We start from the raw sequence: 106,314 nt of genomic DNA, 5'->3' as shown, positions 1-106,314 counted from the left end.
CCGACTGTGGCGGGGCCGGCGAAACAGCTGGGTTTCGTGTCTGGTCCACACCCCACAAAAACCGGGGTGGTGCGGCCTGGTCCACCCCCCCCCCACCACCATGAACGGCTGTGTATAGCCGTGTACGGCAGGGCTCGCCCGCTTCCTCACCTCTCACGGAGACCCGTTCATGCTGAACATCGCGGACACGCTGTACGACTGGTGCCGCGCGGGCCGCCCCTTCGCCCTGGCCACCGTGATCCAGGTCAGCGGCAGCGCGCCCATGCCCCCAGGCACCGCGTTGACCGTGGACGCCGCGGGCACGGTGGTCGGCAGCATCTCCGGAGGGTGCGTCGAGGGTGCCGTCTATGACCTGTGCACGCAGGTACTCGCCGAGGGCGCCGGCCCCGTACGGTCCCGGTTCGGCTACTCCGACGACGACGCCTTCGCGGTCGGCCTGACCTGCGGCGGCGAGATCGACGTCCTCGTGCAACGCGTGGATCCCGGCAGACGCCCGCACCTCACCGCCGCCCTCGAAGCCGTGGCACAACGACGGCCGGTCGCCGTGGCGCAGATTGTGGACGGCCCGGAGGCATTACTCGGCCGCACCCTGCACGTCGACAGCCGGACGTACGACGGCACCCTGGGCGGCGAGGACGCCGACCGTGCCGTGACCGCGCAGGCCCGCGCACTGCTACGGGCGGGCCGCACGGCTCGTATCGAGGTCGGGGGCGAGGGCTCCACCTGCCCGGAGCGGCTGTCCGTCCTCGTCCACACCCATGCGTCCCGCCCCCGCATGCTGATCTTCGGTGCCGTCGACTTCGCCGCCGCGCTCAGCCGGGCCGGGAGCTTCCTCGGCTACCGCGTCACCGTCTGCGACGCCCGCCCCGTCTTCGCCACCCGCACCCGCTTCCCGTACGCCGACGAGGTGATCGTCAACTGGCCCGACCGGTATCTGGCAGGCATCGAGGTCGACGCCCGAACCGCTGTCTGCGTCCTCACGCACGACGCCAAGTTCGACATCCCTCTGCTGCGACTCGCCCTCGACCTCCCAGTCGGCTACATCGGCGCAATGGGCTCGCGCCGCACCCACGAGCACCGCCTGGGCGCACTACGCGACGCTGGCGTACCGGAGGACCGGCTCGCCCGCCTGCGCTCCCCGATCGGCCTCGATCTCGGAGCCCACACCACAGAGGAGACGGCCATCTCCATCGCCGCGGAAATCATCGCCCACACCAACCACGGCACCGGCCTGCCCCTCTCCCACGGCACCGGCCCCATCCATCAACCGACTCTCATCGACGACGAGCCAGGCCAACTGGTAAGCGTGCGCGAGGGTATCTCCCGCCGGCACCGGACCGACCGCCCGGACAACGACTGAAGGAGTGGGGCGGATGCCCCACTCCTTCTCGCGTTCGTCAGACGGTCACAGGTGCTTCGCGAAGAACGCGGTGAGCTTCTCGGCGACCTGCGCGACGTACTCGGGGTTCCAGTACAGGTCGATGTGGCTGGCGCCGTCCAGGACGAAGAGCTCCTTCGGCTCCTGCGCCCTCCCGATCGCGTCCTCGCTCATGTACAGCGTGTCGGCCTCGGAGCCGGCGATCAGCAGCAGCGGGCGCGGGGAGATCAGCTCGATGCCCTCGAACGGGAAGAACGCCATCTGCTGACTCAGGCTGGACAGGGCGAACGTCCCCATGAACCGGGGGTTGGGGTCGATCTCGGAGTAGTACTTGTACCCCTCCTGGTACATCATCGGGATCGTCGACAGGTCGTTCATGTCGAACCGGGGGTTGTCGGCGATCAGGGAGAACATCTCGACCTCCCCGCCGGCCTCCTCGCGCGTGCGGGCCTGGCCCGACCGCTTGAGCAGGTCGGTGCGGTACTCCGCCGACTGCTTGCCGAGCGGGCCGACGCCGTCGCGGCGCGCGGAGCCGATGTTGAAGGTGCTCACGCCGGCGACGGCCTTGATGCGCAGTTCCGTCTGCGACACGTTGACCGTGTAGCCGCCGCCCGCGCAGATGCCCAGCGCACCGATGCGCTCCGGGTCCACTTCGGAGCGGTTGCTGAGGAAGTCCACCGCGCGGCGGATGTCCTCGGTACGCGCCGAGGGGAACTCCGAGAAGTGCGGCTCCCCGCCGCTCTCGCCCTGGTAGGAGGCGTCGAAGACCAAGGTGACAAAGCCCTGTTCGGCCAGCTGCTTCGCGTAGGTCGTGGAGACCTGCTCCTTGACGGCGCCGAACGGGTGGGTCACCACGATCGCGGGGTACTTCGTGCCCTGCTCGAAGCCGGCGGGCCTGAACAGGTTGCCGACCACCGTGTTGCCCTTGTTCTGGAAAGTTACTCGTTCCATGTGCAGGTCCTCTTCGTTCCAGGTTCTCTGTCGTGCGTGGCTCGGCCGGCGGAGTGCGGGGTTCCCGGACGTGCGCGCGCCCACGGTCCGGTCCCCGTCACTCGTCCGTCTCTGCCGGGCCTGCCGGCGGACGGATACCTACCGGCATCGCCGGTAGGCCATCAGCCTCGTCGTCCCGGTCTCCGAGTGGCAGGCCCTGCCGTGGCGTGGAGTCCCGAGCCGTGGTGTGACAGGGCACCCCAAGCGTCTGCGGCGCAGGTCAGATGGCTGATCCGGCTTCGTCCGAGGAGGATGCCGACGGCCCGCCGCCAGGGGCCGTGCCCTTCGGGACGCGCTCTTGCCCGAGCAGATCCAGGAGGACGACCGCGTCGTGGTCGGGGGTGCCCGGCTCGGCGAAGAACATGAGGACGCGGTGGCCGGGCGTGCCCTCCAGCTGCATGGACTGGTGACCGAGGGTGAGGTCGCCGACCTCCGGGTGATGGAAGGTCTTGAGTCCGCGGGAGTGCCCCTTCACGTCGTAGCGCTCCCACAGGCGGGCGAACTCCGGGCTCTTCAGGAGGAGTTCACCGACGATCCGGGCCAGGTCGGGCGCGTCGGGGTCGGTACCGGCCAGCGCGCGCAGCTGGGATATGCAGCCGCGGATCTGGTTGTCCCAGTCGTCGAAGAGGTCGCGAGCGGCAGGGTGGAGGAAGAGGTAGCGGGTGTAGTTGCGCTGCGTCGCCGGCCAGTCCTCCATCCCGACGAGCAGCTGCGGTGCGGCCGGGTTCCAGGCCAGCACGTCATTGGTGCGGCCGACCACCGCCCCGGGGTTGGGCCGCATGCTCTCCAGCAGCATGAGCGCCCCAGGCGGCACCGCCCGGCTGACGGGGACCGGCGGCCCCTCCGAGGCGGCTCCGGACGCGGTTCGGGCGGCGTGTACGACCAGGCTGCGCAGGTGCTCGCGCTCGTCCTCCTCCAGCAGGAGAACGCGGGCCAGGGCATCGACGACGGCAGGACTGGGGCGCATCTCCTTGCCGCGCTCCAGGCGGGCGTAGTAGTCGATGCTCACCCCGGCCAGCGTGGCCAGCTCCTCCCGACGCAGCCCAGGCGTGCGGCGCAGGCCGGCACCGGGTGGCAGGCCCGCCTGCGCGGGGGTCACCTGGGCGCGGCGTGCCCGCAGGAAGCGCCCCAGCTCGGTACCCCCGCCGCCGCTCTGCTGCTCGTTCGTCATACCGTTCAGTCTCACCCCCGCCGTGACCTGCATGGCGGGTCCGTGGGGCGCCGTGTCACAGCACGGAACACCGCTGCCCGGTACAGCGCGGCCTGCCACACGGCGGACGTGGCACCCAGGCTGGCAGGTGCAACGAAGGGGGCGCGGATTCCCCTCCCACCGCACGCCCAGCACCCACGACGGAGGTGAAAACCCATGATCCACCCCGGCCGCGGTACGAGCCCGACCGCGCTCGGCCGCGACAGCCGACCGACGTTCGCCTTCGACGCCATCGGAACGCGCTGGAGCATCGAAACGGACACCCCCCTCGGCACCGACCTGCGGCGCAGCCTGCGCCAGCGCATCGAGGACTTCGACGCCGTGTACTCCCGGTTCCGGCCCGACTCGCTCGTCTCACGCATCGCCGCCGCCTCCACCGGTGGCCGTTTCACCTTCCCCGAGGACAGCCGCTCCCTGTTCGACCTCTACGACCGTCTCTCCGACCTCACCGACGGCGCCGTCGACCCCCTCGTCGGCCGCGACCTCGAACTCCTCGGTTACGACAGCACCTACACCCTCACCCCCGCGCCGGCCCCCGTCCGTGCCCGCCACGCCCGCACCCGCCCGTCGTGGCATGCCGACGTCGTCCGGGACGGCACCACGCTCACCACCGACCGCCCCCTGGTGATCGACGTCGGTGCCGCCGGCAAGGGCCACCTCGTCGATATCGTGGCCGGGCTGCTGCGGGACGCCGGCGTCGGCCGGTTCGTCATCGATGCCGGCGGCGACCTGCGCCACAGCGGCTCGGACCTGCTCCGTGTAGGGCTGGAACACCCCCTCGCCCCCGACCGTGTGATCGGCGTCGCCCAGCTGCACCGGCAGTCCCTGTGCGCCTCCGCCACCAACCGGCGCGCCTGGGGACCCGGCCTGCACCACGTCCTCGACGGCCGCACCGGCCTGCCGACCAGTGACGTCCTCGCCACCTGGGCCATCGCCAACGACGCGGCCGTGGCCGACGCCCTGGCGACCGCCCTCTTCTTCACCGAGCCCCACCGCCTCGCCGCCGCCCACCGCTTCACCTACGTCCGGGTGAGATCGGACGGCCGCGTCGACGCTTCCCCCGACTTCGTCGGCGAACTCTTCACCTGACCGGCAGACCATTCCCAGCAACGCACCATCAGCACGTCCGAACAGGAACCCCCATGTATCAAAACGGCGAATACAGTGCCACCGGCTGGTACGGCAGCCTCCCCTCCCACATCACCGTCTTCCTCACCCTGACCGAGGGCGTCGTCTCCGACGTCAGCGTCACACCCCACGCCAAGGGCTTCGTCTCACGCTGGTACCAAAAGCGCTTCGCGAAAGCCGTCCCCAGCGTCGTCGCCGGCAAGCACATCGACGACATCCACCTCGACCGCCTCGCCGGATCGAGCGTCACCACCGACGGTTTCAACGACGCCCTGGAGCGCATCAAGGCGGACGCCACGCGGTGATGCGCTCACAGGTGTCACCCTCCGTCGGCCTGCCCACGAACGGGCTCCGTCATCTCCGCCGCGTACAACTCGTCGATAAAGGCCGCGTACTTGGCGCTCACGTTCCGGCGGCGGATCTTGACGGTGGGGGTCAGTTCGTCACCGCCGGCCTCCCAGAAGTACGGCAGCACGATGTGCCGTTTGACCTGCTCGACGCGTGAGAGCCGCTTGTTGCCGGCGGCGACGGCGTCGGCGACACGGGCCAGGATCCGCGGATCAGCGGCCAGAACATCCGGGGCGGCATCGGCGAGTCCGAGCCCGGGAGCGATGCTGCGGGCCGTGTCGGGGTCGAGGGTGATCAGGGCGGTGGTGTACGGGCGGCCGTCGGCCAGGGCCACCATCGGGCCGATCAGCGGATCGGCGGAGCGGACGGCGAGCTCGATGGCGACCGGGGACATGTTCTTGCCGGCCGCGTTGATCAGCAGTTCCTTCTTCCGGTCGACGATCCGTACGTAGCCGTCGTCGTCGATCTCGGCGATGTCACCGGTGCTCAGCCAGCCGTCCGGCGAGAGCGCCTCGCGGGTCTGACCGGGCAGTCCCCGGTAGCCGCGCATCACCATCGGTCCGCGCACCTGCAGTTCCCCGTCAGGAGCGAGCCGCGCCTCCAGGCCCGGCACCGCCCGGCCCACCGCCCCCAGGCGCTGCTCGCCCGGCGGAGTGAGGAAGCCCATGCCGGCCACCTCGGACATCCCCCAGCCCTCGCAGATCTCCAAGCCGAGGGCCAGGAAGAACTCCAGGACCTGCGGGGCGACCGGCGCCGCGCCGCACCCCGCCCAGCGGACCCGGTCCAGTCCGAGCAGCCTCCGGATCGGGGCGAGCACGGCCGCGTCGGCCTCGGCATACGCCGCAAGATCGGAGGCAGCGACTCTCTCGCCGCGCTGCCGCATGGCGACGATCCGATACCCCAGCCGGAGGGCCTGCCCAGCCTGCTCGCGGCGCGCCTGGTCGGCCTCGGCCGCGAACATCGCCTCCACCGCGGCCTTGAGTTTCTCGTAGACCCGGGGGACGGCCCCGAACACCGTCGGCCGCGTCTCCCGCAACGCGCCGGCCACGGCCCGCATGTCGGCCAGGAACGTGACCTCGACGCCGCGCGAGAGCGGGATGTACAGGCTGAACAGGCGGTCGGCGATGTGGGCGGTGGGCAGGAAGGAGATGATGCTGTCCGTGGCGTCCATGGGCCACATCGTGGGCACCGCGTCCACCTGCGCGAGGAGCTGGCGGTGGGTCAGCTCCACGCCCTTGGAGGGGCCGGTGGTACCGGAGGTGTAGATCAGGGTGGCCAGGTCGTCGGGGCCGACCGCGCGCCAGACCGCCTCGAAGTCGAAACCGGTGTTCGCGTCCCCCGCCGCCAGCAGGGCGGACCACGTACGGGCGCCGGGCGCACCGGAGTCCAGGACCACGAGGTCGGCGAGGTCGGCACCCGCCGTCGTGAGCGCGGCCACGAAGCCGGGCTCGCACACCACGAGCCGGGGCCGTGCGCCGTCCAGGATGTGGGTGATCTGATCGGGCGCCAGCGTCGCGTAGACGGAGAACGCCGCGGCTCCCAGGTGCAGGGCGGCCACGTCGCACAGGGTCGCCTCGGTCCGGTTGCCCGTCATCAGAGCCACGGTGTCGCCCCGCCGTACGCCGTACGCGGCGAGGCCCGCGGCCAGTCGCCGTACGGTGTCGCCGTACTCGCCCCAGGAGAAGGTCGCGCCTCCGCCGCTGGTGCACAGTGCCGGAGCGGTCTGGTCGACCTGGGTGAGGGTGTGCTGGAACGCGGCGCACAACGTGGCCGGCTGCGGCGTCGGACGGTCTGTGGGCATGGCTGCTCCCTGGCGGAGGGGGAAAGGGTCCCGCGGTTCCGGCAGACGCAGGGCTCCCGGACGGGAATGGCTCGGAGCGGGTGGCACGGCGGTCCCGCGCCACGCACTCACAGACTGCCGCCGCCCGGCCACGTCCGGCCATCGGTGGATCCCCGAATCTAGGCCGTGGGATTCCGTGATTTAGACGAGCCGGTGTCGCCGTCCTCCGGCTGACGGTGGTCATCCTCAGCGTCTGCGCCGACCAGTTCCACCGCGGTACGTGAAGCCACCAGACCCGCGACGGTGCGCACCTCCACGCCGGTCAGCTCCTGCCACCGTTCCAGCCGGTAGGACAGCGTATTGGGATGGACGCTCAGCGCCCGGGCGGCGGAACTCACCGTGAACCCGTGATCGGCGAACGCCCGGACCGCCTCGGCCAGGTGGGGATGACGGCGAGCCACCGCGACAACCGGCCCGATCAGCGGCTCCAGCCGCTCACCCGACTCGTCGGCCAGCGCCAGCGGCCACAACTCCGCGAACGTCCACCGCCCGGCCCGCCCCCGCGCCACGGCGGCCGCCGCCCGAGCGTCCTGCAGGCTCTCCCGTGCCGCGTAGCGACCGGTCCGGGCCAGCCCCGCGGCCGCACAGGCCAGCCCCTGCTCACCGAGCACGCCTGCAGCCGGATCAAGTTTCCCGCCCTGGACGAGGACCAGCACGGCCCCGGGCTCCTGCCCGACCGCGTACGTTCCGGGCAGGAGATCGAGGCGCGCCTGCACCCGTGCCACCTTGCCTTCCTGCAACTTCGGTGGTTCCCCCGGCCCTTGCACCGTCGGAGCCACCCAGGCCCGGAACTCGCCGCCAGGATCGAACCCGGCCTGCTCCGCCGCGCTCCGCAGCTCCCGTGCGTCCCCGCCTCCCGTTCCCTCACCCGTCCCGCTCGCCAGGTTCAGCAGCCGCAGCCGCCCTCCGGCCAGCAGGGCGTCTCGTCCCACCCGTGCGTCGTGATGGCCGGTGGACAGCGCGGTGGTGATCTCCAGCATCCACGCCATCGAGGTCTCCGCCCCCACCAGCAGCGCCTCGGCTGCCGCGGGCCCCTGCGCCAGAGCGACCAGCTCACGCCACAGTGCGCGGTAGCCGACGTAGAAGCCGGTGATCACGTCTTCGACGGCCGTCCCCTGGCGGGCACGCCGTGCCCCGTGTTCCCGAGCCGCCGCCAGCTCGGCCGCCACCGCACCCCGCCCGACGGCGATCGCCTCCAGCTCGGCACCCGCGAACTCCCTCACCGTCACCTGCAGATCGGTGTGCGTCGGCAGCCCCGCCGCATAGTGGGGAGTCTCGGCCACGATGGCGTCCGCGATCTCCGCAGCCAGTGGTACCAGCCGCTCCTGCACCGCGGCACACATCTCCGCCAGGAGGCCGCCTGCCTGCCCGGGCCTGTCGACCTGCATGAACCGACCTCCGGTACCCGAGGCGATCGGCGCCTCCGCCTGTCCGAAACACACACGGTAACCGCCTCCGTCAGACCCGGAGCGGTTCACGAGCGTGGGTGTCTCCCCGGCGGCCCCCGCCGCGTTGGAGCCCCTTGAGCCCGGACGTTTTCGTCCTCCGCTTCAGCTCGGCAGACCCAGCCCGAAGGACTCCCGGGTGGTGACGGCGGTCGGGTAGCCGGCGTCGGCCTGGCGGATGACGCCGAGTCCGGTGTCGGCGTCCATCACGCGCTTCAGGCGGCGCGCCGCCTCAGTGCCGTCCGAGAGGTGCGAGGTATACCGGAATGTCCTGGAGACGCGTTCGCCCTGTCATCGAGCTCTGAGGCGGCGCCGAGCACGCAGCCACCTCAGCCGACACTGTCCACGGGACTGATCAGATGCCGCTGGCCTCCTTGAACGCGGCGTTCCGGGCCCGTTGTGCGGGGGTGTTGCTGAAGCCATTCATAGCTCTACGAAGTTTCTGTGCCGTTTTGGGCAACGGGCGCAAGGCGTGGCCGATGGCCGAGGCGAGTTGGGTGTCTGCCTCGCGTAGCACGGGAGTGAGGCTGGCCACGATGTCATCAGGTACTGAATCAGGGTGATGCTCGATGAGCGTGGCGATGAATGCGGCTGCGCGGGTGGCGCTGCTCTGATCCTCGGTCATGAAGGGCAGCGTGTGCTTCCAGAGGGCAGCCGGGTCGTTGCATGCCGTGATTGCTGTGGCGGCGAAAGCAGGTGTCCAATCTGCCTGTTCCATACGGTTGTTGAGATACAGCATGATCGCGTTGTCGAATTCCGGAGTCTCGTGGATCAAGATGAGCACATCGCTGATTCGATCGCCGGCCTTGACGAGCGCGGCGCAGAGGAGTTCTGCGTCTGCGTCGGCGGCGCAGTGGGCGAGTGCCGGGCACCGTGAGTCGGCGCAGGCCAGCAGGCTGCTTTGCTGATCCGTGGTGATCTGCTGCCACAGAGTGCTTGCGTACTGCCAGGGTTCGGTCTCTGCTGAAGTGACCCCTCGGGTCCCGACACTTCCGTTTTATGCCGCGAGGTCCAGCCGTTGGTGACAGCGGGTCCTCGCCTGGTACGGCGTGATGTAGCCGATGGTCGAGTGGATCCGCTCCCGGTTGTAATGAGCTTCTTCGGGCTGGGCACCGATCAGGTGACGGTCCATGACTCGCAACGAGCGAGGCCCCCAGGCGGTTGATCGAGATGTCTGACGTCTCAATCACGCTGCTCGGGGCCTCGTTGGTCATCTATCCTGCCGCACTCGACCTGCCTCACGCGCTCGTGGAGTGGGTGACGATGCTGATCGTCACCCGTGAGGGCGACCGGCGGTGCAAGCTCCGCCCGTCCCAGCGTGCGATGGCGGCACTGGTGTACCTGCGCGAACACACCACCCTGGCGAAGACCGCCGCCGGGTTCGGGATCAGCAAGTCCACCGCCCACGCCTACACCCATGCGGTCATCCACCTGCTCGCCGAACGAGCGCCGGGTCTGCTGAAGGTCCTGCGCGAGACCGATGCGGACTTCGTCCTGCTGGACGGCACCCTCGCCGAGTGCGACCGGGTCGGCGACGGCCGGGCCGACTACTCGGCCAAGCACCGCCGGCACGGGGTGAACGTACAGGTGGTCACCGATCCCGGTGGCCGGCTGCTATGGCTCTCAACCGCTTTGCCGGGGCGCACCCACGACCTGACCGCCGCCCGCACCCACCGGATCATCCGCATCTGCGAGCGCCAGGGCGTTCCGATCCTGGCAGACCACTCCTACCAGGGCGGCCGCCCCTGGCTGACCACAGGCATCAAACGCAAGCCCCTGCGGGAACTCACCCTCACCGAGAAGACCCTGAACCGTGCCCTGGCCGCGGCACGGGCACCGGTCGAACGCGGCGTCGCGCGGCTGAAGTCCTGGCGCATCTTCCGCAGATCCCGATGCAGCCCAAACCTCATGACGTCAATCGCGAAAGCCATCCTCACCCTGGAGCGGCAACGCTGAAGAAGCTCAATGGCGCTCGTTCTTCCACACCGTCACAACCGACGGCCACGGCACGTTACCCGCCCGTCCGGCCATGCGGAGCCGGGGTTCTCGGCGGTGGCCCCGCTCGTCTCGCCCGGGTGCTGCGGCGCGACCAGGACCCGATCGCGCGTGATGATGGGGCCAGAGCGCTCGGCACCCTCCGGCATGGTCAGGAACTGTTGGACGTGTCCGCGCTGGGACCACGGACGCACGCCCCTGACGGGACCGAGCCCGGTCACGAAGCCGCGGCGCGGGGTGGCGGATGCTCAATCGTCCAGCGGCGCTCGATGTTCCGGTCCGGCGGGAACACCGGGTATTGAAGCGCGTACTGCGGGGCGGAGTGCTCTTCCCCGGCCCAAGGCCTCGGCTGGCGAGGGCTGTTCGGCTTCCAGTGCAGCCACGGGTCGTGGCGGGGATGGTGGATGACGAACTGGTCCGCCACGTCATAGGCGACCTCAACCAAGGCCATGCCCACGGCACCCTCGACATGCAGGAGGTGGTCCGTGCGCTTGCGCGGGTCGGTCAACTGCTCGGCCGGGCTGGGAAGGAACAGGAGCCGGTGCGGGTCCAGGGGCAGCATAATGTCGCTCTGGGCCACGGCGAGAACCTGATCGTCCGCATCGGGCCGGTTCCATACGACCACGGGGACGTCGCTGGTGAGCAGACACATGTCGCTGAAGCCCAGCCCCCAGGGGCGGTTGTACAACACGAGCGCCAGGACAGCGATGTTCTCGACGATGTAGCGAAGGTGGGGGTTGTTCGCCGTGATCCAGGCGATGTCGACAGGGACATCCGCCGCCTCCGCGGACGGCAGCTGAGTATGGGCGAGGCGCTTGCGCTGGCGCGTCGTGCGAAGGATCTGCGCGGCCATCCACCAGGAAAGAGCACCGCGTTGCTCGGGCGTGAGCGGCCAGTTCGGTGTCAGGGCCCAGTCCTTGTCGTCGAGGATCACCTTGAGGACGGCCTCGGCATTGCCCTCCAGAGCGGTGAACAACTCCTCGCACTCGTGATGGGGCACGCCGTCGATGGTCGTACCCCAGTAGAAGCCACGTTCGGCGCCGATCGCGGTCGTCATCGCCGGGAATGCCTTGTCGGGGTCGTCGAGGCGCCGTACGCGCAGTTCGTACTGCCGACGTGCTCGGTGTGCGGCGAAGTGCCGCAAGTACATCTGGGGAACGGTGTGGTCCCGCGTTCCGCCCGTCTTGGCTGCCTTCTTCCCTGCGGACGCTTTGCCCACCGCTGTCCCTCCCCGCGATTCGATCCTCTGCGGCCAGTGAACAGCACACCGCTCGGTATCCGTCAGCGATTTTGTCCCCTAGTGTCCGTGACCTGGGCACCGAGCAGCTCTTAGAGGACGTTTGATCTAGGTGGATTGCCCATTATCTCCTAGTAAGTTCCTCGCCAGGTAGGGGTGGTCTCGTCTGCTATGCACCGGGCGAGGTTGTCGACCGAGGCGATGTGGATCATGGCTTCCGAGCTGGCGGTGAGGGTCTCGTAGTCGCGGGCGAGGCGGCGGTGCATCATGATCCATCCGATGCTGCGCTCTACCACCCAGCGCCTTTTCACGACATGAAAGCCGCGTTTCTCGGGGTTGCGGTTGACGACCTCGACGTCGATTCCGAGGGTGGCGCCGTGCTCGACGACGGCGTTCTTGAAGCCGGTGTCGACCCAGCTTTTCGCGATGGTCGGGTAGGTTTCTTTCGCTTGGTCGAGGAGGCGTATCCCCATGGCATTCTCGGAGAGGCTGGCGCCGGCGACGGTCACGGCGAGGATGAGGCCGATCGTGTCGGTGAGGATGCCCCGTTTCCGGCCGACGATCTTCTTCGCGGCATCGGTTCCCTGGCTGGCCAGGGGCACGTTGGTGGAGGTCTTGACACTCTGGGTGTCGATGACGGAGCCAGTCGGCTCGGGCTTGCGCCCCTCCTTCACGCGGGCCATGGCGGTGAGGTCGTAATTGAGCTGGGCGAAGATTCCCTCGTCGCGCCAGGCGGCGTAGTAGAAGTAGACGGTGCCGTGGCCGGGGAAGTCGTGACCTGGGTCTTCCACCGTTCCTGTACGAGTTCACCTTCGACACCACCCGCGCACTGATCAACATGCTCTACAGGCGTGTACGCCCGCCATCCGCGCATCCGCTGGCTGGGCGCGCGCGCTGGGGGCACCCTGCCGTACATCTCCTACTGGGCCAGCCTGCTGACCGTGACCCCGGCGGTCGCAGCAGTTGGGCATCGCGGGCCTCGACGACAGCAGCCCGGCCCTGCGCGGACTCTTCTACGACACTGCGCTCTCGCAGGCACCGCAGGCGATGAAGTCGGTACGCGAACTGGCCGGCACGGAACACGTCCTGTTCGCCACCGACTGGCCTTTCAGCAGCCAGTTGTTCCTAGCGGCCTGCGACCCCGCGCCGCAGCTGGACGAGACGTTCACTTCAAGCGAGCGGCTGCAGGTCGAACGGTCCAACGCACCGGAGCAGTTTCCCGCACTGGCCAAGAGGGTCGGGGCCTGAGCAGCCGGGCGCCGTGATGATCCTCTGCTCCTGCGCAGGCCGAGGACGCGCAGGTCGACGTCCGCGTACCGCAACTCGCTGACGCAGTTCCCGGCCACCTTCGAGTGAGGTGCCCAGCAGCCGCGCTCGAGCATCTGCGTGGCGATCTGACTGCCCGCGCCAGGCAGGTCGAACTTCCGGCACCGCTACTGGTCTTGACGACAATGCACATGCGGGTGCACGAGAACCGTGGCTCCTCGCTGACGCCGACGTCGGTCTCGGCCAGGAACCGCCAGTCCCGGGCCGTGGCGCATCAACCGTCCCACCTGAAGTTGTTTCTGCAGGACATGATCGCGAAAGGCGTGCACCAGGAGCAGCGAAGAAACTGCTGGTGAGTTTGCCTGCCCCTGGCAGCCGACCACAGCAACTCAGCGCCTGTTCAGCGGCTCGCCGGTCTGACTGCTAGCCGCGCCGCCCTCATCCGCGAGGCGATCCAGTGCGTAGCTTCATACATCCTGACCAGCGGTGACACGCTCAACAGCCTAAAAGGGTGCGGATTCGACCCGGATTCGACCCGAGAGGCCCAGAATCCGGAACGAACAGTAGTTGACCTGCAGTGATGCTGATTCTTGCCGCTGTACCGAGCATCCGCCGACAGAGGAGACTCACAATTGAAATTAAGTGGACATTTTTGGGCGATTAGCGCCACGTAGCGAGTAGTCGTACCCGTCGGCGCCACCTTCGGCTCCCCCGAGCGCGAACCGAACAGCAGCACCACCCGGCGCTCCGCTTTGGCGACTAGGGGCTAAATGAACAGGGCTCTGACCAGCCCCTTTACAGAAGTTCTTCCGCCTGACAGAAGCCGTCTTGCCGAGCCGACGCAAGCCTCACGACCCTGATTCCAACCACGGCACGCGGGGCGAGGGCGCCCCGCCCACAGGGACGGGAACTGCCATGCCGCACATCACCGCTTTTGCCAGGAACCAGTGGTACGTCGCCGCCTACTCGCACGAGGTCGGGCGGGAGTTGCTCGGGCGGACGATTCTCGGGGAACCGCTCGTCTTCTACCGGACGGAGGACGACGGGACGGCCGTCGCGCTGGCGGACCGGTGTGTGCACCGCCGCTTCCCGCTCTCGGAGAGCCGGCTCGACGGCGACCGGATCGTGTGCGGCTACCACGGGTTCACGTACGACACGACCGGCAGCTGTGTGTACGTGCCGGGGCAGAAACGCATACCGCGCACGGCCCGGGTCGCCTCGTACCCCGTCGTCGAGCAGGACTCGTTCGTCTGGGTCTGGATCGGCGACCCGGCGCTCGCCGACCCGGACAACGTCCCCCGCGCCCGGCACATGGACTCGCCGGACTGGACCACCGTCAGCGGTATGGAGCCGATCGACGCCGACTACGGGCTCCTGGTCGACAATCTGCTCGACCTCTCGCACGAGACGTATCTGCACGGCGGTTACATCGGCACCCCCGAGGTCGCCGAGACGCCGATCACCACCGAGGTCGACGAGGGCGCGGGCATCGTGCGGGTCAGCCGGCACATGGACGACGCCGAGTGTCCGCCGTTCTACGCCCGTTCGACCGGCATCGAGGGCCGGATCACCCGCTGGCAGGACATCGAGTACCACGCGCCGTGCCTGTATCTGCTGCACAGCCGGATCGCCCCGGTCGGGGTGCTGCCCGAGGTGGACGGCACCGACCCGAACGGCTTCCACACCGAGATCACCTACGCGATCACTCCGTCGAGCGACGGCCATGTCTACGACTTCTGGGCGGTCTCCCGGGACTTCGCGAGGGACGACGAGGAAGTCACCACGTTTCTGCGCGACTTCAACCACACCGTGGTGATGCAGGACGTCGACGCGCTCAACCTGCTGCAGAAGACCCTCGGCACCGAGCGGACGGGCTACCAGGAGCTCAGCATCAACATCGACACCGGCGGTCTCGCGGCCCGCCGCATCCTCGCCCGCCTGGTCGAGGAGGGCGACAAGCCGAGGGAGAAGGTCCTGTGACCACCCCTCCCCGCTTCGCGCCCCGCGAGATCTACCGCATCGACTGGATCCCGGGCACCGATGTGCTGCACGGCACCTGTCACTGCGGTGCCGAGCACAGTGCCCAGGACCCGATCGAGATGTGGGAGTGGATGCTCGGCCACCCCGAGGGACATGGGCCGCAGGAGTCACGGGGGCTGGGATCATGAGCTCCTACGAAACCGAACTCGTCGTGACGGAGAGGGAGTTCGTCGCCGATGGCGTGCTCTCCCTCACCCTGCGCCACCCGCTCGGCGAGGAACTCCCCGTCTGGGAGCCCGGCGCCCACGTCGACGTCGTGCTCGGGGGCGGCCTCGAGCGGCAGTACTCGCTGTGCGGGGATCCCGCGGACCGTCGGGCGTGGCGGATCGCGGTGCTGCGGGAGCCGCACGGGCGCGGCGGATCCTCGTACGTGCACGAGCAGTTGGGCGCGGGCGACAAGGTCCGGGCCCGCGGCCCGCGCAACCACTTCGCGCTCGCGCCCGCCGCCCGCTACCGCTTCGTCGCGGGCGGCATCGGCATCACCCCGATCCTGCCGATGCTCGCCGCGGCGCAGGCGGCGGGCGCCGAGTGGACGCTGCTGTACGGCGGACGGACACGCGACTCCATGGCGTTCACCGGGGAGTTGGAACGGTACGGGGACCGGGTGACGATCGCTCCGCAGGACGAGTGCGGACTGCTGGACCTCGACTCCGTCCTGACCGCGGTCCCCGCGGGCACGCTCGTCTACTGCTGCGGTCCCGGCCCGCTGCTGGACGCGGTGGAGGCGCGTTGCCCCGCCGGGCTGCTGCGCGTCGAGCGATTCCGGCCGAAGGTTCAGGAGACGGGCGGGGACGGCGAGTTCGAGGTGGAGCTCGCACGCAGCGGGCGCACGCTGACCGTCCCCGCGGACGTCTCCGTGCTCGACACCGTGCGCGGCGCGGGCGTCGAGGTGCTCTTCTCCTGCACCGAGGGCACCTGCGGGACCTGCGAGACGGATGTCCTCGAAGGGACCCCGGACCACCGGGACTCGGTACTCACGGACGAGGAGCGGGAGGCGGGCGAGACCATGCTGATCTGCGTCTCCCGGTGCCTCGGGAAGCGGCTCGTGCTGGACTTGTGAGCCGCGGGGCTCTGCAGGCCGCCTCGGCGCGGGCCCGTCTCGGCGCGGGCCCGCCCCACCAACTGTCAACAATATTGTTGGCCAAAGCCATTGACCCCGCCGTACGAGGGCTCTACCTTCCCGCTGAGCACCCATTGCGGTGCGCGCACAGCCTGTCGGAACAATGTCGTCTGCACAGGAGGAGCCATGCGTCGTCTGCTCGCCGGTCTCGCGGTCGGATCCTTTCTGGTCGCCGCGTCGGCCTGCGGTTCGTCCGGCGGCGGTGGCGCCTCGGACAAGAACGCCTCGTCCGGCGGTACCACCACGGTCAAGGTCGGGGTCATCCCCATCGTCGATGTCGCGCCTCTCTACCTGGGCCAGCAGAAGGGCTTCTACAGCAAGCGCGGTCTGAAGCTGTCCATGACGACCGCGCAGGGCGGCGCGGCGATCGTGCCGGGAGTGGTCAGCGGCCAGTTCCAGTTCGGGTTCAGCAACATGACCTCGCTGATGATCGCCCAGAGCCAGAACGTGCCCGTGAAGGCCGTCGTCAACGGGGTCGCCTCGACGGGCGTGGCGGGCAAGGACTTCGGCGCCATCACCGTGAAGAAGGGGAGCCCGATCAAGTCCGCGAAGGAACTGGAGGGGAAGAAGGTCGCGGTCAACACGCTGAAGAACATCAACGAGACGGCGGTGCGCGAGTCGGTGCGCAAGGCGGGCGGTGACCCGTCCAAGGTGAAGTTCGTCGAGCTGGCCTTCGACCAGATGCCCGCCGCCCTCGACAGCGGCCGGATCGACGCCGCGATGGTGGTCGAGCCGGCGCTCGCCACCGTCAAGAGCCAGGGCGCCACGGAGATCGCCTCGTCCCTGGTCGATGTCGCCAAGGACCTCACCGTGGCGATGTACTTCACCTCGACGCAGTACGAGCAGAAGAACCCCGACGTGGTGAAGAAGTTCCAGGAGGCGACCGCGGAGTCCCTCGCCTATGCCGACGCCCACCCGGACGAGGTACGCCAGGCCGTCACCACGTACACGAAGATCCCGGCGGCGACACTGGCCCAGGTCACCCTTCCGAAGTGGCCGGCCGAGCCCAACCGTGCGTCGATCGAGGCGCTGGAGAAGCTGGGCGAGCAGGACGGGCTGTTCAAGTCGACGCCCGACCTCGACAAGCTGCTGCCGTGAGGGGTGCGAACGCCGCTCTGGGCGCTGCCGGGCTCGCGGCCTTCCTCGCGCTGGGCGAGGCGGTGCCGCGGCTCGGTCTCGTCAAGGAGGCGTACTTCCCGCCGACCAGCCGCATCGCCGACGCGCTCGGCCAGGAGGTCACCGACCACGCCTTCTGGACGGCACTCGGCGACACCCTGACCGGCTGGGCGCTGGGCCTGGCGATCGCGATCGGCGCGGGTGTCGTCGTGGGGCTGCTCGTCTCGGTCGTGCCGTATCTGCGCGAGGTCACCGCCTCGACGATCGAGTTCCTGCGCCCGATCCCCTCCGTCGCCCTGATCCCCCTCGCCGTCCTGCTCTACGGCACCGAACTGCGCTCCGTCCTGCTCCTCGTCGTGTACGCCTCGTTCTGGCAGGTCCTCGTCCAGGTCCTGTACGGCGTCCAGGACGTCGACCCGGTCGCCGAGGAGACGGCCCGCTCGTACGGCCTCGGCCCGTGGGCACGCGTCCGGCACGTCCTGTGGCCCACGGCCCTCCCGTACGTCATGACGGGCGTCCGGCTCGCCGCCGCGGTGGCCCTCATCCTCGCCGTGACCGCCGAACTCGTCATCGGCGCACCGGGGTTGGGCGCGCGTATCGCGGTCGCCGAGTCCTCTCAGGCGGTCCCCGACATGTACGCGCTGGTGGTGGTCACCGGTCTGCTCGGGCTGCTCATCAACGTGGGCGCCCGTACGGTGGAGCGCAGGGCGCTGGCCTGGCACCAGTCGGTGCGCGGGGAGGTGGCGGTGTGAGGCCCTTCCTGCTGAGGCTGTTCTTCGTCGTCGCGTTGCCCGCGCTGCTCGTCGCGCTCTGGTGGCTGGCGTCCGACGGCAGCACGAACGTGTACTGGCCGCCTCTGCGCACGATCCTCAGGACCTTCCCGGACGTCTGGACGAGCGAGCGGCTGCGCTCCGACCTCGTGCCCAGCGTGCTGCGACTGCTCGCCGGGTACGCGGCGGCATCCGTCGTGGGCGTGGCGCTGGGCACGGTCATCGGCTCGTACCGGCGGGTGCGGGCCGTGTGCGAGCCGGTCCTGGAGTTTCTGCGCGCGCTGCCGCCTCCCGTCCTGGTCCCCGTCATCATGCTGTTCGCCGGCATCGGCGACACGATGAAGATCGCCGTGATCACGAGCGGCTGTGTCTGGCCGATCCTGCTCAACACGGTCGAGGGCGTGCGGGCGGTCGATTCGGTGATGGCGGAGACGGCGCGTTCGTACGGCATCACGGGCGTGGCCCGGTTGCGCAGCGTGGTTCTGCGCGCGGCGAGCCCGCAGATCTTCGCGGGCCTGCGCCAGGCCCTGTCCATCGGGATCATCCTGATGGTCATCAGCGAGATGTTCGCGGCCAGCAACGGCCTCGGCTTCACCATCGTCCAGTTCCAGCGGAGCTTCGCGATCCCCGACATGTGGACCGGAATCCTCGTTCTGGGCCTGCTCGGTTTCCTTCTCTCGGTCGTCTTCCGACTGGTCGAGCGCCGGGTGCTCGGCTGGTACCACGGTCTGCGCGCGGTGTCCCGGCGGTCTCCGTGAAGTTCGCGAAAGGGCGGTCCATGCACGCGTCTCTTGTCGTATCCGGCCTGAACAAGGTCTACGAGGGTTCCGGCCGCCGGGTGGAGGCGGTACGGGACCTCACCTTCACCGTCGAGGCGGGCGAACTCGTCTGTCTGGTCGGCCCGTCGGGATGCGGCAAGACCACGCTCCTGAAGTGCATGGGCGGGCTGTTGACGCCGACGGCGGGCGAGGTACGGCTGAACGACCGCCCGGTGAGCGGGCCGCCGCCGGGGATGGCGTTCGTGTTCCAGGAGTACGGACGCAGTCTGTTCCCCTGGATGCGGGTGTGGGAGAACGTCGAACTGCCCCTGAAGCAGAAGCCGTTGAGTAAGGCCCGGCGTCTGGAGCTGGTCACGGACGCGTTGGAGTCGGTCGGGCTCACGGATGCCGCCGGGGCCTACCCGTGGCAGCTGTCCGGCGGGATGCAGCAGCGCGTCGCGATCGCCCGCGCGCTCGCGTACGAGCCCGACGTCCTGCTGATGGATGAGCCGTTCGCGGCGGTCGACGCGCAGACCCGGGCCGATCTGGAGGACCTGGTGCGGGGCCTGTGGCGGGAACGCGGCATCACGATCCTGTTCGTCACCCACGACATCGACGAGGCCGTGTACCTCGGCGAACGGGTCCTGATCCTGTCCGCCTCACCCACCGTCGTACAGGAGCAGCTGAAGGTCGATCTCCCGGACGAGCGGGACCAGTTGCACACCCGCGTCACCCCGCGCTTCGCCGAGCTGCGGACCCATGTGTACGAGCAGATCCAAGCGGCGAAGCGCGGGGGGACCGGTACCGGTCCCCCCGAAAAGAAGCTCACCTGAGTTACGCCTCCAGCTCAGCCGCGCAGCCAGACCGCCGTGTCCTTCGGCAGTCGCCCCTGTGGGTCCAGTGGGCCGCTGCCGAGGAGGAGTCGGGAGTGGGCGGGGAGGTCGGCGGGGGCGTCGGCGAGGTTCACGACGCACAGCAGCCGCCCCTCCTGCCCGGGCCGGGCGAAGGCGAGTACTCCCTCGGGCGCGGGCAGCCAGGTGAGCGAGCCGTCGCCGAACTCCGGCCTGATCGTCAGGGCCGCGCGGTAGAGGGAGAGCATCGAGCCGGGGTCGGCGGCCTGGAGGTCGGCGGCGTACGCGGACCAGCCGCTCGGCTGCGGCAGCCAGGGCTCGCCGCCGAAGCCCGCGTACGGCACGTCGGCCGTCCATGGGAGCGGGACCCGGCAGCCGTCCCGGCCCGGGTCGGTGCCGCCGGAGCGGAAGTGCATCGGGTCCTGGATGCGGTCGCGGGGTATCTCGGCTTCGGGCAGGCCGAGTTCCTCGCCCTGGTAGAGGTAGACGGCGCCGGGCAGCGCGAGCGAGAGCAGGGCGGCGGCGCGGGCGCGGCGGGTGCCGAGGGCGAGGTCGGTCGGGGTGCCGAAGGCCTTGGTGGCGAAGTCGAAGCCGGTGTCGGCGCGGCCGTAGCGGGTGACCGTGCGGGTCACGTCGTGGTTGCACAGCACCCAGGTGGCGGGCGCGCCGATGGGGGCGTGTTCGGCGAGGGTCTCGTCGATGGACGTCCGCAGGCGTCCCGCGTCCCAGGGGCAGGACAGGAAGGAGAAGTTGAAGGCGGTGTGCAGCTCGTCGGGGCGCAGATAGCGGGCGAAGCGCTCGGTGTCGGGGAGCCAGACCTCGCCGACGAAGATGCCGTCGTAGGCGTCGGCGACCGTGCGCCAGGAGCGGTAGATGTCATGGAGCTCGTCGCGGTCGACGTACGGATGCGGGTCGCGGCCCTCGACGAAGTCGGGGAGGTCCGGGTCCTTGGCGAGCAGGGCGGCCGAGTCGATGCGGACGCCCGCCACGCCGCGCTCGAACCAGAACCGCAGGATCTCCTCGTGTTCCTGGCGGACGGCGGGGTGTGCCCAGTTGAGGTCGGGCTGCTCGGGGGTGAACAGGTGGAGGTACCAGGTGCCGTCGGGCAGCCGGGTCCAGACGGGCTCGGCGGAGCCTGCGAACTGGGACGGCCAGTCGTTGGGCGGGAGTTCGCCGTGTTCGCCGCGTCCGGGACGGAAGTGGAAGAGCTCGCGTTCGGGTCCTGCGGCCAAGGCGGCCCGGAACCAGGGGTGTTGGTCGGAGACGTGGTTGGGCACGATGTCGACGAGCGTGCGGATGCCCAGTTCCTTCGCCTCGGCGATGAGTTTCTCCGCCTCGGCGAGCGTCCCGAAGGCCGGGTCGATGACACGGTAGTCGGCGACGTCGTAGCCGCCGTCCTTCATCGGGGACAGGTACCAGGGGTTGAACCACAGGGCGTCCACGCCGAGTTCGGCGAGATACGGGAGTCTGGCGCGGACGCCCGCGAGGTCGCCGGTGCCGTCGCCGTCGCCGTCGGCGAAGCTGCGGACGTACACCTGGTAGATGACGGCGGAGCGCCACCAGTTCTGGGCATGGGTGGGCTGTCCCACGGTGCCTGCCTTTCGGTTGCGGGGTCGGTGTCAGCCCTTCGTGCTGCCCGCGCTGATCCCGGCGATGATGTGCCGCTGGAACACCAGGAACATCAGGACCATGGGGATGCTGGCGATCACCATCGCGGCGATGAGCACGGTCAGCTGGATGTTCTGCGACAGCTGGACGAGGGCCACGCTGATCGGCTGCTTGTCGGTGTCGGAGAAGACCATCAACGGCCAGAGGAAGTCCTGCCAGACGGCGACCAGGGCGAAGATCGACACGACGCCCAGGACGGGGCGGGACATGGGCAGCACGATGGACCAGAGGGTGCGCAGCCGTCCGGCGCCGTCGATCTCGGCGGCCTCCAGGACATCGCGCGGGATCTGGTCGAAGAAGCGCTTGAGGAGATAGAGGTTGAAGGCGTTGGCCACGGCGGGCAGCCAGATGCCGAGCGGGTCGTTGAGCAGGCTGGTGTGGATCAGCGGGAGGTCGGCGACGGTCAGGTACTTCGGTACGACCAGCGCCTGCGCCGGGACCATCAGGGTGGCGAGGATGCCGCCGAGGATCACCTTGCCGAACGCCGGCTTCAGCTTGGAGAGGGCGTACGCGGCGGCCGTGCAGAACACGAGCTGGAGCAGCCAGGCGCCGGCGGCCTGTACCACCGTGTTCCACAGGTGGGTGGGCAGGTCCATCAGGTCCCAGGCGTCGGTGTAGCCGCTGAGATGCCATGCCTTGGGCACGAGGGTCGGCGGGGTCCGCGTCACCTCGTCCGGGGACTTCATCGCGCCGGTGACCATCCAGTAGACCGGGCAGAGGAAGGCGAGCGCGAAGAGCAGGACGACGGCCGTGAAGACGGTCCAGTAGAGGGCCTTGCCGCGGGGGCGGGCGAGAGTGAGCGGGGAGACCAGGGTGCGGGTGCCGCTGCTCATGCGTACTCCTCCCCCGACGAGCGGGTCAGCCGCAGGTAGACCGCGGAGAAGAGACCGAGCAGCACGAGGAGCATGACGCTCAGCGCACACGCGCCGCCGAAGTCGTTGTAGAGGAACGCGTACTTGTAGATGAGGTAGAGGACGGTGACCGTGGCGTTCTCGGGGCCGCCGCCGGTGATGACGAACGGCTCGGTGAAGACCTGCATCGTGGCGATGATCTGAAGCAGCATCAGCATGAGGACGATGAACCGGGTCTGCGGGATCGTCACGTGCCGGATGCGCTGGAGGATGTTCGCGCCGTCCAGTTCCGCCGCCTCGTACAGCTCCCCCGGGATGCCCTGGAGCGCGGCCAGGTAGATCAGGACCGTGCCGCCCATGTTGGCCCAGGTCGCCACGATGACCAGGGAGATGAGCGCGGTGTCGGCGCCGTTGGACCAGTTCGAGGTGGGCAGGTGCAGAAAGCGCAGCGCCTCGTTGGCGAGGCCCGCTCCGGGATCGTAGAACCACTTCCACAGCAGGGCGCTGACCACCGGCGGGATCATCACCGGCAGGTACACCACGACCCTGAAGAAGGCCTTCGCGTGCCGGAGTTCGTTGAGGACCAGGGCCATCACGAACGGGACGGCGAAGCCGATGAGCAGGGCGAGGAGCGTGAAGGTGAACGTGTTGCGCCAGGCCGCGGTGAACTCCGGGTCGTGGAAGACACGGGTGAAGTTGGCGGTGCCGACCCACTCGGGCGATGAGCCCGGCGTGTACTTCTGGAAGGCGATCACGACCGCGCGGATCGCGGGGTACCAGGAGAACAGCGCGAAGCAGAGCAGGCCGCCGACGAGGAAGGCGTACGCGCGGGACTGGTCGGCCAGGCGCCGGCGCCACGGGCCCCTCGCCCGGCGCCCGGCCGACCGCGGTACCTCCGGCGCGTCGACGGCGGCCGGAGGAAGCACCACGGGCTTCGATGCGGTCTTCATACGCCTGGTCAGCCCCGGGCCAGGATGGAGTCGATCTTCCCGGAGGCGTCCTTCAGGAGCTGGTCGATGTTCGCGTCCTTCTTGGTGAGGACCGCGGAGACGGCTCCGTCGAGGACCGAGTAGATCTGCTGGGCCTGGGGCGGCTCGATCTTCATCTGCAAGCTCTGGTTGCCGTCCAGGAAGGCCTGGTAGTTCTCCACCGGCACATTGGCGTTGGCCTTCTTGACCTGCTGGTCCTTCGCGTCGGCGGCGCCGGTGAAGAGCCGGGGCTCGGGGAGGCCGACGGGGGCGTTGTTCTGCTTGGCGCGGGAGTAGTCGCCGAGGAAGCCCGCTCCGGGGGTGAGGAACATGTGGTCGAGCCACTTCAGGCCGGCCTTGATCTGCTCGGGACTGTCCTTCTTGTTGAACATGTAGCCGTCGCCGCCGATGAGCGTGCCCTTGCCACCGGGCATGGGCGCGAGGGCGAGGTCGTCGTAGTTGCCGCCCTTCTCCTTGACCAGGATCGGGATGTTGTCGGGCGCGGAGAGGTACATGCCGAGCTTGCCGGAGCCCATCAGCTGCTGGACGTCGTTGATGACGAGGAGCTGCTTGCTGCCCATGGAGTTGTCGGTCCAGCGCATGTCGTGCAGGTTCTGCAGGACGGCCTTGCCCTCCGGGGTGTCGACGCTGGCCTTCTTGCCGTCCGGCGTGACGACGTCTCCGCCCTGCGAGTACATCTCGGCGGTGAAGTGCCAGCCGCCCTGGTTCTGGGCGCTGTAGTCGGCGTAGCCGACGGTGCCGCCGCCGAGCGCGGCTATCTTCTTGGCGTCCGCGCGCACTTCTTCCCAGGTCGCCGGGGGCTTGTCGGGGTCGAGACCGGCCTTCTGGAAGAGTTTGCGGTTGTAGATGAGTCCCATCGAGTAGCCGGTGCGCGGCACTCCGTAGATCTTGCCGTCGACGGTGTAGATGTCGCGCAGTTGCTGCTGGATGGTGCCGTAGCTCTTCAGGTCCTTGACGTACGACGTGATGTCGGCGGCCTGGTTGATGTCGACGACGTGCTTGGAGTCGGTGAAGTACGTGTAGAAGACGTCCTCCATCTGGCCGCCGGCGAGCTTGGCGTCGAACGTCTTGGGGTCCTGGCAGGGGAACGCGTCGTGCGCGACGACGTCGATGTCCGGGTTCTGCTTCTCGAACGCCTTGATGTCGGCCTCGAAGAACGAGCGGTCGACCTTGGCGCTCTTCGGAGGCATGCAGTTGACCGTGATGCGGGTCTTGCCACCCGCGGAGCCGTCGTCGCTGCCGCCGCAGGCGGTGGCGGTGAGCGCGAGGGCGGACGCCGTGAGTACGACGAAGGTACGGCGGAACCCGGTACTTCTCATCGGTGGACCCCTTTGGGCAGGAGCGAGGAAGGCCCACGGGGGCGCGCCACCTTGATCTGGCGCACCGCCGTGTGCTGGCGCCGCACACTCAAGCACCGCCGACAAGGGTCCGCAAGATGTCGCGCAGAAGCTGGAATTATTTGACAGCAGAATGGATCTCAGGCGCGTGGCGCTTGCGCGGTGGACCCCCGGACCACCAACTCCGGTTCGAACAAGAGCTCTTCGGCGGTGACGCTGCTCCCGCCGATCTGGGCGTTGAGCAGCTCGACGGCCGCCCGGCCCATCGACTCGATGGGCTGGCGGACGGTGGTCAGGGGCGGCTCGGTGCAGTTCATCAGCGCGGAGTCGTCGTAGCCGACGACGGACACCTGTGAGGGCACGCCGAGTCCCTTGCGACGGGCGGCGCGTACGACACCGAGGGCGAGCGGGTCGCTGGCGCAGATGAAACCGGTGACCCCGCGGTCGATGAGCCGGGCGGCCGCCGCGTGGCCGCCCTCGATCGAGAACATGGCCCGCGCGATGTGCGCGTCGGGCAGCTCGGGGGCGAGCGCACGGGCCGCCGCCAGCTTCCGCGCCGAGGGCATGTGGTCGGCGGGCCCGAGCACCAGACCGATGCGCTCGTGACCGAGCGAGACGAGGTGGCGCCAGGCCTGCTCGACCGCCACGGCGTCGTCGCAGGAGACGCACGGGAAGCCGAGGTGCTCGATGGCCGCGTTGACCAGCACCACCGGGATGTTGCGGTCCGCGAGCTGCCGGTAGTGCTCGTGCGGGGCGTCGGCCTGCGCGTACAGTCCGCCCGCGAACACCACGCCGGAGACCTGCTGTTGGAGCAGCAGCTCCACATAGTCCGCCTCGGAGACGCCGCCCTTGGTCTGGGTGCAGAGCACCGGCGTCAGCCCGAGCTGCGCGAGCGCCCCGCCGATCACTTCGGCGAACGCCGGGAAGATCGGGTTCTGCAGCTCGGGCAGGACGAGCCCCACGAGCCGCGCGCGTTCACCGCGCAGCTGGGTGGGCCGCTCGTAGCCGAGCACGTCCAGCGCCGAGAGCACCGCCTGCCGGGTGGAGTCGGAGACGCCGGGCTTCCCGTTGAGCACCCGGCTGACCGTGGCCTCGCTGACCCCGACCTTCTTCGCCACCTGAGCAAGTCGTCGCGTCATGCACGCAAGAATAGCGCAAGAAATGCAAGCTGCTTGCGTAATACCCACTTGGCCCGGTGGGACCTAGTGGGCCGCCCACAGGCCACGGACGTGGCCCAGGTGCCGGGTCATGACCCTCCGTACGGCCTCGGGGTCGCGGTCCACGAGGGCGTCGAGGAGTTCGAGGTGCTCCTCGGCGGAGTCCTGGAGGCGGCCCGCCTCGACCAGGGCGTTGAGGCCGTACAGGCGCGAGCGCTTGCGGAGGTCGCCGACGACCTCGACCAGGTGGGCGTTGCCCGCGAGGGCGAGCAGACCGAGGTGGAAGCGGATGTCCGCCTCGACGTAGGCGATGAGGTCACCGGCCGCCGCCGCGGTCACGATCTCCCGGGCGGCCGGGCGAAGCGCCTCCAGGGAGACCCGGTCCGCGGTGGTGGCCAGCTGCACGGTGGTGGGGATCTCGATCAGCGAGCGGATGTGGGTGTACTCGTCGAGCTGCTTCTCGGAGACCGCGGTGACCCGGAAGCCCTTGTTGGGCACCGTGTCGACGAGGCCCTCCTTGGCGAGGTCGAGCATGGCCTCGCGCACCGGTGTCGCCGAGACGCCGAAGCGGGCGGCGAGCGTGGGCGCGGAGTACACCTCGCCGGCCCGCAGTTCGCCCGCGATCAGCGCGGCCCGCAGGGCGTCGGCGACGCGCTCGCGGTAGCTGCTCTTCTTTCCGCCGAGGACGGGCAGGGCGGTGGGAGCGGCGGAGGGTGCGCTGCTGCGCGTGGCGGGCATGGGTCGACTCCTCGTACGGCAGGGGCACCGGTGCAATGTCATGCGGTACCAGTATCGCTAAAGCACGAAACCCGCCGGGAAGGGGTCGGTCGGGTCCAGCAGGTACTGGGCGGTGCCGGTGATCCAGGCGCGGCCGGTGAAGCTGGGCAGCACCGCCGGGATTCCGGCGACCTCGGTCGTGCCGAGCAGTCGTCCCGTGAACTGCGTCCCGATGAAGGACTCGTTCACGAACTCCGTGTGCAGGGGGAGTTCACCGCGGGCGTGCAGTTGCGCCATGCGCGCGCTGGTGCCCGTACCGCAGGGCGAGCGGTCGAACCAGCCGGGGTGGATCGCCATGGCGTGGCGCGAGTGACGGGCGGTGGCGCCGGGCGCGTACAGGTGGACGTGGTGGCAGCCGCGGATGGACGGGTCCTCGGGGTGGACCGGCTCGTCCTCGGCGTTGACGGCCGCCATCAGCGACAGTCCGGCGGCGAGGATCTCCTCCTTTCGCGACCGGTCGAAGGGCAGGCCGAACCGCTCCAGCGGCAGAATGGCGTAGAAGTTGCCGCCGTACGCGAGGTCGTACGTCACCGTCCGGCCGTCGGGCAGGGTGGCCTTGCGGTCGAGGCCCGCCGAGAAGGACGGCACGTTCTTGAGCGTGACCGCGCGGGCGGCGCCGTCCTCGACCGCGACCTCGGCGACGACGAGGCCCGCCGGGGTGTCGAGCCGGATCGTGGTGACCGGCTCGACGACCTCGACCATGCCCGTCTCCACCAGGACGGTCGCCACGCCGATGGTGCCGTGCCCGCACATCGGGAGGTAGCCCGACACCTCGATGTAGAGGACGCCGTAGTCACAGTCCGGGCGGGTGGGCGGCTGGAGGATGGCGCCGCTCATCGCGGAGTGGCCGCGCGGCTCGTTCATCAGAAGCTGCTTGATGTCGTCGCGGTGCTCGCGGAAGTACAGCCGCCGCTCGTTCATGGTCGCGCCGGGGATGGTCCCGATGCCGCCGGTGATCACCCGGGTGGGCATGCCCTCGGTGTGCGAGTCGACGGCGTGCAGGACGAGTTTGCTGCGCATGGGATCTCCGTAACTCCCGCTGTTCGCGGGGAACTTGGCCCGATCAAGGAGCGGCGCTCAGACGAGACCGGCGGCGAGGGCCTTCTCGGTGGCGGCGCGGACCGTGGCCTCCTGCTCGGGCAGCAGCGGGACGCGCGGTGGACGCACCCGCCCGCCGTGCCGGCCCACGATGTCCATGGACAGCTTGATGGCCTGGACGAACTCGACCTGGGAGTCCCAGCGCAGCAGCGGGTGCAGCCGACGGTAGAGCAGCCGTGCCGTGTCGAGGTCGCCCCCGACGGCCGCGTGGTACAGCTCGACGCTCGCGGCGGGCAGCGCGTTCGGGTAGCCGGCCACCCAGCCCTTGGCGCCCGCGACGGCGAGCTCCAGCAGAACGTCGTCGGCGCCGATCAACAGGTCGAGTTCGGGGGCGAGTTCGGCGATCCGGTAGGCGCGGCGGACATCACCGGAGAACTCCTTGACGCCGTGGATGTACCCCTCCGCGTGCAGCTTCGCGAGCAGTTCGGGCACCAGGTCGACCTTGGTGTCGATGGGGTTGTTGTACGCGACGACCGGGACGCCCACCTCGGCGACCGCCTCGTAGTGGGCGAGGACGGAACGCTCGTCGGCGCGGTAGGCGTTCGGCGGCAGCAACATCACGGACCGGCAGCCGGCGTCGCGGGCCTGCTCGGCCCAGCGGCGGGCCTCGGCGGAGCCGTAGGCGGCGACGCCGGGCATCACGCGGGAGCCGCCGATCGCCGACACCGCCGTCTCCACGACCTTCGCGCGCTCCTCGGGCGTGAGCACCTGGTACTCGCCGAGCGAGCCGTTCGGTACGACCCCGTCGCAGCCGTTCTCGACGAGCCAGGCGCAGTGCTGCGCGTAGCGGTCGTAGTCGACGGAGAGGTCCTCGTTCAGCGGGAGCGCGGTGGCGACGAGGACGCCGCGCCAGGGACGGTTATCGGTTGAGGTCATGAGCGGTTCCCTCTCCGTGGTGTGTGACATTTTACTGAGGTCGGTGACGGTGGGGCGGTACGAAGGTGGTCAGTCGTTCTCGGGATCCCCGGCCCGCGCCAGCACCCCGAGCGGTACCGGGCGGGCCAACAACCGTCGCACGGGCGTCTGTTCGCATCCGGCGAGTCCGGCGACGGCGGGCTCGCACATCCGGCCCTGGCACCAGCCCATCCCCGCGCGGGTGAGCAGCTTCACGGTCCTGACGTCGCCCGCGCCGAGCTCGTCGACGGCGTTCCTGACCGCACCGGCGGTGACCTCCTCGCAGCGGCACACGACGGTGTCGTCGGTGACCTGATCCGTCCAGTGCGCGGGCGGCGCGTAGACGGTGTCGAGCGCGGCGAAGAACTCCCGTGCTCTCCTGCGGGACCTGGCGGCGCGCGCCCAGGTGTGCGGGTCGGGCCGCGTCCCCGTCAGCCGGGCCGCGGCCGAGCGTCCCGCGATGTGCCCCTCGGCGAGCGACAGTGCCGCGCCACCGATGCCGGTGGTCTCGCCCGCGGCCCATACGCCGGGCACGTCGGTGCGCTGTTCCTCGTCCACGGCGACGTTCAGGCCGTCGATACGGCAGCCGAGCGACTCGGCGAGGTCGATGTGCGCCAGCATGCCGTGACCGACGGCGAGCGTGTCGCACGCGATGCGCCGTTCGGTGCCGGGCCCGACCCGTCCGTGGGTGTCGAGCGCGGCGACGGTCACGGCGTCGAGCCGCTGCTCGCCGTGTGCCGCGACGACGGTGTGCCGTGCGAGCAACTTGACGTGGTGTCGCAGGAGTTGGGCGCCGTAGCGTATTCCCTCGGCGACCTTCCCGGGCTGTGCGGCCAGTGCCAGGGGCCGCCGCAGGAACGCCTTCGGGTCGGCGGACTCGACGAGGGCGGCGACCTCGACCCCCGCCGCGGCGAGCCCGGTCGCCACGGGCAGCAGCAGGGGCCCGGTCCCCGCCACGACCGCCCGCTGCCCGGGGACGACGAGCCCGCCCTTCAGCATGGCCTGCGCGCCACCGGCGGTGACGACCCCGGGGAGGGTCCAGCCCGGGAACGGCAGCACCTTCTCGTACCCACCGGTGGCGAGGAGCACGGCGTCGGCGCGGACGGTGACGGGCTCCTCCTGGAGGGGGCCGAGCAGCGCGTGCACGACAAGTCCCACGGATTCCGCACGTTCCACGGGTTCGACGCACCACACGTGGTGGTCCGCCAGATGCCTGATCGTGCCCGCCTCGACCCGCGCGGCCAGTGCGTCCCCGAGACGCCGCCAGGTCCGCCACCGGTGGTGCAGCGCCTCCGGGTGCCGGGCCCCGAGTCCCGCCGGGGGCCTGCGGTAGAACTGGCCGCCCGCTCCGGCCGCCGAGTCGATCAGCGTGACCCGGACACCGTGGGCCGCGGCGGCCAGGGACGCGGCCAGCCCGGCCGGTCCCGCGCCGATCACCGCGAGGTGCGGTCGCTCAGTCGCCATGGCCCGTCCCCTCCTGCGTACGGATCGTGTCGCCCGCTCGGACCGGCACCAGGCAGGCCCGCTGGTTGGGGCGGTCGTTGACGGTCACCAGGCAGTCGAAGCAGACGCCGATGCCGCAGAAGACGCCGCGCGGGCGGCCCGTGCCGCGGGTGGCGCGCCAGGAGGTGACGCCCGCGGCCCACAGTGCGGCGGCGACGGTCTGCCCGGGCAGGGCCGTGATCTCGCGGCCGTCCAGGGTGATGGTGAACGCGGGGCCCGGCTCGGCCCCGACCAGCTCCAGGGGATTCACCCGGCCTCCTTCGGGAAGCGGTCGGGCCGGAACGGCGTGAGGTCCAGGTCGGGCGTCCCGCCCGCGACGACCTGCGCGATCAGCCGTCCGGTGCCGGTGGCGAGGCCGATGCCCGCGCCCTCGTGCCCGCAGGCGTGGAAGAGCCCCGGCACCCGTGGATCGGGGCCGATCGCGGGCAGGTGGTCGGGCATGTACGGCCGGAAACCCAGGTACGTCCGCAGGGCCCGTACGTCGGCGAGGAACGGGAACAGGCGGGTCGCCCCGGCCGCCAGCGCCCGTACGGCCGGCAGCGAGAACGACCGGTCGAAGCCGACCCGTTCACGACTCGCGCCGATCAGGATCGGCCCCGCCGCGGTGCCCTCCACGACGGGTGAGGTCCCCAGCGCGGCCGAGTCGCTGGCCACGTCGGCGACGTAGTCCGCGGCGTACACCTTGTGCCGCACCCGGCGCGGCAGTGGCTCGGTCACCAGCACGAAGCCGCGTCGGGGCAGAACGGGCAGGAAGACGCCCGCGAGGGCGGCCACTTCGGCGCCCCAGGTGCCGGCCGCGTTGACGACCACCGGGGCGTGCAGGTCACCACGGTCGGTCCGCACGCCGCGTACCGCCCCGTCCGCCGTGCGCAGCACCTCGGTCACGGTCCGCCCCGTCAGCAGCCGTGCCCCCGAGGCGCGTACCAGGTGCGCCGCGGCGAGCGCCGGCATCACCTGGGTGTCCTGGGGGTAGTGCACGGCGCCCGGCAGGCCGGGTGCCAAGTGGGGTTCCAGTGTGTGGAGTTGGTCGGCGGCGACCGGTACCGCCTCGACCCCGGCGGCTCGTTGTCCCGCCGCGAAGGTCTCCAGCGCGGTGAGCCCCTCGGGCGTGGCGGCCACGACGACGCCCCCTTTGGCCTCGTACTCGAAGGCCTCGCCCAACTCCTCCGCCAGGTCGGCCCACAGACGCCCCGACAGCAGGGCGAGGTCGAGTTCGGGCCCGGGTTCCTTGTCGGAGACGAGCAGATTGCCCTCACCCGCGCCGGTGGTCCCGCCGGCCACCGGGCCGCGGTCCACCAGAGCGACGTCGAGGCCCGCCCGGGCCGCGTACAGCGCGCAGGCCGCGCCGACCATTCCGGCTCCGACGACCACGAGATCACAGGTCAGCCGCTCGCTCACGCCAGTACTATGTCACATGTCTCTCTCGTCGATAACAGGCGCCGCACGGTCGTTTCTCACTCCGGCTCCCGGAAGACCTACACGAACGGGTGACCGCCTGGCGACGATCCGGCTTCTCCTGCCCCGCTCCGCGGGTGGCCGCGGCCGCCAATCCCGCGCATCTGGCCGGATCGCTCACCAAGGGCCCGGACTTCGGGGCCGTACCGGCAGGGGCGAGGACCGCGCGCCACGACGGGATGCGGCTGATCCCGTGCGACGGAGTACCCCTCGTGCTCGTGGTGCTGGACCCCTGAGCGGGCCCGTGCCCTGGACCGCCGGGCGCGCTCACACCACGCGCAGCTCCGCCGCGCCGTTGCGTGTCCTGCGCGGTCCGGCCGTCATGGGCCGCGCCTCGCGCAGGATCAGGGTCATCCGCGTATATCCCATGTCCTGCAGGGTCTTGGGGGTCTCGCCGACGATCCGGCAGTCCGTGCGGCCCCAGCGGGGATCGGGGTGCACCAGCGGCCGTACGGCGCCGTCGTGCTCGACGGCGTCCGGGCCGACGGCGCGGATCCAGTGCGGCAGGCCCTGCCGGTAGGCGGCCTCCATGATCGGGTCCTGGGCGATGTCCCGGCGGATCGACTGGAGTCCGCGGTCCTGACCGTGGCGCTCCACCGCCGCGGCGAAGTGGGCCAGCATCGGCAGGCACCAGCTCGACTCGTGCTCGCCGAGGACCGTGGCCGCGTCCGGGTGAAACAGGACGAACCGGAGGAAGTTGTCACCCGGCATGGCGGTCGGATGGGGGCCCACGCCGCCGAAAAGTGTCTCGAACGCGGCGTTGGACAACACGACGTCCCAGCGGTGGTCGAAGACGACGGACGGGAACGCGACGGCCTCCAGAAGAGCGGCGTAGTCCTGGAGATACGCCTGAGCCTCGAGACTCTCGGGAACAGGTCGCGGCTGGGACCGCTGCCATCCTGCCTGGTACGCCATCGGGAGGTCACCCCTCTTGCCTCTGCGGCCTTCACGCGGCGCCCCGATCCTGCTGCCCGGAGCTCAGCCATGTCAACTATCGTGGCATTTGGCGCTTGTTGACGGCTGATTCACGCCACAGTTGTGGCGACAGCTGGATGTGAGTTCGAGCGAACGGCTAGTCTCCCGTTGGTCCCTGACCCATGTGAGAGAGACCTGAGAGAACTGCAGCGAGACTGAGAGAGACGTAGGAGATCAGTCGGTGACGGATGGCTTCGAAGTTCCGGGCGCCATGGCGACGGTTCTGCTGCCGGCCGTCGTGGCCCGGGTCACCGCACTCGCCGACCGGCTCGATGTGCAGCACTCCGAGGTTTTCGACGTGCAGCGCCTGTCGGCCGAGTCCGGCGTGCCCCAACCCGTGGTGCGGGCCCTGCTGGGCGGTCGCCCCACCGGGGAACCCGATCTCCAGGCCCGCTTCCTCCAGCGCCTGGACCTGTTGCGCCGCACCCGGCTCAAGCCCAACGGGCGCAAGTACACCCAACAGGAGATCGCCGACGGCGCCGGAATGTCGCGTCAACAGGCGGGCGCCCTCATCAACGGCGACCGGCGCCCCACCATGGAGCACTGCGACGCCATCCAGCGCTTCTTCCGGGTGCACGCGGGGTTCCTGACGGCCGAGGACTCCGAGGCGCTCGTGGGCGCCCTGCAGCGCTCGGAGCAGGAGCTGCTGCAACAGCTCGCCGACCGCGAGCGCGAGGCGGCCGCGGCCGCCGACGACCCGCTGGAGCGGCTGCTCCAGGACCACGGCGTCCGCGGAATCGCCTGGCGGGCCGCGCAGTTGCCCACCGACCAGCACCGCGACAAGGTCGCCGAATGGCTGGACATGCTCTTGGAGAGCGTCAAGCGGCCCGAGTCGTGATCCGGGGGAGAACTGTGGGCATCGGAAGGGACATGCGCCGCCTGTGCGGCGAGTTGGTCGCGGAGCTCTCGCTCCCGGCACCGGCGGAACCCGGCGACCTGTACGCCGCCCTGTGCGACGCCATGAGCAGACGCCGCGGCCGTCCCGTCCAGTTCCGTACGGCCGCGTTCCCGCCCGGCACCGCCAGCGGGCTGTGGCTCGACATGGCCGACCAGGACCTCGTCGTCATCGAGGAACGCACCGCCCCCGACCACCAGTTGGTGATCCTCGGCCACGAACTGTGGCACATGAAGGCCGGGCACTGCAGTCATCACGTCGAGGGCGCCGCCGTCGCGGCCCGCTTACTCAGCGACACCGCCGATCTGCAGGCGACCGTCCTGAGGGTCGCCGCGCGCACCCGCTTCGACCTCGCGGACGAGAAGGAGGCCGAGAGCTTCGGTCTGCTGCTCGCCAGCAAGTGCCGTACCTGGCTGGCTGGTTCGCCGCTGCGCGGGCCGGTGAGCCGGGACGGTCTGGCCGGTCGCATCGAGGCGTCCCTGGGATACCGCGGACCGCAGGGCTGAGGCGCCTTCCCGGACATGGACGGATCCAGCTACTACGTGCCGGCCGTCGCCATGGGCGCCGCCCTCGCCGTCAAGGCGCCCACCCTGATCCGCGGCTGGCGCGACCCGCTGCTGCGGTCGGTGGGCGTCCTGCTGGCGCTGGCCTGTCTGGTGTTCCTCTTCGCGGCCCCGCCGACCATCGCCGAGGTCAACGACCTCACAGGCATCCCCAACGTCTCGGCGCCCCTGGTCTACTGCCTGCTGAGCGTCTTCAGCGCGTCCTGTCTGGTGCTGATCATCCACTGGCGCGGCGGCCCGCCCGAGGTCACCCGCCGGCTCTCCCGCCGCTGGATCACCGGGTACGGCGTCGTCAGTGTGGCGCTGGTCGTGCTCTACCTGCTCGGGGACTGCCCCGAGGAGCGCCTGCGGGACCTCGACACCTACTACGCCAACACCCCGTTCATCCGCGAGATGATCGTCCTCTACCTCGTGGCACTGACCGTCGCGGGCGTCGCGATGAACGTCATGTGCTGGCGCTGGGCCCTTCAGGTGGACGGCTGGCTGCGGGCCGGGCTGCTGACGATCGCGGTCGGCTTCCTCTTCAACGTCCCCTACTCGGCGACCAAGTTCATCGCCGTCGTGGCCCGCTGGAACGGCGCGAACCTGGACGGTCTGAGCACGGACGTGGCCCCTGTGCTGGCCTCCGTCGGAGCCCAGGTCAGCGCGGTCGGCTTCCTGCTCCCGCTGGCCTGTCAGCGCATCGGGGACAGCTGGACCACCTGGTCGACGTACCGCCGGCTCGGGCCGCTGTGGCGCGAGCTGAGGACGGTCTCGGCGCACGCGGACCACGCGGTGCGGATCTCCTGGTGGTCCTCCGCCGAACTCCAGGTCACCCAGCGGGAGTCCGACATCCACGACGGCATGCTCAGCCTGTACCCCTACTTCGACTCCGCGGTACGCTCCCTCGCCTACGACGCGGCCGTGACGGCGGGCTCCGAGCCCGCCCAGGCTCAGGCCGAGGCCGACGCGGCGATGGTGACGGCGGCGGTGCGGGCCAGGGCGACCGACCCGGAGGGCAGGGTCATCAACGCGGCGGAGGCCGCCACCACCCCCGCCGCTTCCGCCGAGGGTCCACGCGACCTCGTACGGATGTCGATGGCCCTGCGTCAGTCACCCGTCGTCGCGGCCGTCCGAGGACGGGCCGCGACCAGGTCAGAGAGCGACTTCCATGAGCAATCCCGCTAACGCGGCAGCAGGCGACAGAGGTACGGTCCCCCGTCGGGCCGTCGTCATCGGCGCGGGGACGGCCGGTCTGCTGGCCGCCGCCGCCCTGGCCCCGTACGCCGAGGTCACCGTCGTCGAGCGCGACGTCCTGCCGGACGGGCCCGCGCCGCGCAAGGGCCTCCCGCAGGCCCGACACGCCCATCTGCTGTTGTCCGGCGGCGCCCGCGCGATGGAGGAGCTGCTGCCGGGGGTGACCGCCGCCTGGCTCGCCGCGGGCGCCCGCCGGATCCCGATGCCCACCGGATTCGTCTCGCTGACGGCGCAGGGCTGGCTGCGGCGCTGGCCCGAGATGGAGTTCATGATCTCGTGCAGCCGTGATCTGCTCGACTCGGTACTGCGCGACCAGGTCGCCACGAAGGACCGGGTGACCGTCGTGGACGGCACGGAGCTGCTCGGTCTGGAGGGCGACGCCTCCCGGGTGACGGGCGTGCGCGTACAGATGCGCGACGGCGGGCAACGGGTGCTACCGGCCGACCTGGTGGTGGACGCCTCGGGGCGCGGCTCGCGCTCCACCCTCTGGCTCGACGCGCTGGGTGTCGCACCGGCGCCGCTGGACGAGGTCGACTCCGGACTCACCTATGCCAGCCGGATCTTCCGGGCACCGGCCGGCACCGAGGACTACCCCGTGGTCGGTGTACAGCCCGACCCGGCGCAGCCCGTGCCGGGCCGCTCCGCGACGATCGTGCCCGTCGAGGGCGGGCGCTGGCTGGTGACGCTGTCGGGCACCCGCGAGGGACAGCCGACGGATTCCGTCGAGGAGTTCGAGCCGTTCGCGCGCGGCCTGCGCCATCCCGTGGTGGGCGAGCTGATCGCGCACGCGCAGCCGCTGACGGATGTCGCCGTCAGCCGCAGCACGATCAACCGGCGGCGCTTCTTCGAGAAGGTCAAGGGCTGGCCGGAGGGGTTCGTCGCGCTCGGCGACGCCGTCGCCACGTACAACCCGGTCTACGGGCACGGCATGACGGTGGCCGCGCAGGGCGCGCTGGCGCTGCGCGGCCAGCTCGCCGAGCACGGGATCGCGGCGCCGGGGCTCGCGCGGCGGGTGCAGCGGGCGGTGGCCCTTCCGGTGACGATCGCCTGGGAGCTGGCCACGGGCACGGACATCCGCTACCCGGGCGCGATCGGCGAGCAGCCCGGGCTCGCGCGGAAGTTGCTGGGGCGCTACGTCGACCGGCTCCTGCGCACGGCGGCGGGACGCCCCCTGGCGGCCCGGGCGTTCCTGGCCGCGATCACCCTCTCCGCTCCCCTGTCCACGCTGGTCGCGCCGAAGGTCGCCGTCGCCGTACTGCGCGGCCCGCGGCGCGCTCCCCTGACCGCCCCGCCCTTCACTGCCGAGGAGCGGGAAGCGGTGCTGAGCGTCCCGGAGCCGTCGGGAACGCCGGCAGTGCGCTGAGCGGCGGGCGGACGTCCCGCCGCGCCGGGCACCGTCGGCGGTGGGTGTCAGGTCGCGCTGCGTTCGCTCGCCTCGCGCAGGTCGCGCTCCACCGCCCGGTTGTGGGCGGTGTCGGGCCGGCCGGCCGTGGTGCCGGGGCGGCCCGCGCGCAGCAGTTCGCGCCAGTGCTCGCGGCTCCAGTCGGCCGGGCTGGTGGTGCTGGTGAACTCCTCGACAAGGTCGAGGAAACGGGCCGGGTCGCTGTGGAAGGGGAAGTGGCCCGCGCCCTCGAAGATCTCCAGCCGGCTGCCCGGCATGGCCTGGTGCGCGCCGTACGCGTGTCGCACCGGCACCACGCTGTCCCGGTCGCCCCAGAGCAGCATCGTGGGCATGCCCTCGGTCAGATAGCAGCGGTCGAGCATGGTCACCGCCTGCCCGCGCCAGTCGACGACCGCCCGCAGAGTCCGGATGAACGCGCTGCGGGAGGTCGCGTCGGGCAGCGCGTCGACGAGGTTGAGCAACTCCGGCGCGTCCTGGCCCAGATCTGTGTCCAGGAGCCTCATCAGCCGAAGGAACAGGCCGACTTGGAGCCGCATGCCGGGCAGCCGCAGCGCGGAGAGCATGAGGTGGGCGCCCGGCAGCGAGACGGCCCGCAGTACGGGGTTGACCTCGCCGCCGACGCCGCCCGCGCTGACCAGGATCAGCCGTTCGGTGCGCTCCGGGAACTGGTAGGCGAACTGCATGGCGACACCGCCGCCGAGCGAGTGCCCGACCAGGGTGGCGGACTCGACGTCGAGCGTGGTGAGCAGATCGCGGACCCCGTTGGCGTACGCGGCCACCGAGTAGTCGGCGCGCGGCTTGTCGGAGGAGCCGTGGCCGAGCAGGTCGGGCGCGATCACCGTGTGGGAGCGTGCGAGGTCGGGGATCAGGTCCGCCCAGGTCGCCGAGGAGTCGCCGATGCCGTGAATCAGGACGAGCGCGGGGCCCTCACCGGCCACGCGGTAGGCACGACGGTAGCCGTGCACGACGCGGTGCTGCAGACGCAGCTCCGCGCCGCCCACGGAGCGCAGCCGCGGGTTGCGCCGCGGACGCCGAGGCGGTACGTCGACCACGGGCTCACCTCCTGTTCCAGGCCGCCGTGAAGGCGGCTTCCCTGCCGCCGAGAAGGCGTTTCCCGGCTCTTCTCACCACCCTAGGGCCCCTGTCCCACAAGGGATTTCCGTGATGTTTCACCTCCGCTAAGCGGGCGAACCCGCACGCATCGAAACCGCGTTGTCAGTGGCGGTTGGCAAGCTGGAGGCACGTACCGCCATGTACCGCTTCGACCAGCCGACCCGGGGAGAGCCGTCCGATGCCGACCGCCGTACTGACCGACCACGAACGCGCCGCCGTGCAGGCCTATCTGCGTCTCCTCCAGACCGTACGAGCGGCGTTCGACGGTCCGCCGGACGGGCGTCGACCACCCGTGGTGCCGCCCGCCGCGCTCGCCGAGGCGGAGCAGGCGCTGGCGGCGGCCGGGCTCGCGGGCAACGAGGAGGAGTTCTTCCGGCTGCTGCACAGCTGGTGTCCGGAGCCCGGAGGCCGCCTTGCCTAGGCCGCGTCGGCCCCGGTGCGCGGAACGGTGACGGCCGTGGCCAGCAGGCCCCGGCGCACGGTCCAGCGTCCTTCGAAGGACTGTATGTGTCGCCCGTTCACCAGCGGTCCGGGCACGAGGAGTTCGGCGCGCAGGCCGCCGGAGCGTGCGGGGCCCTCGTCCGCGAAGAGTTCGATGTCCGCCTCGAAGAAGTCCAGCCACTTTCCGGTGAGGGGGTACCACGCCTTGTAGACGGACTCCTTGGCGCTGAACAGCAGCCGGTCCCAGTGCACGGAGGCGTCCTGCCGCGCCAGTTCGCGCAGCCGGTCGTTCTCCGTGGGCAGGGCCACGGAGACGATGACGTCGTCGGGGAGTTCCTCGTGGGGCTCGGCGTCGATGCCCAGCGAGGCCAGGTCGGTGGCGCGGACGAGGGAGGCGGCACAGTATCCCTCGCAGTGCGTCATGCTGCCGATCAGCCCGGCGGGCCAGACGGGCGCCCCGTGCTCGCCGCGCAGGACGGCCTGCGCGGGCACACCGAGCTTCTCCATGGCCCGGCGGGCACAGGAACGCACGGCGGCGAACTCACGGCGCCGCTTCTCCACGGACCGCGCCACGAGCTCCTGCTCCCCGGGGTACAGCGGCGCGCCCCAGTCCTGGTCGTCACCGCGTGTCTCCACGGTCACGACCGACTCCGGGAGCAGCTCCTCGATCACCGGTTCCGACCTCCATCGGCAGTACGTGGCGCAGGGTGTCCGGCGGGCCGGGGCGGGGCCGCCACTCCCGGGGGTATCCCACCGAGACCTCTTCGAAGCGGACGCCCTCGTGGTGGGTGGTCCGCGGGATGTGCAGATGACCGTAGACCATGACCTGGGCGCGGAAGCGGCGGTGCCAGTCGGCGGTCAGCCGGGTGCCGCACCACATGGCGAACTCGGGGTAGCGCAGGACGTCGGTCGGGTGACGGTCCAGCGGGTAGTGGTTGACCAGGACGGTGGGCAGGTCCTCGGGCAGCTCGGCGAGCCTGCGCTCGGTCTCGGCGACCCGGGCCCGGCACCAGGCCTCGCGGCTCGGGTAGGGGTCGGGGTGCAGGACGTGCTCGTCGGTGCAGATCACCCCGGTCCCCTCGGCGTACGCCATGCCCTCGTCCTTGGTCGCGCAGCCCGGCGGCAGGAACGAGTAGTCGTAGAGCAGGAAGAGCGGTGCGACGACCGCGGGGCCGCCCGGCCCGTCCCAGACGGGGTAGGGGTCTTCGGGGGTCGTGACACCCAACTCCCGGCACATGGCGACGAGATGCTCGTAGCGGGCGACGCCGCGCAGCTGCACGGCGTCCTTGGGGTGGGTCCACAGCTCGTGGTTGCCGGGCGCCCAGACGACCTTGCGGAACCGTCCGCTGAGGGTTTCGAGGGCCCAGTGGATGTCGGCCACGGTCTCCGAGACGTCACCGGCCACGAGGAGCCAGTCGTCGTCGGTGTGCGGGCGCATCTTCTCGACCAGGGCGCGGTTCTCCGCGTACCCGATGTGCAGGTCGCTGATGGCCAGCAGGTTTCCGTGTCCGCCGGCCGTCGACCGCACCCTTGCCACCTCCGAGAAAAGGACTGGAAACACAAGAACACATTCGTCCCCGCGGGACAAGGACGGCCCGCGCGCCGGGCCTCGCGCCCCGGCGCGTCGAGCCTGATTCCGGGGTCTCGGTCAATCCGTAACACGCCCGTAGCGTCACACCGGGCTCGCGCCCCTTATGATCGCCCCAACACAACCGCCACGAACCCTTCTCGGCGTATGACGGTTTGCTGTTCCTCCCTCTCCCTTGGCCGGGCACGGCCTGCTCCGCCGTGCCCGGAACCCTGAAAGGCGGCCTGCATGGGTTCTCGCGTACGCGTCTGGCTCAACCGCACGTACGCGGAGAACGTGTTCTTCATGGACCAGCTGCGAAGTAATCCGCAGCTCCGCCCGGTCGAGATCCATGCCACCCACGGTGATCCCGACTCCCCCGTGCTTGCCGCCGCCGACACCGCCGCCATGGAGCCGGAGGGTCTCTCCCCCGCCGCCTACGTCGAGTACGCCCTCGACCAGTGCGCGCGCCACTCCATCGACGTGTTCGTGCCGGTGCTGCACCAGGCGGCGATCGTGGCGCACCGCGCCGAGTTCGCGGCGCTCGGTACGGCCCTGCTGGCGCCGCCTTCCGAGGCCGTGGCCGTCTTCCTGGACAAGGCCACCGCGTATCAGGCGGTGCAGGCGGTGGGCGTGCCGGTGCCGCCGTGGTGGCGGGTGCGCACCGAGGAGGAGCTCGTCGCCGCGGTCGAGACCCTGGAGGCCGCGGGTCACAAGGCCTGCTTCAAGCCGGCGGCGGGAGCGGGCGGAGTGGGCTTCCGCGTCATCACGCGCGCCCCCTTCTCGCTCGCGCACCTCAATGGATTTCCGAGCCCGTACGTGCCGCTCGACCTGGTCGTGGAGGCGGTGCGGTCGGCGGACGAGCCCGTCGACTGGCTGGTCATGCCGCTCCTGGGGCAGCCGGAGGTGTCCGTCGACTGCCTCACGGCGCCGGACGGCCGGGTCCGTATGGCGGTGGGCCGCACGAAGAACGGACGGCGTCGCGGTTTCACGCTGCACCCTTCGTTCATCGAGCCCGCGCGGCTGCTCGCGGAGGCGTTCGGACTTCACTATCTGACGAACATTCAGTTCCGGATGCTCGGTGACGACCCGGTTCTCATGGACGTCAACACCCGCCCGGCGGGCGGTCTGCACCAGCTCTCGCAGTGCGGCATCAACGCCCCTTGGGCGGCGGTGCGGTTGGCGCTCGGCGAGGAGCCGGGCGAGATGGTGCCGCCGCTGCTCGGGCAGGACTACACCGTGCTCGCGGGTCCCCGTCCGGTGCGTCCGGTCTCGCTGCCGCAACAGCGCACCGACGCGCCCGCGTCCACCCTGCCCGCCGTGCCCGCCCCGGCCCCCGCCACGGAGGCCGCTCCGGCGTCGGAGCCCGCACCCGCCCATGCGTCCAAGGCTTCCAGCGCGACCACGGCCGCCATCGCCCCCGCCTGAGCCTTACGCCGCCTGCTGGGGACTCCTCGCCCCTCTCCCTCAACCCCCTCGCGTCTCACCCTCACCACCCGCTCACCGGTCTGGACCAATTCCGCGCAACGCCTTGACAGCGGGATTGGTCCATACCAACTTGGTTGCGCACCTCTCAGCACTCCCGAAGCACTCCCGAACACCCCCATGCCTCAAGGGAGATCGCGTGCGCATCAACCTCAGAACAGACCTCAGGCGTTCCAGACATCGCGTCCTCGCACTGCTCGGCACCGCCGCCCTGGCGCTGGCCGGGGCGGTCGCGCTGCCCACCACGGCCCAGGCGGCCAACATCCTGTCCAACCCCGGCTTCGAGTCGGGCGGCCTCTCCCCCTGGTCGTGCACCGGGAACCTCGGCTCGGTCGTCTCCAGCCCCGTGCACGGCGGCTCCAAGGCCCTGGCCGGGGCGGTGAGTTCGAGTGACAACGCCCAGTGCAGCCAGACCGTCTCGGTCCAGCCGAACACCACGTACAGCCTCTCGGGCTGGGTGCGCGGCAGTTACGTGTACCTGGGCGTGGACGGCGGCGCCTCGACGTGGACGACGTCCCCGTCGGCGTACAGCCGGCTCAGCGTCTCCTTCACGACCGGCGCCTCGCAGACCAGCGCCAAGATCTACGTCCACGGCTGGTACGCGCAGGGCACCTACTACGCCGACGACATCAGCCTGGACGGTCCGGGCGGCGGAGGCGGCTCCGACACCCAGGCGCCGACCGCGCCGACGAACCTGACCTCCACCGGCAAGACCTCCTCCAGCGTGTCCCTGTCGTGGGGCGCGTCGAGCGACAACGTGGGCGTCACCGCGTACGACGTCTACAGCGGCTCGAACCAGGTGCTGAGCGTCTCGGGGACGAGCGCGACGGTCAGCGGTCTTTCGTCGAGCACCGCCTACACGTTCACGGTGAAGGCGCGGGACGCGGCCGGGAACACCTCCGGGGCCTCCAACTCCGTGTCCGTGACCACGGATGCGGGCGGTGGCGGCGGCACCGGCTTCAAGCAGGCGGCACCGTACCTCTACCTCGGCTGGGGCGACCCGCCGAGCGCGACCTCGGTGATGAGCTCGACCGGCGTCAAGTGGTTCACGATGGCGTTCATGCTGGACTCGGGCGGCTGCAACCCCGCCTGGGACGGCAGCAGGGCGCTCACCGGTGGCAACGACCAGACCGTCATCAACCAGATCCGCTCCGCCGGTGGTGACATCGTCCCGTCGTTCGGCGGCTGGCAGGGCAGCAAGCTCGGGGCCAACTGCTCCTCGGCGAGCGCGCTCGCCGGTGCGCTCCAGAAGGTCATCGACGCCTACGGGCTCAAGGCGATCGACATGGACATCGAGAACACGGACGAGTTCGAGAACGAGGCCGTCCAGGCCAAGATCCTGACCGCGCTGAAGACCGTCAAGGCCAACAACCCGGGCCTGAGGACGATCGTCACCTTCGGCACCTCGACGACCGGACCGACCTACTACGGCAACCGGCTCATCGAGCAGGCGCAGTCGCTGAACGCGGGTATCGACGTCTTCACGATCATGCCGTTCGACTTCGGCGGCGGCTCCGACATGTACGGCAACACCGTCAACGCCGCCGAGGGGCTGAAGGCCAAGCTGAAGTCCACCTTCGGCTGGGACGACGCCACGGCCTACTCCCACATCGGCATCTCCGGCATGAACGGTCTGTCCGACCAGCAGGAGAACACCACCCCGGCGATCTGGACTTCGATCCGCGACTGGGCGAACTCCCACCACATCGCCCGTCTCGCCTACTGGGCGGTCAACCGTGACCGGCCCTGCCCCGGCGGCGGCGTGGTGAGCAACTGCTCCGGCATCAGCCAGAACAACTGGCAGTTCACCTCCATCACGGCCGGGTTCACCGGCTGACGCTCCCGGCGTGGGGGTATCCGGCCGTCAGGCGGTCGGGTACCCCCACGCCCGCGCCAACTCGGCGAGCCTGGGCGGGAGTTGGACGGTCGTCTCGGCGGCCTTGGCGGGCTGGATACGGCCCGACCTGATGGTGTCGCTCCAGTCGCCGAGCTGGGGGCGGAAGGCACCGTGGTCCTGGCTGCCGTAGTCGAGCATGCCGCGCTCCCAGGGGACACCGAGGTAGTCGCACAGGCCCCGGGTGGTCCGCTCGGGGTCGGCGGTGAGTTCCTCGTACGTGATCACGTGCGCGTCGAGGTTCTGCCGGGCCTCCTCCAGCTTCTCGCTGTAGCCGAGCACCTCCTCGTGGATGGCCTCGTGGTCGGGGTCCGAGCGGCGGTTCGTCAGCGAGGTGATGACCGCGCCGGGATGGCGCAACAGCACGATGTAACGGGCGCTGGGCCAACATCGGTGCAGCCGGGGCCAGACGAGGGTGTTCGGCGGGGTCTTGTCGACGATGATCCGCTTGCCGCTGCGGGTGAGTTCGAGGTGCAGCAGCCGGTCCCACAGGGCGTGCTCCAGCTCGTCCTTGTCGAGTTCGAGGGCCCGCATGGCCTCCGCGGTGAAGTCCCGGGACAAGTGGACGTGGACGGTGCGCAGATGCATCTCGTGCGGGGCGCGGATCTGGCTGTGGCTGTTGAGCAGGACCCGCAGCAGGGTCGAGCCGGAGCGCACGGACGAGAGCACGAAGACGGGCGAGTCCACCAGCCGCGGGGCGGGCGGGGCGACGTACGGCAGGCCGTCGGCGCCCTCGGGGCTACGGGGCGACGGCACCCCGTCGAGGGTTCGCCGCGGCGGGCGCACCGCCTCCGCCATCAGCCTCCCCCGGCGCTTCAGCCCCTTGCCGATCGCGGACATACGCGGGTCCCGCACCGTGACACCTCTTTCTCGCTGGTCCCCGCATCACAAGGGGGAAGGGCGAACTCCAGGTGTCACGCAGAAGAAGCGCCGTGGTCACGGCGGGCGCGAAGCCTGCCGTGACCAGGCCATTTACCGTTTCCTTAATACTTCATGGGAACTGGCGTCATGCCTTCGCCACGGCCAGCCGCAGCGTCCGCACCTCGAAGGGGCGCAGCGCGACCGCAATCGTGTTCCCGTCCGTGTCGGCCGTGGTCAGCGGGCGCTCCAGGAGGTCGGTCACCTGGGCCCCCGCGAGCGGGAAGCCGGTGCGCAGGGTGCCGGTGCCGCGACCGCCGCGGGACTCGTAGAGGCGTACGACGACATCGCCCGAGGCGTCGTCGGCGAGCTTGACCGCCTCGATGGTCACGCCCTCCCCGTCGACGGAGACGACGGGCTCGGCCGGACCGGCCGAATCCGCCACCCGCAGCGGCAGGTTGAGCGCGTAGCCCTCCGCGATCGCGTCCTCGATGCTCGCGCCCGGCAGCAGCGCGTAGGTGAAGCGGTGCTTGCCCTGGTCGGCCTCGGGGTCCGGCACCCGCGGCGCGCGCACGAGGGACAGGCGTACGGTCGTGGTCGTACCGCCGTCCTCGCGCACCGTGCGGGAGACGTCGTGGCCGTACGTCGAGTCGTTGATGACCGCGACGCCGTAGCCGGGCTCGGCGATGTGCACCCAGCGGTGGCCGTAGACCTCGAAGCGGGCCGACTCCCAGCTGGTGTTGGTGTGCGTGGGCCGCTGGACATGGCCGAACTGGATCTCCGCGGAGGAGTGCGGGGCCCGGATGTCCACCGGGAAGGCCGCCTTGAGGATCTTCTCCGCCTCGTGCCAGTCGATCTCGGTCTCGACGTCGATCCGGCGGCTGCCGGCCCGCACGGTGATCGTCTGGACGATCCGGGAGCCCTTGCCGAAGGCGCGCTCCACCTTCAGCGCGCCGAGCAGCGGGCCGTCCTCGACGACCGTGACGGACTCGGCGTCGAGCAGGTCCGTGTAGCGGTTCTTGTAGTGCTTGTCGATGTCCCAGGCGTCCCAGTAGTTCGGGAGGTCGCTGTGCAGACGGAGCAGGTTGCCCTTGTCGGCGAGGACCTCACGGTCGGCCGTCAGATCGCGTACGGAGGCCAGCGTGCCGTCCTCGGCCAGCTCGACGCGGACCAGGCCGTTGTCGAGGACGCGGCCATCGACGGTCACCGGCCGCGGGGGCTCAGCCGCGTCGAGCAACGCGCTGCCGCCCGCGGGGACTTCGGCGTACATCGGGATGCCGACGGAGGTGCGGACCACCTCGGCGCGGTCGACCGGGCTGGTGTTGAACACCCGGGTCTCGCCCGAGCCCAGCGCGGCCACGGCCTCGGCCGTGATCGCCTCGACCTCCTTGGCCACCCGCGCGTACTCCGCCTCGGCCTCCCGGTGCACCCAGGCGATGGACGAGCCGGGCAGGATGTCGTGGAACTGGTGGAGCAGGACCGTCTTCCAGAGCCGGTCGAGCTTCTCGTACGGGTAGGAGTAGCCCGGTGCGTTCACGGCGGCGGTGGTCGCCCACAACTCGGCCTCGCGCATGCGGTGTTCGCTGCGCCGGTTGCCCTGCTTGGTGCGGGCCTGCGAGGTGTAGGTGGCGCGGTGCAGCTCCAAGTACAGCTCACCGGACCAGACCTGGTCCGCCGGGATCTCCTCGCGGGCGGTGGCGAAGAAGGCGTCCGGGTGCTCGACGCGGACCTTCGCCGAGCCCTCCAGGCTCGCCAGCCGGCGGGCGCGCTCCATCATCTCGCGGGTGGGGCCACCACCGCCGTCACCGTGGCCGAAGGGCGCCAGCGAGGTCGTACCGCGGCCCTTGTCCTGGTAGTTGCGGACGGCGTGCGCCATCTCCTTGCCGGAGAACTCGACGTTGTAGGTGTCGACGGGCGGGAAGTGCGTGAAGATGCGGGTGCCGTCGAGGCCCTCCCACCAGAAGCTGTGGTGGGGCAGCTTGTTGGTCTGGTTCCAGGAGAGCTTCTGGGTCAGGAACCAGTCGTTGCCGGCGAGCTTGGCGAGCTGCGGGTAGGCCGCGTTGTAGCCGAAGGAGTCCGGCAGCCAGACGCCCTTGGTCTCGATGCCGAAGTGCTCGATGAAGAACCGCTTGCCGTGGATGAGCTGGCGGGCCAGCGCCTCGCCGCCGGGCAGGTTGCCGTCGGCCTCCACCCACATGCCGCCGACCGGCGCCCAGTTCCCGTCGGCGACGGCCTTCTTGATGCGCTCCCACACGTGCGGGTAGTTGTCGCGCACCCACTCGTACTGCTGGGCCTGCGAGCAGGCGAAGACCAACTCCTCGTACTCCTCGGCGAGCGCGGTGACGTTCGAGAAGGTGCGGGAGGTCTTGCGCTTGGTCTCGCGGATCGGCCACAGCCAGGCGGAGTCGATGTGCGCGTGCCCGGCCGCGGAGAGGGTGTGGGCGCTGGCGTGCGCGGGCTTGGCCAGGGTGGGGGCCAGCACCGCGCGGGCGGCGGCGGCCGTCCCGGAGATGTCGTCCAGGTCGAGGGCGTCCATCGCCTGGTCCAGCGCGATCATGATCTCGTGGCGGCGCGGGTCGAGCTCGCCCAGCTCCAGCATCAGCTCGCGCAGCACCTGGACGTCGAGGTCGAGGTGCCAGACGTTCTCGTCGAGGACGGCGATGTCGGCGCGCTTGAAGGTGTAGAGCGGCTTGTCACCGGCGGTGAGGCGGTCGCCGAGCGGGGTCGGGCCCGCGAAGTCGTTCGCCAGGATGTCCGGGTTGGAGGCCGCCTCGACCAGGTAGTGGATCCGCTCGCCGCCGGTGGCCGGGTGGGCGATCGGCACGTACTGGTTCTGCGGGTTGACCGCCTTCAGTGGGACCCCGTCCGGGAGGTGGACGAGCGCCTCGGCCTGGTTGCCGGGCCAGTCGCCCACGAAGCCGAGGTCGAAGACGGCCTCGACGCGCTTGCCCGTCCAGTCCGCGGGAACCGAGCCGCGCATCCGGAACCAGGTGGTGCCCCACGGCGGACCCCAGGGGGTGTCCATCACGAAGGGCTTGTACGGCGCCGCGGCGGCCTCCTCGAAGGGGACCGGCTCGCCGGGCGCCTGCCAGGCCTCGACCTCGAAGGGCACCGAGGCGGCGTAGATCGCGGGCTTGATGCGCTGGTCGTGGACGCGTGCGACGCGCTCCTCGATCCGGCGGCGTTCGTCGTGCATGTGAGGTCTCCAGGAGCCAAGAAGCCAAGAAAGGGGGAAAGCGCTTACTTAAGGTACGCCAGGCCGGGGTGGACCGACGTGTACCCCTCGACCAGACGGCGGGCCACGTTCACGGAGTCGACGAGCGGGTGCAGGGCGAAGGCCTTGACGGCGGTCGTGCGCGAGCCGGACTCGGCGGCGGACAGGACCTCGCGCTCCACCGCCTTGACCGCGCAGACCAGTCCGCTGGCGTGGTCGGGCAGCGGGTCGACGGCGACCGGGTGGGCGCCGTTGGCGTCGACGAGGCAGGGCACCTCGATGACGGCCTCCGTGTCGAGCACGCCCAGCGTGCCGCGGTTGCGGACGTTGAGGATGAGCGTGGTGCGCTCGTCTCGGGCGATGGCCCGCATCAGGGCGAGCGCCACCTTCTCGTAGCCGCCGGAGAGGTCGTCGGCGTCGCGTTCGCCCGCGCCCGCCGCGTCCCGGTTCTCCGCCATGTAGGTGGCCTCGCGCTCGGCCCGCGTACGGTCCCAGGCACTCAGCGCGGCGGTGTCCGGGCGCTTCATCTCGGCGTAGAACTGTTCCTGCTGGTCGCGCAGGAAGGCGCCGCGGGTCTTCTCCGCCTGCTGGTAGGCCCGGACGGCCTCCCGGTTGAAGTAGTAGTAGTGCAGGTACTCGTTCGGGACGGCGCCCAGGGACTGCAGCCACTCCACGCCGAAGAGCTTGCCCTCCTCGAAGGAGCCGAGCAGCTCGGGGTCGGCGAGCAGCCGCGGCAGCTCGTCGCGGCCCGCGACGCGCAGCCCGCGCACCCAGCCGAGGTGGTTGAGGCCGACGTAGTCGATCCAGGCCTCGCGGGGGTTGGCGCCCAGGACGGTGGCGATGCGGCGGCCGAGGCCGACCGGCGAGTCGCAGATGCCGATGACGCGGTCGCCGAGGTGCCGGGACATGGCCTCGGTGACCAGTCCGGCCGGGTTGGTGAAGTTGATGACCCAGGCGTCGGGGGCGAGCCGGGCCACCCGCTGGGCGATGTCCACGGCCACGGGGACCGTGCGCAGGCCGTACGCGATGCCGCCGGCGCCGACCGTCTCCTGGCCGAGGACGCCCTCCGCGAGGGCCACCCGCTCGTCGTCGGCACGCCCCTCGAGGCCGCCGACGCGGATCGCGGAGAAGATGAAGTCGGCGCCGCGCAGGGCGTCGTCGAGGTCGGTGGTGAAGGACACCTCGGGGGCGTCCGGCAGGTCCTTCGCCTGCTCGGCCAGCACCCGGGCGACGGCCGTGAGCCGTCCGGCGTCCACGTCGTGCAGCACGACATGGGTGACGCGGCCCTCGGCGCGGTCCCCGAGGAGTGCCCCGTACACGAGCGGCACCCGGAATCCGCCGCCACCCAGAATCGTCAGCTTCACGCCGTTTCCGCCTTTCCTGTCACGACCACTTGCACGCCCGCCTCTTCCAACGACGACCGCGTCGCCAAGTCCAGCGGGCCGTTCGTCACCACCACGTCCAACTCCTCGGGGCCGCAGACCCGCGCCATCCCCGTACCCGGGAACTTCGCGCGGTCGGCGAGCAGGACGACCTTGTCCCCCGCCGCGATCATGGCCCGCTTGACCGGCACCTCGACGACGGTGGTGTCCATCACCTGCCCGCCGGGCCGTACCCCGCTGGTACCGAGGAACAGCCAGTCGGCGTGCAGTTGGCGCAGGTTGTCCTCGGTGAGGAAGCCGACCAGGGAGCGGTACTCACGGCGGACCATTCCGCCGAGCAGCACCAGCTCTATGTCCTCGTCGTCCACCAGCTCCTCGTAGACCACCAGGTTGCTGGTGATCACGGTGATCCGGCGGCCGTGCAGCTGCCGGGCCAGCCGGTAGGCGGTGGTGCCGATGTCCAGCAGGACGGACTGGCCGTCCTGGACCATCGAGGCGGCGCGCTCCGCGATGGCGTCCTTCTCGGCCACACGGACCTCGGCGACCTCGGCGAAGGGCTGGTCGCCCTCCTCCACGACCGCCCCGCCGTGCACCCGCGTGAGCAGGCCTTCCTCCTCCAGTTTGAGCAGGTCACGGCGGACCGTGGCGGGGCTCACGCCCAGCTGTTCGGAGAGATCGGTCACGGCCGCGGGCCCGCCGGAGCGCAGGGCCCGCAGGATGAGTTGATGTCGTCGCTCTGCCAGCACCCTGTGAACAGTACTCGTCATTCCCAATCATTTCTATGCTCAGTTCTGCTCGACTCTTGCCAAATTGGCCAGAGGCGCGCACGATCCTGTGCACCGCTTGCAGACTTTTGACGAGAGGATGTGCTCGTGGGTGACGAACGGCCCGATGTGATGCTGACCGGGCTGCTCTTCTACGACCTCGTCCTCACCGGACTGGGGAAGCCGCCGACGGCCGGCGAGGAGATCTGGACCGAGGGAATGGGCGTGAGCCCCGGCGGCATCGCCAACCTGGCGGTCGCGGCCTCCCGGTTCGGCCTGCGCACCTCCCTGGCCACGGTCTTCGGCGACGACTACTACGGCGCGTACTGCCGTGAGGTCCTCGCCGACCAGGAGGGCATCGACCTCTCCCTGTCCCGCACCGCGGACGGCTGGCACACTCCCGTCACCGTCTCGCTGGCCCACGGCAACGACCGGGCCCTGGTCACCCACGGCCAGGAACCGCCGTACTCGCAGGACGAGCTGATGGGCGACCCGCCCGAGGCGCGCACCGCCCTCGTGCACATCGAGGCCGAACCGCGCGCCTGGCTCGCCAAGGCCGCCGCGGCCGGCACGCAGATCTACGCGGACGTCGGCTGGGACCCCACACAACAGTGGTCCCGGGACCTCCTCGACCAGCTCTCCCTGTGCCACGCCTTCCTCCCGAACGAGACGGAGGCGATGGCGTACACGCGCACCGAGAGCGCGGTCGCGGCCCTGGGCACGCTGACCGAGCTGGTGCCGGTCGCCGTGGTCACCCGGGGCGGCGACGGCGCGGTCGCGGTGGACCAGACGACGGGCGAGTACGCGGAGGTGCCCGCCCTCCCCGTCGACGTCCTGGACGCGACGGGTGCCGGAGACGTCTTCGGCGCGAGCTTCGTCGCCGCCTCGCTCGGCGGCTGGCCGCTGGAGGAGCGGCTGCGCTTCGCGGTGCTGGCCGCGGGCCTGTCCGTACAGCGGCACGGCGGTGCGCTCGCCGCGCCCGGCTGGTACGGCGTCCACCGCTGGTGGCAGTCGCTCGAAGACCGTGAACTGCGGCGTGCGTACGGCTTCCTGGCCGACCGCGTCCCGGCGGACCCGGGCCCGCCCGTCCGTCCCGCCCCCGTGACCCCGCCCGACGCCACGCGTCGGCCGGGCGCACCCCGATGACCCCACGCGCAACACCCCGTAAGACCCCCCGCATGACACGCACGGCCCGTATGACGCGCATGACCCCACGCATCGCAACGCGAAACACCCCACGCATGACCCCCTGCAAGACCCCACGTAAGACCCCACGTACGCGAAGACCGAAAAGATCCGAAAGGCGGTGGGAGCTGTGCGGCTCTCACGAAGGGGCCTGCTGCGCGCCGGCCTGGCCGGTACGGCCGCCACGGCGCTGAGCGGCCTGGCGACCGGCTGCGGCGTTCCGACCGGCTCGACCGGACGCACCATGGTCCTGTGGTACTGGAGCGGCGGGCTGAGCCCGAAGGTCGTCCAGGACGCCAAGGCCCGCTACGACAGCGCGGTGAATCTGCAGGCCATCCAGATCGGCGGCTACTACCGCTCGAAGCTGATGACCACGATGACCGGACGCGCCCACATCCCGGACATCGCCGGGCTCAAGGGCGAGGACATGGCCTCGTATCTGCCCAACTCCGACCAGTTCGTGGACCTGCGCACGCTCGGTGCCGAGAAGCTCAAGGACCAGTACCTGCCCTGGAAGTGGGATCAGGGCATAGCCCCGGACGGTTCGATGGTGGGCTTCCCGATCGACTGCGGTCCGGTCGCGCACTACTACCAGCCCGCCGTCTTCCAGAAGGCCGGACTGGCGTACGAGCCCGCGGACGTCTCCAAGGAGCTGGCCACCTGGGACCAGTTCTTCGCGGCCGGCGAGCAGCTGAAGAAGCGCCTCCCCGGCACGTTCATCCTGACCGACGCGCTCAGCGTCTTCGGCATCTCGGTCAACCAGACGACGAAGCGGTTCGTCGACAAGGACCGGCACTTCATCGGCGACCAGGAGCATGTACGCACCGCCTGGGACCGTTCCGTCGAAGCCACCCGTCGCGGACTGGTCTCGAAGATCATCAACGGTACGGCCGACAACACCTCGGCCACCGAGCGGGGTCTGCTGCCCAGCCAGCTGAACGCCTCCTGGGCCGCCGGCGACATCAAGCTCAACGTGCCGAAGACCAAGGGCAAGTGGCGGGTGGCCGCGTGTCCGGGCGGTCCCTCGAACATCGGCGGCTCCTTCCTCGCGATCACCAAGGCGTGCCGGGAGCCCGAGAAGGCCTTCGAGATGATCACCTGGATGCTCGACGCGGGCAACCAGGCGCAGGGCTTCGTCGACTCGGTGCTCTTCCCCTCGACCCCGGCGTCCTACGCGATGAAGAAGCTGCGTGAACCCGACGCCTTCTTCGGCGACCAGGTCACCATGGACGTCTTCGGTCCGGCGGCGCAGAACATCCCGGTCGCCTTCAACAGCCCGTACGACATCGCGCTGAGCACCCCGATCAACGACGAGCTGCGGAACTTCTCCGTCCTCGGCAAGGACCCGGACAAGGCCTGGAGGGACGCCATGAGCAAGTGCCGGCGCATCGCGGACCACCTGGGGGTGAGTTACTGATGGCTACCGCACCCGTGGTCGACACGCCCCCCGCGGCCCTCGCCGAGACCACCGTCACCCACCCCAAGAAGGGCATTCTCAGCTACTGGCGGCTGTACGCCGCGATCTCCCCCTTCTATCTGCTGTTCCTCGCCTTCGGTCTGATCCCGGTCGGCTTCTCGCTCTATCTGTCGTTCCACCGCTGGGACGGCCTCGGCTCGATGGAGTTCGCGGGGCTCTCGCAGTACCGCTATCTGCTGTCGGACACCCAGTTCTGGACCTCGATCGGGAACACGATCATCATCTGGGCGCTGGCCACCTTCCCGATGATCTTCCTTGCGATGGTCACGGCCGTGATGCTCAACTCGGCCGTCCGCTTCAAGAACCTCTACCGGTTCGCCTACTTCCTGCCGAACGTCACCTCGATCGTCGCGGTCGCGATCATCTTCGGCTCGGTCTTCTCCACCAACTTCGGTCTGGCGAACGCCTTGCTCCAGGCGGTCGGCCTCGACCAGGTGGCCTGGCTGAACACACCGTGGGGCATCAAGGTCGCCATCGCCACGCTGATGACCTGGCAGTGGACCGGCTACAACGCGATCATCTTCCTCGCGGGGCTCCAGACGATCCCGGGCGAGCTGTACGAGGCGGCGCGGGTGGACGGCGCCGGGCCCATCCAGACCTTCTTCCGGATCACGCTGCCGCTGATGCGTCCGGTGCTGCTGTTCGTGCTCATCATCTCGACGGTCACGGGCCTGCAGACCTTCTCCGAACCGCAGGTGCTGCTGCAGACCACGGACAACAACTCGTCGTTCGCGGGCGGCCCCGGGCACTCGGGCCAGACGATGGTCCTCTACTTCTTCCAGCAGACCTTCGACAACAACGACTTCGGTTACGGCGCCGCCGTGGCCTGGGGCATCTTCCTCGTCGTCATCATCTTCTCGATCATCAACTGGCGCCTGGTGCAGCGCCGGGGCGAAGACTAGGGAGGCCCCACCATGGCAATCCTCAAGGGTTCATCGGCCTCCATGAAGGGGGCGGGGCGCACATCGACCATCAAGGGGTCACGGCGCCGGGGCATCGCCCTCCACCTCTCCCTGATCATCGGTCTGCTGCTCTCGGTCTTCCCGTTCTACTGGGCCGTGATCATGTCGACGCACTCGTCGACGGAGATCTTCTCCTACCCGCCGAAGCTGCTGCCCGGCTCGCACTTCCTCGAGAACGTCCGCCACCTCTTCGACAACGTCGACTTCTTCGGGTCGATGTTCAACTCGCTGCTGGTCGCGTGCTCGGTGACCGTCCTGGTCCTGTTCTTCGACTCGCTGGCCGCGTTCGTGTTCGCCAAGTTCCAGTTCCCGGGCCGCCGGGTGCTGTTCGCGCTGATGATGGTCATCTTCATGGTCCCTGCGCAGCTCCAGGCGATCCCCCAGTTCGTGATCATGGCGAAGCTGGGCTGGATCGGCTCCATGACCGCGCTGATCGTCCCGGCGGCGGCCAACGCGTTCGGCATCTTCTGGATGCGCCAGTACATGAAGAGCGCGATCCACGACGAGCTGATCGACGCCTCCAAGCTGGACGGGGCAGGCTTCCTGCGCCAGTACTGGCACGTGGCGCTCCCGGTGGTCCGGCCGGGCCTCGCCTTCCTCGGCATCTTCACCTTCATGGGCCAGTGGAACGACTACGCCTGGCCGCTGATCGCCCTCACCAACCCGGACAACGTGACCCTCCAGGTCGCGCTCTCCCAGCTGAACGGTGTCCACGGCACCACCGACTACGGAATGGTCATGACCGGCGCACTTCTCGCCCTCATCCCGCTGCTGATCGTCTTCGCGATCGGCGCCAAGCAGATCATCGCGGACCTCGGCAAGGGAGCCATCCGCTGATGCGGGACCCGCTGCTCGCGCTCCGCCCCTGGGAAGCACCTGAGGTGACCTCCTGGGGGCGGTTGCCCATGAACGCCGTCGACCGCCGGGCCGGTGCCCTGTCACTGGACGGCTCCTGGCGCTTCCAACTGCTGCCCACCCCCACCTCGGCCCCCGGTCTCGCCTGGTCCTCGCTCCAGGTGCCCGGTTCCTGGACCACCCAGGACACCGACGACCTTCCGCGGTACACCAACTTCCGGATGCCCTGGGGCGAGTTCCCGCCCGCCTCGCCGGACGCGAATCCGACGGGCGTGTACGAGCGTGCGGTGGACGTCCCCGCCGAGTGGGCCGGCCGCCGGATCGTGCTCCAGGTCGGCGCCGCCGAGAGCGTGCTGCTGGTCCATGTGGACGGGCGGCCCGTCGGCATGTCCAAGGACTCGCACCTCGCGGCCGAGTTCGACCTCTCCGACGTCGTACGCCCCGGACAGCGCGCCTCGCTGCGGCTCACCGTCGTCAAGTGGTCGGACGCCTCGCACCTCGAGGACCAGGACCAGTGGTGGCACGCGGGGATCACCCGCTCGGTGCTGCTGTACGCGACCGATCCGCTGCGGTTGGCCGACGTGACCGTACGGACGCGGTGCGACGGCGGCCTGCGGGTCGACTGCCAGGTGCGGGACGCCGGGGGCGCGCTGCCGGAGGGCTGGTACGTCACCGGGGAGCTGGACGGCCAGCTGCTCACCCAGGACGCCGAGTACGAGCGGTTCAAGGAGGAGGACGGCCGGGTCTCCGACTTCCTCGGCGAGGCCCGTCTCACCACGGTCGTCGCGGGCGTCCGCGCCTGGACCGCCGAGACGCCCGAGCTGTACGACCTGTCCGTACGGCTGCACCGCGCCGACGGCTCGGTCGCCGACACCTCGCACCACCGCGTGGGCTTCCGCGAGGTCGAGATCCGCGGCCGGGACCTGCTCCTCAACGGCGAGCGGGTCTACATCCGGGGCGTCAACCGGCACGACTTCCACCCGCTGACGGGGCGGACGGTGTCGCATGACGACATGCGCGCCGATCTGGTGACGCTCAAGCGCTTCGGCTTCAACGCGATCCGCACCGCCCACTACCCGAACGACCCGACCCTGCTCGACCTCGCGGACGAGCTGGGCTTCTACGTCGTGGACGAGGCGAACATCGAGGCGCACGACCACGCGCACGAGATCGCCGACGACCCCCGCTACCTCGGCGCCTTCGTGGACCGCGTCTCCCGTATGGTCCTGCGCGACAAGAACCACCCCTCGGTGATCATCTGGTCGCTGGGCAACGAGTCCGACTACGGCGCCAATCACGACGCCGCCGCCGGCTGGCTGCGCCGCCACGACCCGTCCCGGCCCCTCCAGTACGAGGGCGCGGCGAAGCTCGGCTGGGCCGACCCGAAGGTCGCCTCCGACATCGCCTGCCCCATGTACGCGCCGCTCGAGGACTGTGTCGCGCACGCCCTCTCCGGGGAGCAGACCAAGCCGCTCATCCAGTGCGAGTACTCGCACGCCATGGGTAACAGCAACGGCACGCTGGCCGACCACTGGGCCGCCATCGAGTCAACCCCAGGGCTTCAGGGCGGTTTCATCTGGGAGTTCTGGGACCACGGCATTCTTCAACGCGTGAACGACGGAAGACCGGCCGGGCGCGGTGGCGCCGGGCTGTATGACAACGGTGTCGCCGCGCCGGGCCACCGCTGGGCCTACGGCGGCGACTTCGGCGAGACGGTCCACGACGGTGCCTTCGTCGCCGACGGGGTCGTCTTCCCCGACCGCACGCCCAAGCCGGTGATGTACGAGCACCGGGAGATCGCGGCGCCGGTGCGCCTCGCGTACGTCGGGGGCGAGCTGCGGCTCACCAACCACCAGCACTTCCGGGACCTCGAGTGGCTGACCGCCGAGTGGGAGCTGTCCCTCGCGGAGGGCGGCACGTTGACGGCCGCGGCCGAGCTGCCCGACGTACGGGCGGGCGAATCGGTGGCCGTACCGATGCCGTTCACGCTGCCGGAGGACGGCGGCGAGGCCTGGCTGACGCTGCGGGTGACCACGGCGGACGAGGAGGCCTGGGCACCGCGCGGCACGGAGGTGTGTGTGCCGCAGGTGCGGCTCAGGGCGGCCACTCCCGTGGGCTCTGTCGCGACTGAGGACTCCTCTGTCGAGGTCGACGAGGACGGGCTGCTCGTCCATCCGCTGCTCACCGCGGCCCCCGTGCTGTCGCTGTGGCGGACACCGACCGACAACGACGAGCTCGGCGGCATGGCGGTGCGCTGGCGGGCCGGGGGGCTCGACGCGCTGGAGCGCAAGCTCGTGGACGTACGCCGCGAGGACGGGAGCGTCACCGTGGTCGCCGAGTACGCGACCCCGGCGGGCGCCGTACGTCACGAGCAGGTGTTCACCCGCGTCGAGGGCGGCGTGCGGATCGAGGAGACCGCGCAGTTGCCGGCCGCGCTCGACGACGTACCGCGGGTGGGCTCGGTCTTCGAGACGGTCGCCGGGCTCGATGTCCTGGAGTGGTACGGGCAGGGCCCCTGGGAGTCCTACCCGGACCGGAGCACCGGCGCGCCGGTGGGCCACCACTCCCTCCCCGTGGACGAGTTGTTCACCCCCTATCTGCGTCCGCAGGAGAGCGGCGGGCGGCACGGTGTACGCCGCTTCACGCTCTCGGCGCCGGACGCCACGGGCCTCGCGGTCGCGCTCGACGAACCGCGTCAGGTGACTGTGACCCGCTACCGGGCCGCGGATCTGGCGGCCGCCACCCATCACGACGAGCTGGTGCCGCGGCCCGGCTGCGTGGTGCACCTCGACGCCGCGCACCGGGGGGTCGGCACGGCCTCGTGCGGGCCCGACACCTCGGCCGACCATCTCGTCCCGGCCGGCACCCACCGCTGGTCCTGGACGCTGCGCGTGCTCTGACCCCGCACGCGGCGCGCCGCCCGTCCCACCGGCTCGACCCGCTCGACGTGACTCGACGTGACTCGACGCTCGACCTGACTCGAACTCCTCACCGACCCTTTCGCACCTTCATGGAGCAGACGTGTGTACTTCGCATGACCAGGCGACGGAGGCCGAGCAGGCCGGCGCCGGCAGACGCAACTTCCTGCGGGCCACGGCCCTGATCGGCGCGGCGGCCACCACCTCGGTCGCCCTGCCCGCGGTGACGGCACAGGCGGCGACGCGTGCGGCGAACTGGCGGCCCGACGCCGACAGCCGCCGCTTCACGCTCGCCGTCATGCCCGACACGCAGTACCTCTTCGACGGGCCGAGCATCAACCCCGCGCCGATCGAGGCCTCGCTGCGCTATCTCCTGGAGCACGGCAAGGACGAGAACATCGTCTTCCTCTCACACCTGGGCGACATCACGGAGAACGGCGGCCAGGCCGAATTCGCGGCCGCGGGCAAGGCGTTCGAGCTGCTCGACCGGCGCGGCGTCGGCTACAGCGTGCTCGCGGGCAACCACGACATCAGGTCGTCCACGAACGACCAGCGGGGCGCGACCCCCTACCTGGACGTCTTCGGCCCGCAGCGCTTCCGGAGCAAGCGCACCTTCGGCGGCGCCTCGCCGGACGGCTACAACACCTTCCACCTGTTCAGGGCGGCGGGCATGGAGTGGCTCGTCCTCGCGCTGGACTGGCGGCTGTCGGCGCAGGGCTACGCGTGGGCGAAGGACGTCATCGCCCAGCACCCCAAGACGCCGGTCATCCTCACCACGCACGAGCTGGTCGTGGGCGACGACACCCTGTCCTCGTACGGGCAGCAGCTCTGGGACCAGCTGATCCACGACCACGACCAGATCTTCCTGACCCTCAACGGGCACTACTGGCCCGCCGCCCGCGCCACCCGCACCAACGCGGCCGGGCACGACGTCCACCTTCACCTGACGAACTATCAGAACCGCTACTACGGCGGCGCGGCGATGATCCGCCTCTACCGCTTCGACCTCGACCGCAACACCATCGACGTCGAGACCATCTCGCCGTGGATCCTGGGCCGGGCGGCCAAGGGTCTCAACGAGCTGGAGCGGCAGGAGATCGAACTCAGCGGTGACGCCGACCGGTTCTCGGTCGCCGTCGACTTCGAGGACCGCTTCGCGGGCTTCGCGCCGGTGCCCGCCCGCTCGGCGCGCCCGGTGTCCGAGATGCTGGTCCGGGGCACACTCGCGTACTGGCGCTTCGACGGGCACGCGGACGGTACGGCGGCCGAGGGCACGGTGCGCGACCGGTCCGGGCACGGCAACGACCTGACCGTGGTCGAGGTCGGCGACAGCGCCCTCACCTGGTCCTCGGCCCACCACCCCGACCAGCCGGGTCACGGCAGCCTCTTCTTCCAGGGCGGCAAGCCCCCGCTGAAGGGCGCGTATCTGCGCACGGTCGACGGGGCGCCCCTCAACTCGGCGACCTTCAAGCGCGGTTACACCATCGAGGCCTTCTACCAGCTCCCCGCCGACTGGGACGCCTCGCACAACGCCTGGGCCTCGCTGATCAGCCGTACCGGCACGGGCGGTGGCGCGGGCAAGACCGCCGACGACCCGGACGAGCCGCTCGCCACGCTCTCCCTCTCCGACGGGCCCGGCCCGCAGTGGGCCGTCCGGCCGCTCAACCAGCAGGGCATCGTCACCAACTGGGGCGACGAGACGGCCCGCGAGCAGTGGTGGCACGTCGCCGTCGTCAACGACGGCTCGCACACCACGATGTACGTCCAGGGCTGCCCGGTTGCCCGCAACCCGCACACCGTCGCGGTCGGTCTCACCTCGCTCGGGCTGCCCTGGCTGCTCGGCGGCTACGAGTACGCGGGCAGGATCGACCAGATCCTGCACGGACGGCTCGGCGACGTACGGATCGTCGAACGGGCGCTGTCCGTCTCGCAGTTCATGAACCACTGAGCCGTCTCGGCCACCGGTGACCCGAAGACCTTCCGACTCCCCGAGGGAGAAGTTCCGCATGTCCGAGCAGCAACTGCCCGCCTGGGCCGATCCATCCGTGTCCCCCACCGCGCTGGACCCGCAGGGCGTGTCACGGCGCGGGCTGCTGCGCAGCGCCGGCCTGTTCGGGGCGGCCTTCGCGGTGGGCTCGCTCGCCACCCCCGCGGCGGCCGGCTCCCGGCGCCTCGGCGGCGACGACCCGCGCCTCGCCTATCTCGTCGGTGACCACCACGTCCACTCCGTGTACAGCCACGACGCGAAGTACACGTTCTCCCAGCTCGCCCAGGCGAGCGCCAAGTACGGCCTCGACTGGATGGTCTTCAACGAGCACTCCAACTTCGGGCACGCCAACTACGGCGCCCAGTTGGAGCACCAGGAGATCCTGAAGGCGCGCGCCGCGAACCCGCGTCAGCTGATCTTCCAGGGTCTGGAGTGGTACATACCGGGCGCCGAACACGCCACGGTCTTCCCGGCGCCCGGCCGGCACGAGGTGGATCTGCTCACGAAGTTCGAACTCGCCTACGACGGCAAGCTGCTGGGCTACACGGCGGGCTCGCCGACCAGCCCCGACACGGCCCGCAACGAGGCCCACGCGGTCAAGGCCATCAAGTGGCTCGCGGAGCAGCGCCGAACCGGTTACGTCGACGATGTGCTCGTCCTCGCCAACCACCCCACGCGCCTGGGCATCGACTCCCCGCACGAGATGCGGAACTGGCGGGACGCGGCGCCCGAGATCATGATCGGCATGGAGGGCGCGCCCGGCGCCCAGGGCGGCGGCATCCCGGGCTGGGTCGGCTCGGGCCAGCAGCGCGGCGAGTACACCAACAAGCCGTCCGCGGACTCCTTCGCCGGGTACCCGGAGAACGCGTACGTGCTGTACGGCGGCTTCGACTGGATGACGGCGACCGTCGGCGGCATGTGGGACGCGATGCTCGCCGAGGGCAGGCTGTTCACCATCACCACCAACTCCGACGTGCACCGCGTCGTCTTCGACACCTGGAAGAACGGCGACTGGGCGCCCGGGCAGAACTTCGACAACACCGGGCACGTTCCCGACCCGGTGAACACCGACTCCCAGCAGCCGGGCGGCGACTTCTGGCCCGGCCAGTTCAGCCGCACCCACGTGGGCGTGACCCGCTACGGCTACCGCGCCGTGATGGCGGGCCTGCGCGCGGGCCGCGTCTGGCTCGACCACGGGCATCTGCTCGACGGGCTCGACGTCCGCGTGAAGCGGGACTGCGACCACGGTCCGGGTGTCACCATGGGTGGCCGGATCCGCGTCCGCAAGGGCGAGAAGCTCACGCTGTCGGTCACCGTGACGACCGCCTCGCGCGCCAACCCGCATGGGATCCTGCCGGAGTTGGCGCACGTCGACGTGATCCGTGGCGCGGTGCGCGGCCCGGCCGGTGACCGCGACGACTGGCGCGCGCCTGACACCAAGGTCGTCCGCACGGTGGACGTGAGCGGCCGCAAGGGCACGTACACCCTGCGCATCCCGCTGGTCGCCGGCGACGAGTCCTTCTACGTCCGGCTGCGCGGCAGCGACGGCAACCGCAACGGTACGGGCTACCTGGGCGCCTCGATCGACCCGCACGGCCCGATTCCGCACGTGCCCGGAAACGGTGACCCGTGGGTCGACACGTGGTTCTACGCGAACCCCGTGTTCGTCGACGTGGTGGGCGGCCGGTAGGGAGAACGGCCGCCCGACGTGAACCGTCAGGCGTAGAAGCGCGACAGGCTCTGGAGGACGGCGGCGGGCTTCCCGCCGCCGTCGATCTCTATCGTCCCGTCGACGGCGATCTGCACCCCGCCCGGCACATCCTCGACCGAGGCGAGCCTCGCGACCAGTCGGATGCGCGAGCCGACCTTCACCGGGGCGGGGAAACGCACCTTGTTCAGACCGTAGTTGACCTTCGTCGACACGCCCTCGACCTCCAGCAGCCCGGTGAAGAGCGGGATGAAGAGGGAAAGGGTCAGATAGCCGTGCGCGATGGGCGCGCCGAAGGGGCCCTCGGCCGCCTTCTGCGGGTCGACGTGGATCCACTGGTGGTCGCCGGTGGCGTCGGCGAAGGTGTCGATCCGCTCCTGGGTGACCTCGATCCACTCGCTGGTGCCGAGGTCGCCGCCGGCGAGCTTCTTGAGCTCGTCGAGACCGTTCACGGTGATGCTCATGTGCACTTCCTTGCTTACGAGTCGGTGGTGCCGTACCGCGTACGGACCCGGGCCTTGAGGAGCTTTCCGGAAGCGGTGCGCGGGAGTTCGTCCACGACGACCACCGACTTCGGGATCTTGTACTTGGCGAGGCGTCCGGCGAGCGAGGCGAGGACCTCGTCCGGGTCGAGCTCGACGCCCTCGCGGGGGACGACGACCGCGCGCGGCACCTCGCCCCACTTGTCGTCGGCGACTCCGATGACGGCGCACTCGACGATGCCGGGGTGGCCGAGGAGCAGGTCCTCGATCTCGGCGGGGTAGATGTTCTCGCCGCCCGAGATGATCATGTCCTTGATGCGGTCGACGACGAAGACGTAGCCGTCCTCGTCGACCCGGGCGGCGTCCCCGCTGCGGAACCAGCCGTCGGCGAACACCGCGGCCGTCTCGTCGGGCAGCCCCCAGTAGCCGGGCATGACGTGCGGCCCGCGGACGACCACCTCGCCCGTCTCCCCGATGTCGACCGGCGTGAGGTCGGGCCGTACGACCCGGACATCGCTGAAGAAGTGCGGCACGCCCGCCGAGCCCGCCTTGCCGACCGCGTGTTCCGCGTCCAGGAAGAGGGTGCCGGGCGAGGCCTCGGTCATGCCGTAGCCCTGCAGGAAGGTGAGCCCGCGCTCCTGGTAGGCGGCGATGAGCGGGGTCGGTACGGGTGAGCCGCCGCAGGTCAGGATGCGCAACGAGGACAGGTCGGCGTCGGCCCACCGGGGATGCCGGGCCACCTGGTCGAACATGGTCGGCACCCCGAACATGAAGGTGATCCGGTGCCGTTCGATCAGGTTGAGGGTGGCCGCCGGGTCGAAGGACTCGACCAGGACACAGGTGCCGCCCTTGAGCAGCACCGGCAGGGTCAGCATGTTCAGCCCTGCCGTGTGGAACAACGGGGCCGAGACCAGGGCGCGTTCGTCGGCGATCAGGTCGTGGTCGACCAGGACGTTGACCGCGTTCCAGGTCAGATTGCCGTGGGTGAGCATCGCGCCCTTGGGGCGGCCCGTCGTGCCCGAGGTGTACATGATGATGCACATGTCCTCGGCGGTGACGGGCTGGTCGATCGGCTCCTCGGCGGCTTCGTCGATCAACTCCTCGTACCAGGAGCCGACTTCGACGAACGTCCGCACGTCCGCGTTGCCCGGCAGCCCCGCGACGAGTCCGGCCAGCGAGGGCGCGTACACGAGGGCCTTGGCGCCCGAGTCGCTGAGCTGGTAAGCGATCTCGGGTCCGGCGAGGCGGGGGTTGAGCGGCACGAAGACCGCGCCGAGCGTGCCCGCCGCGAAGAGGGTTTCGAGGTAGGAGGGGTGGTTGGGGCCGAGATAGGCGATGCGATCGCCGCGGCGCAGGCCCAGCGCGCGCAGTGCGTGGGCGAGACGGGTGGTGCGGGCGTACAGCTCGGCATAACTGACGGTGGTGTCGCCGTGGATCAGGGCGGTGCGGTGCGGGGTCTTGCGGGCCCGGCGTGCGGGCCACGACCCCAGTCCCTCATTGCGCATCTGTGGCCCCCTACGGTGTCAGCCCGAGCAGCCGGGCGGCGTTCTCCTTGAGGATCTTCGGCTTGACCTCGTCCTTGATCGTCAGCTTGTCGAAGTCGGCGAGCCAGCGGTCGGGGGTGAGGACGGGGTAGTCGGAGCCGAAGAGCACCTTGTCCTTGAGCAGCGTGTTGGCGTACTGCACGAGTTGCGGCGGGAAGTACTTGGGCGACCAGCCGGACAGGTCGATGTGCACACCCGGCTTGTGGGTGGCTACGGCCAGCGCCTCGTCCTGCCAGGGGAAGGAGGGGTGCGCCAGGATGATCTTGAGGTGCGGGAAGTCGGCGGCCACGTCGTCCACGTGCAGGGGGTTGGAGTACTTCAGCCGGATGCCGCCGCCTCCCGGAACCCCGGCCCCGATCCCCGTCTGCCCGGTGTGGAAGAGGGCGATGGTGCCGGTCTCCTCGATCACCTCGTACAGCTCGTACGCCACCGTCCTGTCGTTGGGGAAGAAGCCCTGGATGCTGGGGTGGAACTTGAAGCCCTTGACCCCGTACTCCTCGACGAGCCGGCGGGCCTGCTTGACGCCCGCCCTGCCGCGGAAGGGGTCGATGGAGGCGAAGGGGATCAGCACGTCCGGATGCGCGGCGGCGGCCTCGGCGACCTCCTCGTTCGGGACGGGCGCGGTGCCGGTGGCGGACTCGGCGTCCACCGTGAAGATCACGGCGGCCATCTTCCGCTCGCGGTAGTAGGCGGCCGTCTCCTCCAGGGTGGGCTTCCGCTTGCCCTCGACCTTGAAGTAGGCGCTGGAGGCTTCGTGCAGATCGTCGTCGAGGGAGGCGTGGCCCTTCGAGGACACCTCCGCGTGGGTGTGGACGTCGATCGCGACGATTTCGTTCAGGTCCATCACGCCTCCGGAAGCTTCGGCGCCGGGATCCCGACGGTCTGCGGCTCGGCGCCGACCGACGTGGCCCAGGCGTCGGCCAGGGTGTCGGGGGTCCAGCCGCCGTCCGCGTACGCCGCCCTGACCTCCTGCGGGTGCGACCAGAGTGCCACCTTGTCACCGCCGATGCCGATGGCCTGACCGGTGACACCGCGGGCGGCGTCGGAGGCGAGGAACGGGACGAGGGCGGCGCAGTCCTCGGGGGTGCCGAAGCCCTCGCCCTTGCGGAGGAAGTCGGGCAGCGGCTCGCCGTTCCTCATGGCCTCGACGTACGGGGCGAACGCGGGGATGGTCTCGGTCATCGCGGTGGCGGCGACCGGCACGATCGCGTTGACGGTGATGCCCGCGCGGCCCAGCTCCATCGACCAGGTACGGGCCATGGCGGCGATGCCCGCCTTCGCGGCGGCGTAGTTCGTCTGACCGAAGTTCCCGCGCTGCCCGGCCGGCGAGCCGACCAGGATCAGCGAGCCGCCCTCGCCCTGCTCGCGCATGCGCACGGCGGCGGCGCGGGCGCAGGTGAAGGTGCCCTTCAGATGCGTGGTGATCACCGCGTCGAAGTCCTCGTCGGTCATCTTCCACAGCACCTTGTCGCGCAGGATGCCCGCGTTGGTGACCAGGATGTCGAGCCGTCCGAACTCCCGCACCGCACGGGCGACGAGACGGTCGGCCGCCTCGGTGGTGCCGACCGGGACCACCTCGGCCACGGCCTTGCCGCCCGCGGCGGTGATGGACTTCACGGCCTGCTCGGCCACGGCCTCGTCGATGTCGTTGACGACCACGCGGGCGCCGACGGCCGCCAGGGCGTGTGCGTAGGCCAGGCCCAGGCCACGGCCGCTGCCGGTGACGACGGCCACCTTGCCGGTGAGATCGATGCTGGGCACGAGGGGTCCCTTCGACGCTGAGGGTCCAGAGCGCGGCGTGCTGCCGAGCTGCGGTTACGAGATCGAAGCTAAGGACAATAATTGTTGACGTCAATAGTTGTTGCCGACTCATCCGTGCGGCATGCTGTGCGGAGTACGGCGTGATGCTGTACGCAGTACGGCGTGCCGTACCCGGCACGAAGGAACCGCCCCGCCCGGGGCCCGGCCCAGGGAGCCCGTCATCGCAGGCCAGCAGCACGCCACCAGCCCGGCCACCGGCCCCGTCCCCATCGACGCCCAGGAGCCGTGGATGCGCGGACTGCACGCCGACACCGGCTATCTGCTGTACCGGCTGGGCCTTCGCTCGGGGCAGCTGTTCAACACCTTCCTCCAGGAGTCGGGACTGCGGCTGCGCCACTACGCGCTGCTGCGCTTCCTGGCCACCTCCGAGGGCGCGCTCCAGCGGGAGCTGAGCTCGCGGCTCGGCTACGACCCGAGCGCGATCGTCGGACTCGTCGACGACCTGGAGAAGCTCGGTTTCGCCGAGCGCCGCCCGTCGCCGGACGACCGCCGCAGCCGGATCGTCGTCCTCACGGACGGCGGCCGGGCGTTCCTGCGCGACACGGACGAGGCGGGCCTGCGCGTCACCAACGACCTGCTCCAGCCGCTCGCCCCCGCCGAGCGGGACACCCTGCACACGCTCCTGCAACGGGTCGCGGAAGCCGAATTGGACTCATGACCACGCTGTCCGCGCCCGACCGTCTGCTCGCCGTGCTCGGCGCCTTCGACCACCAGCACCCGGCGCTCTCCCTGACGGGAATCAGCCGCCGGGCCGGACTGACCCTCACCACCGCGCACCGGCTGGTCGGCGCCCTCACCGACTGGGGCGCGCTGGAACGGGACGCGGACGGCGTCTACCACGTGGGCCTGCGCCTCTGGGAGGTCGCGGCCCTCGCGCCCCGTGGCCTCGCCCTCCGCCAGATCGCGCTGCCGTACCTGGAGGACCTGTACGAGGCCACGCACGAGAATGTGCAGATGGCGGTCCGCGACGGCGCCGAGGTCGTGTACATCGAGTGGATCTCCGGACGCTCCGCGGTCGGTGTACGCATCCAGGTGGGCGCCCGCTGGCCACTGCACGCGACGGGTGTGGGCCTCGCGCTGCTGGCCCACGGTGACTCGGCGTTCCAAGAGGCCTACTGCTCAGAGCCGTTGGCCGCGTTCACCCCGCACACCCTCACCGACGGGGCCCGCCTGCGCCGCGCTCTCGCCGAGGTCCGCCGCACCGGCGTGGCGGTGAGCAGCCGCCAGGTCACCGACGACGCCCTGTCGGTCGCCGCTGCGGTGCGCGGCGCGGGCGGCGCGGTGGTCGCGGCGGTCTCCGTCGTGGTCCCCGAACACGACGCCCAGGTACCGGCGTTGATTCCGGCGGTACGGCTGGCGGCGCGGGGGATCTCCCGCGCCCTGGGGTGGCAGCCGCAGGCCCGGCCCGAGCCGGGCACCTGAGGCGCCCCGGAGCGCATTGCCGTACGCCGTTCCTTCAGGCCGGTTCTCAGGTCCTCTTCACGTAAATCTCAGGCGGCTTCACGTAAATCTCAGGCGGCGGCCCCGGGTTCCAAAGAATCACCCCAGGAAGGCGGCGCAGGATGCACCAGCAGTCGTGGTGGTCATCCAGGAAGGGCGTGCCGTGGGCTTCGCGAAGAATTCGAACCGGTCCGAGCGGTGGACGGTGAACCGGTCCGAGCGGCAGGTCTGGTCGCGGCGCGGGGTGCTGGCCGCCCTCGGCGCCGTGCCGGCCGTGGGCATCCTCGCGGGCTGCAGCGGCTCGGCGGACGCCTCGGAGGGAACGGACGCGAAGGCGGGCGCGAGCACGAAAGCCGAGGTCAAGACCCCGACCGTGACCGTCACCCCGGCCGACGGCACGAAGAAGGCCGGTTTCACCAGCCCGGTCGAGGTCACCGTCAGCGACGGCACGCTCGCGAGCGTCGAGGTCAACGGAAACGACGGCTCCACCCTGGCCGGATCCTTCAATGACGCCCGTACGAAATGGACGTCCACGAAAAACCCTTACTCGGGCACCAAATACACGGTCACGGCCACGCCGAAGGGCGCCGCCGCGCGGAGCGCGAGCTTCGTCACGAAGCAGCCCTCGGACACGTTCGTGGGCTATTTCACGCCCGAGGCGAATTCGACCTCCGGTGTCGGTATGCCCGTCTCGATCAACTTCACCGAGGCCGTGAAGGACCGGGCCGCCGTGGAAAAGGCGATCACGGTGACGGCGGAGCCCGCGGTCGAGGTGGTCGGCCACTGGTTCAGCGACACACGGCTCGACTTCCGGCCCGAGGAGTACTGGGCCGCGGGCACGAAGATCACGCTGAGCCTGCGCCTGAAGGACGTCGAGGGCACGACCGGCGTCTACGGCACCCAGTCCAAGGACGTCACCTTCCACATCGGCCGCCGTCAGATCAGCACGGTCGACCTGGCGAAGAAGACCATGACCGTCGAGCGCGACGGCTCGACCCTCGCCTCCTACCCGGTGAGCGGCGGCGACGCCGACCACACCACCTGGTCCGGGGTCATGGTGATCAGCGAGCGGTTCAAGCAGACCCGGATGGAGTCCTCGAGCGTCGGGCTCGGCGATGAGTACGACATCTCGGACGTCCCGCACGCCCAGCGCCTGACCACCTCCGGCACCTTCATCCACGGCAACTACTGGGCCTCGACCTCGGTCTTCGGCTCCACCAACACCAGCCACGGCTGCGTCGGTCTGCACGACGCCAAGGGCGCGAACGACAGCTCCGTACCGGGCTACAAGTTCTACGCCAGTTCGATGCTCGGCGATGTCGTCGTCGTCAAGAACTCGGGCGAGAAGACCGTCGAGGCGTCCAACGGCCTCAACGGCTGGAACCTGTCCTGGTCCGACTGGAAGACGGGCAGCGCCCTCTAGGCACAGCCTCGCCCGTCCAGCTTCAATGCCTGAACTCCCGCACAGGGAAAGGAGTTTCTCGGCTTTACCTCTTGACGCTCGGAGTGACAGAGAGCACATTGGCCGCGCACCTTGCTTGAGAGCGCTCTCAGCAGCACCCGCGCACCCCCACTCCGTACCGAAGAGGCATTCATGAGTGAACCCTCCGGCACACCTGTCAGACGCGGCCCCCTACGGCGCATCGTTCTGGCCGCGGTCGGCACACTGACTCTGGCCGTGGCCGCGGTCCTCCCCGCGAACGCGTCCGCGCCCACTCCCCCGACCGGCTGGTCCCAGGTCTTCGTCGACGACTTCAACGGGGCGGCCGGCTCCGGCGTCAACACCTCCAACTGGCAGTACGACACCGGCACCAGTTACCCGGGCGGCGCCGCCAACTGGGGCACCGGCGAGGTCGAGACGATGACCTCCAGCACCAACAACGTGGCGCTCGACGGCAGCGGCAACCTGCTGATCACCCCGCGCCGGGACGCCTCCGGCAACTGGACCTCGGGCCGTATCGAGACCACCCGCACCGACTTCCAGCCGCCCGCGGGCGGCAAACTCCGCGTCGAGGCGCGCCTCCAGATGCCGAACGTGACCGGCGCCGCCGCCAAGGGCTACTGGCCGGCCTTCTGGACGCTGGGCGCCCCCTACCGGGGCAACTACCAGAACTGGCCGAGCGTCGGCGAGCTGGACATCATGGAGAACGTCCAGGGCCTCAACACCGAGTGGGCCACCATGCACTGCGGCACCAACCCGGGCGGCCCGTGCAACGAGACCAGCGGCATCGGCGGCAACACCCCGTGCGCCGGCACCACATGTCAGGCCGGCTTCCACACGTACGCCATGGAGTGGGACCGCTCGACGAGCCCCGAGGAGATCCGCTTCTACCTCGACGGCGTCAACTTCCACACGGTCAAGGCGAACCAGGTCGACGCGACCACCTGGGCGAACGCCACCAACCACGGCTACTTCGTCATCCTGAACGTGGCGATGGGCGGCGGCTTCCCCGACGCGTTCGGCGGCGGTCCCGACAGCGGCACCGAGCCCGGCCACCCGCTGGTCGTGGACTACGTCCAGGTGCTGCAGGCCAGTGGGAGCGGTACCACACCGCCTCCGACCGGCAACCGTGACGCCTACAGCGCCATCCAGGCCGAGTCGTACGACAGCCAGTCGGGCACCAGCACCGAGACCACCACGGACACGGGCGGCGGCCAGGACATCGGCTCGCTGGCCGGCGGCGACTGGGCGCTCTACAAGGGCGTCAACTTCGGCTCCACGGCTGCCACGCAGTTCTACGGGCGGGTCGCGAGCGGTGCGGCGAGCGGGGTCAGCGGTCTGGTCGAGGTGCGCCTCGACAGCCGTACGAGCACCCCCATCGGCAGTTTCGCGGTGGGCAACACCGGCGGCTGGCAGAGCTGGCGGACGGTTCCGGCCAACATCACCGGCGTCACCGGCACCCATGACGTCTATCTGACCTTCACCAGCGGCCAGTCGGCCGACTTCGTGAACGTCAACTGGTTCGACTTCGGCCGATGACGAGGAGGTTCCTCGACGAGCGGCACGAGGAGTGACGGGGCGGGCCCGCGGGCCCGCCCCGTTTTCTTGGGCGCGGTCTCAGCTCTTCTTCGGGACGGACTCAGCGCAGCTCCGCCCGGAACACCACGGGACTCGTGCCCGTGTGCTGGTGGAAGAACTTGGAGAAGTTCGCCGAGTCGGGGAAGCCCACGGCGACGCCGATGCGGCCGATGGGCATCTCCGTGTGGGCCAGCAGCCGCTTGGCCTCCAGGATCACCCGCTTGTCGATGAATCCCTTCGGGGTCTCACCGGTGGCCGCGCGCACCGCGCGGACCAGGGTGCGGCGGGAGTAGCCGAGGGCGTCGGCGTACGCGCTGACGCTGTGGTTGGTGGCGAAGTCCTTCTCGACCGCGTCCCGGAAGCGCGTGAAGGTGGTGTCGCTCTGCTCGCGGGCCGCTTCGGCGGAGCTGGCCGCGAGATGGGCGAGGCGCAGCAGGAACGCGGTGAGGGAGTGCCGCAGCACCGAGGTGTGCAGGCTGAGCGGCAGCGTGGTGGTGTCGACGTACTCGCGTTCCAGCTGGGTGAGCGAGTGCTCCAGGGCGGTCAGCTGGGCGGCGCCGGGGCGCAGCAGCGGCGGCTGGTCGTAGCGGTAGAGGCCGGTCGCCTCGACGGTCGCGCGCGGCAGGAAGCCGGGCTGCATGATCAGGACGGTGCCGCGGTAGCGGTCGGTGCGGGAGAAGCGGTGCACCTGACCGGGTCGGATCCACAGGATGTCGCCCGGGGACGCCTCGTACTCGGCGAAGTCGATCATGTGTCTGACCGGGCCCTCGTGGAAGAGCATCACGACGTGGAAGTCGATGCGGTGCACGCGTTCCAGCGGGGCGTCCGCGTGCCAGACGCGCCCGCTCCCCATCGCGCCGACCTGCATACCGACGCCGGACAGGCTCAGATCGACCGGGAAGGGGAAGGTCCTGATCCCGTCCCGGAGCCCGCCTTCGCCCCCTGCACCGCCTTGGGTGGTTCTGTCTGTCATGTCCCTCTCGCGTCGGCTCGCTGCAGCACTCCGTGTCCCACTTTCACCGAAGGCTGACACACGGGCACCTTCCCCGGCAAAAGTCAGACTTTTAGTTTTGAAGGCGTTCCACCAGCGATTCCCGATCCAGTGAGGACTTCTTGAAGATGAGTACGCAGAGCCCCGACGGCTTCGAATGGACCGAGCTGGACCGCCGGGCCGTCGACACGGCCCGCGTCCTGGCCGCTGACGCCGTTCAGAAGGTCGGAAACGGCCACCCGGGCACGGCGATGAGCCTGGCCCCGGCCGCGTACACGATCTTTCAGAAGGTGATGCGACACGACCCCGCCGACCCGGAGTGGACCGGCCGCGACCGGTTCGTCCTGTCCCCCGGTCACACCTCGCTGACCCTTTACACGCAGCTCTTCCTCTCCGGCTACGAACTCGGGCTGGACGACCTGAAGGCGTTCCGCACGCACGGTTCGAAGACGCCGGGTCACCCCGAGTACGGGCACACCGCGGGCGTGGAGACCACCACCGGTCCGCTGGGGCAGGGTGTCGCGAACGCGGTGGGCATGGCGATGGCCGCCCGCTACGAGCGCGGCCTGTTCGACCCCGAGACGCCGGAGGGCGAGTCGCCCTTCGACCACACCATCTGGGGCATCGTCTCGGACGGCGACCTGGAGGAGGGCATCTCCGCCGAGGCCTCCTCCCTGGCGGGCCACCAGAAGCTGGGCAACCTGGTCTTCGTCTACGACGACAACCACATCTCCATCGAGGGCGACACCGCCACCGCCTTCTCCGAGGACGTGCTGAAGCGCTACGAGGCCTACGGCTGGCATGTGCAGCGCATCGAGCCCTCGGCCGACGGCGACATCGACGTCCGCGCGCTGTACACGGCGCTGAAGGCGGCGCAGGCCGAGACCGGACGGCCCTCGATCATCGCGATGCGCACGATCATCGCCTGGCCCGCGCCGAACGCCCGGAACACCGAGGCCTCGCACGGCTCCGCGCTGGGCGCGGACGAGGTCGCCGCCACCAAGCGGCTGCTGGGCTTCGACGCGGAGAAGTCCTTCGAAGTCGTGGGCGAGGTCCTCGCCCACGCCCGCCAGGCCCTGGACCGGGGTGCCGAGGCGCACGCCGCCTGGGACAAGCGGATCGCCGAGTGGCGCACCGCGCAGCCCGAGCGGGCCAGGCTGTTCGACCGGGTCGTCGCCGGCCAGCTTCCCGAGGGCTGGCAGGACAAGCTCCCCGCGTTCGAGGCGGGCACGTCCGTCGCCACCCGCGCCGCCTCCGGCAAGGTCCTGCAGTCGCTCGGCTCGGTGATCCCCGAACTGTGGGGCGGCTCCGCCGACCTGGCCGGCTCGAACAACACCACCATCGACAAGACGTCCTCCTTCCTGCCGAAGGGCAACCCGCTGCCGGAGGCCGACCCGTACGGCCGTACCGTCCACTTCGGCATCCGCGAGCACTCCATGGCCGCGGAGATGAACGGCATCGCGCTGCACGGCAACACCCGCATCTACGGCGGTACCTTCCTGGTCTTCTCCGACTACATGCGCAACGCCGTGCGCCTGTCCGCGTTGATGCAGCTCCCCGTCACGTACGTGTGGACGCACGACTCCATCGGGCTCGGCGAGGACGGCCCGACCCACCAGCCGGTCGAACACCTGGCCTCGCTGCGCGCCATCCCGGGCCTGAACATCGTCCGCCCGGCCGACGCCAACGAGACCGCGATCGCCTGGGCCGAGATCCTCAAGCGGCACGCCACCCACCCCACCCCGCACGGCCTGGCCCTGACCCGCCAGGGCGTACCCACCTACGAGGCCAACTCCGAGGCCGCCAAGGGCGGTTACGTGCTGCGTGACTCCTCGACCGAGACGCCCGACCTGGTCCTGATCGCCACCGGCTCCGAGGTGCACCTCGCCGTCGAGGCGCGTGAGCTGCTGGAGGCCGAGGGGATCGGCACCCGGGTCGTGTCGATGCCGTCCGTGGAGTGGTTCGAGGAGCAGCCGCGCGAGTACCGCGACCGTGTTCTGCCCCCGTCCGTGAAGGCCCGCGTGGCGGTCGAGGCGGGCATCGGCCTGACCTGGTACCGCTACGTCGGTGACCACGGACGCATTGTCTCCCTCGAGCACTTCGGTGCCTCCGCCGACGCCAAGACCCTGTTCGCCGAGTTCGGTTTCACCGCCGAGAACGTCGCCGCCGCCGCCCGGGAATCCCTGACCGCCGCCCGCGGTTGATCCGATCGCACGAAGGAAGATGATCACTGTGACCGAAGCAACCGCGACCGCGGTAACCCTGAAGCGCCTCTCCGACGAAGGCGTCTCCATCTGGCTGGACGACCTCTCCCGGGGGCGCATCGCCTCCGGCAACCTCGCCGAACTCGTAGCGACCAGGCACGTGGTGGGCGTCACCACCAACCCCTCCATCTTCCAAACCGCCATCGGCTCCGGTGAAGGGTACGAGGAGCAGCTCGGCGACCTGGCCGAGCGCGGCGTGACGGTCGACGAGGCCGTCCGGATGATGACGACGGCCGACGTCCGTGCCGCCGCCGACATCCTGCGCCCGGTCCACGACGCGACCGCCGGCCGTGACGGCCGTGTCTCCATCGAGGTCGACCCGCGCCTCGCCCACAACACCGGGGCGACCGTCGCCGAGGCCAAGCAGCTCTCCTGGCTGGTCGACCGCCCGAACGTGATGATCAAGATCCCGGCGACGAAGGCCGGCCTCCCGGCGATCACCGAGGTCATCGGCCTCGGCATCAGCGTCAACGTCACGCTGATCTTCTCCCTGGAGCGCTACCGCGAGGTGATGGACGCCTACCTGGCGGGCCTGGAGAAGGCCAAGGCGGCGGGCATCGACCTCGCCACCATCCACTCCGTCGCCTCCTTCTTCGTCTCCCGCGTCGACAGCGAGATCGACAAGCGGCTGACGAAGGTCGGGACCGACGAGGCCCTCGCCCTCAAGGGCAGGGCGGCGCTCGCCAACGCGCGGCTCGCCTACGAGGCGTACGAAGAGGTGTTCGCCTCCGCCCGCTGGACCGCGCTCGCCCCGGCCGGCGCCAACAAGCAGCGCCCGCTGTGGGCCTCGACGGGCGTCAAGGACCCCTCGTACAAGGACACGCTGTACGTCGACGAGCTGGTCGCGCCGGGCACGGTCAACACCATGCCGGAGGCGACGCTCAACGCCACGGCCGACCACGGTGACATCCACGGCGACGCGGTGACCGGCGGCTACGCCCAGGCGCGCGCCGACCTGGCCGCCGTGGAAGAGCTCGGGATCTCCTACGACGAGGTGGTCGACCAGCTGGAGGACGAGGGCGTCTCGAAGTTCGAGGCGGCCTGGGGTGACCTGCTCGACGCGGTTGCGACCTCGCTGAGCAGCAAGGGAGTTGAAGGGGAATGACCAAGCTTGAAGCGCTTCCCGACGGTGCCCCGCAGGATGCGGCCACCACGCCGGAGGGATCTGGTGACACGACCGTGGAACCGGACGGTGTGAAGCCGGTCGAGGTGAAGGCCGTCGAGGTGAAGGCCGAGGCCAAGAGCAACGGCCCCGTTCCGGTGACGGAATGGGAGAACCCGCTCCGTGACCCCCGTGACCGCCGCCTCCCCCGTATCGCGGGCCCCTCGGGCCTCGTCATCTTCGGTGTCACCGGCGACCTGTCCCGCAAGAAGCTGATGCCGGCCGTCTACGACCTCGCCAACCGCGGTCTGCTGCCGCCGGGCTTCTCGCTCGTCGGGTTCGCCCGCCGCGACTGGGAGGACGAGGACTTCGCGCAGATCGTGCACGACTCGGTGAAGGAACACGCGCGCACCCCGTTCCGGGAGGAGGTCTGGCAGCAGCTCGCCGAAGGCATGCGGTTCATCCCGGGCACCTTCGACGACGACACGGCGTTCAAGCAGCTGCGCTCCGCCATCGAGGAGCTGGACGCGGCCCGGGGCACCAGCGGCAACTACGCGTTCTACCTCTCCGTGCCCCCGAAGTTCTTCCCGAAGGTCGTCCAGCAGCTCAAGAAGCACGGGCTCGCGAGCCCGCCGGAGGGTTCCTGGCGGCGCGCGGTCATCGAGAAGCCGTTCGGCCACGACCTCGAGAGCGCGCGCGAGCTGAACGCGCTCGTGCACGACGTGTTCGACCCGGAGCAGGTCTTCCGCATCGACCACTACCTCGGCAAGGAGACCGTCCAGAACATCCTGGCGCTCCGCTTCGCCAACCAGATGTACGAGCCGATCTGGAACCGGTCGTACGTCGACCACGTGCAGATCACCATGGCCGAGGACATCGGCATCGGCGGCCGGGCCGGCTACTACGACGGCATCGGTTCGGCCCGTGACGTGATCCAGAACCACCTGCTCCAGCTGATGGCGCTGACCGCCATGGAGGAGCCGATCGCCTTCGACGCCGAGTCGCTGCTGACCGAGAAGCTCAAGGTCCTCAAGTCGGTGAAGCTGCCGGAGAACCTGGGCGAGCACACCGTGCGCGGCCAGTACGCGGCGGCCTGGCAGGGCGGCGAGAAGGTGCGCGGCTATCTGCAGGAGGAGGGCATCGACCCCAAGTCGACGACCGACACCTACGCGGCCGTCAAGCTGGAGGTCGACAACCGCCGCTGGGCGGGCGTCCCCTTCTACCTGCGCACCGGCAAGCGCCTCGGCCGGCGGGTGACGGAGATCGCGGTGGTCTTCCAGCGCGCCCCGCACTCCCCGTTCGACTCGACCGCCACCGAGGAGCTCGGCCAGAACGCGATCGTGATCCGCGTCCAGCCCGACGAGGGCATGACGGTGCGCTTCGGATCGAAGGTCCCGGGTACGTCGATGGAGATCCGGGACGTCACGATGGACTTCGCCTACGGCGAGTCGTTCACCGAGTCCAGCCCGGAGGCGTACGAACGGCTGATTCTGGATGTCCTGCTCGGCGACGCCAATCTCTTCCCCCGTCATCAGGAGGTGGAAGAGTCCTGGAAGGTCCTCGACCCGATCGAGGAGTACTGGGAGACCCATGGCAAGCCCGCGCAGTACCCCTCGGGCAGCTGGGGTCCGAAGGAAGCCGACGAGATGCTCGCACGAGACGGACGGAGCTGGCGCAGGCCATGAAGATCGACCTGACCGACACCACGGCAAGCAAGATCAACAAGGCGCTCGTGCAGGGGCGCCGCGCCATCGGCACCCCCGCCGTGGGCATGGTCCTGACGATGGTCATCGTCACCGACGAAGAGAACGCGTACGACTCGATCAAGGCCGCCGAGGAGGCCTCACGCGAGCACCCCTCACGCACCCTGGTCGTCATCAAGCGACACGCCCGCACCCCGCGCGACCGCACCAACTCGCGCCTCGACGCCGAGGTCCGGGTGGGCGCCGACTCCGGTGCCGGCGAGACCGTCGTACTGCGAACCTACGGCGAGGTGTCCGACCACGCCGACTCCGTGGTCCTGCCGCTGCTGCTGCCGGACGCGCCCGTCGTCGTCTGGTGGCCGGTGGACGCCCCCAAGGTGCCCGCCAAGGACCCGCTGGGCGCCCTCGCGCAGCGCAGGATCACCGACATGTACGCCGTCGAAGCGCCCCTCACGGCCCTGGAGGCCCGCGTCAACTCCTACGCGCCGGGCGACACCGACCTGGCATGGACCCGGCTGACGCCCTGGCGCTCGATGCTGGCCGCCGCGCTCGACCAGGCCCGTACGAAGGTGATCTCGGCCGCCGTCGAGAGCGAGGCCGACAACCCGAGCGCCGAGCTGCTCGCCCGCTGGCTGGGCGCCCGGCTCGAAGTGCCGGTCGAGCGGGTCGTCACCGCCGGCCCGGTGGTGACCGCGGTGCGGCTCGGCACGGCGAACGGCGAGATCGTGATCGACCGGCCCGAGGGACCGCTGGCCACGCTGTCGCTGCCCGGGCAGCCCTCCCGCACCCTCGCACTGAAGGTGCGCAGCACTTCCGAGCTGATCGCCGAGGAGCTGCGCCGCCTCGACGCGGACGAGATGTACGCCGTCGCCCTGCGGGGCGAGAGCGGCACCAAGGAGACCCCCCGTCATGTCTGACTCCCCCAAACTCACGCGGCGTCCGGAGTGGGTGGCCCTGGAGGACCACCGCGCGGACGGTCTGCTCCACCCGCGGCTGCGTGAGCTGTTCGCCGCCGACCCCGCCCGCGCCGAGCGCTATGTCGTACGGGTCGGCGATCTGCGGATCGACTACTCCAAGCACCTGATCACGGACGAGACCCTCGCCCTCCTCCAGGAACTGGCCACCGCCACGGACGTGTTCGGACTGCGGGACGCGATGTTCCGCGGCGAGAGGATCAACGTCACCGAGGACAGGGCGGTGCTGCACACCGCCCTGCGGGCCCCGCGGAACGCGGTGATCGAGGTCGACGGGGAGAACGTCGTACCTGGCGTGCACGCCGTGCTCGACAAGATGGCCGACTTCGCCGAGCGGGTCCGCGCCGGCGAGTGGACCGGTCACACCGGCAAGCGCATCAAGAACGTCGTGAACATCGGTATCGGCGGCTCCGACCTCGGTCCGGCGATGGCGTACGAGGCGCTGCGGGCCTTCACCGACCGCTCGCTGACCGTGCGGTTCGTGTCGAACGTGGACGGCGCCGATCTGCACGAGGCCGTCCGCGACCTCGACCCGGCCGAGACGCTGTTCATCATCGCCTCGAAGACGTTCACCACGATCGAGACGATCACCAACGCCACCTCGGCACGGACCTGGCTGCTCGCCGCGCTGGAGGGCGACGAGAAGGCCGTCGCCAAGCACTTCGTGGCGCTGTCGACGAACGCCGGGAAGGTGTCGGACTTCGGCATCGACACGGCCAACATGTTCGGGTTCTGGGACTGGGTCGGCGGACGCTACTCCTTCGACTCGGCGATCGGCCTGTCGTTGATGATCGCGATCGGCCCGGACCGGTTCCGGGAGCTGCTCGACGGGTTCAGGCTCGTCGACGAGCACTTCCGTACGGCTCCCGCCGAGGCCAACGCGCCTTTGCTGCTCGGCCTGTTGGGCGTCTGGTACGGCAACTTCTTCGACGCCCAGTCGCACGCCGTACTGCCGTACTCGCACTACCTGTCCAAGTTCACCGCCTACCTGCAGCAGTTGGACATGGAGTCCAACGGCAAGTCGGTGGACCGCGACGGCGACCCGGTGGAATGGCAGACCGGTCCGGTGGTGTGGGGGACGCCCGGCACCAACGGGCAGCACGCCTACTACCAGCTCATCCACCAGGGCACGAAGCTGATCCCGGCCGACTTCATCGGCTTCGCCAACCCGGTCGACGAGCTGGAGCCCGAACTCGCCGCCCAGCACGACCTGTTGATGGCGAACTTCTTCGCGCAGACCCAGGCCCTCGCCTTCGGCAAGACGCCCGACGAGGTGCGCGCCGAGGGCGTGCCCGAGGAACTGGTCCCGCACAAGACGTTCAAGGGCAACCACCCGACGACGACGATCCTCGCGAGCGAGCTGACGCCGTCGGTCCTCGGCCAGCTCATCGCCCTCTACGAGCACAAGGTGTTCGTCCAGGGCGCGATCTGGAACATCGACTCCTTCGACCAGTGGGGCGTCGAACTCGGCAAGGTCCTCGCCAAGCGCGTCGAACCCGCGCTCACCGAAGGCGCCGACGTGCCCGGCCTCGACCCCTCCACCGCCGCCCTCGTGGCCGCGTACCGCACCCTCCGAAAGAAGTGACTGTCATGCAGCTCGGACTCATCGGCCTCGGCAAGATGGGCGGCAACATGCGCGAGCGGATCCGCCGCGCGGGCCACACGGTCGTCGGCTACGACCGCAACCCCGAGGTCTCGGACGTGAGCAGCCTCTCCGAACTCGTGAGCGCGCTCGAAGGCCCGCGCGTGGTGTGGGTGATGGTCCCCGCCGGCGCCGCCACACAGTCCACCATCGACCAGCTCGGCGAGCTCCTGGAGCCCGGCGACACCGTCGTCGACGGCGGCAACTCCCGCTGGACGGACGACGAGAAGCACGCGGAGGAACTGGCCGCCAAGGGCATCGGGTTCGTCGACGCGGGCGTCTCCGGCGGTGTCTGGGGCCTCAAGAACGGCTACGCGCTGATGGTCGGCGGCGATGCCGAGAACATCGCCAAGGTGCAGCCGATCTTCGACGCCCTCAAGCCCGAGGGTGACGCCGGCTTCGTGCATGCCGGCAAGGTCGGCGCGGGCCACTTCTCCAAGATGGTCCACAACGGCATCGAGTACGCCATGATGCAGGCCTACGCCGAGGGCTGGGAGCTCCTGGAGAAGGTCCACTCCGTCACCGACGTGCGCGAGGTCTTCCGCTCCTGGCAGGAAGGCACCGTCATCCGCTCCTGGCTGCTCGACCTCGCGGTCAACGCGCTGGACGACGACGAGCACCTGGAGAAGCTGCGCGGCTACGCGGACGACTCCGGCGAGGGCCGCTGGACCGTCGAGGCGGCCATCGACAACGCCGTCCCGCTGCCCGCCATCACCGCCTCCCTCTTCGCCCGGTTCGCCTCCCGCCAGGACGACTCCCCGCAGATGAAGATGATCGCGGCACTGCGCAACCAGTTCGGCGGCCACGCCGTCGAGTCGGCGAAGTAGCGACCATGGGCGACCTCCTGCTGGTCCGCCACGGTGAGACCGAGTGGAGCGTGTCGGGCCAGCACACCAGCTGGACCGACCTCCCCCTCACCCAGCACGGCGAGGAACAGGCCAAGTCCCTCGCCCCGCTGCTCGCAGGCCGGACCTTCGCCCTGGCCCTGACCAGCCCGCTCGGCCGCGCGATACGCACGGCGGAACTCGCGGGCGTGTACGGGGCCGTGGCCGATGCCGACCTGCACGAGTGGGACTACGGCGCGTACGAAGGCATCACGACCGTCGAGATACACCGCACCCGGCCCGACTGGTTCCTGTGGAACGACGGCGTGCCGCCCGGCTCCGACGGCCGTCCCGGCGAATCACCGGCGGAGGTGGGAGAGCGCGCGGACCGCGTGCTGTCCCGCGTCGGGCCGGCGCTCGCCGACGGCGACGTGATCCTCGTGGCACACGCCCACTTCCTGCGCGTGCTGACGGCCCGTCGGCTGGGGCTGTCCCCCGCGGACGGGCGGCTGTTCCAGCTCGCGACGGGCACCGTCAGCCGGCTGTCCACCGAACACGGGCATCCTGTGATCGCCGAGTGGAACGCCACCGGAACTTCTGCGGCGGTTCGCTAGTTTCTACATTGCTGTAGAAATCGACGAGGTCACGGTCCGCCCTCCGGGGCGGGCCGGGCCTCTCCCAACGTATGGAGCTCTCATGGCCCTGTGGGACCGCATCAAGGAGTCCGCGTCGACGATGCAGACCCAGCTCGTGGCGAAGAAGAACGATCTGAAGAGCGGTGCCTTCCGCGACGCGAGCATGGCGATGTGCGCGCTCGTCGCCGCGGCGGACGGGACGGTCGATCCCTCCGAGCGCCAGCGCGTCGCGCAGCTCATCGCCACGAACGAGGTGTTGCAGAACTTCGACGCCGACGACCTGCGCCGCCGCTTCGACGACAACCTGAACAAGCTGACCGCCGACTTCGCCTTCGGCAAGGTCAGCGTCCTCCAGGAGATCGCCAAGGCGAAGAAGAAGCCGGCCGAGGCGCGCGCCGTCATCCAGATCGGCATCGTCATCGGCGGCGCCGACGGCGACTTCGACAAGACCGAGCAGGCCGTCGTGCGCGAGGCGTGCTTCGCCCTCGACCTGCCGCCGCACGAGTTCGACCTGTAGTTCCCCACCGGCCCGGCCGTGCCACCTCTACGGCCGGGACACGTGAGGTGGCTCAGGCGCCGTGCGTCGCGCGCCTGCGCCACTTCACGTACTCCGCCCCCGGGTCGCCGGTGCGGGACCAGGGCATCCGGCTGGCGCGCACCCCCAGGGTCTTGAAGAGCGTGGCCGCGAGGTCCGGCAGACCCGCGTAGCTGGCGGCGTGCGCCAGGTAGTTGAGGTCGCGCACCTCCTCCGGCGCGGGCTGGCCGTCCGGGCGCGCGGTGATCCAGCGCTGCCAGGTACGCCGTACGTCGTCGACGGCTCCCTCATGGTTCCAGTGCCCGTCGAGGTCGACGGGCACGCCCGGCCGCCCGTTCGCCTCCTCCTGGAGAAAGCGGTACTCCTCCACGCGGGCGAACTGCACCAGGACCGGCAGCGCGCAGCCCGGCGGGGCGACGGCCGCCGCGTCACGGGCGAAGTCGTACATCAGGCCGTGGGTGCCGTGCCAGCGCGCCGAGTAGTAGCGCAGCACATGGAGGTGCCCCTCGATCGTGTAAGGGTCGCGGGCGTGCAACTCGTCCCACCAGCGGCCGAGTTCCTGGCGGCGTACCCCGGCGGCGTAGAGCCGGGCGACGGAGATGAGGCAGATCCACGGTGTGGGGTCCTCGGGGTAGGCCTCGGCACCCTGCAGACACGCCATCACCGCCCGGTCGACGCGCCGCTGCTCGACGGGTACGCGCCCGCCCGCGACGGTGGCGAGGGTGAAGGCCCTGGCCACCTCGGTCGCGGCCCGCAGCACCAGGGCGTCGGGGCTGCGCGGCTCCGCGGCGAGCCAGGACTCGACCGCCGAGTTGCCCGCGCACGCGGGCGCGAGCAGCCGGATCCGGTGGGCGCGCACGGACCATGCGGGGCCGGTCACCCGCAGCAGATCCCGCAGACCCTGCCAGCGCCCGTTGGCGATGTCCTTGCGTGCGGTGGTGAGGGGCGCGTCCCCGTAGTCGGGGTCGAAGTCGGGGGTGAAGCGGTCTCCCGGCATGGGCTCCCTCTCAAAACGTGAAGCACTGAAACCGGCCTCGGAGCCGGAGGCCGATTGCTCCACGTCCTGGGCAGCAGACTGGGGGCGATACCGTGCTGCCGCTGTCATCGGCCGACGGTCGCTCCGCAGAGGTGTTCCGCGGGTGGTGTGATGATAGCGGTGGTCATTGATGTTTCAATGTCAACTGGCGGGTAATATGCGCCGCCCGGGGACGAGCGGCGTCGTGACGCGAGTGGCGCCGTGACGCGGCCGAGGGGTCAGCGCCCCGGTCGGCGCGGCAGGTGCTGCGCGGCGAGCCGCACAGGGGCGTTCTGCGCTCCGTAGCCCCGGTAACCGCCGTCACGCTGGACGAGTTCGAAGAAGACACGGCCGACCGTCTCCGTGTAGCAGTGGCGGAACTCGCCCTCCGCGTCACGGTCGTAGAGGATGCCGAGTTCGCGGTACGTCTCCGGCTCGCCGTCGGCGAACTCATACCGTGCGGCGAGGTCGTCGTAGTAGTTCGCGGGCATCGCCAGCAGTCGGCCGCCGGCCTCGCGGAAGCGGCGGGCCGCGGTGACCACGTCGTCGGTGGCGAGGGCGATGTGCTGGGCGCGGGCGCCCTCGTCAGTGGGGGCGGGCCCGACGCCGAGCGCGATACGGACGCTGCCGTCGCCGTTGGTGACCGCGCGGCTGCGGTGCAGTCCGTACGGGTCGGCGACATCGACGCTGTCCTGTGCGCTCAGCCCGAGCACACTGCGGTGGAAGAGGGCCGCCTCGTCGAACTGGTGCCAGGGCTGGGTGAGGGCCAGGTGGTCGATGCGGGCCACGTGCTGCGGGAGTCGTTCGTGCGGGACCGGCACGAAGTCGCACGTCCACCCCGCGAGTTCGGGGTGCCCGGAGCGGTCCGTGACACAGAAGAAGAGTTCGGTGCCGTCGGGGGCGGCCACCGCGTCCAGCGGTGCGTCCTCGGGGGCGCGGCGGCGGGGCAGGACCGGGGCGAGGAGGGATTCGGCGCGCCGGGCCGCGGCGGCCGGGTCCGGGGACTCCAGGCCGACGGCCGCGAGGGAGGTGCCGTCGCGCCGGGCGGCCGGTCCGGTGTTCACGAGGACACGGGCCTCGCCCTGCTGCCAGAGATCGACGGGCTTGCTGCGGTGCCTGGCCCTGCGGGTGAAGCCGAGGGCGCCGAGGAGCGCGGTGACGGGTTCGACGTCGGGGGTGACGAGCTCGGCGAAGGCGACACCGGTCGGCACCACGGGCGCGGGCGGGACCGCGAGTCCCGTCGCCTCCTGGAGGACGAGGAGGGAGCGACGCGCGTCCACGGCGGTCGGTCCGGCCTCGGCCTGCCGGAAGACGTCGTTGAAGACCTCGAGGGAGAGCGGTCCGCGGTATCCGGCCCGCAGGACGTGTCCGAGGAACCCCGCGATGTCGAAGCCGCCCTGGCCCGGGAAGCAACGGTAGTGGCGGCTCCACTGCAGGACGTCCATCGCCATCAGGGGGGCGTCGGCCAGTTGCAGGAAGAAGATCTTCTCGCCGGGGATGTCCTCGATGCCCTTGGGGTCGCCGCCGCGGGCGAGGATGTGGAAGCTGTCCAGGCAGGTGCCGAGGGCGGGGTGGTCCGCGGCTTCGACGATGCTCCAGGCGTGGTCGTACGTACTCACATGGCGGCCCCACGCGAGCGCCTCGTAGGCGACGCGCATTCCGAAGTCCTGTGCGAGGTCCGCGAGTCGGCGCAGCTGGTCGGCCGCGAGCGCGTCGTCGTCCACGGCGAGCGGGGAGACGCTGGAGCAGACCAGGACCGTGTCGGTGCCGAGGCGGCGCATGAGTTCGAACTTGTGCCGGGCGCGGCGCAGATTGCGGGCGAACTCCTCTTCGGGCACCGCTTCGATGTCCCGCATCGGCTGGTACAGGTCGATGCTCAGACCGAGGTCCGCGGTGCGGGCCCGGATCTCCTCGGGTGCGAGGGGGCTCGCGAGCAGATCGTTCTCGAAGATCTCCACCCCGTCGAACCCGGCCCGCCCCGCAGCCGTGAGCTTCTCGGTCAGGGACCCACTGAGCGAGACAGTGGCAATGGACATACGCACGTCGATACTCCTTGGCTGTCGCTCCACATCGAGGCACGGCGAGAGCCGCCGACTCAGGCGGGCCCGCAAGGGGCGCGGGGCGGTGACAAGTGCGGCTCCGCCGCGGGGGCGGGTGCGCGATCAGCCCCCACGGCCCCGCACCCCGCCACACAACCCGAGCCGCCCCACCCATCAGGCGCCCTCAGCCACCAACACCCGCACCTGGCACACCCGCCAGCTCAGCAATGTCCGCCAGCATCCGCACGGCATCCGGCTCGCGCCCCGTGAACAGCCGAAACGCGTCCGCCGCCTGGAACACGGCCATGCCCCCGCCGTCCAGCGTCGCGCACCCCACCGCCCGGGCCGTGCGCAGCAACGCGGTCTCCAGCGGCCGGTACACCACCTCGGCGACCCACAGACCGGGATGCAGCAGCTCGGCCGGGAAGGGCAGCCCGGGATGGGCCGCCATCCCGGTGGGCGTCGCGTGCACCACCCCGTCGCCGCGGCCGAGCAGCCCCCCGAGCGCGTCCGGCGTCGCGGCCGCCGCCCGCCCCGCACCGAAGTGCCGGTTCAGCCCGGCGGCGAGATCCGCCGCCCGGTCCGGCATCGCGTCCACGACGGTGACGTGCCCCGCGCCCAGCGTCAGCACGGCGTGGGCGACGGCCGCCCCCGCCCCGCCCGCACCCAACTGCACGACCCGCTCCAGCGGGACATCGGGCAGCCCGCGCGCGAAGGACGCGGCGAACCCGGTGACATCGGTGTTGTGCCCGACCGCGCGGCCCCCCTCGAAGACGACGGTGTTGACCGCGCCGAGGGCCGCCGCCTGCGGAGCGAGCTCGTCGAGGTGGTCGATGACCAGTTGCTTGCAGGGGTGCGTGATGTTCAGCCCGTCGAAGCCGAGGTCCCGCGCGGCCCGTACGAGATCGCCCACCGCCTCCGGCCCGACGCCGAGCACGTCGATGTCGATCAGCCGGTACAGACAGCGCAGTCCCTGCCGGTCGGCCTCCCGCTCGTGCAGCGCGGGGCTGAGCGAGGGGCCGATGCCGGAACCGATGAGGCCGACGAGATACGTGTCCATGGTCACGGCGGACCTCCTGAGCGCTCACTAATGTACGAACTAGTACGTTAGCTATATCAGCATCCCGAGCTCGCGGGAAGGCCCGCCCCGGAACTCGGGACCACGGCGGCAGACCCTGCTTCTACAATCGCGGGCACTGACCCCCTCGCCCGAAGGAAGCCGATGACCAGCGTCGAAGAACCTGCCCGGCCCGTCGGGCGCATCCGCGACGCCGCCCGGACCAAGGCCGAGATTCTCGACGTGGCGACCCAGGAGTTCTCCCGTGCCGGCTTCGCCGGTGCCCGTGTCGACGAGATCGCCGCCCGCACCCGCACCACCAAGCGGATGATCTATTACTACTTCGGCGGCAAGGAGCAGCTGTTCACGGCCGTTCTGGAGCGCGCGTACTCCGCGATCCGGATGGCCGAACAGGAGCTGGACGTCGAGCACTTGGACCCGGTCGCGGCCATCCGCAGGCTCGCCGAGCTGACCTTCGACCACCATGAGGCGCATCCGGACTTCATCCGGCTGGTCAGCATCGAGAACATCCACGAGGCGGAACACATAGCGGCGTCCGAGGAACTCGGGAAGATCGGTTCGCCCGCGCTGGAGGTGATCCGCCGCATCCTGGAGACCGGCCGGAAGTCGGGCCTGTTCACGGCCGACGTCGACGCCGTGGACCTGCACGCGATGATCAGCTCGTTCTGCTTCTTCCGGGTCTCCAACCGGCATACCTTCGGCGCCCTCTTCGGCCGCGACCTGGTCGCCCCCGACCAGCGGGAGCACTACCGGACCATGCTCGGCGACATGGTCATCGCCTATCTGACGGCGGACCGCACGGAGGACTGAGAACGGCAGGACCGTCACCCCCCTCTCCGTGCCCCGCTCCGGGGCCGGGGCGGGGCACGGCCGGGAAAGATCCTTCAGTACGACCTCTTGACACCCGGGAAACGTGGGCGCACCATCCGTAGCCATCCGCTACTAACTATCCAGTGGGTTAATTAGCCGGACACGCCACGTTGAGCAGACCTCCCACCGTCGAGCAGACTCGTCGCATCCGGCACGGCCGACCCGTACACCCCCAGGGCCCCGGCACCACACCCCTCCGTCACTCCCGTCCCCGGAGTTCCCTCGAAGGAGCACGCCGTGTCTGTCCCCGCCGTCCCGCTCGACGCGCCACCCGGCCAGCCCCGGAAGGCCGCCATGGCCGCCTGGATCGGCAGCGCCCTGGAGTACTACGACTTCTTCATCTACGGCAGCGCCGCGGCCCTGATCTTCCCGAAGGTCTTCTTCGACGAGTCAGACCCGGCCACCGCGACCCTCCTCTCACTGGCCACGTTCGGCGTCGCGTACGCGGCCCGCCCGGTCGGCGCGCTCTTCCTCGGCCACTTCGGCGACCGGGTCGGCCGTAAGAAGATCATGGTCTTCACCCTGCTCCTGATGGGCCTGTCGACGTTCCTCATCGGCTGTCTGCCCACTCGCGCCCAGGTCGGCGGCCTCGCCCCGGTCCTGCTGGTGCTCTGCCGCGTCCTCCAGGGCATCTCCGCGGCCGGTGAGCAGGCGAGCGCCAACTCCATGACGCTGGAGCACGCGCCGCCCCACCGCCGGGGCTTCTTCACCAGCTTCACCCTCAGCGGCACCCAGGGCGGCCAGCTCCTGGCGACCCTGGTGTTCCTGCCGGTCGCCGCGCTGCCCGAGGACCAACTGCTCTCCTGGGGCTGGCGCGTGCCGTTCTGGGCGAGCGTCGCGGTCGCCGTGGTCGGCTATGTCATCCGCCGCACGCTCCAGGAGACGCCGGCCTTCACCCAGCAGGTCGCGAGCGAGGGCGTTCCCAAACTGCCGCTCCTCGTGCTCCTCCGCGAGTACTGGGCGGACGTCCTGCGGGTCGTCGCGGGCGCCCTGATCGCCTCGGTCAGCACGATCTTCACGGTCTGGGCGCTGGCGTACGGCACGAGCGACTCGGTCGGGCTGTCGCGCACGCAGATGCTGTGGGTGGGCGCGCTCGCCAACATCGTGGCCCTCGGCGCGATCCCCGCCTGGGCCACGCTCTCCGACCGGATCGGCCGCCGTCCGGTCTTTCTGATCGGCGCCGCGGGCAGCGCCGTGCTGATGTTCGCCTACCTGTGGGCCCTCTCGACCGGCTCGTACCCCCTCGTCCTCCTCTTCGGCATCCTCGCCTTCGGTGTCGTGTACAGCGCGGCCAACGGTGTCTGGCCGTCCTTCTACGGCGAGATGTTCTCCACCCGCGTCCGGCTCTCCGGTATGGCGATCGGCACGCAGATCGGCTTCGCCGTCGCCGGGTTCGCGGTCACCTTCGCCGCGCAGATCGCGGGCCCGGGCGGCGACGACTGGTCGTCCGTGGCGCTGTTCACCGCGGCGCTGTGCGTCCCGCCGGTGCTCGCCGCGCTCACCGCCCGCGAGACGCACACGGTGCCGACGGAGGAGCTGGGCGAGCGGGCGCCCCAGGACGCCGCGAAGCGCGAGGCCGTGACCGCCTGACCGCCCGACCGGGGGCACGGTTGACAGCTGACGTTTTCGGCAAGAAGATCGCCCGGAACAAGCGGAAAGAAACAGCGCGGTCACACAGAGCCACTCCGCGCACCCCGGCCGGGTTCAGGGGCGGCCGGTGTGCGCGGAGATCCCTCAGCGTCCGCGGGGGATGCCGTACGCGCGCTCCACGTGGAGCCGTAGGACGAGCCGACCGTCGCTGACCATGGCGGCCCGGTAGTCGTCCCAGTCGGGGTGCTCGCCCCGGACGGCCCGGTAGAGCCGCACCAGTTCCTCGACGGTCTCGTCGTGCGGGTCCCGGGCGACGGGAGTGAGCTCGGCGGTGCCCTCGGCGACCGTGTACGCCCATCGGTCCTCGGCCGTCACATGGTAGGAGGCCCGCGGGTCCCGGCGCAGATTGCGGGTCTTGGCGCGGTCGTCAGTGACCGAGACCCGGACGATCCGCTCGTCGGGATCGTAGGCGTGGTTCACGTTGGACAGCTGGGGCCGGCCGTCCTTCTTGAGGGTGACCAGCACTCCGCCGTCGCACTCGGAGAGCAGCTTGAGCAGCGTGTCCTGCGTCGCGTCCTGAGTCATGTATCGCTCAACCCCGGGGAACGCATGGCCATTCCCGTCACGTAGACACCGTCTACCAAAATAGTAGACAGTGTCTACGGGTACTGGTAGACAGGGTCCATGAGTGAAGCGGACACCGGGCTGCGGGCCCGGTTGATCGAGGTGGGCGTGGACCTGGTGACCACGCAGGGCGCGCAGGTTCTGACCCTGCGGGAGATCGCCCGTCGCGCGGGCGTCTCCCACGGCGCCCCGCGCCGCTACTTCCCGACCCATCTGGAACTGCTCTCCGCCATCGCGCGCCGGGGCTTCGCCGACCTGGGGACCCGGGCGACGGAGGCGCTGGGCGACGGAGGGGCGAGTCCCCGCGCCCAGCTCACGACGCTGGGGAGGGTCTATCTCGATTTCGCCTTCACTCAGCCCGGGATGTACGAGCTGATGTTCCGTCATGATCTCTTGGAGAGTGGGACCTTGGGGCTCCGGGAGACCAGTCTGCCGCTGTTCGGCGTCCTGGTGGACCTGGTCGGCCGGGCACGCCCCGAGGCCGACGCCGCGCTCGTCGCGGGCGCCCTCTGGGCGAACCTGCACGGGATCGCCCAGCTGTGGGGCTGGAGCAGCCTCCAGCTCGCCACGGGAGCCACCGACTTCGCAGCCCTGTTGGATGCCGCGCTGGACGCGCACCTCGGGCCGGAGGAGCGGTGACCCCCTCGGCGCGGCGCCGTCTCACACTGACCAACAGCGTCGTCGGGGCCGTGATCGTCGCGCTGGACGGAACCGTCCTCACCGTCGCTCAGCCCACGCTGCGGCGCGACCTGGACGCGTCGTTCGCGCAGGTGCAGTGGACCAGTACCGGCTATCTCATCGCGGTGGCCAGTCTGTTGGTGTTCGCGGGGCGACTCGGGGACCGCTACGGCCACCAACAGGTCTTCGCCGTGGGGATGGTGGGGTTCGGGGCGACGTCGGCGGGGATCGGGCTGACGCCCGACATCGGCTGGGTGATCGGACTGCGGGTCGCCCAGGGCGTCTTCGGCGCACTGTCGCAGCCCGCCACCCTCGGGATGCTGCGCGCCGCCTACCCGCCCGACCGGCTCGGCATGCCCATCGCGCTGCGCACCAGCGCCATCGGTCTCGCGGCCGCCGCGGGTCCCCTCCTCGGCGGGGCGCTGGTCACCCAGCTGGGCTGGCGGGCCGTCTTCTTCCTGAACGTCGTACCCGCGCTCGTCATGGCCGCCCTGGCCCTGACCGTCCGGGACGCGCCCCGGGTCAGAGGCTCGGCGGCCGGACTCGACGTGCCCGGCGCGACGCTGCTCGCGGTGGCCCTGGTCGCCCTGGTGCGCACGCTCGTCGTGCTGCCCGAGACCGGCCGGCTCACGGAGACCGTGCTCGGTCCGGTCGTGGCGACGGTCGCGGCAGCCGCGTTCGTGCGGCACGAACGGCGCGCGGCGAGCCCGCTCGTGCCGCCCGGCCTGCTCGGCTCCCCCACGGTCGGCGCGGCGCTCGGCACCCTCGTGTGCGCCTCCGCGGCGCTGTTCGGCACGCTCTTCGTCAGCACCTACTACCTTCAGGACGTGCTCGGCCTCGACCCGCTCCAGAGCAGTCTGCGTGCGCTCCCGCTGGCCGTGATGATGGTGCTGGGCGCGCCGGTCTCCGCCGTACTGCTGCGCCGCTACGGCCCGCGCCGCACGACCGGGACCGCGATGCTGCTGCTCCTCCTCGGCGTCCTGCTGCTGTCCCGGCTCGACCGCGCCTCGACGGACCTGGCGATCGGCGCCGGATTCCTGCTCCTGGGCGCGGGGTTCGTCGCGGTGATGGTGAGCGCGACGGCCGTCGTCGTGCGCTGCTCGTCCGCCGGGTCGGCCGGGGTGGCGGGCGGGCTCCAGCAGACCGCGATGAACGTCGGACCGACGGTGGGGGTGGCCGTCGCGACCACGCTCGTCGGCCTGGCCGGCGTCGACATGGGCCCCTCGCTGACCGTCCTCGCGGCCCTCACGGCGGTCGGCGCGCTGTCGGCGCTGCGGCTCCCGGGCCGCGGCGACGCACCGGTCGCCGAGCGGCGACCCGCCGGTCACCCACCCAGCGACGCCGCCCGCGAAGTCCGTACGAGACGATGAGGGCGAGCGAGACGATGAGGACGAGCGAGTCCGAGAGCCGCAGTCCGGAGGAGAACCATGGGACATCTGCGACAAGAGGTCGAGCCGCGCGAGGCCGGCCTCGATCCGAAGGCGCTGGCCCGCCTGGACCAGCACTTCTCCCACCTGGTCGACGACCTCCGGCTGCCCGGCTACCTCGTGTCCGTGTCCCGGCACGGCCGGGTCGCGCACCTCACCACGTACGGCCACCGCGACCGCGAGGCCCGACTCCCCGTCGAGACCGACACCTTGTGGCGGATCTACTCGATGACGAAGCCGGTCACCTCGGTCGCCGCGCTGATGCTCCTGGAGGAGGGACGCTTCCGGCTCGACGACCCCGTCGCCCGTTTCCTCCCCGCCTTCGCCGACCCCCGGGTGTACGTCAGCGGGTCGGGCGCCGACATGAAGACCCGCCCGGCCGCGCAACCCCTCCTGATCCGGCACCTGTTGACCCACACCTCGGGTCTGACCTTCGGCTTCTACCACTCCCACCCCGTCGACGCGCTCTACCGCGACGCCGGTCTGGAGTCGTCGGTGGCACCGGGCGCGGACCTGGCCGGGACCTGCGACGTGTACGCGGGCCTGCCCCTGCAGTTCGAGCCGGGCACCGAGTGGAACTACTCGGTCTCCACCAATGTGCTCGGCCGTCTGATCGAGGTGGTGTCGGGGCAGGACCTCGACGAGTTCCTCGCCGAGCGGATCTTCGGGCCGCTGGGGATGACGGACGCCGGGTTCTGCGTCACCGACGAGCAGTCCGGGCGGCTCGCCGAGCTCTACGGCGAGGACGCCGAGGGCCGCATCACCCCCATCGCCGGGCTCCCCCTGCACGGCCGCCCGCGCTTCCTCTCCGGCAGCGGCGGCATGGTGGCCTCCGCGTACGACTACCACCGCTTCATGGAGATGCTCCGCCGTCGCGGCGAACTCGACGGGGCCCGGCTGCTGAAGCCGGAGACCGTGGACACGATGGCCGCCAACCACCTCCCGGGCGGCGCCGACCGCCGCACCTTCGGCAGCGCGCTGCACCGCGAGCCCGGCAACGCGGGGCTCGGCTTCGGACTCGGGGTATCCGTCGTGGTGGACCCGGAGATCACCCGGTCGCCGTCCAGCGAGGGCGCGTTCGGCTGGAGCGGGGTCGCCAGTACGACCTTCTGGGTCGACCCGCGCCACGACCTGACCGTGCAGTTCTACACCCAGGTCCGCCCGACCTCGTCCCACTCGATCTATCCCGAGCTCAAGCGGCTCGTGCACGAGGCCGTGCTCGACTGAGCCCGGCTACCCCGCGCGCAGGGTGAAGGGCACTCCCTCCCGGGCGAGTTCGGCCAGCCACCGCTCGGAGCGCTCCGCCGTCTCCGCGGCGCGGGCGAGCCCCGGCGGGAGCGAACCGTCCAGGATGTGGCGGACCCCGAGGGCGAGCGTGCGGGAGACACAGCGGGCCATGGCGCTCTCCTCGGCGGTGCCCACGAGGTCGAGGAGACAGCGCCCCGACCAGGTCGCGCCGGAGCCGCCGCGCACGTCGAGACAGACGGCGAGGACGACCCGGTCACGGTCCGCGTCGGTGGTCGGATAGGTCCTGGCCAGCTCCTGGGCGAGGGCCGTGATCCGCCGGTCGTCGCCCGCCTTCAACTCCTCGAAGACCGCGTCCCAGGCCCGCAGCCAGCCGTCGAGGCGCAGGGTGCCGCGCACGAAGGTCTCCGGCTTCCAGGTGCCGGGAAGCCCGTACTGCTCGACGAAGGGCACGCTGTCGCGGTTCGGGTAGACCTCGAAGGCCTCGCCGTCGATCAGGTGGGGGCGGGTGGCCTCCCAGGGGCGGTCGGCGGTGGTCTCGGCGCCGTCCTCGACATAGCGGGCGGGCGAGCGCAGAGCGTTGAGCACGCCCGCGGGCGCCCAGCTGAAGCGGTACTTGAAGTCGTTGGGCACGGCGGGGATGCCGCCGCAGTACGAGGTGAGGCGGTACGAGGCGGCCGCCCCGGCGCCGATCTCGGCCTCGGCCCGGGCGATCAGACTGTGCGCGAAGAGGTGGTCGATGCCCGGGTCGAGCCCGCACTCGGTCAGCACCACCACTCCCGCCGCCTCGGCCGCGGGCACCTGGTCGAGGACCGCGTCCGACACATAGCTGGAGCAGGCGAAGTGGGCGCCGCGCTCGACACAGACGGCGAGCAGCGGGGCGTGTTCGGGCGCGGGCAGCATGGAGACGACGACGTCTCCGGGGGCGAGCTCGGCGGCGAGCGCCTCCCGTGTGTACGCACGGGGCTCGGCCCGCCCGGTCAGACCCAACGCCTGAAGGCTGCGCGCGGCACGCTCCTCGGTGCGTTGCCACAGGCGTACGCCGTCGGCGGCGTCGCAGGTCGCGGCGAGACCGCTGCCGGTGGACAGGCCCGCGCCGATCCAGTGGACGGTGCCACTCGCGGACGTCACCTCAGACATCACGCGCCTCCCCTTCCTCTGCTTTCTCGACGTGCTCTGCTTTCTCGGCTTCCTCAGCCACCCCGGCATCCTCGGCTTCCTCGGCCTCAAGGGCGCGGCACGCCTCGTGGAAGCGGTCCAGACAGCGCCCCCACGGTCCGCCGACCCCGAACTCCAGCAGCTGGGGCAGCAGCGACGCCGAGAAGTCGACGCTCGCCTCCAGCGGCAGCAGCGACGGCAGATTGTCGATGGCGATCAGGTCGAGGGCGGGCCGCTCGCGGATGCGGCGGGCGGGGTGCGCCCAGTCCGTCGTGGTGTCGTAGATCGGCAGCACGTTCAGCGGGGAGCCGACGTCGCAGGTGACGTCGCACAGGGTGCGCAGCCGGCGGCCGGGCTCATCGAGGTCCCTGTCCGTGAGGAAGGGCGGGATCGGCCGGGTGGTGAGCACGGTGTTGACCATCAACTCGTGCGCCAGCAGCGCCGGTCGGTCCAGCTCACGGGTCTCGGCGAGATCCCAGCAGGTGGGCTCGACCCCGGCCACGCCCAGCGCCACCCGGGCACCCCGGCCGCTGCGGCCGAGCGCGCCGATGACGAGGGCACGCAACTCCCCTACCTCCGAGGCGAGTTCGGCGTCCAGCTCCTCCTTCGACATGGGCCGCAACGGGGCCTTGAGGCTGCCCCGGTGGTGCAGCACCGCCAGGGCGGCGCCCAGGTATCCGGCCCAGTAGCCGAACGCGGCGAGCCTGCGCCCGTCGTCGTGCACCAGGTACTCGATGTCCAGCAGGGCCCCGCCCCCGGCGAGGAACCTGCGGAGCAGCGCCGCTGCCCCCGGCTGCCGCTTGTAGGCATGTCCGAAGAAGACATGGCGATGTGTCAGGGCCGGTGGCCCGTCGGGGAGTTCCTTCAGACCCACGACGACCGTTTCGGGCGGCGCCGACACCCAGGAGCCTGCCTTCGCGACCCGGCAGCCGGCGTCCTCGTACGCCTCGATGGGAAAGACCCGCTGCGGCGACTCCTCGACCGTGAGCGTCACGCCGCTTTCCACGAGCCGTCGGGCGTCCGAGGGCACGATCGGGGTACGCCGTTCGGTCGTACGGATCTCGTGGCGCAGCCACAAGTGGAGTTCGGTCATACGAGGTTGACCTCCGGGCGCGGGGCGTCGGCGGTGAAGCGCTCGACGCTCAGGGGGCTGATGTCGACGAAGGGTACGCGGCCCAGGTACAGATCACGGATCACCTCGCCGACCGCCGGTCCCTGGAGGAAGCCGTGGCCCGAGAACCCGGTCGCGTACAGGAAGCGTGCGCACGAACGCGCCTCGCCGATCAGGGCGTTGTGGTCGGGAGTGATCTCGTACAGGCCCGCCCAGCCGCCCGTCCGGCGCAGGTCGAGCAGGGCCGGGGCACGGCGCTCCATCGCCTCGGACAGACGGGGGATCCAGCGGTCGTGGGGAGTGGTGGCGAAACCGGGGATCTCGTCGGGGTCGGACATGCCGAGGAGGAGGCCCGGGCCCTCGCTGTGGAAGTAGAGGCTGGTGGCGAAGTCAATGGTCATGGGGAGGTCGGGCGGCAGGCCTGGGACGGCTTCGGTGACGGCGATCTGGCGGCGCAGCGGTTGCACCGGCAGGTCCACGCCCACCATCGCGCCGACCGCCCGCGACCAGGCACCGGCCGCGCAGACGACCGTGTCGGTGGCGATCCGCCCTTGGCTGGTGACGACCGCGGTGATCTCGCCGCCGCGGGTCTCGATGCCGGTGACCTCGCGGTGCCGCAGCACGGTCGCGCCGTACCGGCGGGCCCCGGCCGCGTAGCCCTGCACGACGGACTCGGGCGTGCAGTGCCCGTCGTCCGGGGAGAAGGCCGCCGCCAGCAACCCGTCGGTGGTGATCAGCGGGGACAGCCGCTGGGCCTCGGCCGGGTCGATCAGACGGCTGGGCACCCCGAGCGCGTTCTGCCGCCGTACGCCGTCCTCGAAGGCGGCGACCTCCTCGGGCGTGGAGAGCAGGAACAGATAGCCGACCCGGCGCAGCCCGATGTCCTGGCCCGGCTCCGCACCGAAACGGGCGAACGCCTCCAGACTCCGGGCACCCAGCTGGATGTTCAGCTCGTCGGAGAACTGCGCCCGGACCCCGCCCGCGGCCCGCGAGGTGGACCCGGAGGCGAGTTCGTCGCGCTCGACGAGCACCACGTCCGGTACACCGGCCCGGGCCAGGTGGTAGGCGATGCTCGTGCCCATCACCCCGCCGCCGATGACGACGACCCGCGCGCTGCCGGTCATCGGCGCGCCTCCCGGGCACGAGCGGCCGCGATCACGGCCCAGGCCGCGGCGGCGTCCTGGATGCCGAGCCCGACGCTGTTGTAGAAGACGATGTCGTCGGGGTGGGTGCGGGCCGGGTGGCTGCCGGTCAGGACGCCGCCGAGCGGGATCAGGTCGGCGCGGGTGAGCACTCCCTGCCGCAGCGCGTCCACGATCGGTCCGGCGTGCTCCGCCGCCGTCTCCGGGTCGTCGACCACGACCGCCGCCGCCCGCCGTACGACCTCCGTGTCGACCTCGCTGCGGGTGGGCTCGAAGGAGCCGACGCTGACGACCGCGCACCCGGGCGCCAGCCACGCGCCCCGTACGACGGGTGTGCTGCTGAGCGTGCAGGCGGCGACCATGGGCAGGCCCGCGACGGCTTCCTCCGGCGTGTCGACGGCCTTGGTCGCGACCCCGAGTTCCGTCGCGAGGCGCCGCGCGGCCCGCGCCCGTCGGGCCGGGTTCGGGCTCCACACCCGTACGGACCTGAGGTCCCGCACCCGGGCGACGGCCCGCGCGTGGGCGAGGGCCTGGGTGCCGGAGCCGAGAAGGCCCAGCTCCGCGCTGTCGGCGGTGGCCAGCGCGTCGAGGGCGACAGCGCTCGCCGCGGCGGTGCGCAGGGTCGTGACCGCCGTACCGTCCATGACGGCGGCGAGTTGCCCGGTCACCGGATCGAGCGCGTTGATCACGGCGTGCACGGTCGGCAGCCCGGCCGCCGTGTTGGCCGGGTTGACACTGCCGAACTTGGCGACGGCCCCGGTGTCGGCGGACAGCCTGGCGAGGTAGGCGAAGACGACGCTGTCGTCGAATCGGCTGGGGTGCATGATCTTGCCGGGGAGCTCGGCGGTGCCGTCACCGAGCGCGGTGAACGCCGCGCGCTGCGAGGCGATCGCCGCATCGGTGTCCAACAGCTCCGTCACCCGGTCCCGGGAGAGGTACAGGACGTCGTCGGTCATTCCTAGTACCTTTCCCCGCGCGCACCTCTCTCACCACAGCCGACGCCTCCGGGTGACGCCCTCGGGCGCCCGCGCTCAGGAGGAGTGGGAGACCACCACGTCCAGATGCGGCAGGAAGTGGTCGAGGCGCTCCCGCTTGGTGCGCAGATAGGTGATGTTCTGCGGGCACGGCGGTATGAGCAGCGGGACCTGCTCGGCGACCTTGATGCCGTTGCGCTGGAGCGACTCCCGCTTGCGCGGGTTGTTCGAGAGCAGGCGTACGGAGCGGACGCCGAGGTCGTGCAGGATGTCCGCCGCGACGCGGTAGTCACGGGCGTCGACCGGGAGGCCGAGGGCGACATTGGCCTCGACGGTGTCGAGGCCCTCCGACTGGAGCTTCATCGCCTGCAACTTCGCGAGCAGGCCGATGCCGCGGCCCTCGTGGCCGCGGAGGTAGACGAGGACGCCACGGCCCTCCGCGACGATGGCGCGCAACGCGGCGGCGAGCTGGTCACCGCACTCGCAGTGGGTGGAGCCGAAGGCGTCCCCGGTGAGGCACTCCGAATGGAGCCGGGTGAGGACACCTTCCTTCGTGGCGGCTTCCCCGCTGTTGCTGAGATCGCCGACCTCCCCGTATACCAGGGCCACTTGCTCCTCTCCGCGATCGTGATCCAGGAAGCCGACCGCCTGGAAGTCGCCGTACACGGTGGGCAAAGGGGCATTCACGACTCGTTCGACACCTGTGAGGCGTGCGGTCCCGGCGAGTACTCCAAAGTTATCTGTCATGATCTGGTTCCTAAGCAGAGTCGAAAGCAGCGTCGAAAGGCCGTGAGACATGAGTGGTTCGGGAACGCGCTCGGCGGTATCCGGTCTGTTGCCGGCGGACACCACGGAGGATGTACGCGAGCGGGGGGCCGGTGTCGCCCGTGAGGTCGCCGTGCTTCCCGTCGGGAGTTTCGAACAGCACGGTGCCTACCTTCCGTTGGCGACGGACACCCTGGTCGCGTGCGCCGTCGCGGAACGGATCGCCGCCGCTCATCCGGTCCATCTCCTTCCTCCGGTGACGATCTCCTGCTCGCACGAGCACGCGGCCTGGCCGGGTACCGTCAGCATTTCCGCCGTCACCCTGCACGCGGTGGTGCGGGACATAGCCGCGTCGCTGCGCCACTCCGGCGTCGACACCCTGGTGCTGGTCAACGGGCACGGCGGAAATTACGTGCTCGGCAATGTGGTTCAGGAATCCGTCGGCACCGGTACACGTATGGCGCTTTTCCCGGCCATGGAGGACTGGGAGGCGGCGCTGGAACGGGCAGGTGTGGAGACCTCGTTGCTCACCGATATGCATGCCGGTGAAATCGAGACCTCCATTCTTCTGCACACGCATCCTGAATTGGTCCGGCCCGGTTACGAGACCTCTGACTTCGTCGCCGACGACCGGCGTCATCTGCTCACCCTCGGAATGGCCGGCTATACCGAGTCCGGCGTCATCGGCCGTCCCTCGAAGGCGTCCGCCGAGAAGGGGAAGGAGCTCCTGGCGGGGCTGACCGAGGCCTTCGGGGCGTACTTCTCCTTGGTGACGGAGAAGACACTGCCCACGGCCTCCGACGCGGCCCCGGCCAAGGGGACTTCCGGAGCGTGAACTTCGGCGGTCTCTGACGCTCGGCATTGATCGTGCCCTCCTGCGTTCTCCTGCCGGGGGCGCCGCAGCGCCGCGAACCACCGGACGACCAGGACCGCGACGCCGGGCAGGGCGGCGGTGAAGCTGAGCACTCCGTAGATCACCGCGACGCTCAGGCCCATGCCGGCACCCAGCCCGGCGGCGCCGAAGGCCCAGGCCATGACGCCTTCCCTGGGGCCCCAGCCGCCGATGTTCAGCGGCAGGCCCATGGCGAGCAGGGCCAGCAGGGCGAGCGGCAGCAGTACGGCGGCGGAGGCGTGGGATCCGGCGACGCGGGCGGCGAGCAGGAACATCGCGAGATGTCCCGCCAGCACCACGACCGACGAGATGAGCACGCCCGGCCAGTTGCCGCGGGCGAGCAGCGCGCCGCGCGCCTCGGTGAGCGCGGCGCGGACGGCTCCGTAACGCCGGGACGGGCCGGACCGGGCCCTGCCCCTGCGGACCGCGCCCGCCGTGACGACTCCGCACACCGAGACGATCGCCAGGATCAGGGCGAGTTGGCGGGCGTCCGCGAGGACCGGTGACGGGAAGGTGAGCAGGACCACCGCGCCGACGGCCACCAGGACCGCCTGGCCCGCGGTCCGCTCGAGGACCACGGCGCGTACGCCGCGGCCGACGTCCCCGGTGCTCTGGCCGTGTCGTACCGCGCGGTGCACATCGCCGAGGACACCGCCGGGCAGCGCCGCGTTCAGGAACAGCGCGCGGTAGTAGTCCGCGACGGCGCCGCCCAGCGGCAGCCGGATCCGCAGTCCACGTGCCACCAGGCACCAGCGCCAGGCGCTGAACACGGTGGTCAGCAGACCGAGCCCCAGCCCTGCCAGCAGGGTCGGGCCGTCGACCCGCCGCAGGCCGTCCAGGAAGACACCGGTACCGAGCCGCCAGAGCAGCACACCGAGGATGAGGACACCCACGACGGAACCGATGTGCGTGCGCAGGGAGCCCCCCTTGCGGCGGGCGGGGGTCGGGGGCGTCTCGGCATCGACGTGAACCGCGCCGGGGCGGGAACGGGGGAACTCCGTCGCGCCGCGGGCCGGCGCCACGTTCGGCTCGCCCTCGGCGCGCGGCTCACCCGCCACGCCACCGGTCGGTGCCGTGTCCGCCGGACCGACGTCGCCGCGCACCGAAACCGGGTCCGCGTGGACCCGGACAGCGGTCACCGCACCGCGCGGGCTGGAGGGGCCCGCGTCCACGCCGACCGCCTCCGCCGTCCCCGCCCCGGCGCTCACACCGCACCGCCGGTCGGCCGCGGCAGCGCCAGTACGTCGCTGTGGTGGACCTGTACGTGCAGTTCACCCGCGGCGCAGGCGGCGAGGCGGGACTGCAGATACGACTCTGCACGGGCGGCCAGCGCGGGCTGCTCCTCGACGGCCGCACCGACCCAGCCGCGCAGCCACTCCGCCGTGAGGTCGGCCTCGTCGGCGCCGAGCCGCCAGGGGCTCGGATGCACCCGTACCGTCGCGCCGTGCCGGTCGAAGGCCTCGCAGGCCGCCGTGATCGCGTCGGGGCCGAGCAGTTCCCCGCGCCGCTGGTGGGCGTTGAACGCCTCGGCGAACTCGGCGTCCAGCGGATCGGCCGGTGTGAACTCGACGCGCCCCACGACGGAGAGCGTGAGCAGGGCCGGCACCCCGGCGCCCGCGCAGGCCGCCGCGAGCCGGTCGATCTCCTCCCGGGTCAGCACGTCGAGCAGGGCGGACGCCGTCACCAGGGACGCCCCGGTCAGCGCGTCCGCGGTCAGCCGGCCGATGTCACCGCGCTGGGTGGTGACCGTCACCCGGCTGCCGTCGGCGGCCGCGCGCGGTGCGCCCACGGTCGCGAAATGCAGGAGATAGGGGTCCCGGTCGTGCAGGATCCAGTGCTGGGCGCCGTCGAGCCGGGGGGCGAGCCAGCGGCCCATGGAGCCGGTGCCGCAGCCGAGGTCGTGGATCACCAGGTCGCCGCCGCGGCCCGGCCGGTTCGCCAGCCGGATGCGCAGCGGGTCGAGCAGTTCGGGCGCCCGTGCGGCGGCGTCCGCGGGCTCCCGCAGCTGGAGCCACTGGGGGGCGTAGCGGGGCACGTCGTCGTCGGGCGCGCTCGCGCGCTGCCCCGGAACCCCGGACACACCACCCTGCACGCCCACCTCCGACACGCCCTGTTCCGGAACTCCCGACGGAGTCGCAGTCATACTCATGCCGCCCTCCGAGGCTGCTGCGGGAGACGTCCCAGCACACCGGCCAGGCTGCGGGCGGTGGTCGCCCAGCCGTCCAGTGCGGCCCGGCGACTGCGCGCGGCGGCCTTCAGCCGGCGGCGCACATCGGCCTCGCCGAACCAGCCGCGCAGTTCCACGGCGAGCGCCGCCGGGTTCTCCGGGGGTACGAGGATGCCGGGGACCCCGCCGTCGGGCGCGCGCCCGACCGCCTCGGGGAGCCCGCCCACGTCGATCGCCAGCACCGGGATCCCGCGCGCGAGCGCCTCGGTGACGGCCATGCCGTACGTCTCGGCGTAGGAGGTGAGGACCATGAGGTCGGCCGCCGCGTAGCTCGCGTCGAGTTCCGCGCCCGCCTGCGGTCCCGCGAGGTGCAACCGGTCGCCGAGTCCGTACTTCTCGATCAGGCCGCGCAGCTGGGCGACGTACGTCGGGTCCTGGGTGAGTCCGCCGACGCAGACGCAGCTCCAGGGCAGGTCGGTGACGGTGGCGAGGGCCTCGATCAGCCGGTGCTGGCCCTTGCGCGGGGTGACCGCGGCGACGCACAGCAGCCGGGAGACGCCGTCGGTGCCGGAGGCGAGGGGCGCGATGTCGGCGCCCGGGGCGGCGACATGGACCCGTTCCGGGGCGAGCCCGTGGTGGGCGACCAGCCGGCGGACGGCCCAGTCGCTGGTGGCGACGACGGCGGACACCGCCCGCAATGTCGCCCGTTCCTTCGCGTCCAGCTCGGCGGCCACGGCGGGCGCGAGCCCGGTCTCGTCGCCGAGCGGCAGGTGCACCAGGACGGCGAGACGCAGCCGTTCGGCCTCGGGGACGATGATCTCGGGGACGCCGCAGGCGACGAGCCCGTCGAGGAGGACGACCGAGTCGTCCGGGAACTCACTGAGCGTGCGGGCCAGCTCCGTACGGGCGGAGGCCGACGGCCGGGGCCAGCTGCCCGCGACGGCGTGCTTGTGGACCTGCCAGCCGAAGCCGGGCAGGTCGAGGCAGAGCCGCCGGTCGTAGGCGTTGCCGCCGCTGGGCGCGGACGTGTCGTCGACACCGCCCGGCATCACGAAGTGCACGGAGCGCAGGGACATGGGGATGATCTCGGCGTTCTTGAGAGCCGTGTGCTGCACGGGCACGTAGTTCAGGGAAGCCGGGTCGCCGTTCGCCGCCGCCTGGCCGGACTTCGCAGACGCCTGGCCGGTCTTCGGGGACGCCTGGCCGGTCTTCGGGGACGCCTGGCCGGTCTTCGGGGACGCCTGCTGGGACTTCGGGGAGCCCTGGCCGGTCTTGGGGGACGCCTGGTCCATGGTCGTGTCGGTCACAACGCACGCTCGTAACTCGCCCAGGCGATGTGCGACTCGTGCAGGGTGACCGTGATGCCCGCGAGGCCATGGGCGCCCTCGCCGAGGGCCCCGGCGTGCACGCGCTCGGCGAGGCGGTCGGCGATGACCTTGGCCAGGAACTCCGTCGAGGTGTTGGTGTTCTTGAAGTCCGGTTCGTTGTCGAGGTTGCGGTAGTTCAGCGCGCTCACGACGGCGCCGAGTTCCTGCGTGGCCAGACCGATGTCGACGACGATGTTGTCGTCGTCCAACTCGGCCCGGCGAAACGTGGCGTCCACCAGGAACGTCGCCCCGTGCAGGCGTTGCGCGGGCCCGAAGACCTCGCCACGGAAGCTGTGGGCGATCATCAGGTGATCGCGGACGGTGATGCTGAACAACGGACGACCCTCCAGGTGCGGCACGTCTGATCCCCTGCCGGGACCATGCCGTGTAGTACGGCTGCCCCGTTCTCCTTGTTCAGCTGCCTGTTCCCCTTTCTTTGCAGTTTTTGGAGGTCAGGCAGGTTGTTCAGTGCTCAAACGCCTTCGTAGACGACGCGATGGCACAGGCCGGGTATCGATCCGGAGGCCAACTTCGGCATCACGTCGGGCAGTTCGTCGAAGCCGCACTCACCGGTGACGAGTGCGTCGAAGGCGGGCTCGGCGAGCAGTTCCAGGGCGAGTGCCAGCCGATCGGCGTACGTCCGACTGGCGCGCCGCGCCGGGGAAACGGAACCCACCTGGCTGCTGCGCACGACCAGGCGCCGTGAGTGGAAGGCCTCGCCCAGCGGCAGGCTGACCCGCCGGTCGCCGTACCAGCTCATCTCCAGGACGGTGCCCTCCTGGGCGAGCAGCTCCAGCGACCGGGTGAGCCCGGCTTCGGTGGCGCTGGCGTGGACGACGAGGTCGCACTCGCCCGCGGCGTCCGCGGGGAGCGCGAAGTCCACGCCCAGGGCGCGCGCGATGTCGGCGCGCGCGGGGTCGGCGTCGACGAGCTGGACGCGTACGCCCGGGAAGCGGGCGAGGAGCGCGGCGATGGAGCAGCCGACCATGCCGCCGCCCACCACGGCGATCCGGTCGCCGACCAGCGGTGCCGCGTCCCACAGGGCGTTCACCGCGGTCTCCACGGTCCCGGCGAGCACGGCGCGCGGGGCGGGGACGGAGTCCGGTACGACGGTCACGGCGCTCAGCGGCACGACGTAGCGCGTCTGGTGCGGGTACAGGCAGAAGACGGTCCGGCCGCGCAGACCCGCCGGGCCTTCCTCCACCTGGCCGACGCTCAAATAGCCGTACTTCACCGGTGCGGGGAAATCCCCTTCCTGGAACGGTGCACGCATCGAAGCATGCTGACTTTCCGGAACGCCGCCGCGGAAGACGAGGGTCTCGGTGCCCCGGCTCACTCCCGAGTAGAGCGTCCGCACGAGCACCTCCCCCTCGGCGGGGGCCGGCAAGGCGACCTCGCGTATCTCGGCGTGGCCGGGCGAGCCCAGCCAGAAGGCACGAGCTGTGAGTTCCATGAGCGTCCCCCTGAACGATTCAGCAGATCTTCACGTACGGACCGGTGACAAGCCGCGCACTGTACGCGGCGTTGATCGACTCTGTCATACGGCCGGAGGATGTGCGGTGGCCCTGAACAACACGTACGACGCGAGGCTCCTGGCGCAGGAGACCACGGTGGGAGCGGGTCTGCAGCTCCTGGTGCTGGCTCTGCTGGGCACGGCGATCGGGATGGGGCCCGCGGGCTGGCTGACCGGTCTGGCCTTCGGGCTCGCCACCTGGGCGGTGCTGACCCGTGCCCTGCGTCGCTCACGGCCCCGTTCCTTCGGACCGGCCAATCGGGTGACGCTCGGCCGGGCCATCCTGGTCGGCGGGGTCACCGCCCTGGTCGCGGACTCCTTCGAGAGCTCGCCCCCGGTCAGCCTGCTCGTCGGTCTCACGGCGGTCGCCCTGATCCTCGACGGGGTGGACGGCAAGGTCGCCCGTCGCACCGGCACCTCGACCGCGCTGGGCGCCCGCTTCGACATGGAGGTGGACGCGTTCCTGATCCTGGTGCTGAGCGTGTACGTCTCGATGTCGCTCGGCCCGTGGGTGCTGCTGATCGGCACCATGCGGTACGCGTTCGTGGCGGCGGCCCGGGTGCTGCCCTGGCTGAACGCGGCCCTGCCGCACAGCATGGCGCGCAAGACCGTGGCGGCCCTTCAGGGGATCGTGCTGCTCGTCGCGGGCGCCGGGATCATGCCCCTGGAGGGCAACGCCGCCGCGGTGCTCCTCGCGCTCGCCTCGCTCATCTGGTCGTTCGGCCGTGACATCACCTGGCTGTACCGCCACCGCCACCCGGTCGAGGAGCGCGAGCAGGAGACGGAGCGGGTGCAGGAGCGGGTGCTGGAGCAGGAGCAGCAGGTGCGGGACGACGTCCGCGAGCTCGTCGAAGCGTGAGGTCGCGGCGGCGGGCGGAGCGTCACCGAGGGCGGAACCAGTCGATAACGATTCGGCAACCGCACGCTCCTCCCCGTCGTAGGGTTCGGACATGTGAAAGACCGACTCGTCATCAAGGGCGCCCGCCGGCACAACCTGCGTGACATCTCCGTGGAGTTGCCCAGGAATGCGCTCATCGCTTTCACCGGAGTATCGGGTACGGGTAGATCCAGCCTGGCTTTCGACGCGATGTTCGCCGAGGGCCGACGGCGTTGCGTCGAATCGCTTTCCGTCTACGCCCGACAGCTTCTCGGCCAGTTGGGCAAACCCGATGTCGAGGTGATCGAGGGCCTGCCGCCGGCCATCGCGATCGCCCAGAAGACGACCGGTCGCAACCCGAGCTCCACGGTCGGCACCCTCTGGTTCAGCCGGACCGGCTCGCCGGAGGCGTCGTCCGCGTGGGCCTCGAGGCGCTGGAACCGCGGCTGTTCTCCTTCAACGCGCCGTGGGGTGCCTGCCGCGAGTGCACCGGCCTGGGCTCATGGACGGAGGCCGACCCCGGACTCGTCGTACCGGACGAGGAGAAGTCGCAATCCGAGGGCGCCGTCGCGCCGTGGACCAACACCAGCGGCGCCGAGTACTTCGCCCAGCTGCTCGAAGCGGTGGCCGCGGCGGCCGGGTTCAGCACCGCCGCCCCCTGGCGTCAACTGCCCGCCCCCGCGAGGAAGGTGGTACTGCACGGGTTCCGGGAGCAGGTCCACATCACCTGCCCGGTTCCTTTTCGACATCGGTCCGGGCGCGGGCGCGCACGGCGGACACGTGGTGCACTCGGGTACCGCGCGCGAACTCCTCGACCATCCGACCTCCCCCACCGGCGCCCATCTGTCCGGCCGACGGCGGATACCGCTGCCCGCGGCACGCAGCCCCCGCCCGGAGGGGCGCGCGATCACCGGTGTCGAGATGATCTTCCTCCCCGACATCTACGTGCCGTGTGAGGTGTGTCACGGAGCGCGGTACAACCGGGAGACCCTGGACGTACACTTCAAAGGCAGGTCCATCGCCGACGTACTGGGCATGACCATCGAGGACAGCCTGGATTTCTTCGCGGAACACGCGATCATCTCCCGGCACCTCAGGACGCTCCATGACGTGGGTCTGGGCCATGTGAAACTCGGCCAGCCCGCCACGACGCTCTCCGGCGGCGAGGCACAGCGCGTCAAGCTCGCCGCCGAACTGCAGAAACGCACCAAGAGAAGAACGCTTCACGTCCTCGACGAGCCGACCACCGGCCTGCATGTCGACGACGTCCGCCAACTGCAGGCCGTGCTCCACCGACTCGTCGACCAAGGCGACACGGTCGTCGTCATCGAGCACGACCTCGACGTGATCAAGACCGCCGACTGGATCCTCGACATGGGTCCCGAAGGCGGCCACCGCGGCGGCACAGTGATCGCCGAGGGCACCCCCGAACAGGTGGCGGCCCAGCCTCGGTCCTACACCGGGCAGTTCCTCCGACCGCTTCTGGAGAGGAGTTGAGCGCCATGGAAACGGACACTCAGGCATGGGAACTGGAGTCGCCGAATCCCGCCGCGTATGCGGACGAGGACGACGACGCGCCCAGCCCCCGGCTCACCTCCGGCGGCGCCACGATCGATCAGGTGCGCGACTACCTCAAGCAGATCGCCCGGGTCTCCCTCCTCGACGCCGAGAAGGAGGTGGAGCTGGCGAAGCGGATCGAGGCGGGCCTGTTCGCCGAGCGGAGGCTGTCGGAAGAGCCGCACATCAGCCCCGAATTCCAACGCGAACTGGAGATTCTCGCCGCGGACGGACATGTGGCGAAGTCCCATCTCGTCGAGGCGAACCTGCGCCTGGTCGTCTCCATCGCCAAGCGGTACAGCAGACGGGGAATGCTTTTCCTGGATCTGATCCAGGAGGGAAACACGGGACTGATCCGCGCGGTGGAGAAGTTCGACTACACCAAAGGGTTCAAGTTCTCGACCTATGCGACCTGGTGGATCCGGCAGGCGATTTCACGCGCCCTGGCCGACCAGAGCCGGACGATCCGCATTCCCGTCCACATGGTCGAGGTCATCAACCGCATGGCCAAGGTCCGCCGGGAAATACTCCAGGACACCGGGGCCGAACCCACACCGGAACAACTCGCGGACAAGCTGGACGTCCCCGTCGAGAAGATCACCGAGATAGAGGGCTACAGCAAGCAGCCGGTCTCACTCCACACCCCGCTCGGCGAGGACGGCGGCACGGAACTCGGTGACATCCTGGAGGACAGCGAGACCATCTCCCCCGCGGACATGGTCACCTTCCTCCTCCTCAAGGACGCCATCCAGGCCGTCCTCGCGAACATGACCGCACGCGAGGCCGGGATCATCTCCCTGCGCTACGGCCTCATCGACGGTCAGGCCCGGACCCTGGAGGAGATAGGGCAGGTGTACGGGGTGACACGTGAGCGCATCCGTCAGATCGAGTCCAAGACGATGTCCAAACTGCGCCACCCCTCCCGCTCCCAGGCCCTACGGGACTACCTCGACGTCAGCTGAACTCCCTCACTCCTGCAGAGAGACGGCCGGCCCAGGAGGGGATTCCTCCCAGGCCGGTCCTTCGGCGGGTGTGTCAGGAGGGCGGGCATCCGAACCAGTTCACCTTGCCGTCGCCGGAGGTGTAGCCCATGCAGCTGATGGTTCTGTTGTGCAGGGTCTCGGTCCGATCGACCCCTCCGTCCAGAGTGTCCCTCTTGTAGTGGGTCCGTACGAGGGTGTCGATCTCGATGGTGTACCAGCGCCTCTTGTTGTTCGGGATGTTGCAGTGGTGGCCGGTCAGGTTGCGGCTGGGCCCGCCGCTGCTCCACATGTCCTGTTCGGCACGGTCGCAGTGCGCGCGACCGTAGGCGTCGGCGGTGCCGGCGCCGGTGCCGACCAGGGCCGACGCGCCCGTGACCACCGCCGCGGTGACGCCGAGCAGGCGCTTCAGAGTGAGGTTCATCGATGGGTCCTCCTGCCAGATGTGGTGACGGCTCGGAGTCGCCATGTCACCCCGGTGTGATGATTGCATTTATCCGGTATGTCCGGCCTGCCAGCGGGAGGTGCAATCCCTCGACCCGGTGACGTCGGTGACGCCAATGCAGCAGGCCGCGACCACACCCCGAAGGCCGCCCCCGGAGCCTCTCCATGGACAGTCGAGTCTCGTCATGAGAGTTCACTTGCACGAAGAGAGCGAAGCCTCTAACTTCATGAGAGTCAACTCTCACCACGCGATGACAAGGACCTCCCCATGCCCACCCCTACCTCCGCCCCCGCCTCCCGCACCATCGAGCTGACCGGCGGACTGTCCGTCACTGTCGAGGAGTACGGCGAGAACACCGAGGGCACCGGCGTGCTGATGCTGCACGGCGGTGCCGGCCCACGCACCGTGGCCGGAATCTCGTCCGCACTGTCCGAGCACGTGTACGTCATCACGCCGACCCACCCCGGCTTCGACGGCACTCCCCGCCCGGAGCGTTTCGACACCGTCGCCGACCTGGCCGTCGCGTACCTGGATCTGCTCGACACCCTGGACCTGAAGGGCGTCATGGTGGTCGGCAACTCCATCGGTGGCTGGATCGCCGCGGAGATGGCCCTGCGCGACAACCACGGCCGGATCGGCGCGCTGACCCTGCTGAACGCGGTGGGCATCCACGCCCACATGAAGGAGAACCGGGTCGTCGACCCGCGCACCCTGGCCCCGGCCGAGGTGAGCCAGTTGTCCTTCGCCAACGCGCAGTTCCGCCCCGACTTCGCCTCGTTCAGCGATGCGCAGCGGGCCGCGGCGGTCGCCAACCAGAAAACCCTCGCCGTGTACGGGGGCGAGGGGTTCACGTACGACCCGAAGCTGCGCGGCCGACTGCACCGGGTGACCGTGCCGGTGCTGGTCGTCTGGGGCGAACAGGACGGCATAGCGCCCCTGAAGTACGGGCGCGGCTACGCCGACTCGTTCCCCGACGGGCACTTCGCCCCGATCCCCGACGCCGGGCACTTCCCGCAGATCGAGCAGATGGGACGCACCCTCGGAGCCATCGGCGACTTCGTCAGCACGATCGTCAAGCCCGACGCTTCGGCCTGACCGTCTCGTACTCCCGGCCCGTCCCGCCCCGACCCACCCCGTCCAGCCCCTCTGCCAGCCGCACGCCGGAGCCCCAGGTCCGGCGCGCGGCGGGCACAGCTTCGCAGCGGTCGCTCAGCAGTCTTCAACAGGGTGGGGCGGCGTTTGTCCTGTCCCTATGCCGCACCGCTGATGCCGGCGGCGATGAAACGCCGGTGGAGCGGACTGAAGCCTGTCTCGGGTGCACCGGTGATGCCGGCCTTCTGGATCGCGGGTGCGAGCCGTTCGGCGAAGAAGGTCTCGAATGCCTGCTGGGATTCCCACACATCGGTCACGTGGAACCCCTGGGCATCGAACCAGGCCACGTGCACCTGGCCACCAGCCGCCGGGATCTCCTCCCAACCGACCACATCCCGCACCATGTCGTACTGCTCCGGTGTGACCCCTGCCCAATGCATCGACAACACCACAGCCATGCCCAGCCCCCTTGCTGCTCGTAGTGCCAAACGCGGGTACCAGCACCGAAATCGTTCCACCCCAGGGGCCTTGCCGGACAGAGCGCGTGGAGGCGTACCGGCGCCTGCGGAAAGCCTCGTACGCTCGCCGAGCAGTCCCCCAGGCGAGTGTTCACGGCCGAGGGCGCCCGCT

94 protein-coding genes and 5 pseudogenes are annotated in these 106,314 nt (G+C 70.5%); 50 read left to right on the top strand and 49 right to left on the bottom strand.

All coding sequences use genetic code 11. From position 1 onward, the window contains the following. The first annotated feature begins 169 nt into the window (after positions 1 to 169). Positions 170 to 1,360, top strand: coding sequence for an XdhC family protein (locus ACZ7M3_RS33450; RefSeq protein WP_472068161.1), 1,191 nt, complete (start codon positions 170 to 172; stop codon positions 1,358 to 1,360). 45 nt (positions 1,361 to 1,405) lie between these two features. Here ACZ7M3_RS33450 and ACZ7M3_RS33445 read toward each other — a convergent pair whose 3' ends face one another. Both ACZ7M3_RS33445 and ACZ7M3_RS33440 read right to left on the bottom strand, forming a co-directional pair. Next, positions 1,406 to 2,329 (bottom strand): alpha/beta hydrolase, encoded by a 924-nt coding sequence (locus ACZ7M3_RS33445; protein ID WP_472068159.1) that lies wholly within the window; start codon positions 2,327 to 2,329, stop codon positions 1,406 to 1,408. A gap of 259 nt (positions 2,330 to 2,588) precedes the next feature. Beyond that, positions 2,589 to 3,539: a helix-turn-helix transcriptional regulator gene (locus ACZ7M3_RS33440; RefSeq protein WP_472068157.1), complete on the bottom strand. Its 951-nt coding sequence runs from the start codon at positions 3,537 to 3,539 to the stop codon at positions 2,589 to 2,591. A gap of 195 nt (positions 3,540 to 3,734) precedes the next feature. Between ACZ7M3_RS33440 and ACZ7M3_RS33435 the strand changes: the two genes are divergently transcribed. Further along, positions 3,735 to 4,667, top strand: coding sequence for an FAD:protein FMN transferase (locus tag ACZ7M3_RS33435; protein ID WP_472068155.1), 933 nt, complete (start codon positions 3,735 to 3,737; stop codon positions 4,665 to 4,667). Positions 4,668 to 4,720: 53 nt separating this feature from the next. Continuing rightward, entirely contained in the window at positions 4,721 to 5,011 is a 291-nt protein-coding gene (locus tag ACZ7M3_RS33430; RefSeq protein ID WP_472068153.1) for a hypothetical protein, read from the top strand. A 14-nt stretch (positions 5,012 to 5,025) separates the two neighbouring features. On the opposite strand, the gene ACZ7M3_RS33425 is transcribed toward ACZ7M3_RS33430, so the two are convergent. The 5 genes and pseudogenes from ACZ7M3_RS33425 to ACZ7M3_RS33405 form a co-directional block, all read right to left on the bottom strand. After that, positions 5,026 to 6,855 carry an AMP-binding protein gene (locus ACZ7M3_RS33425; RefSeq protein ID WP_472068151.1) on the bottom strand — a complete coding sequence of 610 codons (1,830 nt, stop codon included), beginning with the start codon at positions 6,853 to 6,855 and terminating at the stop codon, positions 5,026 to 5,028. 158 nt (positions 6,856 to 7,013) lie between these two features. Beyond that, on the bottom strand, positions 7,014 to 8,282 hold the full coding sequence (locus ACZ7M3_RS33420) for an RsbRD N-terminal domain-containing protein (RefSeq protein WP_472068149.1): 1,269 nt from the start codon (positions 8,280 to 8,282) through the stop codon (positions 7,014 to 7,016). Between the two features lie 162 nt (positions 8,283 to 8,444). After that, positions 8,445 to 8,576 (bottom strand): annotated as a pseudogene (locus tag ACZ7M3_RS33415) (hypothetical protein); the annotation flags it as partial. Between the two features lie 118 nt (positions 8,577 to 8,694). Then, complete coding sequence (locus ACZ7M3_RS33410; RefSeq protein WP_472068147.1) at positions 8,695 to 9,123, bottom strand: hypothetical protein; 429 nt, start codon at positions 9,121 to 9,123, stop codon at positions 8,695 to 8,697. A 213-nt stretch (positions 9,124 to 9,336) separates the two neighbouring features. Continuing rightward, on the bottom strand, positions 9,337 to 9,471 hold the full coding sequence (locus ACZ7M3_RS33405) for a hypothetical protein (RefSeq protein ID WP_472068145.1): 135 nt from the start codon (positions 9,469 to 9,471) through the stop codon (positions 9,337 to 9,339). A 74-nt stretch (positions 9,472 to 9,545) separates the two neighbouring features. Between ACZ7M3_RS33405 and ACZ7M3_RS33400 the strand changes: the two genes are divergently transcribed. Then, positions 9,546 to 10,295 (top strand): transposase, encoded by a 750-nt coding sequence (locus ACZ7M3_RS33400; RefSeq protein WP_472068234.1) that lies wholly within the window; start codon positions 9,546 to 9,548, stop codon positions 10,293 to 10,295. 256 nt (positions 10,296 to 10,551) lie between these two features. Here ACZ7M3_RS33400 and ACZ7M3_RS33395 read toward each other — a convergent pair whose 3' ends face one another. Next, positions 10,552 to 11,553: a DUF4238 domain-containing protein gene (locus ACZ7M3_RS33395; RefSeq protein WP_472068143.1), complete on the bottom strand. Its 1,002-nt coding sequence runs from the start codon at positions 11,551 to 11,553 to the stop codon at positions 10,552 to 10,554. Between the two features lie 149 nt (positions 11,554 to 11,702). Then, positions 11,703 to 12,347, bottom strand: a pseudogene (locus ACZ7M3_RS33390) (IS5 family transposase); the annotation flags it as partial. Between the two features lie 187 nt (positions 12,348 to 12,534). Between ACZ7M3_RS33390 and ACZ7M3_RS33385 the strand changes: the two are divergent. From ACZ7M3_RS33385 to ACZ7M3_RS33350, 8 genes are all read left to right on the top strand, one after another. Next, positions 12,535 to 12,819 carry a hypothetical protein gene (locus ACZ7M3_RS33385; RefSeq protein WP_472068141.1) on the top strand — a complete coding sequence of 95 codons (285 nt, stop codon included), beginning with the start codon at positions 12,535 to 12,537 and terminating at the stop codon, positions 12,817 to 12,819. 933 nt (positions 12,820 to 13,752) lie between these two features. Continuing rightward, complete coding sequence (locus ACZ7M3_RS33380) at positions 13,753 to 14,817, top strand: aromatic ring-hydroxylating dioxygenase subunit alpha (RefSeq protein ID WP_472068139.1); 1,065 nt, start codon at positions 13,753 to 13,755, stop codon at positions 14,815 to 14,817. Beyond that, entirely contained in the window at positions 14,814 to 15,005 is a 192-nt protein-coding gene (locus ACZ7M3_RS33375) for a hypothetical protein (RefSeq protein WP_472068137.1), read from the top strand. The genes ACZ7M3_RS33380 and ACZ7M3_RS33375 overlap by 4 nt, the downstream gene beginning before the upstream one ends. Beyond that, the gene (locus ACZ7M3_RS33370) at positions 15,002 to 15,937 is read left to right on the top strand and encodes a PDR/VanB family oxidoreductase (protein WP_472068135.1); all 936 of its coding nucleotides are present in this window, start codon (positions 15,002 to 15,004) and stop codon (positions 15,935 to 15,937) included. Before ACZ7M3_RS33375 ends, ACZ7M3_RS33370 begins: the two co-directional genes overlap by 4 nt. Positions 15,938 to 16,123: 186 nt before the next feature. Continuing rightward, the gene (locus ACZ7M3_RS33365) at positions 16,124 to 17,095 is read left to right on the top strand and encodes an ABC transporter substrate-binding protein (RefSeq protein ID WP_472068133.1); all 972 of its coding nucleotides are present in this window, start codon (positions 16,124 to 16,126) and stop codon (positions 17,093 to 17,095) included. Further along, on the top strand, positions 17,092 to 17,865 hold the full coding sequence (locus tag ACZ7M3_RS33360) for an ABC transporter permease (RefSeq protein ID WP_261686417.1): 774 nt from the start codon (positions 17,092 to 17,094) through the stop codon (positions 17,863 to 17,865). Before ACZ7M3_RS33365 ends, ACZ7M3_RS33360 begins: the two co-directional genes overlap by 4 nt. Continuing rightward, the gene (locus ACZ7M3_RS33355) at positions 17,862 to 18,641 is read left to right on the top strand and encodes an ABC transporter permease (protein ID WP_472068131.1); all 780 of its coding nucleotides are present in this window, start codon (positions 17,862 to 17,864) and stop codon (positions 18,639 to 18,641) included. Before ACZ7M3_RS33360 ends, ACZ7M3_RS33355 begins: the two co-directional genes overlap by 4 nt. A gap of 20 nt (positions 18,642 to 18,661) precedes the next feature. After that, entirely contained in the window at positions 18,662 to 19,474 is an 813-nt protein-coding gene (locus ACZ7M3_RS33350) for an ABC transporter ATP-binding protein (protein WP_472068129.1), read from the top strand. A gap of 14 nt (positions 19,475 to 19,488) precedes the next feature. Here ACZ7M3_RS33350 and ACZ7M3_RS33345 read toward each other — a convergent pair whose 3' ends face one another. From ACZ7M3_RS33345 to ACZ7M3_RS33295, 11 genes are all read right to left on the bottom strand, one after another. After that, positions 19,489 to 21,081 (bottom strand): glycoside hydrolase family 13 protein, encoded by a 1,593-nt coding sequence (locus ACZ7M3_RS33345; RefSeq protein ID WP_472068127.1) that lies wholly within the window; start codon positions 21,079 to 21,081, stop codon positions 19,489 to 19,491. Between the two features lie 30 nt (positions 21,082 to 21,111). After that, the gene (locus ACZ7M3_RS33340; RefSeq protein ID WP_472068125.1) at positions 21,112 to 21,993 is read right to left on the bottom strand and encodes a carbohydrate ABC transporter permease; all 882 of its coding nucleotides are present in this window, start codon (positions 21,991 to 21,993) and stop codon (positions 21,112 to 21,114) included. Beyond that, positions 21,990 to 22,961, bottom strand: coding sequence for a carbohydrate ABC transporter permease (locus ACZ7M3_RS33335; RefSeq protein ID WP_472068123.1), 972 nt, complete (start codon positions 22,959 to 22,961; stop codon positions 21,990 to 21,992). Before ACZ7M3_RS33335 ends, ACZ7M3_RS33340 begins: the two co-directional genes overlap by 4 nt. An 8-nt stretch (positions 22,962 to 22,969) precedes the next feature. Beyond that, on the bottom strand, positions 22,970 to 24,319 hold the full coding sequence (locus ACZ7M3_RS33330; protein WP_472068121.1) for an ABC transporter substrate-binding protein: 1,350 nt from the start codon (positions 24,317 to 24,319) through the stop codon (positions 22,970 to 22,972). A gap of 158 nt (positions 24,320 to 24,477) precedes the next feature. Continuing rightward, entirely contained in the window at positions 24,478 to 25,476 is a 999-nt protein-coding gene (locus ACZ7M3_RS33325) for a LacI family DNA-binding transcriptional regulator (RefSeq protein WP_472068119.1), read from the bottom strand. Between the two features lie 63 nt (positions 25,477 to 25,539). Then, complete coding sequence (locus ACZ7M3_RS33320) at positions 25,540 to 26,232, bottom strand: GntR family transcriptional regulator (protein ID WP_351299088.1); 693 nt, start codon at positions 26,230 to 26,232, stop codon at positions 25,540 to 25,542. 57 nt (positions 26,233 to 26,289) lie between these two features. Further along, complete coding sequence (locus ACZ7M3_RS33315) at positions 26,290 to 27,291, bottom strand: proline racemase family protein (RefSeq protein ID WP_097287219.1); 1,002 nt, start codon at positions 27,289 to 27,291, stop codon at positions 26,290 to 26,292. Positions 27,292 to 27,348: 57 nt separating this feature from the next. Beyond that, complete coding sequence (locus ACZ7M3_RS33310; RefSeq protein WP_472068117.1) at positions 27,349 to 28,245, bottom strand: dihydrodipicolinate synthase family protein; 897 nt, start codon at positions 28,243 to 28,245, stop codon at positions 27,349 to 27,351. A gap of 69 nt (positions 28,246 to 28,314) precedes the next feature. After that, a complete protein-coding gene (locus ACZ7M3_RS33305) occupies positions 28,315 to 29,727 on the bottom strand; it encodes an FAD/NAD(P)-dependent oxidoreductase (RefSeq protein WP_472068115.1) in 1,413 nt (470 codons plus the stop codon). Continuing rightward, on the bottom strand, positions 29,717 to 30,016 hold the full coding sequence (locus tag ACZ7M3_RS33300; protein ID WP_472068113.1) for a (2Fe-2S)-binding protein: 300 nt from the start codon (positions 30,014 to 30,016) through the stop codon (positions 29,717 to 29,719). The genes ACZ7M3_RS33305 and ACZ7M3_RS33300 overlap by 11 nt, the downstream gene beginning before the upstream one ends. Continuing rightward, the gene (locus ACZ7M3_RS33295) at positions 30,013 to 31,164 is read right to left on the bottom strand and encodes an NAD(P)/FAD-dependent oxidoreductase (RefSeq protein ID WP_472068111.1); all 1,152 of its coding nucleotides are present in this window, start codon (positions 31,162 to 31,164) and stop codon (positions 30,013 to 30,015) included. The genes ACZ7M3_RS33300 and ACZ7M3_RS33295 overlap by 4 nt, the downstream gene beginning before the upstream one ends. Positions 31,165 to 31,298: 134 nt before the next feature. Here ACZ7M3_RS33295 and ACZ7M3_RS33290 point away from each other — a divergent pair, with 134 nt between their 5' ends. After that, positions 31,299 to 31,457 carry a hypothetical protein gene (locus tag ACZ7M3_RS33290; protein WP_472068109.1) on the top strand — a complete coding sequence of 53 codons (159 nt, stop codon included), beginning with the start codon at positions 31,299 to 31,301 and terminating at the stop codon, positions 31,455 to 31,457. Positions 31,458 to 31,488: 31 nt separating this feature from the next. Here the strand turns inward: ACZ7M3_RS33290 and ACZ7M3_RS33285 are convergent, their stop codons facing one another. Beyond that, complete coding sequence (locus tag ACZ7M3_RS33285; protein ID WP_355305734.1) at positions 31,489 to 32,136, bottom strand: MmyB family transcriptional regulator; 648 nt, start codon at positions 32,134 to 32,136, stop codon at positions 31,489 to 31,491. A 241-nt stretch (positions 32,137 to 32,377) separates the two neighbouring features. Between ACZ7M3_RS33285 and ACZ7M3_RS33280 the strand changes: the two genes are divergently transcribed. Genes ACZ7M3_RS33280 through ACZ7M3_RS33265 form a run of 4 tightly spaced genes read left to right on the top strand, consistent with a single transcriptional unit; the run spans position 32,378 to position 36,253 of the window. Next, a complete protein-coding gene (locus ACZ7M3_RS33280; protein WP_472068107.1) occupies positions 32,378 to 33,034 on the top strand; it encodes a helix-turn-helix domain-containing protein in 657 nt (218 codons plus the stop codon). A gap of 32 nt (positions 33,035 to 33,066) precedes the next feature. Continuing rightward, positions 33,067 to 33,597 (top strand): hypothetical protein, encoded by a 531-nt coding sequence (locus ACZ7M3_RS33275; RefSeq protein ID WP_054236102.1) that lies wholly within the window; start codon positions 33,067 to 33,069, stop codon positions 33,595 to 33,597. 15 nt (positions 33,598 to 33,612) lie between these two features. After that, entirely contained in the window at positions 33,613 to 34,821 is a 1,209-nt protein-coding gene (locus tag ACZ7M3_RS33270) for an MAB_1171c family putative transporter (protein WP_472068105.1), read from the top strand. Continuing rightward, positions 34,805 to 36,253, top strand: coding sequence for an NAD(P)/FAD-dependent oxidoreductase (locus ACZ7M3_RS33265; protein ID WP_472068103.1), 1,449 nt, complete (start codon positions 34,805 to 34,807; stop codon positions 36,251 to 36,253). Before ACZ7M3_RS33270 ends, ACZ7M3_RS33265 begins: the two co-directional genes overlap by 17 nt. Before the next feature lie 47 nt (positions 36,254 to 36,300). On the opposite strand, the gene ACZ7M3_RS33260 is transcribed toward ACZ7M3_RS33265, so the two are convergent. Further along, positions 36,301 to 37,344: an alpha/beta fold hydrolase gene (locus ACZ7M3_RS33260; protein WP_351299130.1), complete on the bottom strand. Its 1,044-nt coding sequence runs from the start codon at positions 37,342 to 37,344 to the stop codon at positions 36,301 to 36,303. A 239-nt stretch (positions 37,345 to 37,583) separates the two neighbouring features. On the opposite strand from ACZ7M3_RS33260, the gene ACZ7M3_RS33255 reads away from it, so the two are divergent. Then, positions 37,584 to 37,826 carry a hypothetical protein gene (locus ACZ7M3_RS33255; protein ID WP_067361603.1) on the top strand — a complete coding sequence of 81 codons (243 nt, stop codon included), beginning with the start codon at positions 37,584 to 37,586 and terminating at the stop codon, positions 37,824 to 37,826. Here the strand turns inward: ACZ7M3_RS33255 and ACZ7M3_RS33250 are convergent. Both ACZ7M3_RS33250 and ACZ7M3_RS33245 read right to left on the bottom strand, forming a co-directional pair. After that, a complete protein-coding gene (locus ACZ7M3_RS33250; RefSeq protein ID WP_472068101.1) occupies positions 37,823 to 38,518 on the bottom strand; it encodes a 4'-phosphopantetheinyl transferase family protein in 696 nt (231 codons plus the stop codon). The two genes, ACZ7M3_RS33255 and ACZ7M3_RS33250, sit on opposite strands and share 4 nt — an antisense overlap. Continuing rightward, positions 38,466 to 39,374, bottom strand: coding sequence for a metallophosphoesterase family protein (locus ACZ7M3_RS33245; RefSeq protein WP_472068099.1), 909 nt, complete (start codon positions 39,372 to 39,374; stop codon positions 38,466 to 38,468). Before ACZ7M3_RS33245 ends, ACZ7M3_RS33250 begins: the two co-directional genes overlap by 53 nt. A gap of 288 nt (positions 39,375 to 39,662) precedes the next feature. On the opposite strand from ACZ7M3_RS33245, the gene ACZ7M3_RS33240 reads away from it, so the two are divergent. Together ACZ7M3_RS33240 and ACZ7M3_RS33235 are read left to right on the top strand one after the other, a co-directional pair. Beyond that, positions 39,663 to 40,841, top strand: coding sequence for an ATP-grasp domain-containing protein (locus tag ACZ7M3_RS33240; RefSeq protein WP_472068097.1), 1,179 nt, complete (start codon positions 39,663 to 39,665; stop codon positions 40,839 to 40,841). A 196-nt stretch (positions 40,842 to 41,037) separates the two neighbouring features. Further along, positions 41,038 to 42,735: a carbohydrate binding domain-containing protein gene (locus tag ACZ7M3_RS33235; protein ID WP_472068095.1), complete on the top strand. Its 1,698-nt coding sequence runs from the start codon at positions 41,038 to 41,040 to the stop codon at positions 42,733 to 42,735. A 27-nt stretch (positions 42,736 to 42,762) separates the two neighbouring features. Here the strand turns inward: ACZ7M3_RS33235 and ACZ7M3_RS33230 are convergent, their stop codons facing one another. From ACZ7M3_RS33230 to ACZ7M3_RS33215, 4 genes are all read right to left on the bottom strand, one after another. Then, positions 42,763 to 43,647 carry a sulfotransferase family protein gene (locus ACZ7M3_RS33230; RefSeq protein ID WP_472068093.1) on the bottom strand — a complete coding sequence of 295 codons (885 nt, stop codon included), beginning with the start codon at positions 43,645 to 43,647 and terminating at the stop codon, positions 42,763 to 42,765. A gap of 151 nt (positions 43,648 to 43,798) precedes the next feature. Next, entirely contained in the window at positions 43,799 to 46,846 is a 3,048-nt protein-coding gene (locus tag ACZ7M3_RS33225) for an alpha-mannosidase (RefSeq protein ID WP_472068091.1), read from the bottom strand. A gap of 44 nt (positions 46,847 to 46,890) precedes the next feature. Next, entirely contained in the window at positions 46,891 to 48,228 is a 1,338-nt protein-coding gene (locus tag ACZ7M3_RS33220; RefSeq protein ID WP_217571819.1) for a 6-phospho-beta-glucosidase, read from the bottom strand. After that, positions 48,225 to 48,992, bottom strand: a complete 768-nt coding sequence (locus ACZ7M3_RS33215; RefSeq protein ID WP_452970018.1) for a DeoR/GlpR family DNA-binding transcription regulator — start codon at positions 48,990 to 48,992, stop codon at positions 48,225 to 48,227. The genes ACZ7M3_RS33220 and ACZ7M3_RS33215 overlap by 4 nt, the downstream gene beginning before the upstream one ends. Positions 48,993 to 49,118: 126 nt before the next feature. Here ACZ7M3_RS33215 and ACZ7M3_RS33210 point away from each other — a divergent pair, with 126 nt between their 5' ends. From ACZ7M3_RS33210 to ACZ7M3_RS33180, 7 genes are all read left to right on the top strand, one after another. Beyond that, a complete protein-coding gene (locus ACZ7M3_RS33210; RefSeq protein ID WP_351299166.1) occupies positions 49,119 to 50,156 on the top strand; it encodes a carbohydrate kinase family protein in 1,038 nt (345 codons plus the stop codon). A 169-nt stretch (positions 50,157 to 50,325) separates the two neighbouring features. After that, entirely contained in the window at positions 50,326 to 51,612 is a 1,287-nt protein-coding gene (locus tag ACZ7M3_RS33205) for an ABC transporter substrate-binding protein (protein ID WP_472068088.1), read from the top strand. Further along, positions 51,612 to 52,574: a carbohydrate ABC transporter permease gene (locus ACZ7M3_RS33200; RefSeq protein WP_472068086.1), complete on the top strand. Its 963-nt coding sequence runs from the start codon at positions 51,612 to 51,614 to the stop codon at positions 52,572 to 52,574. Before ACZ7M3_RS33205 ends, ACZ7M3_RS33200 begins: the two co-directional genes overlap by 1 nt. 12 nt (positions 52,575 to 52,586) lie before the next feature. Next, on the top strand, positions 52,587 to 53,471 hold the full coding sequence (locus ACZ7M3_RS33195; RefSeq protein ID WP_257016459.1) for a carbohydrate ABC transporter permease: 885 nt from the start codon (positions 52,587 to 52,589) through the stop codon (positions 53,469 to 53,471). Then, the gene (locus ACZ7M3_RS33190) at positions 53,471 to 56,389 is read left to right on the top strand and encodes a glycoside hydrolase family 2 TIM barrel-domain containing protein (RefSeq protein WP_472068084.1); all 2,919 of its coding nucleotides are present in this window, start codon (positions 53,471 to 53,473) and stop codon (positions 56,387 to 56,389) included. The genes ACZ7M3_RS33195 and ACZ7M3_RS33190 overlap by 1 nt, the downstream gene beginning before the upstream one ends. Positions 56,390 to 56,510: 121 nt before the next feature. Continuing rightward, positions 56,511 to 58,355, top strand: coding sequence for a LamG-like jellyroll fold domain-containing protein (locus tag ACZ7M3_RS33185; RefSeq protein WP_472068082.1), 1,845 nt, complete (start codon positions 56,511 to 56,513; stop codon positions 58,353 to 58,355). A gap of 58 nt (positions 58,356 to 58,413) precedes the next feature. After that, complete coding sequence (locus tag ACZ7M3_RS33180; RefSeq protein WP_472068080.1) at positions 58,414 to 60,084, top strand: PHP domain-containing protein; 1,671 nt, start codon at positions 58,414 to 58,416, stop codon at positions 60,082 to 60,084. A gap of 26 nt (positions 60,085 to 60,110) precedes the next feature. On the opposite strand, the gene ACZ7M3_RS33175 is transcribed toward ACZ7M3_RS33180, so the two are convergent. Genes ACZ7M3_RS33175 through ACZ7M3_RS33160 form a run of 4 tightly spaced genes read right to left on the bottom strand, consistent with a single transcriptional unit; the run spans position 60,111 to position 63,889 of the window. Then, positions 60,111 to 60,566, bottom strand: a complete 456-nt coding sequence (locus tag ACZ7M3_RS33175; RefSeq protein ID WP_472068078.1) for a MaoC family dehydratase — start codon at positions 60,564 to 60,566, stop codon at positions 60,111 to 60,113. A 14-nt stretch (positions 60,567 to 60,580) separates the two neighbouring features. Continuing rightward, positions 60,581 to 62,089, bottom strand: a complete 1,509-nt coding sequence (gene menE, locus ACZ7M3_RS33170; RefSeq protein ID WP_472068076.1) for an o-succinylbenzoate--CoA ligase — start codon at positions 62,087 to 62,089, stop codon at positions 60,581 to 60,583. A 10-nt stretch (positions 62,090 to 62,099) separates the two neighbouring features. Next, a complete protein-coding gene (locus ACZ7M3_RS33165) occupies positions 62,100 to 62,972 on the bottom strand; it encodes an amidohydrolase family protein (protein ID WP_472068074.1) in 873 nt (290 codons plus the stop codon). Then, positions 62,972 to 63,889 (bottom strand): SDR family NAD(P)-dependent oxidoreductase, encoded by a 918-nt coding sequence (locus ACZ7M3_RS33160; protein WP_388526498.1) that lies wholly within the window; start codon positions 63,887 to 63,889, stop codon positions 62,972 to 62,974. The genes ACZ7M3_RS33165 and ACZ7M3_RS33160 overlap by 1 nt, the downstream gene beginning before the upstream one ends. Before the next feature lie 289 nt (positions 63,890 to 64,178). Here ACZ7M3_RS33160 and ACZ7M3_RS33155 point away from each other — a divergent pair, with 289 nt between their 5' ends. From ACZ7M3_RS33155 to ACZ7M3_RS33140, 4 genes are all read left to right on the top strand, one after another. Beyond that, positions 64,179 to 64,607: a MarR family winged helix-turn-helix transcriptional regulator gene (locus ACZ7M3_RS33155; RefSeq protein WP_472068072.1), complete on the top strand. Its 429-nt coding sequence runs from the start codon at positions 64,179 to 64,181 to the stop codon at positions 64,605 to 64,607. Further along, positions 64,604 to 65,371 (top strand): IclR family transcriptional regulator, encoded by a 768-nt coding sequence (locus tag ACZ7M3_RS33150; protein ID WP_472068070.1) that lies wholly within the window; start codon positions 64,604 to 64,606, stop codon positions 65,369 to 65,371. The genes ACZ7M3_RS33155 and ACZ7M3_RS33150 overlap by 4 nt, the downstream gene beginning before the upstream one ends. A gap of 223 nt (positions 65,372 to 65,594) precedes the next feature. Then, positions 65,595 to 66,812, top strand: a complete 1,218-nt coding sequence (locus ACZ7M3_RS33145) for a L,D-transpeptidase (RefSeq protein WP_472068232.1) — start codon at positions 65,595 to 65,597, stop codon at positions 66,810 to 66,812. 171 nt (positions 66,813 to 66,983) lie between these two features. Next, on the top strand, positions 66,984 to 68,369 hold the full coding sequence (locus ACZ7M3_RS33140) for a glycoside hydrolase family 16 protein (RefSeq protein WP_472068068.1): 1,386 nt from the start codon (positions 66,984 to 66,986) through the stop codon (positions 68,367 to 68,369). Positions 68,370 to 68,469: 100 nt separating this feature from the next. On the opposite strand, the gene ACZ7M3_RS33135 is transcribed toward ACZ7M3_RS33140, so the two are convergent. Further along, on the bottom strand, positions 68,470 to 69,381 hold the full coding sequence (locus ACZ7M3_RS33135; RefSeq protein ID WP_472068066.1) for a helix-turn-helix transcriptional regulator: 912 nt from the start codon (positions 69,379 to 69,381) through the stop codon (positions 68,470 to 68,472). 146 nt (positions 69,382 to 69,527) lie between these two features. Here ACZ7M3_RS33135 and tkt point away from each other — a divergent pair, with 146 nt between their 5' ends. The 8 genes from tkt to ACZ7M3_RS33095 all read left to right on the top strand — a co-directional run bounded on the left by tkt (position 69,528) and on the right by ACZ7M3_RS33095 (position 79,060). After that, positions 69,528 to 71,603: a transketolase gene (gene tkt / locus ACZ7M3_RS33130; RefSeq protein WP_472068064.1), complete on the top strand. Its 2,076-nt coding sequence runs from the start codon at positions 69,528 to 69,530 to the stop codon at positions 71,601 to 71,603. A 19-nt stretch (positions 71,604 to 71,622) separates the two neighbouring features. Further along, positions 71,623 to 72,768, top strand: coding sequence for a transaldolase (gene tal / locus ACZ7M3_RS33125; RefSeq protein ID WP_472068062.1), 1,146 nt, complete (start codon positions 71,623 to 71,625; stop codon positions 72,766 to 72,768). Then, the gene (zwf, locus tag ACZ7M3_RS33120) at positions 72,765 to 74,450 is read left to right on the top strand and encodes a glucose-6-phosphate dehydrogenase (RefSeq protein ID WP_472068060.1); all 1,686 of its coding nucleotides are present in this window, start codon (positions 72,765 to 72,767) and stop codon (positions 74,448 to 74,450) included. Before tal ends, zwf begins: the two co-directional genes overlap by 4 nt. Further along, positions 74,447 to 75,385: a glucose-6-phosphate dehydrogenase assembly protein OpcA gene (gene opcA, locus ACZ7M3_RS33115; protein ID WP_095851461.1), complete on the top strand. Its 939-nt coding sequence runs from the start codon at positions 74,447 to 74,449 to the stop codon at positions 75,383 to 75,385. Before zwf ends, opcA begins: the two co-directional genes overlap by 4 nt. After that, on the top strand, positions 75,378 to 77,027 hold the full coding sequence (gene pgi, locus ACZ7M3_RS33110; protein WP_472068058.1) for a glucose-6-phosphate isomerase: 1,650 nt from the start codon (positions 75,378 to 75,380) through the stop codon (positions 77,025 to 77,027). The genes opcA and pgi overlap by 8 nt, the downstream gene beginning before the upstream one ends. Positions 77,028 to 77,032: 5 nt before the next feature. Then, a complete protein-coding gene (gene gnd / locus ACZ7M3_RS33105) occupies positions 77,033 to 77,911 on the top strand; it encodes a phosphogluconate dehydrogenase (NAD(+)-dependent, decarboxylating) (protein WP_472068056.1) in 879 nt (292 codons plus the stop codon). Positions 77,912 to 77,916: 5 nt separating this feature from the next. Beyond that, positions 77,917 to 78,522, top strand: a complete 606-nt coding sequence (locus ACZ7M3_RS33100) for a histidine phosphatase family protein (protein WP_388526471.1) — start codon at positions 77,917 to 77,919, stop codon at positions 78,520 to 78,522. A gap of 82 nt (positions 78,523 to 78,604) precedes the next feature. Continuing rightward, a complete protein-coding gene (locus tag ACZ7M3_RS33095) occupies positions 78,605 to 79,060 on the top strand; it encodes a tellurite resistance TerB family protein (RefSeq protein WP_472068054.1) in 456 nt (151 codons plus the stop codon). A 52-nt stretch (positions 79,061 to 79,112) separates the two neighbouring features. Here ACZ7M3_RS33095 and ACZ7M3_RS33090 read toward each other — a convergent pair whose 3' ends face one another. The 3 genes from ACZ7M3_RS33090 to ACZ7M3_RS33080 form a co-directional block, all read right to left on the bottom strand. After that, positions 79,113 to 80,075 (bottom strand): hypothetical protein, encoded by a 963-nt coding sequence (locus ACZ7M3_RS33090; RefSeq protein ID WP_472068052.1) that lies wholly within the window; start codon positions 80,073 to 80,075, stop codon positions 79,113 to 79,115. 257 nt (positions 80,076 to 80,332) lie between these two features. Then, the gene (locus tag ACZ7M3_RS33085; RefSeq protein ID WP_472068050.1) at positions 80,333 to 82,135 is read right to left on the bottom strand and encodes a bifunctional sugar phosphate isomerase/epimerase/4-hydroxyphenylpyruvate dioxygenase family protein; all 1,803 of its coding nucleotides are present in this window, start codon (positions 82,133 to 82,135) and stop codon (positions 80,333 to 80,335) included. Positions 82,136 to 82,316: 181 nt separating this feature from the next. Continuing rightward, positions 82,317 to 83,192, bottom strand: coding sequence for a shikimate dehydrogenase (locus ACZ7M3_RS33080; RefSeq protein WP_472068230.1), 876 nt, complete (start codon positions 83,190 to 83,192; stop codon positions 82,317 to 82,319). A gap of 162 nt (positions 83,193 to 83,354) precedes the next feature. On the opposite strand from ACZ7M3_RS33080, the gene ACZ7M3_RS33075 reads away from it, so the two are divergent. Both ACZ7M3_RS33075 and ACZ7M3_RS33070 read left to right on the top strand, forming a co-directional pair. Then, positions 83,355 to 84,020 carry a TetR/AcrR family transcriptional regulator gene (locus ACZ7M3_RS33075; protein WP_351299238.1) on the top strand — a complete coding sequence of 222 codons (666 nt, stop codon included), beginning with the start codon at positions 83,355 to 83,357 and terminating at the stop codon, positions 84,018 to 84,020. A gap of 297 nt (positions 84,021 to 84,317) precedes the next feature. Continuing rightward, on the top strand, positions 84,318 to 85,670 hold the full coding sequence (locus ACZ7M3_RS33070) for an MFS transporter (RefSeq protein ID WP_472068048.1): 1,353 nt from the start codon (positions 84,318 to 84,320) through the stop codon (positions 85,668 to 85,670). Positions 85,671 to 85,814: 144 nt separating this feature from the next. On the opposite strand, the gene ACZ7M3_RS33065 is transcribed toward ACZ7M3_RS33070, so the two are convergent. Then, a complete protein-coding gene (locus tag ACZ7M3_RS33065) occupies positions 85,815 to 86,255 on the bottom strand; it encodes a PPOX class F420-dependent oxidoreductase (protein ID WP_450423353.1) in 441 nt (146 codons plus the stop codon). Positions 86,256 to 86,354: 99 nt separating this feature from the next. On the opposite strand from ACZ7M3_RS33065, the gene ACZ7M3_RS33060 reads away from it, so the two are divergent. From ACZ7M3_RS33060 to ACZ7M3_RS33050, 3 genes are read left to right on the top strand one after another with little or no spacing between them, the layout of a single operon-like run. Continuing rightward, positions 86,355 to 86,933, top strand: a complete 579-nt coding sequence (locus ACZ7M3_RS33060) for a TetR/AcrR family transcriptional regulator (RefSeq protein WP_472068046.1) — start codon at positions 86,355 to 86,357, stop codon at positions 86,931 to 86,933. Further along, entirely contained in the window at positions 86,930 to 88,342 is a 1,413-nt protein-coding gene (locus tag ACZ7M3_RS33055; protein ID WP_472068044.1) for an MFS transporter, read from the top strand. The genes ACZ7M3_RS33060 and ACZ7M3_RS33055 overlap by 4 nt, the downstream gene beginning before the upstream one ends. Before the next feature lie 57 nt (positions 88,343 to 88,399). Beyond that, entirely contained in the window at positions 88,400 to 89,626 is a 1,227-nt protein-coding gene (locus tag ACZ7M3_RS33050; RefSeq protein ID WP_472068042.1) for a serine hydrolase domain-containing protein, read from the top strand. A 6-nt stretch (positions 89,627 to 89,632) separates the two neighbouring features. Here ACZ7M3_RS33050 and ACZ7M3_RS33045 read toward each other — a convergent pair whose 3' ends face one another. The 5 genes from ACZ7M3_RS33045 to ribA form a co-directional block, all read right to left on the bottom strand. Beyond that, a complete protein-coding gene (locus ACZ7M3_RS33045) occupies positions 89,633 to 90,784 on the bottom strand; it encodes a saccharopine dehydrogenase family protein (protein ID WP_472068040.1) in 1,152 nt (383 codons plus the stop codon). Then, the gene (locus ACZ7M3_RS33040; RefSeq protein ID WP_472068038.1) at positions 90,777 to 91,895 is read right to left on the bottom strand and encodes a saccharopine dehydrogenase; all 1,119 of its coding nucleotides are present in this window, start codon (positions 91,893 to 91,895) and stop codon (positions 90,777 to 90,779) included. The genes ACZ7M3_RS33045 and ACZ7M3_RS33040 overlap by 8 nt, the downstream gene beginning before the upstream one ends. Continuing rightward, complete coding sequence (locus ACZ7M3_RS33035) at positions 91,892 to 93,037, bottom strand: NAD(P)/FAD-dependent oxidoreductase (RefSeq protein WP_472068036.1); 1,146 nt, start codon at positions 93,035 to 93,037, stop codon at positions 91,892 to 91,894. Before ACZ7M3_RS33035 ends, ACZ7M3_RS33040 begins: the two co-directional genes overlap by 4 nt. Beyond that, positions 93,034 to 94,011, bottom strand: coding sequence for an ornithine cyclodeaminase family protein (locus ACZ7M3_RS33030; RefSeq protein ID WP_452971822.1), 978 nt, complete (start codon positions 94,009 to 94,011; stop codon positions 93,034 to 93,036). Before ACZ7M3_RS33030 ends, ACZ7M3_RS33035 begins: the two co-directional genes overlap by 4 nt. Positions 94,012 to 94,086: 75 nt before the next feature. After that, entirely contained in the window at positions 94,087 to 94,776 is a 690-nt protein-coding gene (gene ribA, locus ACZ7M3_RS33025) for a GTP cyclohydrolase II (RefSeq protein WP_472068034.1), read from the bottom strand. A 49-nt stretch (positions 94,777 to 94,825) separates the two neighbouring features. Between ribA and ACZ7M3_RS33020 the strand changes: the two genes are divergently transcribed. Continuing rightward, positions 94,826 to 95,629, top strand: coding sequence for a creatininase family protein (locus ACZ7M3_RS33020; protein WP_388526436.1), 804 nt, complete (start codon positions 94,826 to 94,828; stop codon positions 95,627 to 95,629). Positions 95,630 to 95,796: 167 nt separating this feature from the next. On the opposite strand, the pseudogene ACZ7M3_RS33015 reads toward ACZ7M3_RS33020, so the two are convergent. From ACZ7M3_RS33015 to ACZ7M3_RS32995, 5 genes and pseudogenes are all read right to left on the bottom strand, one after another. Beyond that, positions 95,797 to 96,558, bottom strand: a pseudogene (locus ACZ7M3_RS33015) (lysylphosphatidylglycerol synthase transmembrane domain-containing protein); the annotation flags it as partial. A 332-nt stretch (positions 96,559 to 96,890) separates the two neighbouring features. Next, positions 96,891 to 97,829 (bottom strand): class I SAM-dependent methyltransferase, encoded by a 939-nt coding sequence (locus tag ACZ7M3_RS33010; protein ID WP_472068228.1) that lies wholly within the window; start codon positions 97,827 to 97,829, stop codon positions 96,891 to 96,893. 2 nt (positions 97,830 to 97,831) lie between these two features. Next, positions 97,832 to 99,160 (bottom strand): glycosyltransferase family 4 protein, encoded by a 1,329-nt coding sequence (locus ACZ7M3_RS33005; protein WP_472068032.1) that lies wholly within the window; start codon positions 99,158 to 99,160, stop codon positions 97,832 to 97,834. After that, positions 99,157 to 99,555 carry a 6-pyruvoyl trahydropterin synthase family protein gene (locus ACZ7M3_RS33000; protein WP_121414292.1) on the bottom strand — a complete coding sequence of 133 codons (399 nt, stop codon included), beginning with the start codon at positions 99,553 to 99,555 and terminating at the stop codon, positions 99,157 to 99,159. Before ACZ7M3_RS33000 ends, ACZ7M3_RS33005 begins: the two co-directional genes overlap by 4 nt. A 137-nt stretch (positions 99,556 to 99,692) precedes the next feature. Beyond that, the gene (locus tag ACZ7M3_RS32995; RefSeq protein ID WP_452971813.1) at positions 99,693 to 100,673 is read right to left on the bottom strand and encodes a zinc-dependent alcohol dehydrogenase; all 981 of its coding nucleotides are present in this window, start codon (positions 100,671 to 100,673) and stop codon (positions 99,693 to 99,695) included. Between the two features lie 106 nt (positions 100,674 to 100,779). On the opposite strand from ACZ7M3_RS32995, the gene ACZ7M3_RS32990 reads away from it, so the two are divergent. The 4 genes and pseudogenes from ACZ7M3_RS32990 to ACZ7M3_RS32975 all read left to right on the top strand — a co-directional run. After that, entirely contained in the window at positions 100,780 to 101,592 is an 813-nt protein-coding gene (locus tag ACZ7M3_RS32990) for a CDP-alcohol phosphatidyltransferase family protein (RefSeq protein ID WP_472068030.1), read from the top strand. 437 nt (positions 101,593 to 102,029) lie between these two features. Further along, the gene (locus ACZ7M3_RS32985) at positions 102,030 to 102,566 is read left to right on the top strand and encodes a hypothetical protein (protein ID WP_472068028.1); all 537 of its coding nucleotides are present in this window, start codon (positions 102,030 to 102,032) and stop codon (positions 102,564 to 102,566) included. Then, positions 102,526 to 103,107 (top strand): annotated as a pseudogene (locus tag ACZ7M3_RS32980) (ATP-binding cassette domain-containing protein); the annotation flags it as partial. The gene ACZ7M3_RS32985 and the pseudogene ACZ7M3_RS32980, both read left to right, overlap by 41 nt. Then, positions 103,092 to 104,129, top strand: a pseudogene (locus ACZ7M3_RS32975) (RNA polymerase sigma factor); the annotation flags it as partial. The pseudogenes ACZ7M3_RS32980 and ACZ7M3_RS32975, both read left to right, overlap by 16 nt. Before the next feature lie 73 nt (positions 104,130 to 104,202). Here ACZ7M3_RS32975 and ACZ7M3_RS32970 read toward each other — a convergent pair. After that, a complete protein-coding gene (locus tag ACZ7M3_RS32970; RefSeq protein WP_472068026.1) occupies positions 104,203 to 104,571 on the bottom strand; it encodes a hypothetical protein in 369 nt (122 codons plus the stop codon). A gap of 288 nt (positions 104,572 to 104,859) precedes the next feature. Between ACZ7M3_RS32970 and ACZ7M3_RS32965 the strand changes: the two genes are divergently transcribed. Then, on the top strand, positions 104,860 to 105,687 hold the full coding sequence (locus ACZ7M3_RS32965; protein WP_472068024.1) for an alpha/beta fold hydrolase: 828 nt from the start codon (positions 104,860 to 104,862) through the stop codon (positions 105,685 to 105,687). A gap of 155 nt (positions 105,688 to 105,842) precedes the next feature. On the opposite strand, the gene ACZ7M3_RS32960 is transcribed toward ACZ7M3_RS32965, so the two are convergent. After that, entirely contained in the window at positions 105,843 to 106,142 is a 300-nt protein-coding gene (locus ACZ7M3_RS32960) for a hypothetical protein (protein WP_472068022.1), read from the bottom strand. Between the last annotated feature and the right edge of the window lie 172 nt (positions 106,143 to 106,314).

The sequence above is a fragment of the Streptomyces sp. NPDC111656 genome, from assembly GCF_055656965.1.
This window is presented reverse-complemented; position numbering and strand designations above follow the sequence as displayed.

Excerpts from the sequence above, each read along its gene's own strand:
- ACZ7M3_RS33315 (WP_097287219.1), bottom strand. The coding sequence starts at position 27,291 with ATGCGCAGCAAACTCGTCCTGCACGCCGTCGACTCGCACACCGAGGGC.
- ribA (WP_472068034.1), bottom strand. The coding sequence starts at position 94,776 with ATGACAGATAACTTTGGAGTACTCGCCGGGACCGCACGCCTCACAGGT.
- ACZ7M3_RS33155 (WP_472068072.1), top strand. The coding sequence starts at position 64,179 with ATGCGCGGACTGCACGCCGACACCGGCTATCTGCTGTACCGGCTGGGC.
- ACZ7M3_RS33320 (WP_351299088.1), bottom strand. The coding sequence starts at position 26,232 with ATGCCCGCCACGCGCAGCAGCGCACCCTCCGCCGCTCCCACCGCCCTG.
- ACZ7M3_RS33060 (WP_472068046.1), top strand. The coding sequence starts at position 86,355 with ATGAGTGAAGCGGACACCGGGCTGCGGGCCCGGTTGATCGAGGTGGGC.
- ACZ7M3_RS33340 (WP_472068125.1), bottom strand. The coding sequence starts at position 21,993 with ATGAGCAGCGGCACCCGCACCCTGGTCTCCCCGCTCACTCTCGCCCGC.
- ACZ7M3_RS33405 (WP_472068145.1), bottom strand. The coding sequence starts at position 9,471 with ATGGACCGTCACCTGATCGGTGCCCAGCCCGAAGAAGCTCATTACAAC.
- ACZ7M3_RS33310 (WP_472068117.1), bottom strand. The coding sequence starts at position 28,245 with ATGACCTCAACCGATAACCGTCCCTGGCGCGGCGTCCTCGTCGCCACC.
- ACZ7M3_RS33065 (WP_450423353.1), bottom strand. The coding sequence starts at position 86,255 with ATGACTCAGGACGCGACGCAGGACACGCTGCTCAAGCTGCTCTCCGAG.
- ACZ7M3_RS33195 (WP_257016459.1), top strand. The coding sequence starts at position 52,587 with ATGGCAATCCTCAAGGGTTCATCGGCCTCCATGAAGGGGGCGGGGCGC.
- ACZ7M3_RS33010 (WP_472068228.1), bottom strand. The coding sequence starts at position 97,829 with ATGACTGCGACTCCGTCGGGAGTTCCGGAACAGGGCGTGTCGGAGGTG.
- ACZ7M3_RS33035 (WP_472068036.1), bottom strand. The coding sequence starts at position 93,037 with ATGACCGGCAGCGCGCGGGTCGTCGTCATCGGCGGCGGGGTGATGGGC.
- menE (WP_472068076.1), bottom strand. The coding sequence starts at position 62,089 with ATGCGCAATGAGGGACTGGGGTCGTGGCCCGCACGCCGGGCCCGCAAG.
- ACZ7M3_RS33265 (WP_472068103.1), top strand. The coding sequence starts at position 34,805 with ATGAGCAATCCCGCTAACGCGGCAGCAGGCGACAGAGGTACGGTCCCC.
- ACZ7M3_RS33445 (WP_472068159.1), bottom strand. The coding sequence starts at position 2,329 with ATGGAACGAGTAACTTTCCAGAACAAGGGCAACACGGTGGTCGGCAAC.
- gnd (WP_472068056.1), top strand. The coding sequence starts at position 77,033 with ATGCAGCTCGGACTCATCGGCCTCGGCAAGATGGGCGGCAACATGCGC.
- ACZ7M3_RS33135 (WP_472068066.1), bottom strand. The coding sequence starts at position 69,381 with ATGACAGACAGAACCACCCAAGGCGGTGCAGGGGGCGAAGGCGGGCTC.
- ACZ7M3_RS33255 (WP_067361603.1), top strand. The coding sequence starts at position 37,584 with ATGCCGACCGCCGTACTGACCGACCACGAACGCGCCGCCGTGCAGGCC.
- ACZ7M3_RS33335 (WP_472068123.1), bottom strand. The coding sequence starts at position 22,961 with ATGAAGACCGCATCGAAGCCCGTGGTGCTTCCTCCGGCCGCCGTCGAC.
- ACZ7M3_RS32965 (WP_472068024.1), top strand. The coding sequence starts at position 104,860 with ATGCCCACCCCTACCTCCGCCCCCGCCTCCCGCACCATCGAGCTGACC.
- ACZ7M3_RS33200 (WP_472068086.1), top strand. The coding sequence starts at position 51,612 with ATGGCTACCGCACCCGTGGTCGACACGCCCCCCGCGGCCCTCGCCGAG.
- ACZ7M3_RS33370 (WP_472068135.1), top strand. The coding sequence starts at position 15,002 with ATGAGCTCCTACGAAACCGAACTCGTCGTGACGGAGAGGGAGTTCGTC.
- ACZ7M3_RS33100 (WP_388526471.1), top strand. The coding sequence starts at position 77,917 with ATGGGCGACCTCCTGCTGGTCCGCCACGGTGAGACCGAGTGGAGCGTG.
- ACZ7M3_RS32970 (WP_472068026.1), bottom strand. The coding sequence starts at position 104,571 with ATGAACCTCACTCTGAAGCGCCTGCTCGGCGTCACCGCGGCGGTGGTC.
- ACZ7M3_RS33240 (WP_472068097.1), top strand. The coding sequence starts at position 39,663 with ATGGGTTCTCGCGTACGCGTCTGGCTCAACCGCACGTACGCGGAGAAC.
- ACZ7M3_RS33040 (WP_472068038.1), bottom strand. The coding sequence starts at position 91,895 with ATGACCGAACTCCACTTGTGGCTGCGCCACGAGATCCGTACGACCGAA.
- ACZ7M3_RS33075 (WP_351299238.1), top strand. The coding sequence starts at position 83,355 with ATGACCAGCGTCGAAGAACCTGCCCGGCCCGTCGGGCGCATCCGCGAC.
- ACZ7M3_RS33090 (WP_472068052.1), bottom strand. The coding sequence starts at position 80,075 with ATGCCGGGAGACCGCTTCACCCCCGACTTCGACCCCGACTACGGGGAC.
- ACZ7M3_RS33225 (WP_472068091.1), bottom strand. The coding sequence starts at position 46,846 with ATGCACGACGAACGCCGCCGGATCGAGGAGCGCGTCGCACGCGTCCAC.
- ACZ7M3_RS33095 (WP_472068054.1), top strand. The coding sequence starts at position 78,605 with ATGGCCCTGTGGGACCGCATCAAGGAGTCCGCGTCGACGATGCAGACC.
- ACZ7M3_RS33330 (WP_472068121.1), bottom strand. The coding sequence starts at position 24,319 with ATGAGAAGTACCGGGTTCCGCCGTACCTTCGTCGTACTCACGGCGTCC.
- ACZ7M3_RS33050 (WP_472068042.1), top strand. The coding sequence starts at position 88,400 with ATGGGACATCTGCGACAAGAGGTCGAGCCGCGCGAGGCCGGCCTCGAT.
- ACZ7M3_RS33285 (WP_355305734.1), bottom strand. The coding sequence starts at position 32,136 with ATGGCGTACCAGGCAGGATGGCAGCGGTCCCAGCCGCGACCTGTTCCC.
- ACZ7M3_RS33380 (WP_472068139.1), top strand. The coding sequence starts at position 13,753 with ATGCCGCACATCACCGCTTTTGCCAGGAACCAGTGGTACGTCGCCGCC.
- ACZ7M3_RS32995 (WP_452971813.1), bottom strand. The coding sequence starts at position 100,673 with ATGGAACTCACAGCTCGTGCCTTCTGGCTGGGCTCGCCCGGCCACGCC.
- opcA (WP_095851461.1), top strand. The coding sequence starts at position 74,447 with ATGAAGATCGACCTGACCGACACCACGGCAAGCAAGATCAACAAGGCG.
- ACZ7M3_RS33425 (WP_472068151.1), bottom strand. The coding sequence starts at position 6,855 with ATGCCCACAGACCGTCCGACGCCGCAGCCGGCCACGTTGTGCGCCGCG.
- ACZ7M3_RS33150 (WP_472068070.1), top strand. The coding sequence starts at position 64,604 with ATGACCACGCTGTCCGCGCCCGACCGTCTGCTCGCCGTGCTCGGCGCC.
- ACZ7M3_RS33165 (WP_472068074.1), bottom strand. The coding sequence starts at position 62,972 with ATGGACCTGAACGAAATCGTCGCGATCGACGTCCACACCCACGCGGAG.
- pgi (WP_472068058.1), top strand. The coding sequence starts at position 75,378 with ATGTCTGACTCCCCCAAACTCACGCGGCGTCCGGAGTGGGTGGCCCTG.
- ACZ7M3_RS32960 (WP_472068022.1), bottom strand. The coding sequence starts at position 106,142 with ATGGCTGTGGTGTTGTCGATGCATTGGGCAGGGGTCACACCGGAGCAG.
- ACZ7M3_RS33020 (WP_388526436.1), top strand. The coding sequence starts at position 94,826 with ATGAGTGGTTCGGGAACGCGCTCGGCGGTATCCGGTCTGTTGCCGGCG.
- tal (WP_472068062.1), top strand. The coding sequence starts at position 71,623 with ATGATCACTGTGACCGAAGCAACCGCGACCGCGGTAACCCTGAAGCGC.
- ACZ7M3_RS33325 (WP_472068119.1), bottom strand. The coding sequence starts at position 25,476 with ATGACGCGACGACTTGCTCAGGTGGCGAAGAAGGTCGGGGTCAGCGAG.
- ACZ7M3_RS33365 (WP_472068133.1), top strand. The coding sequence starts at position 16,124 with ATGCGTCGTCTGCTCGCCGGTCTCGCGGTCGGATCCTTTCTGGTCGCC.
- ACZ7M3_RS33275 (WP_054236102.1), top strand. The coding sequence starts at position 33,067 with ATGCGCCGCCTGTGCGGCGAGTTGGTCGCGGAGCTCTCGCTCCCGGCA.
- ACZ7M3_RS33140 (WP_472068068.1), top strand. The coding sequence starts at position 66,984 with ATGAGTGAACCCTCCGGCACACCTGTCAGACGCGGCCCCCTACGGCGC.
- ACZ7M3_RS33440 (WP_472068157.1), bottom strand. The coding sequence starts at position 3,539 with ATGACGAACGAGCAGCAGAGCGGCGGCGGGGGTACCGAGCTGGGGCGC.
- zwf (WP_472068060.1), top strand. The coding sequence starts at position 72,765 with ATGACCAAGCTTGAAGCGCTTCCCGACGGTGCCCCGCAGGATGCGGCC.
- ACZ7M3_RS33030 (WP_452971822.1), bottom strand. The coding sequence starts at position 94,011 with ATGACCGACGACGTCCTGTACCTCTCCCGGGACCGGGTGACGGAGCTG.
- ACZ7M3_RS33045 (WP_472068040.1), bottom strand. The coding sequence starts at position 90,784 with ATGTCTGAGGTGACGTCCGCGAGTGGCACCGTCCACTGGATCGGCGCG.
- ACZ7M3_RS33420 (WP_472068149.1), bottom strand. The coding sequence starts at position 8,282 with ATGCAGGTCGACAGGCCCGGGCAGGCAGGCGGCCTCCTGGCGGAGATG.
- ACZ7M3_RS33190 (WP_472068084.1), top strand. The coding sequence starts at position 53,471 with ATGCGGGACCCGCTGCTCGCGCTCCGCCCCTGGGAAGCACCTGAGGTG.
- ACZ7M3_RS33450 (WP_472068161.1), top strand. The coding sequence starts at position 170 with ATGCTGAACATCGCGGACACGCTGTACGACTGGTGCCGCGCGGGCCGC.
- ACZ7M3_RS33175 (WP_472068078.1), bottom strand. The coding sequence starts at position 60,566 with ATGAGCATCACCGTGAACGGTCTCGACGAGCTCAAGAAGCTCGCCGGC.
- tkt (WP_472068064.1), top strand. The coding sequence starts at position 69,528 with ATGAGTACGCAGAGCCCCGACGGCTTCGAATGGACCGAGCTGGACCGC.
- ACZ7M3_RS33435 (WP_472068155.1), top strand. The coding sequence starts at position 3,735 with ATGATCCACCCCGGCCGCGGTACGAGCCCGACCGCGCTCGGCCGCGAC.
- ACZ7M3_RS33305 (WP_472068115.1), bottom strand. The coding sequence starts at position 29,727 with ATGGCGACTGAGCGACCGCACCTCGCGGTGATCGGCGCGGGACCGGCC.
- ACZ7M3_RS33430 (WP_472068153.1), top strand. The coding sequence starts at position 4,721 with ATGTATCAAAACGGCGAATACAGTGCCACCGGCTGGTACGGCAGCCTC.
- ACZ7M3_RS33180 (WP_472068080.1), top strand. The coding sequence starts at position 58,414 with ATGTCCGAGCAGCAACTGCCCGCCTGGGCCGATCCATCCGTGTCCCCC.
- ACZ7M3_RS33270 (WP_472068105.1), top strand. The coding sequence starts at position 33,613 with ATGGACGGATCCAGCTACTACGTGCCGGCCGTCGCCATGGGCGCCGCC.
- ACZ7M3_RS33350 (WP_472068129.1), top strand. The coding sequence starts at position 18,662 with ATGCACGCGTCTCTTGTCGTATCCGGCCTGAACAAGGTCTACGAGGGT.
- ACZ7M3_RS33080 (WP_472068230.1), bottom strand. The coding sequence starts at position 83,192 with ATGGACACGTATCTCGTCGGCCTCATCGGTTCCGGCATCGGCCCCTCG.